The sequence below is a fragment of the Streptomyces sp. NPDC005266 genome (assembly GCF_040607655.1).
GTDB lineage: Bacteria > Actinomycetota > Actinomycetes > Streptomycetales > Streptomycetaceae > Streptomyces.
The window spans coordinates 30,609-136,588 of the sequence record NZ_JBEXHC010000006.1; the positions used below are offsets into that span (position 1 = coordinate 30,609).

The window sequence follows — 105,980 nt, forward strand, 5'->3', positions numbered from 1 at the left end:
ACGGACCACGGCAAGCGCGAGGACGACCACGGCAAGCGCGAGGACGACCACGGCAAGCGCGAGGACGACCACGGCAAGCGCGAGGACGACCACGGCAAGCGCGAGGACGACCACGGCAAGCACGAGGACGACCACGGCAAGCGCGAGGACGACCACGGCAAGCGCGAGGACGACCACGGCAAGCACGAGGACATGAGCTCCCACGGCCGTTCGTAACGCCCCCACACACCTATCCCCTGTGCTCACGCACGCTGCCGGTACGAACCAGGCGCGGGCGGCGAGCATGGGGGAAGGGTCCGGGCCGATAGCGAATGAAAGTCACCGGACAGTTTCAGGCAATGGTGAACATTAAGATCTGAACAGCCCATTTGGCTGCTATAACGTCCTTCCTGGGTGGGCGCACGGGGGAGGACAGCCCAATGGCCGGTACGCACGGCATCCATGTCCACGGTGATGTCGAGGGCCAGGTCGTCGTCGGCGACCATAATGTCGTCATCAACGCCGCGCGGGGCTCATCCGTCAGCGTACGGAGCGAGGGCCCGCCGCCCACGCGGCGGCGCACCCGCCCCGCGGGCCGCGCCCTGCCCGACCGCGCGCCCCGACTTCTGGGGCGTGATCACGAACTGGCCGCACTGGAGCGGTGGTTGGGACAGGGCTACCCGGTGCAGGTCTACGGCCCGCCCGGGGTCGGAAAGTCCGTACTACTGCGCCGTTACGCCGCGGACGCCGCGGCGAGCGGCCGAGACGTGGTGTATCTCCCGGCGGCGGGCGTGCCGGCCGAGGACCTCGTCCAGGAGCTCTTCCACGCCTGCTACGAGGCGGAGGACTACAAGCCGGAGCCGGCCAGGGTGCGCCGGCTTATGGGGTCGGTGCAGGCACTGCTCGTCATCGACGACTTCCAGGGCTCGACCGCCGAGCTGGCCGAACTGATGGACGCCGCGCCCGGCTGCGATGTGCTGCTGGCCACCGCCGAGCGCCACACGTGGGACGAGGGGCGGGCGCTTCGCCTCGAGGGCCTCCAGGAGGAGCCCGCGCTGGCGCTGCTCGGGGAAGAGTTACGGCGGCCACTGCGCGACGAGGAGTACGAGGCGGCCGGACGGCTGGTCACGGCCGTCCGGGGCCATCCGCTGACGCTGGTGCAGGCGGCGGCGGAGGCGACCTTCGAGGTGGACGAGGACGCGCGGGTGACGGGGCTCGCGAATGGGCTCAGCGACGCCGCGGCCGTACTCCTGCGCCTGCTGGACTCGCTGTCCCCGCTGTCGCTGTCCGCGAAGCTGCTGCCGATCCTGGCGGGGAGCGTGGACAAGACCGCGATCACGGAGCTGACCTCCCTGGCCCTTATCGGCTCCTCCGGCACGGGCTACCGCACCACCGGCCGCGTCGCCCACCTGGTCGCCGAGCGCACCGGCCCGGCCCGGAACGCGGGTCAGCTGGCGCCCGCCCTGACGGCCTGGGCGGCCGCGACAACGGCCACCCGTCGAGACATCGCCGCCGAGGCCCCCCTCATCTGCCACGTTCTCGCGGCGGCGGCACGCGCCCGCGACCATGCGGCCGTCTGCACCCTGGCCCGTACGACGGCCCCCGCCCTGGCCCGCTCCCTGCGCTGGGGCGCCTGGCACCAGGTCCTCGCCTTGGGCGCGGCCGCGGCCCGCGCACTGGGCTCGGCCGCGGACGAGGCGTACTTCCGCCAGGAGGAGGAGGTGCGCAAGCGCGCACTGGGCGTGGTGGCCCTGGCGACGGCCGGCGGGGCGCTGGCCGCCGGGGGCGTGATCGGCCATGTTGCGGGCACCGCGGGTCACGGCGGCGCGGCTGCCGGGAAGACGGGGCTCGCCGCTGCCGCCTCCAACCCGGCGGCGATCACCGCGGCGGTAGCCGCCTTGGTGGTCGGCGGGGTCTTCGCGGGCCTCGCCACCGCGGGCGACGGACCGCCGCGGGCGAAGCCAACCCCCACCGGGCAGGTCACCTTCCTGGCGCCGACCGGCGCCCGGCCCCCTGCCCCGACCTCTGCTGCCGCTGGGGCCCCCACCCGGCCCCCGTCGCCTGACCGCACCTCCCGCACCCCGACCAAAGCCACGACGCCCCCGCCGACGGCCCGGATCACCTCATCGCCGCCCACGGACTCCAGCCAGGACCGCGTCAAATGCAAGCTGGATCCACTGGGTGGGCACGACTTCCCACAGGTGCCGGCGGGCGGCTCGGCCACTCACGACGTCACATGGACCACGTTCTGGGAGTGCGACGACGAGAAGACCCTGACCGTCGACAAGGCGGACCCCGGCCACGTGGCATTCAGCGTGAATCCCACCTCATGCCCCAGGACCGCCCACCCCGGTCGGGCGCTCCTGGCCTCAGCCCCCTGCCGGTACACCGTCAGCTTCCATCCCCCGGCGTCGGCCGAACCGGGCACCCGGTACCAAGCCCAAGTCATCATGCGCGACGACTGGGGCAGGCTGTCCATGACGCTGAGTGTGTACGGCACCGTGCCCGCCGGGCCCACGGCGGGCTCGACCAGCGCGTCAAGCACACCGCCAACTCCCTAGCAAGAGCGCTACGATCGGCGCCCATCACAGGATCACATGGGGATAGATGCCGTGCAGTTGAGCGTCCGAGTCACTGCCGCCGAGGGCTGCCCCGGCGTACACGACCTCTACCGCTGGCTGACCGAGGACCCGGACGTCGCGGGCGCGGCCGAGGTGGCGCTGGTGGACGAGGACGACGGCGCGGAGGCCCTGGGAAGCCTGGAGGTCGTCTCCATCGTCGTCTCGAACCTCACGGCCATCGGCAATCTGATGCTGGCAGTCGCCACATGGCGCGACGCGCGGGCGCGGGGCGCGGAGACCCGCGTCGAGCGGGACGGCGTCTCCCTGCGGGTCGAGAGCACGGACCCGGAGACGATCCGCCGCCTCCTGGACCAACTTGAGGCCGAGCCCCCCGCCCCCTCCGCCGACCCGGAGCCCTCCACCACCCCCGAGTCGTCCCCGTGACCAGGCATCCTCGCACCAAGGAATCATCCAAAGCCCGCCTCTCCGACCCCTCGGCTTCCCGCGCGGTCCTTATCGAGGCCCACGCCTTCACCCGGGGCGGCACGCCCGCCCGGGACCGGCACCGGCACCTCGACGACCGCCCGTCGGTGGAGGCGGGCTGCCGACGGCTGGCGGAGCTGTTCCAGGACCCTGCCGTATGGGGCCTCCCCGAGACGCACTGCACGGTCGTCTCACAGCCGACGCGCGACACCATGCTGGAGGCCGTCCACCAGGCCGCGGTGGAGGCCACCGACACGCTCGTCGTCTACTACGCGGGCCACGGCCTCCTCTACCCGCGCAGCGGCGACCTCCACCTGGCCGTACCGGAGACGACGAAGGACAAGTCCTTCACGGCCGTGAAATACGACGACCTGCGCGACATCCTGCTGAGCGCCACCCAGGTCCGCCGTAAGGTCGTCATCCTCGACTGCTGCTTCAGCGGCACCGCCCTGCGCGGCCCCCTGTCGGCCGACGCCGACGCCATCCGACTGGCCGACGTCGAAGGCACCTCGGTACTGGCCGCCTCCCACGCGACCAAACAGGCCCTCGCCCCCCGCGGGGAGCAGTACCCGGCCTTCACCGGCGAGTTGATAGCACTCCTCGCGGACGGCGACCCCGACTCACCCGAACTGTTCACCATGGCGGACATCTACGACCGCGTGGACCGCTCCCTGATGCGCAAGAATCGCCCCCGCCCCCAACAACTCAACCGCGACCGCGGCGCCCACATCTCCGTGGCCCGCAACCGCACCCCCCGCGCCGACACGGAGCCCCCCTCCTCGCCGGGGCCCCACCCCCACAGCCGCAAGCGCACCGCCACCGCGGCCATGCTGGCCCTCGCCGCGTTGGCGGGCCTCGTCTTCTGGCTCCTCCCCGAGGACAACAACACCCCCTGCGGCGCGGCCTACTCCACCTTCGACCGGGGGGACGGCGTCAAACAGCACGAGGTCTCCATCGACGTGGTCCACGACGCGGCGTGCAAGGGGGACTTCGACGCCATGGAGGTGGCCATGGACCGCGGAGGCTTCGACGGGACGGGCTTCTCGGCCGCCGCCCCGGACAAGGTCATCGCCGCCTGGAAGAAGCGTCCGGACCGTGAGTCCTTCCTCCGGACGCTCGCCACCGTGCTGGAGCAGCGGCCGAACGTCGCCCAGGGCGGCCCGACCTTCTCCATCCGCAAGGCGGTGGCCACCTGGGAACGAGGCGCGGGCACCAAGCCCGACACCCACTACCGATGGTCGGGCTACTACCTCTGCACCGGCCGCGCGGACTCGGAACACCCGGCCTGCGACCTGTAGCTTCCGCGGGCACATCACGCGACGGGGAGCCGTCAGGCATGCGGACTGCCCGATCATGCTCACGGCCGGATGCCACAGGGAGGGGGCAGTGACAGGCGGATGATCTCGGGCGGGGCTGTTCCTCCAGGAGCAGCGGACTCACACGAGGCCGGGGAAGACCGTCGGCGTCGGGGCGCGGCGACGGCTCGGTAGGCTGGGTGGCATGTCTGATGCTCCCGTTCGTGTTCGCTTTGCCCCCTCTCCGACCGGTATGTTCCACGTGGGCGGTGCTCGCTCCGCTCTGTACAACTGGTCGGTGGCGCGACAGTCCGGCGGGACGTTCGTCCTGCGGATCGAGGACACGGACACGGCCCGTAACCAGCCCGAGTGGGTGGACGGGATCATCAGCGCGCTGGCGGCGATCGGGATCAACGAGTCGGACCCGGCCTTCGAGGGTCCGTACTTCCAGTCGCAGAACGCCGACCGGCACCGTGAGGCCGCCGACCAGCTCTACGCGGCGGGGAAGGCGTACTACTGCGACTGCACCCGCGAGCAGCTCAAGGAGCGCACCGGGTCGGAGCACCTGGGGTACGACGGGTTCTGCCGAGATCGCGGGCTGACGTATGAGCCGGGGCGGGCGCTGCGGTTCCGGACGCCGGATGAGGGGGAGACCGTGGTGGTCGACCTGGTCCGGGGGAAGCCGGCGTTCCCCAACAGCGCGATCGAGGACTTTGTGATCGCGCGCGGGGACGGCTCGCCGGTATTCTTGATCGCCAACGTGGTCGATGATCTCGATGAGGGGATCACGCAGGTCATCCGGGGTGAGGAGCACCTGTCGAATACGCCGAAGCAGCAGCTGCTGTGGGAGGCGCTGGGCGCGAAGGCGCCGGTGTGGGCGCATCTGCCGGTGATCGTGAACGAGAAGCGGCAGAAGCTGTCCAAGCGCCGGGACAAGGTGGCGCTGGAGGACTACCTGGCCGAGGGCTATCTGCCCGAGGCGATGGCCAACTACCTGATGCTGCTCGGGTGGGGCCCGGGCGATGATCAGGAGATCCGGCCGTACGAGGAGCTGGAGCGGCTGTTCAAGATCGAGGACGTGGGCACGTCGCCGGCGTTCTTCGATGTGAAGAAGCTGACCGCGTTCAACGGCGAGTACATCCGTGGGCTGGCGCCGGAGGTGTTCGTCGAGGCGTGCGCGCCGTGGCTGAAGGCTCCGTACGCGCCGTGGCCGCCGGAGGCATACGACCAGGCGGTCTTCGAGGCGGTCGCGCCGCTGGCGCAGACGCGGCTGTCGGTGCTGTCGGAGATCACGAAGTACGTGGACTTCCTGTTCCTGGACGAGCCGGTGGACGACGAGGCGTCGTGGAACAAGGCGATGAAGGCGGGGGCCGATGAACTGCTGCGGGATGCCCGGGCTGAGCTGGGTGCCGCGGAGGAGTGGAAGGCCGAGTCGCTGAAGGCCGCGCTGGAGTCCGTGGCCGCCGAGCACGGCCTGAAGCTGGGCAAGGCGCAGGCCCCGGTCCGGGTCGCGGTGATGGGCCGTACGGTCGGTCTGCCGCTGTTCGAGTCGCTGGAGGTGCTGGGGCGGGAGCGGGTGCTGGCTCGGCTGGAGGCGGCTCAGGAGCGGTTGGCCGCGCGGTAGTCGGGGCGTTTCCTCCGCGACTTCCCCTGGTCCCCGCACCCGCCAGGATCAGGTCAGGGCCACACCAAGCAGTACGGCTGGTGCCCCGCCTCGTGCAGCCGGTGCGAGAAGTCCTGCCATTCGTGCAGCAGCTGATAGACCGTGAAGGCGTCGCGCGGGCCGCCGCGGTCGGGGACCGTGGACCAGATGAAGGCCGCGGCGCCGACTGCCTCTTCGCCTACTCCGCGCAGGGGGTCCACGGCGGTCATGGGGAGTTTGACGACGGCGTAGTCCGGGTGGAGCACGACGAGTTCGAGCGGGGGGACCTTGTGGAGAGGGACGCCCTCGATGCCGGTGAGGACCATCGCCGCGACCGTCTCCGGCTTGATCTTGGTGAACATGCCGTGACCGAGCTCGTCGCCGCCGAGCTCCTCCGGGCGCATGGAGATGGGGACCCGGGCCGCCGTGGCCCCGTCGGGCGCGCCGAAGTACTTGTAGGTCACCCCCATGCGGCCCCCGCTTCTGCTCGCCCTGCCCGCGTCGTCTCGCCGATGGCGTCCGGGCCGGGCGCGCTCGGGGCCTCGGTCGTCAGTCCCTTCACCCAGTTCGCCACTGCGATGCATATCTCCACCCGACCACTCGCGGCCACTACCGCGCAACCCGATCAATGTTAGAGAGACCTCCCCCACGTCCGGGCTGTGAAACGCCCGGCGGCAGGACTCCGTCCGGCTCTGACAACATGGCTTGCGTGAGCTATCCGTACGCAGCCCCAGTTTCGCAGACGCTTTTCGATCGCGCGGCCGTCGTGACGCCCGGTGGCGTGAACTCTCCGGTGCGGGCGTTCCGCGCCGTCGGAGGTACGCCCCGCTTTATGGTGTCCGGTGATGGTCCGTACCTCACCGATGCCGACGGACGCGAGTATGTGGACCTCGTGTGCTCGTGGGGACCGATGATCCTCGGCCATTCCCATCCCGAGGTGACGGCGGCCGTTCAGGCGGCCGTCGCGCGTGGTACGTCGTTCGGCACGCCAGGTGAGGGCGAGGTCGCGCTCGCCGAGGAGATCGTGGCGCGGGTCGCGCCCGTGGAGCAGGTTCGGCTGGTGTCGTCGGGCACCGAGGCGACGATGTCGGCGATCCGGCTGGCCCGTGGGTACACCGGCCGGGCCAAGGTGATCAAGTTCGCCGGTTGTTACCACGGCCATGTGGACGCGCTGCTGGCCGCGGCCGGGTCCGGGGTGGCGACCTTCGGGCTGCCGGACACCCCGGGGGTGACGGGGGCGCAGGCCGGGGAGACCGTCGTGCTGCCGTACAACGATCTGGAGGCGGTGCGGGAGGCGTTCGCCGCGCACCCCGGGGAGATCGCCTGTGTGATCACCGAGGCGTCGCCGGGCAACATGGGCGTGGTGCCGCCGCTGCCCGGGTTCAACGCGGGGCTGAAGCAGCTGTGCGCCGACAACGGCGCGCTGTACATCTCCGACGAGGTCATGACCGGCTTCCGGGTCTCCAAGGCCGGCTGGTACGGGCTCGACGGCGTGGAGCCGGACCTGATGACCTTCGGCAAGGTCATGGGCGGCGGCTTCCCGGCCGCGGCCTTCGGTGGGCGCGCCGAGATCATGGCGCGGCTGGCCCCGGCGGGCCCGGTCTACCAGGCGGGCACGCTGTCCGGGAACCCGATCGCGACGGCGGCGGGGGTCGCGCAGCTGCGGCTGCTGGACGACGCGGCGTACGAGAAGGTCGACGCGGCCTCCGGGCGGCTTCGGGCCATGGTGACGGAGGCGCTCGCCAGGGAGGGCGTGGCGCACCGGCTGCAGGTCGCGGGCAATATGTTCTCGGTCTTCTTCACGGCCGACGAGGTCACCAACTACGAGCAGGCCAAGGCGCAGGAGTCGTTCCGCTTCACCGCCTTCTTCCACTCGATGCTCTCGCAGGGCGTCTATCTCCCGCCGTCCGCCTTCGAGTCGTGGTTCGTCTCCACGACACACGATGACCAGGCGCTGGAGCGGGTGGCGGCGGCTCTGCCGGGGGCGGCGCGGGCCGCCGCCGAGGCGACTGAATGATGGAAGACATGACAAAGAGCGAGAACGACATCACCGTCGTCCATGTGATGCGCCACGGCGAGGTGCACAACCCCGAGGGCGTGCTGTACGGGCGGCTGCCCGGGTACCACCTCTCGGAGCTGGGCCGCCGGATGGCCGACCGGGTCGGTGAGCATCTGGCCGACCGCGACATCACGCATGTGGTCGCCTCCCCCCTGGAGCGGGCGCAGGAGACGGCGGCGCCGATCGCCAAGGCACACGGGCTGGATGTGGCGTCGGACGAGCGGCTGATCGAGGCGGCGAACGTCTTCCAGGGGAAGACGTTCGGCGTCGGCGACGGCGCGCTGCGCAAGCCGGGCAACTGGCGCCATCTGAGCAACCCCTTCCGGCCGTCGTGGGGCGAGCCCTATATCGACCAGGTGGTCCGGATGATGGCGGCGCTCGGGGCGGCGCGGGATGCCGCACGCGGCCATGAGGCGGTCTGCGTCAGCCATCAGCTGCCGATCTGGATCGTGCGCAGCTTCGTGGAGCGGCGGCGGCTGTGGCACGACCCGCGCAGGCGGCAGTGCACGCTGGCCAGCCTCACCACCTTCACCTACCGGGGCGACAAGATCGTGTCGGTCGGCTACAGCGAACCGGCCCGCGATCTCGTACCGGCCCATCTGCTCGCGGGTGCCAAGCCGGTGAAGGGGGCCTCCAAGGGGTTCGGCGCCTGAGTGGCGCATAACGGCACCGGGTAGCGCGCGGTAATCGCCCGGAGACATTGCGTCGACAATGTTCCCGAAATGTAACTGACCGCGTCCATTCGGAACCCCGCTATTCGTCTCGCCATCTCACGGGTTGCCCGCTCAACCCGGGCAACCAGTACGGCGAGTTGCGAATTGAGGGCGTTATGCGTGAGGTCAGCCGGAGGGGGATCCTCGGTCTTGGCATGGGAACGGTGGCGTCACTGACCGTCGCCGGCTGCTCCGACTTTGGGTCCATGAGCCGCCGCGGCGCGAAGCCGAGAAGGACGACCCAGGCGAAGCCGATCGGCGACGGCTCGACCTCGCACGGGGCGCAGCGGCCCAAGGACCCGAAGCCGGAGCGGCTGGAGCGGGGGCAGAAGCCGCCGCAGTTCGTGATCTTCTCGTGGGACGGCGCGGGAGAGGTCGGCAACGGTCTCTTCCCGCGGTTCCGCAAGCTCGCCAAGGACCACGGCGCGACCATGACCTTCTTCCTCTCCGGGATCTACTGCCTGCCGGAGTCGAAGAAGTCGATGTACAAGCCGCCCAACAACCCGGTCGGCGCCTCCGACATCGGCTATCTCAGCGATGACCACATCAAGGCGACGCTGCGGAACGTCCGTGCGGCATGGCTCGAGGGCCATGAGATCGGCACCCACTTCAACGGCCACTTCTGCGGGGGGAGCGGCTCGGTCGAGCACTGGACGCCCGCCCAGTGGAAGTCAGAGATCGACCAGGCCGTGTCGTTCGTCACACAGTGGCGGACGAACACCGGCTTCACGGACGTCGAACCGCTGCCCTTCGACTACCGCAAGGAGCTCATCGGCGGTCGCACCCCGTGCCTGAAGGGCCAGACGAATCTGCTGCCGACCGCCCGGGCGCTCGGCTGGCGCTATGACGCCAGTTCGCCCGGCGGGCGGCAGGTGTGGCCCTCGAAGAAGCAGGGGCTGTGGGATTTCCCGCTGCAGCAGATTCCCTTCCCCGGACACTCTTTCCAGGTCCTGTCCATGGACTACAACGTGCTGGCCAATCAGTCGCGGAATTCAACGAATGCCCCGCCCGCGAATTACCCGGCCTGGCGCAGGCAGGCCACCGGGGCGTACATAGCCGGTTTCCAGCGGGCGTACGAGACCAATCGCGCACCGCTCTTCATCGGTAATCACTTCGAGCAGTGGAACGGCGGTATCTATATGGACGCCGTCGAGGAAGCGCTGAAGCATATGGCCGACGAGAAGCGGAAGGACGTCCGGCTGGTGTCCTTCAAGCAATTCACCGACTGGATGGACGCCCAGGACCCCGCCGTCCTCGCGGAGCTGCGCAGGCTCGAAGTGGGCGAGGCGTGGAGCCCGAGCGGCCGCTGACGCCTTGGTCGCGAGGGGGCGGGGGAGCGGCCGAGGGGGGTGGCGAAGATTCCCAAATCGGCCATGCGAAACTTTTCACATGAGTGCCTGCCGCGCCCCTCGGCGCCTCGCGACCCGCCGTCGCGCAACCGTGCTGGCCACCGGGGCCGCGGTTGCCGCGCTGTCCCTGACCGCCTGTGGCTCGGGCGGCACCTCGGGCGGCTCCGCCGATACCAAGTTCGTCCAGGGCAAGGGCGGGGTGGACACCGTGCCCAAGGGGGACCGCAAGGACGCCCCCGAGATCTCGGGCAAGACCCTGGCGGGCAAGCCGCTCGATGTGGCGGACTACAAGGGCAAGATCGTCGTCCTGAACGTCTGGGGATCGTGGTGCGCGCCCTGCCGGGCGGAGGCGCCGAACCTCGCCAAGGTCGCCAAGGACACCAAGGCCAAGGGCGTGCAGTTCATCGGGATCAACACCCGTGACTCCAACCGAGCCCCCGCTCTCAGGTTCGAGAAGGACTTCGGCGTCGACTACCCGAGCCTGTACGACCCGATCGGCAAGCTCATGCTCCGCTTCCCCAAGGGCAGCCTCAACCCGCAGGCCATCCCGTCGACGATCGTCCTGGACCGGGACGGCAGGATCGCCGCGCGCGCCCTCGCTCCGCTCAGCGAGGAGAGCATGCGCAAGATGCTCGCCCCGCTGCTCGCGGAGAAGTGACCTCCGTGTCCACTCTCGCCGCCGCCACTGATCCCAACCAGACCATCCTCACGGGGGCGCTGCTGCTGGCGCTGCCGGTCGCCCTGCTCGGCGGGCTGGTCTCCTTCTTCTCGCCGTGCGTCCTGCCGCTGGTGCCGGGCTATATGTCGTATGTCACCGGGGTCACCGGGACCGACCTGGCCAAGGCCAAACGCGGCCGGATGCTCGCGGGCGCCTCGCTCTTCGTCCTCGGCTTCACCGCGGTCTTCGTCTCCGGAGGCGCTCTCTTCGGCAATTTCGGCTGGACGCTGCAGGAGCACAAGGAGACCATCTCCAAGATCCTCGGGGTCGTCACGATCGTGATGGGCCTCGCCTTCATGGGGCTGCTCAAGGGGTTCGGGCAGCGGGAGTTCCGCTTCCACATCAAGCCCACGATGGGTCTCGCGGGCGCACCCGTGCTGGGCGCCCTGTTCGGCGTCGGGTGGACGCCGTGTCTGGGGCCGACGCTCACCGCCGTCAACGCCCTGGCACTCAACGAGGCGAGCGCGGGGCGCGGAGCGCTGCTCATGGCGGCGTACTGCTTGGGGCTCGGGCTGCCGTTCGTCGCGGTGGCGGTGGCCTACCGGCGGGCGCTCGGTGCGTTCGGCTGGGTCAAGCGGCACTACGTGTGGGTGATGCGGGCCGGGGGCGGGATGCTCGTCGTCCTCGGGGTGCTGCTGCTCACAGGAGTCTGGGACAGCATGATGGGCGACATGCAGACCTGGGCTCTGCGCTTCAACGTTGGGATCTGATCGATGTCCACCACCGATACCGACACCGGCACCACGGCCGAAGGGGCGGCCGGCAAGGCGGCCGACGGCGCCGCGGCCGCCGATGAGCGCGAGCTCGGCGCGGCGGGGTCGCAGCTGTCCACCGCCCCGGCCGAGGAGATCAACGTCCCCTCGCTGGGGCCGCTCGGCTGGGCCCGGTGGTTCTGGCGGCAGCTGACCTCGATGCGCGTCGCGCTGCTGCTGCTCTTTCTGCTCTCCCTCGGTGCGATCCCCGGCTCGCTGATCCCGCAGACCAGCATCGACGCGCTCAAGGTCCAGAGCTTCAAGGACAAGCACCCGACGCTGACCCCGATCTACGAGAAGCTGCAGCTGTTCCACGTCTACAGCTCGGTGTGGTTCTCGGCGATCTATCTGCTGCTGTTCATCTCGCTCGTCGGCTGCATCGTGCCGCGCACCTGGCAGTTCATCGGCCAGCTGCGCGGCCGCCCGCCGGCCGCTCCGCGCCGGCTGACCCGGCTCCCCGCGTACACCACCTGGCGCAGCGACGCCGACCCGGAGCAGGTGCTCAAGGCGGCCCAGCAGATCATGAAGCGGCGCCGCTTCCGCACCGAGGCGACGGGTGACGCGGTCGCCGCGGAGAAGGGCTATCTGCGCGAGGTGGGCAATCTGCTCTTCCATATCGCGCTGATCGTGCTGCTGGTGTCCTTCGCGGCGGGACAGCTGTGGAAGAGCGAGGGCTCCAGCCTGATCACCGAGGGTGGCGGCTTCTCCAACAGCCTCACCCAGTACGACGACATCAAGACGGGGCAGCTGTTCAAGAGCGACGACCTCGCCCCCTTCAGCTTCCAGCTGGACCACTTTGCCGCGACCTACGAACGCAGCGGCCCGCAGATGCGCACCCCGCGCACCTTCCGTGCGGATGTCACCTACTGGGACGGCGTGGACGGCCCGGCGCGCAAGACCTCGATCAAGGTGAACGAGCCGCTGGAGATCTCCGGCTACAAGGTCTATCTCCTCAACCACGGCTACTCGCCGGTCGTCACGGTCCGGGACGGCAAAGGCAATGTGGTCCACAAGGGTCCGGTGGTCGGGCTGCCGATCGATGGCGCCAACCTCACCGAGAGCATGGTGATCAAGCTTGGCGACTACCGCGACAAGAACGGCAAGAAGGAGCAGGTGGCCTACCAGGGGCAGTTCCTGCCGACCTGGGTGCGCAGCCGGGGGATGTTCTCCCAGTTCCCGGCGCTCGACAATCCGGCGCTGGTGCTGACCGCCTACCACGGCAGCCTCGGCATCGACGGCGGTACGCCGCAGAGCGTGTACCAGCTGGACAAGTCGCGGATGAAGCAGTTCCTGGAGCCGGACGGCAAGACCAAGTTCGCCCGGGCGCTCGCTCCCGGCGACACCATGAAGCTGCCAGGCGGCGCCGGAACGCTGACCTTCGACGGCGTCAAGAGCTGGGCCAGCTTCCAGATCTCGCACAAGCCGGGTGACCAGGGCGCCCTCATCGGCGCCGTCGGGGCCCTGGTGGGGCTGGCCGCCTCCCTGTTCATCCAGCGCCGCCGGGTGTGGGTGCGGGCGGCGGCAGGCGACGACGGCACGACCGTCGTCGAGATGGCCGGGCTCGGCCGCAGCGAGTACGCCAAGCTGCCCGAAGAGCTGGCCGATCTGGCCGTCCGTCTGCAGACGGACGCACCCCCCGCTTCGGAAGCGGAACCCGACCCGGAAGCCGCACCGGAATCCGCAGCCGACACCGCGGATCCCGCAGATCCTGCCGAAGGAGCGCGCGCGTGAACCTCGCCGCCGAAGTCAACGAGAACCTGGCTCATTACAGCAACCTGCTGATCTACTCGGCGATGGCGGTCTACACGCTCGCCTTCCTCGCCCATATCGCCGAGTGGGTGTTCGGCAGCCGCAGCGCCGTCGGCCGCACCGCCGCCGCGCTCACCGCCGACACCGCGGCCGCCGGCCGCGCCCAGGCCATCGTGCGGGTCGCCGAGAAGGGCGGCGGCACCGCCGTACTGGAGCGCCCGAAGATCGTCACCCGCTCCGCCGCGGGCAGCCGTGACGTCCCGGACGGGCCGGGCGCCGCGGGCACCAGCGAACAGGGCGATGTCTACGGGCGCGTCGCGGTCGGCCTGACCGTACTCGCCTTCCTCTTTCATGCGGCGGGTGTCATCGCCCGGGCGCTGTCGGTGCAGCGCGCCCCCTGGGGCAACATGTACGAGTTCTCCACGACCTTCGCCGTGGTCGCGGTCGGCACGTACATCACCCTGCTGCTGTTCAAGAAGAATGTGCGCTGGATCGGCCTGCCTCTGGTCACCACGGTCCTCCTCGACCTCGGACTCGCTGTCTCTGTCTTGTACACCGCCAGCGACCAGTTGGTTCCGGCCCTGCACTCGTACTGGCTCTGGATCCACGTCAGCTGCGCGATCATCTCCGGCGCCGCGCTCTACATGGGCGCCCTCTCCACGCTGCTCTACCTCTTCCGCGACCGGTACGAGGCGCAGCTGGAGGACCCGGAGCGGAAGCAGTTCGGCCGGTTCGCCAGGTCGGTTCTGGAGCGGGTGCCATCGGCGGCGTCGCTGGACAAGTTCGCGTACCGCATCAACGCCACGATCTTCCCGCTGTGGACCTTCACGATCATCGCGGGCGCGATCTGGGCCGAGGCCGCCTGGGGCCGCTACTGGGGCTGGGACCCCAAGGAGGTCTGGTCCTTCATCACCTGGGTCGCCTACGCCTGCTACCTGCACGCCCGCGCCACGGCCGGCTGGAAGGGGCGGAAGGCCGCGTACCTCGCCCTGATCGCCTTCGGCTGCTACCTGTTCAACTACTACGGCGTCAACATCTTCGTGACCGGCAAGCACTCCTACGCCGGGGTCTGACCGGGCCGCCTGGCGCGCCCGTATGTGACGGGTCATACAGGGAGGCGTACGAGCACACCGGCTCGTACGCCTCCTTGCCGCAACGTCTCACTCGTTCGCGTCCCCGGAACCCTCGCCCTTGCGGCGCAGCTCCTCCTCGCGGCGGCGCAGATCCGCCTCCCAGCTCTTCAGCCGCTCCTCGTCGTCGTCCTTCGGCTGCTCCTCCCGTTCCTCCCGTTCCTCCCGTTCCTCCAGGGACTTCAGGAACTCGGGGTTGTCGTCCGGCGCGACCCACTCCCGCCGGGCCGCCTCGGCGGGCGCGCGCTTGCGGCCCACGATCAGCCAGGAGATGGAGCCGACGACCGGGAACAGCAGAACGAGGAGGGCCCAGAGGGGCTTGGGGATATAGCGGACGTCCTGCTCGTCGGTGGTGATGCAGTCGATGAACGCATAGATGCTCAGTGCCAGCGGCACCAGGATCATCAGCACCCGGAGCATGAGGCGATCCCCCTGCGTGTGGTGATCGGGGCCGGTCGTACGGGCCCCAGTTACGGGACCAGGGTAGTGCGTACCGGATACTGGAACGCATGGCTTATGACGATCTTCGTTCCTTTTTGCGGGCGCTGGACAGGGAGGGCGACCTCAAGCGGATCAAGGCCGAAGTCGATCCGTATCTGGAGATCGGCGAGATCGTCGACAGAGTCAACAAGGCGGGCGGCCCCGCGCTGCTCTTCGAGAACGTCAAGGGTTCGGCCATGCCGCTGGCCATGAACGTCTTCGGTACCGACCGCCGGCTCCTCAAGGCCCTGGGACTGCGCTCGTACGACGAGATCAGCGAGAAGATCGGCGGGCTGGTCAAGCCCGAGCTGCCGCAGGGCTTCGGCGGGTTGCGGGAGGCGTTCGGAAAGCTCGGCGCGATGGCGCATGTCCCGCCGAAGAAGGTGAAGGAGGCGCCGGTCCAGGAGACGGTCCTCACCGGCGACGACGTCGATCTGGACGCGCTCCCGGCGCTGTTCACCTGGCCCGAGGACGGCGGGTCCTTCTTCAACCTCGGGCTCACGCACACCAAGCACCCGGAGACCGGAGTGCGCAACCTCGGCCTCTACCGCCTCCAGCGCCATGACCGCCACACCATCGGGATGCACTGGCAGATCCACAAGGACAGCCGCAACCACTACCAAGTCGCGGCCAGGCGGGGCGAGAGGCTGCCGGTCGCGATCGCCTTCGGCTGCCCGCCCGCGGTGACGTACGCGTCCACCGCGCCGCTGCCCGGCGACATCGACGAGTACCTCTTCGCGGGGTTCATCCAGGGCAAGCGGATCGAGATGGTCGACTGCAAGACGGTGCCGCTCCAGGTCCCGGCCAACGCCGAGGTGGTGATCGAGGGTTGGCTGGAGCCCGGGAAGACGCTGCCGGAGGGCCCGTTCGGCGACCACACGGGCTTCTACACGCCGCAGGAGCCGTTCCCGGCCCTGACCATCGACTGTGTGACGATGCGGTCCCGGCCGCTGCTCCAGTCCATCGTGGTGGGCCGGCCGCCGACCGAGGACGGGCCGCTGGGGAGGGCGACCGAGCGGTTCTTCCTTCCGCTACTCAAAATCATCATTCCGGACATCGTGGACTACCACCTCCCCGAGTCGGGCGGCTTCCACAACTGTGCGATCGTCTCGATCGACAAGAAGTACCCCAAGCACGCCCAGAAGGTGATGCATGCCATCTGGGGCGCCCACATGATGTCCCTCACCAAGCTGATCGTCGTGGTCGACGCCGACTGTGATGTGCACGACCTGCACGAGGTGTCCTGGCGCGCGCTGGGGAACACGGACTACGCCCGCGACCTGACCGTGGTCGAGGGCCCGGTCGACCATCTCGACCACGCCTCGTACCAGCAGTTCTGGGGCGGCAAGGCGGGCATCGACGCCACCGCGAAGTGGCCCGAGGAGGGCTATACGCGCGACGGCGGCTGGCCGCGCATGGTCGAGTCCGACCCGGCGACCGCCGACCGTGTGACGCGACGTTGGAAGGAATACGGGCTGTGAGTTCGGCTGCCGCGGCGGTGCCGCAAACGGGACGCACCAAGGCCTTTTTGCGCCTGGTGATGATCGAGCACTCCGTCTTCGCGCTGCCCTTCGCCTACACCGCCGCGCTCACCGCGATGCGGCTGTGGGACGGCACCGTCCACTGGGCGCGGCTGCTGCTGATCACAGTCGCGATGGTCGGCCTGCGCACCTTCGCGATGGCCTGCAACCGGATCATCGACCGCGAGATCGACGCCCGTAACCCGCGCACCGCCGGCCGTGATCTGGTCACCGGCGCCATGTCGGTGCGCACCGCGTGGACCGGCGCCCTGATCGCGCTCGTCGTCTTCCTGGGCTCGGCCTGGCTGCTGGGGCCGCTGTGTCTGGCGCTGGCGCCGGTCGCGGTGGTGCCGATGGTGGTCTATCCGTACGGCAAGCGGTTCACCGACTTCCCGCACGCGATCCTCGGCCTCGCCCAGGCCATGGGCCCGGTCGGCGCCTGGATCGGGGTCACCGGCGAGTGGTCCTGGGACGCGGTGATCCTGGGGCTCGCGATCGGCATCTGGATCGGCGGCTTCGACCTGATCTACGCCTGCCAGGACGTGGCGGCCGACCGGGCGCACGGGGTGCGGTCGGTCCCGGCGCGTTTCGGCGTCCCGGGGGCGCTGTATGGCGCGCGTGCCTGCCATATCGTCACCACGTTGCTGCTGGCCTGGTACGCGCTGGCCACGGACGCCGGGGTCTTCTTCTGGCTGGGTCTGGTGATCGTCGCTGGGGCGTTCGCCTACGAGCACTCCATCGTGAAGCCGGGCGATCTGTCCCGGCTGAACCGGGCCTTCTTCACGGTCAACGGCTTCATCGGCATCGCGCTGTTCTGCTGTGCGCTGCTGGACCTGGTGGTGCGGGGCCTGAGCCTGTGAGAGCCGCCGGACGGCGGCGGATAGGCTCGGTGTGTGGAGCCGCCGCACGAGCCGTACTACAGGCCGCACGAACAGCCGCATGCGCAGCCGCATGACGACGTGAGCAGGCGCCGGCCCTGGGTGGTCGGCGTGTCCGGCGCGTCCGGGACGCCGTACGCCGCCTCGGTGCTGCGCGCGCTGCTTCAGGCGGGGGAGTCCGTGGATCTGGTGATCAGTCGGGCGTCACGGCTGACGCTGCTGGACGAGACGGGCATCGCGTACCGGGACGCGCACTGGCGGGACGATCTGCGCCGCTGGCTGGCGCGCGGCGCGGACGGCACGCCCGACGCCTTCGATGTGGACGTGGAGACGGCCGACATACGGCACTGGGCGGCCGGGGATCTCGCCGCCGGGCCGTCGTCCGGCTCGTACCAGGTCAAGGGGATGCTGATCGTCCCGGCGAGCACGGCGTGCGTGGCCGGGGTGGCCCTGGGTCTGTCGAAGGATCTGCTGCAGCGGGCCGCGAGCGTGATGCTCAAGGAGCGGCGCGGGCTCGTGGTGGCGGTGCGGGAGACGCCGCTGAACGGACAGACGCTCAGGCATCTGGTGACGCTGGACGAGGCGGGCGCGATCGTGCTGCCCGCATCGCCGGCGTTCTACGCGGGGGCGACGCATATCCAGGATCTGGTGGACTTCGTCGCGGGGCGGGTCCTGGACGCGGCGGGGGTGCCGCACAAGCTGTACCGCCGGTGGGAGGGGGAACTCGGTGGGGACCGGGGGAACGGCTAGTGGGCCTTGCTACGGGCCGCTCCATGGACGCGCTCAGCGCGTCCAGCGCTTGCGGGCGCGGGCGGCGCGGGCCGCTACGACGGCCGCGCGGCGGGCCGCGCGGGAGGCGGGACGGACGTTCGCACGCGAGCGGTTGGCCAGGTCCCGCAGCTCCAGCATGCGGGCTTCAACACCTTCGATCGTGTACACGGTGAGTCTCATCTCCTGAGGAAAACTGATCGAACGGCTAGAAGATTTGCAGGGGTTGTGGCCCTAGTGCCTTAGATTCTACATGTAATGATGCTCTGACTCTGAATAATGGAAGGCGCTCGGCATATGGACGCGGTGGACAGGCAGCTCATCCAGGCCCTGCGGGAGAACGGGAGGGCCTCGTACGCGGAGCTCGGCAGGCTCGTCGGCCTCTCCGGGCCCAGCGTCACGGACCGGATCAACCGCCTGGAGGCGGCCGGCGTCATCACCGGCTATCGCGCGACCGTTGACGCCGCGTCGCTCGGGCTCGGCGTCACCGCCCTGATCGGCATTCAGCTCTCCGACGCCACCGACCACGAGGACGTGGCGGGGCGGCTGCGCGACCTGGCCGAGATCGAGGACTGCTGGTTCATCGCGGGCGACGACTCGTACATGCTCAAGGTGCGCGCCTCGGACGTGGACGGCCTGGAGCGCACCATCCGGCGGCTCTCCCGGACCAAGGGCGTCTCGCGCACCCGCACCACGATCGTGTTGTCCACGAAGTGGGAGAACCGGGTCGGGGAACTCCCCGAGGACATCGAGGCGTAGTCTCGGCCAAGGCCGACGTCGGCAGACGGCCGAGGCTCGTATCGAAGACGGCCGAGGCACGTACCGGCAGAGGGCCGAGGCCGGCATCGGCAGACGTAGGGCAGACGTATGGGAGGCGGCCGCGTGACGGTGACCACACACGACGTGGGTTTCAAGCGGGAGTTGGAACAGAAGGTCCGCGCCGGGGAGCGGCTCTCGCGCGAGGACGGCATCGCCCTGTACGAGTCCGACGATCTGGCCTGGCTCGGCGGTCTCGCCCATGAGGTGCGCACGCGCAAGAACGGCGACGTCGTCCACTTCAACGTCAACCGTCACCTCAACATGACGAACGTGTGCACCGCGTCCTGCGCGTACTGCTCCTTCCAGCGCAAGCCCGGCGAGAAGGACGCGTACACGATGCGCATCGAGGAGGCCGTCCGCCTCGCCAAGGGGATGGAGAACGAGAACCTCACCGAGCTCCATATCGTCAACGGCCTCCACCCCACGCTCCCCTGGCGCTACTACCCCCGGTCGCTGAAGGCGCTCAAGGAGGCCCTGCCGCAGGTCTCGCTGAAGGCCTTCACCGCCACCGAGATCCACCACTTCGAGAAGATCTCCGGGCTCGGCGCCTCCGAGATCCTCGACGAGCTGATCGACGCCGGCCTGGAGTCTCTGACCGGCGGCGGCGCGGAGATCTTCGACTGGGAGGTGCGGCAGCACATCGTCGACCACGACACCCACTGGGAGGACTGGTCGCGCATCCACCGGCTCGCGCACCAGAAGGGGCTGAAGACCCCGTCCACGATGCTCTACGGACACATCGAGGAGCCCCGGCACCGGGTGGACCACGTGCTGCGCCTGCGGGAGTTGCAGGACGAGACCGGCGGCTTCCAGGTCTTCATCCCGCTGCGTTACCAGCACGACTTCGTGGACATGAAGGACGGCAAGATCCGTAACCGCCTTCAGGCCCGCACGACCATGGCGACGGGCGCGGAGGCGCTGAAGACCTTCGCGGTCTCGCGGCTGCTGTTCGACAACGTCCCGCACGTCAAGGTCTTCTGGGTGATGCACGGTGTCCAGACCGCCCAGCTCGCGCTCAACCACGGCGCGGACGACATGGACGGCTCGGTCGTCGAGTACAAGATCACGCATGACGCGGACAACTACGGCACCCCGAACAAGCTGACCCGCGACGATCTGCTGGACCTCATCCGGGACGCGGGCTTCCGCCCGGTGGAGCGGAACACCCGCTACGAGATCATCCGCGAGTACGAGGGCCCGGACCCGGCGCGACGCGAGGCACCCCAGCCGATGCGGGCGTGAGCCCGCTGCCTCTCGCGGCGGGCCCGACCGGCCCCACGACGGCTGTCTGAGCGACGCTGAGCGGGGCACCCGGGGCGCATGACCCGAGCGGCGAGCCCCAGGAGCCCCGAAGACCCCGAGGACGCGTACACCGCCGAACCCTTCGTCCCGGAAGGCGCCGACCTGGCCGCCCTGCGGCGGGCGGCGGCCGAGTGCCGGGGCTGCCCGCTGCACCGTGAGGCGACCCAGACCGTCTTCGGAGCGGGGGACGCGGAGGCCCGGGTGGTCCTCGTCGGTGAGCAGCCCGGCGACCAGGAGGACCGGCAGGGCAAGCCCTTCGTCGGCCCGGCGGGCAAGGTGCTGGACCGGGCGCTGGACGAGGCCGGTATCGACCCGGACGAGACGTACATCACCAACGCCGTCAAGCACTTCAAGTTCACCCATGTCCCCGAGCGCGGCAAGCGCCGGATCCACAAGCCGCCGAGCCTGCGCGAGATCTCCGCGTGCACACCCTGGCTGGCCGCGGAGCTGGCGCTGATCGAGCCCGAGGTGGTCGTGGCGCTGGGCGCGACAGCCGGGAAGGCGCTGCTGGGGTCGTCGTTCCGGGTGACCAAGCAGCGCGGAATGCTGCTGGAGGGCGACGAGACCGGGCCGGCGCGCGGAGAGCCGGTGGTGCCCACGATCCACCCCTCCGCCGTCCTGCGGGCCGACGACCGGGAGGCCGCGTACGCGGGGCTGGTGTCGGACCTGAGGGTGGCGGCGGAGGCGCTGAGCGGGGCGCCGCCTCGCTGAGCTGTGCGTTTTGGGGAGCCGGGCGCCTGGATGTGCCGGTCGCTCCGGTGGGCCCGACACCTCGCCGAGCCCGGTCTCGGTGGCCGGGCGAGCCGGGCGGACTGTCACTCCGTATGCGTATCGTCGCCCGTATGCCGCTGACCTTAGAACTCGACCCCGCCGTCTCTCCCGAGCTGCGCGACGGCATCTGCGCGCTGTGGGCGGACACCTCCAACGCGGGCGGCGCCGTCGGTTTCGTCCCGCCCGTCACCGCCGATGACGTCCGCACCGACCTGGTCAAACACCTCGTCGCCATGGCCGAGGACCGCGCCCGGCTGCTCGTCGGACGCGATGAGACCGGGGCGGTCGCCGCGACCGCCGTCCTCGGGCTCAACACCCACCGGCTGATGCGCCACTGGTGCTGGCTCTACACCGTCATGGTCCACCCCTCCCACCAGGGCAAGGGCTACGGTCGCGAGCTCATGGCCGCCGCCGAGGAGGCGGCGCGCGGGCTGGCCGGGATCACCGGGATACGGCTGACCTGCCGCGGCGGCCGCGGTCTGGAGCAGTTCTACGCCGCCTGCGGCTATAAGGAAGTCGGCCGGGTGCCGGGCGCCATCCGGGTCGCGGAGGGCGACTTCACGGACGACATCACCATGTGGCTGCCGCTGAATTGATCCAAAAGCGGCCGTGATTCACTGGAAGGGCAGGATCTCCCAGCAGAAAGAGGACGAGCCGTGTCCCTCAGGCCGAGTGCCGCGTTCCGCTACTCCCTCATGCGTCTGGGCATCTTCCTCGTCTCGTTTCTGGCCATCTGGGCCCTGGTCTACTTCCGCGTGCTCCCCGCCGGTCTCGGCAGGTCCAATCTGTTCTGGGTGGCGCTGCTCGCCCTGATCGTCTCCGCGCCGCTCAGCTGGGTGCTGCTGCGCAAGCAGCGGGACGCCATGGCGGTGCAGGTCGCCGAGAAGGTGGACCGGGCCAAGGAGCGGCTGGCGGCGAATCAGAGCCAGGAGGACGGCGTCTGACCGGCGCGGGTCGGCAACCTCCGCTGTAACCCTCCTCACACACCTCACGCACACCACTCCGGCGCCCCATGCGCCAGCACCCGCTGGCGCATGGGGCGTTGAGCCGATTCCGGCCCCTGCCATCTCATAGATTTTCTTTGGGATCCCCAAAGTCACGGTGTTACTCTGCTTGTCATGAAGACAGCAGCCGCGCCCCCGATCGCAGCGAGCGTTCCGCTCGTGGCGCGCCTGCACATCGATCTTTGCCGCTGCCTGTCCGCGGCCTGTCGCCGCCGCTGACCCGCCTCTCGTACAGCGGCCGGAGATCCCGTACGGACTCCCGGCGTTTTCTCTCCCCTGCTTTCCCCTTCCCAGCGCTCCCGGAGTGTGTCCGTTGTCGTCCGCCCCCGAGACGTCCGCCAAGACGTCGCCGTCCTTCCGCCTGCCCAAGGTTCCGTTCTGGGCCCAGATCCTGCTGGGCCTCGTCCTCGGCGTACTGCTCGGCTGGATCGCCCGCAGCGGTGATGTGAGCTGGCTGGTCACCACGCTCGACAAGATCGGCACGATCTTCGTCCAGCTGCTGAAGCTCGCCGTCGCCCCGCTGGTCTTCTTCGCGATCCTGATCTCGATCACCAATCTGCGGAACGTCAACAACGCCGCCCGGCTGGCCACCCGCACCCTGCTGTGGTTTATGGCCACCTCGCTGATCGCGGTCGCCATCGGCCTGGCCATCGGGCTGCTCACCAACCCGGGCGCCGGCACCGACCTCACCCCCAAGGACGGCGCCAAGCCCGACCACGCGGGCTCCTGGCTGGACTTCCTCACCGGCATCGTGCCGACCGACATCATCACCCCGTTCACCCAGCTGAACGTGTTGCAGATCGTCTTCCTCGCCGCCGTCGCGGGCGTCGCCGCCCTCCAGCTCGGCGAGAAGGCACAGCCGATCCTCACCCTCAGCCAGTCGGTGCTCGAACTGCTCCAGAAGGCCCTGTGGTGGGTCATCCGCCTCGCCCCGCTGGGCACCCTCGGCCTCATCGGCTACGCCATCGCCGAGTACGGCTGGGACCTCATCGGCAAGTACGCGACCTTCACCGCCGACATCTACATCGGCTGCGCGCTGGTCATGTTCGGCGTCTACCCGCTGCTGCTCTCGGCGGTCGCCAAGGTCAACCCCCTGAACTTCTTCAAGGGTGCCTGGCCCGCCATCCAGCTGGCCTTCGTCTCCCGCTCCTCGGTGGGCACCATGCCGCTGACCCAGAAGGTCACCGAGCGCCTCGGCGTCCCCAAGGAGTACGCCTCCTTCGCGGTGCCGTTCGGCTCGACCACGAAGATGGACGGCTGCGCCTCGATCTACCCGGCGATCGCCGCGATCTTCATCGCCCAGATCTTCGACGTCCACCTCGGTATCGGTGACTACCTCCTCATCGCCTTTGTCTCGGTCATCGGCTCCGCCGCCACCGCCGGCCTCACCGGCGCCACGGTCATGCTGACCCTGACCCTCTCCACCCTCGGCCTCCCTCTGGAGGGCGTCGGCCTCCTGATGGCCATCGACCCGGTCCTCGACATGATGCGCACCGCCACCAACGTCGCAGGCCAGGCCCTGATCCCGGTCATCGTCTCGGCCCGCGAGAAGATCCTCGACCGCGAGGCATACACCCACGCCAGCGCCTCCCCGCTGGACGACCGCGACGAGCCGGAGCCTCAGCTCGCCGCCGCGTAAGGCCCGTACCCACGGCAGCTGGTGCCCCCGGACCTCCCCGAGGTCCGGGGGCACCGTGCTGCCTGGCCCGCGCCCTACTCCCGTAAAGCCATCGCGATCGCGGAGGAGCGAGCTGAGCGCGGCGGCTCCGCGCTCATCGACTGCGACCACCTGCTACTCGGCCTCGCCCAGATCGGCTGCGGCGTGGCCGCGACCGTGCTCAGCGCCGCCGGCCTCGATCTGACAACGCTCGACGACACGGAACACCCGGGTGGGGGTCGCTCTAAGCGGTTACGGGGAAGTCAAGTGCTGATCCTTCTCGGCGTCGAAGCCCTCGGCCAGGCCGAACGGCGAGGGATCAGCGGCGAACCTCACCGCATCCGCTTAGTCGCTGAGGCCCAGCTTCATGTAGATGGTTTCGTAGCCCTCGGCGATGCGCAGTTCGTGGTTGAGGAACGGCGTGTGGGGTGGGACGTTGACCCGGACCGTGGCCTCCATTCGGTCGTCGGGGGCGAGGCGGTCGGGGAGGGTGTTGGGCTTCAGGCCCTTGACCTTCCAGGTGCCGTACACGATCGAGCTGTCCGGGAGGGCCTGGCCTTCGTAGAGGTCGGAGGAGAGGCCGCTTCCGAGGCGGAGGGTCTTGCCGGTGTCGTTGGAGATGGTGACGGTGTATGTGTACGTGAGGTCCCCGGGCCTGTGGTTGTCGTCGCCGGGGATCGGGCGGATGCGCCGGGGGGTGCCGAAGGTGACCTCCGCCCCGTTCTCGTAGGCCTGCGGGCTTCCGTCCGTTTCCGGGGCGTCGCCGACCACGTCGATGGTGCCGTCGTGGGCTTCGATGTCCCGTTCCAGGGACGAGACCAGGTAGGCGATCGCGCACAGCCCGATGAGCAGCATGATGCCCAGCGCCACCAGGACCCCCTTGATGACCTGGCCGGCGCTGAGAGTCTGCGCGGCCTCGGGTGCCGGGGCCGGCTCCGGCTGCCGCGTGCGGGGTGTGGGCATGGGCTGACGTTATGAGGTGGGGGCGCCCCCGAACATCCGTGCGGGAACGGAGAGCCGGGTAGGTACGGATGCTCAGATGGGAGCCGAGCGGGACACCTTCGTCGGGGCCCGCTCGGCGACGTGGACCTTATGGCCGCGTTGTTCAGGGGAGGGACGGGACCCGAGCGGCGTGCGGGCGGCATGCCTCCCGCACCGCGTCGAGGGTCGCGGCGATGAGCCGGGACTGCTCCCAGGGCACCAGGTAGGGGGTGGGCTCGGTGCCGTCGGCAGCCGCGTTCATCGCCTCGACCATCAGCCGGTAGGGGTCGACGGCCGGGTACGCGCGGTCCGTACCGGGGGCGTCTCCCGTCAGGCGGGACGGTGCCGCGCCGGCACAGAAGGCCGGTGGGGGCATGCGCAGCGTGCCCTTCGTGCCGGTGATGGTCAGCTCTTCGGTGAAGGGCGTGCCCGGCGCGCCGTCCAGGGCGCAGTGGACGTCGGCGGTGCCCCCGCCGGGGAAGGCGAGGAGGAAGGCGGAGCGGGAGTCGGCGGAGTGGGGGTGCCACTGGTCCTGCTCAGCGCGGATCACCTGGGGGGTCTGCCAGCCGAAGGCGGCCAGGGCGGCGGCGACGGCGTAGTAGCCGACGTCGTACAGGGCGCCGCCGCCGAGGGCCGGGTCGAGGCGGTAGTTGCCCTCGGCCGGGGCCGTTCCGTCGAAGCGGGAGATGACGCTACGGACCTCGCCGGCCGCGCCGCTGTCGATCAGTGCTTCCAGGTCGCGGGTGCGGGGGTGCCAGCGGTTCCAGGCGGCTTCGACGAGGAGCCGGCCGGTGTCCCTGGCGGTGTCGACCATGGCGTCCACTTCCGCCGCGGTCAGCCCGAGGGGCTTTTCGCACAGGACGTGCTTGCCCGCGCGTAAGGCCCGTTCCACCCATGGGCGATGGGCGCTGTTGTGGAGGGCTATGTAGACGACGTCCACGTCCGGGTCCCGCAGCAGGTCGTCGTAGGAGGGGTAGGTCTTCGCCGGGCGCAGGGCCTCGGCGCGGGTGCGGCTGCCGGCCGCCACCGCGTGGAGTACGGCGCCGTCGGCGGCGTGCACCGCCGGGCCGAGGCTGGAGGCGGCGATTGAGCCGGCTCCGAGGAATCCCCAGTTGGCCATGGTCAGTTCTCTTCCTGTTCGGCGGCTTCTGCGGCTTCGATGGCTTCGGCGGCGGCCAGGTCCAGTACGAGGGAGCTCCAGCCGAAGGAGCGGGCGCCGTGCCCGGTCGCGTCCTCGGGGCCGTAGCATTCGCGCGTCCCGGAGCGGGTGACGAGTTCGCAGGTCCGCTGGGCGAGGGTGCGCGCCTCCGCACGGTAGCCGCGCTTTCTGAGGCCCCAGTACAGGTACCAGTTGAGGTTCACCCAGCTGGAGCCCCGGAAGATGGCGCGGGTGGCGAACTCCGGGTCGTACGAGGGCTCGTTGGCGGCAACGCTGGGGATCGGGTACGGCCGCCAGAACTCCTTCTCGTTGAGCAGGTGTTCCTCGATGACCCGCTCCGCGAGTTCCCGGGGGATCGAGTCGAGGAGGATGGGGAAGAGGGAGCTGGCGGTGAGCGCCTCGGCCCGCTGACCGGCGACCAGGTCCAGGTCGTGGAAGGCCCCGGCGGTGTCGTCCCAGCAGTGCCGTACCAGCGCGGCACCGATGGCGGCGGCGTCCTCGGTGAGCCGGGTGGCGACCCGTTCGGGCAGCGCGGCGATCCGCGCGAGGCGGGCGAGGCAGGCCAGGCCGTCGGCGTAGACGGTGTTGACGAGGACGTCGTTCCATACGAACCGGCCGCGGGCCCGCAACGGGGTCTCCGGCGACCGGTCCCCGGTGGAGTAGGAGCCGATGAGCTCCCGCATGGCGTCGTGCCAGGCGTCGTGGACGGCCGCGTCGGGGAGGGCGCCGAGGCCCAGCGCGGCGTCGTACTTGGGGCTGCAGTCGAGGCCGGACTCGTCGGGCTGATAGATCTCCAGCAGGCCGGTGGACGGGCTGGTGCGGTGCTGCTTCAGCCAGCCGAAGAACGCCAGCACGGGCGGAAGCACCCGGTTCAGCCACAGGTTGTCGCCCGTCGCCTGATGGACGCGTTCGACGGCCCTGGCGGCCACGGGCGGGGCAATCGTGACGGATCGCCATTCCTGCCACAGGTCGATGCGGAACTCGGCGGTGGCGGTGGGCCGCAGGTCGTCCTGCCACAGCACCATGTGCGGCAGGAAGCCGCTGGGCGCCGCGGCGCTGAGCAGCGAGCGCAGTTCGGCGCGGGCCCGTTGGGTGTCCGTGTGTGTGAGGGCGATGGCGTGGTAGGAGCTGTCCCAGGCCCACTGGAAGGGGTAGCTGTCCGGTGAGGGGCAGGTGAAGTCGTACGGCCGCTGAGCGGCCTTGGAGAATCCGCTGCGGCGGTTCATGCGCAGGGTGTTCCGCGCGATGTCGCCGCTGGTGCCGGTCTGCATCGTCAGCTGACTCCTTGGGATGCGGTGGCTGCCGCGGGAGTGGAGGTGGGGGCGGGGACGGGGGGTGTGGCGGCTGCCGCGCGGCGTCCCAGGAGGAGCAGCAGCGCGGCGAGCGGGAGGAGGAGGCCGGCGAGTCCGAAGGCGGTGCGTACGCCGAGCCGGTCGGACAGCCCCCCGAGCAGCAGGGGGGCGAGCATGATGGCAGTGCCGACGAGGAGTTGGACGTAGGCGGTGGCGCGACCGGTGCTGCCGGGTGCGGCGCTCACCGCCAGGGACAGCGCCAGGGGGAAGAGGTTGGCCATGCCGAATCCGCTGAGGAACAGCCCGGTCAGGGCCACCCAGGCGCTGCCGGTGGCCCAGAGGGTGAGGAATCCGGCCACGCTGACCCCGAGGGCGGCGAAGATGAGCTCTGCCAGACGGCGTGAGGCGGTCAGCCGGCTTCCGGCCAGGCGGCCGAGGAGTGCGCCGGCGTAGAACAGGCTCATCGCCGTGGCCGCGCTGCCCGCCGTCAGGCCCACGACCCCCGTGAGCTGCGGTGAACCGTAGAACACCAGGCAGAACTCGGCGCCGACGGCGACGCCGCACAGCGCGGCCAGGAGCCAGAAGGCGGCCGGCAGGCGTCCCCCGTCGTCCACCGGGCCACACTCGTCCGCCGGGCCACCGCCGTCCACCGAGCCACCGTCGTTCGCGGCGCCCCCGCGGCCCGGCGGTGCACCGGCGTGCGCTGAGACGTCGCTCCGGGGCCGTAGGCGGTCGTGGCGGAAGACCGCGTAGAGGACGGCCGCCGCCACGGGGGGTACCAGCAGGGTCCAGTTCCAGGCCGCACCGGCGGTTTGTAGCGCGCCGATGACCAGGGGCGCGGCCAGGGCGGTCGCGCTGGCGCCGGCGTTCGCCTCCACCAGGGCCCGGTCGCGCAGCGGACCGTGGTGCTCGGCGAGTACGGCCAGGGCGGTCGTCTGCAGCAGAGCGCCGCCGATTCCGCTGACGGCCGCGGCCGTCAGCGTCATGGCGACGGAACGGCCGGTGGCCAGCAGGAGCCCACCGAGGACCAGGCCGACGGCCGCCGCCCAGAACAGCGTCCGGTAGCCGAATCTCCGCCTCGCCCGCTCGAACACCAGGTTGGTGAGCACCGCGCCGGCCGCGAAGGCCGTGGAGTGGAGGCTCATGACCGTGTAGCTCAGCCGCAGGTCGTCACGTAACAGGGGCAGCAGCGGGCCGAGGGCGTACAGCAGGAAGGCGTACAGCGCCAGGCCCCCGTACGCCATGCCGGTCAGGCGGTCGCGGACGAAGACTGGCCGGTCCGGGACGGCGGTGCCAAGAGGAACCGTCGTGGTCATCCCGCGGCACCCACCTCGGCGGTGAACCCGTCGGCGGCGGCCTCCCGCTCCATGTAGTCCAGCAGGACCTCGGGGGCGAGCATGGAGGTCTTCATCGACGCGCCCTCGCCGTAGGTGATGAACGCCTCGCGTACGCCCTTCTCGTCGTCCAGTGCGACCCGGGAGGTGACCAGCGGGCGGGCGTCCACCAGACCGGATTCGATGAGGCGCAGGGCGATGCCGGAGACGTTCGCCGACCGGGTCATCGGGAAGGAGCGCACGTCGAACGGGGTGGACAGCAGCTTCAGACCCTTGGCGAGGATCATCCAGGTGTTGATGCGCTGGGGCACGGCGGTCGCGCCGTAGATGACGTACGAGCCTCCCGGCCGCAGCAGCCCCATCGCCTGCTCGCGGATGTCCCGGCCCGTCGCCGGGCCGGGCGCGCCGATGTGCGGCAGGGCGTCGAAGACATAGTCGGCGTACTGGTCGTGGTGTTCGCGCACCAGAGCGTCCAGGTCGGCGCTCTGGGTGGCGGTGTTGAACGCGACGGACGCGCCGTGGCGCAGGGCGAGGGCAAGCCGGGGGTCGTTCTGGTCCAGGACGGTGATGGAACCCGCGCCGAGGCAGCGGTCCAGCACCTGCACTGCCAGCAGGGCGCTGGGGCCGCAGCCGAGGACGACGCAGTGGTCACCGGGCTTGGGCGGGTTCAGCAGCAGGGAGCGCAGGACGGAGGTGAGGGGTTCGATCACCGACGCCAGGTCCGAGGTGATGGTGGGCGGCAGGATGACGGCGGCCGCCTGGTCGGCGTCGTAGAAGTTGCGCTCGGTGTACCAGGATGTCTCCGTGCCCAGCTGTCCGGGGAACAGCGGGCGTAACGCTCGGTACTCCGCCATTCCGCCGAAGTCCGTCTGGCCCCAATAGGTCACGCGGTCACCCACCCGCACGGCGTCCCGCAGGCTCGCGCCGACCTCGACCACGCGGCCGACGTACTCATGGCCGGGAATAATCGGCCATGCCTCGGGAAACAGGTGGCCACGGAAATAGGACACGTCCGTGGAGCATATCGAGACAGCCTCGGTGTGCAGCAGAATCTCGTCGGTGCCGCATTCCGGGTCGGGCACGAGGGAACGTACCAGTTCACCGGGAGCGGTCATGACGTACGCGTACACAGCGTTTCCTCTTTCTTGTTGAGATTCGCACGCGGGCAGGCTTCGGCGACTGCCCAAAATACGCATTGCTCACCGCTCCGCCCCGGAACAAACCGGCCACAGGGTAGGGAACAGCTTCGGTTGAGCGCGGCGGAAAACCGCGCATCCGCACCCCGTGATCGGCTCTCCTGTGACTGGGCCTGGGGTCAGTCCCCTTCTTTCTCCGGGGATTCCGGCTCCGGGGAGTCCACTTCGAAGGCGACATCGAGTGCGTACCTGTCGCCCGCGTAGCGTGACTCGGTGAGCTCCAGCGGCCGTCCTTCCTGGTCCAGGATCAGCCGCGCCTCGACGAGCAACGCGGCCCCCGGGGCGATGGAGAGCAGGCCGGCTTCCAGCGGAGTGGCCATCGCGGCCCGGACGGACGAGTGACCCCGGGTGGGGAACCGCTTCAGGTCGGCGAGTGCCTGGTGCATGGAGGCCACCGTGAAGTCGATCTTGAGCAGCCCCGCCAGCTCCCCGGGAAAGACGGCGAGTTCAAGAGCGGTTGGAACATTGTCGGCCAGCCGAACGCGGTTGATCTCCACGACCTGTGCGGGTTTGTGCAGCCGCAGCCGGTCGGCTTCCTCGTCGGTGGCCTGGCGGATTCCCGCCGAAATCAATGTGGAGGAGGGTGTACGACCCCGTCGGCGCATCTCCTCACTGAACCGCACCAGGCTCTCCGCGCGACGGTGTGTCGGTGGCTCGTCGACAAACGTACCGCGCCCGGAAACCCGGTAGACAAGACCCTCCGCCACCAGCCGCTGCACAGCGGCTCGTGCCGTCATTCGACTTACCCCAAATTCGGCACACAGTTCAGTCTCCGAAGGAAGCGGGTCGTGCGGTCGGTGCTCGGCGATTCGCCTTCGAAGCGCCTGCTCAATCTGGTGATACCTGGGCGCGAAGTCCGCTCCCATTGGGGCCTCCGAAAAAAGAATATGCCAATTGGCTGTATAGTCAACTAGCCCTGGTTCAATGTGGTCCGCGTCACCATCAACGCTGCTGCGGTGACGTGAGGTAAAACCGCCGCGGCGGGAGAAGGGGTCGCGTATCGCGGCCGGGTGCGGCACGCCGCGCGGCTGCCCGCGCCCGCCCGAACAGCGGGCCGAGTGGGGCCTGTGTCTGTCCGGCGGGGTGTGGGGTGAATGTGGCGATGGATGCGACCGAAGGCCGAAGCCGGTGTGGGTGCCCGGGTGGCGCCGCGCTCGATCCGTGCGTCGGCGTGAGGCCATCTAGCCGTATAGACAGGTCGCTGTTAATGTCAGTCCGGCGTCGCAACTCCCCTGAGCCGCAAGGGGGTTCACGTGCCGTGACTGCCATGACATGCACCTCGTCAGTGGCTGGACAAGACGGTTTCTTGTCACGAACCGATCGGACAGAACACGCTCACAATAGGGACAGACTATGGATCTCACTAGCGTTGATGTCCCCCGGATCGCCGGGATGATCGACCACTCCTTGTTGCGCCCCGAGCTGACCACCGACGATGTGCTGGCCGGCTGCGCCCTTGCCTCGCGCTATGAGGTCGCCTCCGTCTGCGTGAAGCCCGCCGATGTGGTCAGGGCCGCCAAGGCGTTGGCCGGCACCGGGGTGCTCGTCGGCACCGTAGTGGGCTTCCCCCACGGCGCCTCCACCACCTCGGTCAAGGCGGTCGAGGCCGCGGCCGCCCTGGAGGACGGAGCGGCGGAGCTCGACATGGTGCTCAACATCGGCCGCCTGCGGGCCGGCGAGGACGACGCGGTGGCCGACGACATCGCGGGCGTCGTGGAGGCCGCCGCCGGACAGGCCGTGGTCAAAGTGATCTTCGAGAACGCCTATCTCACGGACGACGAGAAGATCCGGGCGTGCCGTCTGAGTGAGCGCGCCGGAGCCGACTATGTGAAGACGTCCACCGGATTCGCCCCGGGCGGGGCGACCCTGGAGGACGTCCGGCTGATGCGGGCCAACGTCCCCGCGCGCATGAAGGTCAAGGCGGCGGGCGGCGTACGCACGCTGGACGTGCTGCTGGAAATGGTCGAGGCCGGGGCGGAGCGCTTCGGTGCCACCGCCACTGCCACCATCCTCGATGACCTGGCCGCGCGCCGCGCGAGGGCCTGACGCGACCGCCATCCGTCCGCCTTCGCACTGTGGAATCACCGTCTCCCGTGACCGCCGGCCGTTGACCTGACACCTCGGCCGACGGTCACGGGCCTGTGCCGGAGCGGGCGCGCGGGCGCCCCGCCGAGACTTCCCTTGCGCGAGGCCCGCACATGCCGCCGCCCCTGGGCCCGCCGGGCCGTCACGCCCCGAGGGGGGCGGGTGTCGTCGTGGCTGTGCGGGAGCGACGCGAGCAGGCTGCCGGGCTGGGGCTGTGCCCCGCAGGAACCGCCGGACGGCTGCGGCTGGTGCGTTGCCCTACCTCCTGGCGGACTGGCCTGACGCGGCGGCGCCGCCGCGGCCGTGGCAAACCGGGGTTGCCCGGCCGGGAACGGGCCGCCGCAGAATGCGGTGCCCGGCTGGGAACGGGCCGCCGCGGAATGCGGTGCCCGGCTGGGCCGGCGCGCGCCCGACGATGTGCCGGCCCCCTCGTGGAGACCCGGGCGCGCCGCAGGCGCAAAAGGCAGGAGCCCCGCTTCCCCGCTGGTGACGGGGGAGCAGGGCTCCTTGGGTGGTGCTAGATCAGACCGCGCTGACGTTCTCGGCCTGCGGGCCCTTCGGGCCCTGGGTGACGTCGAAAGTCACGGCCTGGTTCTCCTCGAGGGAGCGGAAGCCAGACGCGTTGATCGCGGAGTAGTGAACGAAGACATCGGGGCCGCCGCCGTCCTGGGCGATGAAGCCGAAGCCCTTCTCGGCGTTGAACCACTTGACGGTTCCGGTAGCCATAAGCCCTCCTTGGGCCAAAGGGTTGCCCTGCTCCAGAACCTGCAAGAAGTCTGAAAACTACAAAAGCCTGCGGTTACATGCTCCGCAGGCTCTGTACTGCAAGGGAAACCAAACTGCAACTTGCGGCGAGCTTAGCACGCACCGTGTGCGCGAGGAAAGAGCCGAAGATCACGAAAACGAGGGGTTTCCGGAGCCCGTGGGTTGGATAGGACCGCAGGTCGAGCGCTTGCCGGCCCGATATTACGCGGTGCGGGCCACCACCCCGCCGCCCTTCCCGGCGGTAGCCGGGGCTAGCCTCCGGATGTGGACAATTCACCGAGTTCCCCCTCGCGGAGTACGCAGGACGCCTCCGAAAGCGTCACAGGCGCTACCGGCCATGGTCGGAGCCGGCCCAAAGTCGGTCACATCCAGTACCTCAATTGCATGCCGCTGTACTGGGGTCTCGCCAGAACCGGCTCGCTCCTCGATTTCGAGCTCACCAAGGCCTCGCCCGACACGCTGAACGACCTGCTGGTCAGCGGCGACCTCGACATCGGCCCGATCAGCCTCGTGGAGTATCTGCGCAACGTCGACGACCTGGTGGCGCTCCCCGACATCGCGGTGGGCTGCGACGGGCCCGTGATGTCCTGCGTGATCGTCTCGCAGCTGCCGCTGGAGCGGCTGGACGGGGCGCGGGTGGCGCTCGGCTCGGCCTCGCGCACCTCCGTACGCCTGGCTCAGCTGCTGCTCGCCGAGCGGTACGGGATCGCGCCCGACTACTACACCTGTCCGCCGGACCTCAGCCTGATGATGCAGGAGGCGGAGGCGGGGGTGCTGATCGGCGATGCCGCGCTGCGCGCCAACCTCCATGACGCGCCCCGCCTGGGTCTGCACGTGTACGACCTGGGGCAGCTGTGGAAGGAGTGGACCGGGCTTCCCTTCGTCTTCGCGGTCTGGGCCGCCCGACGCGACTATCTGGAGCGCGAACCGGTGATCGTGCGCCAGGTGCACGAGGCGTTCGTGGCCTCCCGGAACCTCTCCCTGGAGGAGGTCGGCAAGGTCGCCGAGCACGCGGCGCGCTGGGAGACGCTGGAGGAGTCGGTGCTGGAACGGTACTTCACCACCCTCGACTTCAGCCTCGGTGAGGCGCAGTTGAAGGGGATCGCGGAGTTCGCCCGCCGTACGGGGCCGGACACCGGCTTCCCGGCGGATGTGCGGGTGGAGCTGCTGGACGCGTCCACCGCCTCCTGACGGCCGGGAGCGGAACCGTGGCCGGAGCGGAAACCGCGGTGGGCCGCGTCCTCGCCGCGGCCTAAGCTGGACCGGCGCAGTCGAGGGGGAGGCAACGCCATGGATCCGCTGGGAGAGGACGATCCGCAGGTCATCGGCGCGTACCGGTTGCTCGGACGGCTCGGGTCGGGCGGGATGGGCCGGGTCTATGTGGGCCGCAGCGCGGGCGGGCGCACGGTGGCGGTCAAGGTGGTGCACGCGCATTTCGCGCTCGACGAGGAGTTCCGCGCCCGCTTCCGGCGCGAGGTCACGGCCGCGCGCCGGGTCGGTGGCTCCTGGACCGCGCCGGTTCTGGACGCCGACCCGGATGCCCGTGTTCCGTGGGTGGCCACGGGGTATGTGGCGGGCCCCACCCTCAGTCAGGCCGTAACCGACGAGGGTCCGCTGCCCGAAGCGACGGTACGGACCCTCGGCGCGGGCCTCGCGGAGGCGCTGGGCGCGGTGCACTTGCTCGGTCTCGTCCACCGCGACGTCAAGCCGTCCAATGTGCTGCTCGCCCTCGACGGTCCGCGCCTGATCGACTTCGGCATCGCCCGCGCCACCGAGGGCACGGTCTCGCTGACCTCCACCGGCGCCTCCATCGGCTCGCCCGGCTATATGTCGCCCGAGCAGATCCTGGGCAGGGGCGTCGGCGGTCCGGCGGATGTCTTCTCGCTGGGCGCGGTGCTGGCATACGCGGCGACCGGTGCGGGCCCCTTCCCGGGCGACAGCTCGGCCGCGCTGCTCTACAAGGTTGTCCACGAGGAGCCCCGGCTCGGCCCGGAGCTCACGGGTGAGCTGCGGGATCTGGTCGCCGCGTGTCTCGCCAAGGATCCGGCGGACCGGCCCACGCCCGAGCGGATCGCGCACCGCCTCGCCCCGGCGGACGGCGCCTCGGGGCTCGTACGGTCCGGCTGGCTGCCGGCGGCGCTGGTCGAGCGGGTGAGCCGGCGGGCGGTGGAGCTGCTCGACCTGGAGGCGGATGCGGTGGTTCCGCCGCCCGCTGCCGAGAGCTCGCGAACCCCAGAGAGCGCCGCCGAGGCCCAGGCCCCCGAGCCTGCGCCGCCTGTCGCTGGGAGCTCGGCGCCTGTCGCTGGGAGCTCGGTGCCTGCCGTCGGGGGCTCGGCGCCTGTCGCTGGGAGCTCGCTGCCTGCCGCTGGGAGCTCGCTGCCCGCCGTCGGGAGCTCGCGAACCCCGGAGAGCGCCGCCGAGGCCCAGGCCCCCAAGCCTGCGTCGCCCGCCGAGGCCCCACCCGTGCTGGGCGCCTTCGGCCCGCCCGACCCGTCGTACGGGAACGGAATCGCCCCCAAGGGTCCGTCCGACCACCCCGCCCCGTCCGACCACGCCGCCCCGGCCGACGGCTCCGCCCCGGCCGGCCTCCCGGCCCCGGTCGACGCCGGCCGCAGCGTCGCCCTCTCCGCCTCCGTGGGCGGCCGGAAGCGGCCCAGGGCGCTGAGCTGCACCCTGGTGCTGTCGGTGGCGGGCGCGCTGGCCGCCGCGACGACGGCCGCGGTCGTCTTCCACGTGCTCCCCGGGAACGGGGGCGACGACAACAGCGACGACAACAGCAGCGCACAGGGCCAGAGCCCCTCCGCGGGAGCGTCCGGCACGGCCAAGGGCGCGGTCCCGAAGGTGTTCCTCGGAACCTGGCAGGGCGATCTCACCTCCGACTCCGGCATCCCCGTCGGCACGATGACGATCACCTTCCGGCAGGGCGGCACGGGCCAGGACGTGGCGAGCGGCCGGGTGAAGCTGTCGGTGCTGCGCTGTGACAGCAGCTGGAAGCTGATCTCCGCGACCCCGACCCGACTCCGGCTCGACTCCCGGCTCAAGGGGTCCGGTCCCCAGGAGGGGTGCAGTGACGGTTCGACGGACGAGCGGTTCACGCTCACCTCCGACGGCGCGCTGGCCTACAAGGCGAAGGACGAGGCGGGGGGCAATCCGACGGGCACCCTGCGCAAGCTCCGGTGAGCCGCGGTGAGCCGCGGTGAGCCCCGGTGAGCCCCGGTGAACCCCGGTGAGCCCCGGTGAACCCCGTGGACGGGGCACACACCCGCAGGGTCGTCAAGAGGCCCGTAAGTCCGCTGGCGTACGCTGGGCCGGTCCGCCCCTAAACCGCCGAAAGGTACGCCCCGGTGACCGCAAACGCAGAGCTGCAGGCAGTCCTCGACCGCGCCGCCGGCGGGGGGCGTATCACCCCGCAGGAGGCGCTGGACCTCTACCGGTCCGCGCCGCTGCACGCGCTCGGAGCCGCCGCGGACGCGGTGCGCCGTCGCCGGTACGCGGGCACCGAGCACATCGCGACGTACATCATCGAGCGGAACATCAACTACACCAACGTCTGTGTGACGGCGTGCAAGTTCTGCGCCTTCTACGCCCCGCCCAAGGACACGGCGAAGGGCTGGAGCCGCGATCTCGACGACATCCTGCGCCGGTGCGCGGAGACCGTCGAACTCGGCGGCACGCAGATCATGTTCCAGGGCGGTCACCATCCGGACTACGGCGTGGAGTACTACGAGAAGCACTTCGCGGCCATCAAGAAGGAGTTCCCCCAGCTGGTGATCCACTCGCTGGGGGCGTCCGAGGTCGAGCACATGGCGCGGATCTCGGGCGTCTCGGCCGAGGAGGCGATCCGCCGGATCCACGCGGCCGGTCTGGACTCCTTCGCGGGCGCGGGCGCCGAGCTGCTGCCCGAGCGGCCGCGCAAGGCCATCGCCCCGCTCAAGGAGTCCGGTGAGCGGTGGCTGGAGATCATGGAGATCGCCCATAACCTCGGTGTGGAGTCCACCTCCACGATGCTGATGGGCACGGGCGAGACCAACGCCGAGCGGATCGAGCACATCCGGATGATCCGCGATGTGCAGGACCGTACGGGCGGCTTCCGCGCCTTCATCCCGTACACCTATCAGCCGGAGAACAACCATCTGAAGGGTCAGACGCAGGCGACCGTCTTCGAGTATCTGCGGATGATCGCGATCGCCCGGCTCTTCCTCGACAACGTCGCCCATATCCAGGGCTCCTGGCTGACCGTCGGCAAGGAGGCCGGTCAGCTGGCGCTGCACTACGGGGCGGACGACCTCGGTTCGGTGATGCTGGAGGAGAACGTGGTCTCCTCGGCCGGCGCCCGTCACCGTTCCAACCGGATGGAGCTGCTTCATCTCATCCGCGCGGCGGGCCGGGTGCCGGCGCAGCGCGCGACGACGTACGAGCACCTGGTGGTGCACGACGACCCCGCGAACGACCCGGTCGACGACCACGTCGTCTCGCATCTGTCGTCGACGGCGATCGACGGCGGCACGGCCCACCCCGAGCTGAAGCTGATCGACGCCTCCTGAAAGGCCTCTGGAGAGCCTCCTGATGCTCACGCTCCACGCGGCGCCCGTCGTCCGGCGCACCCTTGACGACGCGGCGCCGCTGCCCGATGCCGCCGTCGCGGTGGACGGCGACCGTACAGCGGCCGTCGGCACCCTGGACGAGCTGCGCCGGCGGTATCCGGCGGCCCGGGTGCGGCAGTGGCCGGGCGAGCTCGGCCCGGCCCTCGTCCACGAGGGCCCGGTGCCGGAGGCGCCCAGCCCGCGCGAGCGGATCCACGCCCTGCTGCGGCGGGGCGCGACAGCGGTCCTCGCGGAGCGGCTGACCGACCCCGAACTGCGCGCGGCCGCCCACCGCGTCGGCATCGCCGTCCTCGACCGGCCGCGCCCGCCCGCCCTCGTCCCGGGAGGCCGCGCGGATCTGGCCGTCTTCGACGCTGACGGCGCCTGTCTGGCCACGGTCGTCGCGGGGCGGCTGGTGCACCGCCGTCGCTGACCCCCTGCGGGCCCGGGGCGCCGCGCGGTGAACAATGGGGACGTGACCCGAGCATCCCTGGACAAGCAGCCGCACGAAGTCGCCGCCATGTTCGACGACGTGGCGGCCAACTACGACCTCACCAACGATGTGCTGTCCCTCGGGCAGGCCCGTCTGTGGCGCAGGGCGGTCGCCCGCGCCGTCGGTGCCCGCGCCGGTGAGCGGGTGCTCGACCTCGCCGCCGGTACGGGTACGTCCTCGCTGCCCTTCGCCGCGGCGGGCGCGTACGTGGTGCCGTGCGACTTCTCGCTCGGGATGCTCAGGGCGGGCAGGAAGCGCCATCCGCGTCTCCCGCTGACGGCGGGCGACGCGACCCGGCTGCCCTTCGCGGACGGGGTCTTCGACGCCGTCACCATCTCCTTCGGGCTGCGCAACGTCCAGAACACCGAGGGTGCGCTGCGCGAGATGCTGCGGGTGACCCGGCCCGGCGGCCGGCTCGTCATCTGCGAGTTCAGCCATCCGGCGTGGGAGCCGTTCCGCACGGTCTACACCGAGTATCTGATGCGCGCGCTGCCGCCGATCGCCACGGCGGTCAGCAGCAGCCCGGACGCGTACGTCTACCTCGCCGAGTCCATCCGCGCCTGGCCCGACCAGCCGGCGCTGGCCGCCCGCCTGCGCTCGGCCGGCTGGTCACGACCGGCCTGGCGCAACCTGACGGGAGGCGTGGTGGCCCTCCACCGCGCCTTCAAGGCGTAGCGGCGTCCAGCTGCTCACCGTCAGGAGGGGCCAGGCCGGGTACGGCCCTTCGCGAGGGCAGGAGGGGCCAGGCCGGGTACGGCCCTTCGCGAGGGGCGGAGTACGCCCCCATAGACTGCTGCTGTCCAGTGCCCGGCGCGACCGGGACGCCGATAACGAGGCTTCGGGAGACCCCGCGTGAGCGAGACCGCACCCACCGAGAGCGCGTCCTCCGACGTCCGCGGCTTTGAGACCGGCCTCTCGGAGCGCACCGCCGATGTGATCGTCGTCGGCGCCGGGCCGGCCGGCTCCACCACGGCGTATCACCTGGCCAAGGCGGGCCTTGCTGTGCTCCTGCTGGAGAAGACGGCCTTCCCACGCGAGAAGGTGTGCGGCGACGGGCTGACCCCGCGCGCCACCAAGCAGCTCGTGGCCATGGGCGTCGACATCTCCGAGGAAGCGGGCTGGCTGCGCAACCGGGGTCTGCGGATCCTCGGTGGCGGGGTGCGGCTGGAGCTCGACTGGCCGGACCTGGCCGCGTATCCCAACTACGGCTTGGTCCGTAAGCGCGACGACTTCGACGAGCAGCTCGCGCGGCAGGCGCAGAAGGCGGGCGCGCGACTGTACGAGCGCTGCAATGTGGGCGCGCCGATCACCGACGCCCGGACCGGCAGGATCATCGGTGTCGAGGCGAAGCTGGGCGAGGAGAAGACGCCCGTCACCTTCCATGCGCCGCTGGTCGTCGCCGCCGACGGCAACTCCACCCGGCTCTCGCTCGCCATGGGGCTGCACCGGCGCGAGGACCGGCCGATGGGCGTGGCCGTGCGGACGTACTTCACCTCGCCCCGCCATGACGACGACTACCTGGAGTCCTGGCTGGAGTTGTGGGACCGCCGGGGGCCGGAGGACCGGCTGCTGCCCGGGTACGGCTGGATCTTCGGCATGGGCGACGGTACGAGCAATGTCGGGCTCGGCGTCCTCAACACCTCGTCCTCCTTCAAGGAGCTGGACTGGCGCGAGATCCTCAAGGCGTGGTGCGCCTCGATGCCGGAGGACTGGGGCTACACCCCGGAGAACATGACCGGCCCGATCCGCGGCGCGGCCCTCCCCATGGCCTTCAACCGGCAGCCGCACTACACGCGCGGGCTGCTGCTGGTGGGTGACGCGGGCGGGATGGTCAACCCGTTCAACGGCGAGGGCATCGCCTATGCGATGGAATCCGGGCAGATCGCCGCGGACGTGATCGTCCAGGCCCATGCCCGGGCCACGCCCGGCCAGCGCGAACTGGCCCTCCAGCGCTACCCGAAGGTGCTCAAGGACACCTACGGCGGCTACTACACGCTGGGCCGGGCCTTTGTGAAGCTCATCGGCAACCCGAAGGTCATGAAGCTCGCGACGCAGCGAGGACTGACGCATCCCATGCTGATGCGGTTCACGCTGAAGCTGCTGGCGAATCTGACGGAACCGACGGGCGGCGACGCGATGGACCGCATCATCAACGCCCTGACGAAGGTGACCCCCCGGGCCTGACGCCGGCGCCGGAGCAGCACGACGGTCCGGGCGGCTCAGCGCACCCGCGCTGCTCACCCCGCGGTACGGCCCGGGGCTCATGCCCCGGGCGCGACCTCGGCGCTACACCTCCGGGCCCGCGCTCGTGATGACGCCGAACGGCGCCCCGCCCACGTCCGTCAGCCACGCCATCCGGCCGATCCCCTCCGCCGACATGGCCGGCATCAACACCGACCCGCCCAGCTCCTGCCCCTTGGCGACCACCCGGTCGCAGTCCGCCACCTCGAAGTACGGCAGCCACTGCGGCGGGGTGGAGTGGCCCTCCTGAAGCTGGGCGATGCCGCCGAAGGAGCCCTCCTTGCCCGCCCCCGCGGGGGACAGCAGGGCGTACGTCCCGCCCGGGAAGGACATCTCCTCGGTCTCCCAGCCGAAGACCGTGCGGTAGAAGTCGCGGGCCCCGGCGGGGTCGGGGGAGTGCAGCTCCGTCCAGCACAGCGAGCCGGGCTCGTTGACCAGCTCGAGGCCGGCCGTCTTACCGGGCTGCCAGACGGCGAAGCGGGCGCCGCCGGGGTCGCTGAACTGGGCCATGCGCCCCTCGTCGAAGACATCGAACGGCGCGAGCCGCACGGTGCCGCCCGCCCGCTCGACGGTCTTCGCGGTCGCCTCCGCGTCGGGGGTGTGGAAGTACGGCGTCCAGGCCGCCCGCGCGCCCTGCTCGGTGAGCGGGCCGACGGCGGCGCAGGTCTTGCGGTTCCGCTTGAAGAAGCCGTACCCGCCGGCTTCGGGGCCGGCCGACTCGAAGGTCCAGCCCAGCAGGCCGCTGTAGAACGCCACGGCTGCTTCGATGTCGGGGGCGCCGAGATCGAGCCAGTTGGGCGCGCCGGGGACGTAATCCGTGGTGAGCATGGCGGCTCCTTCAACGGTCGGGCGCCGAAGGGCAGAGTCCCGCGCCGATGCGGGCGCCCCTGCGGATTCTCCCCCGGCTTTTCTCAGTCTTGCACCGGCCACCGACAGCCGCCGCTGGGGCGTCGGGGCGGGCGGTCGCGCGTATCCGCGCGATGGTGACAATAAGAAGAGAGGGGGTACGCGCCATCGGGCCCGCGGGCCGGCTCCGCCGCCGGTGGGCCGTCAGGAGGTACACCATGACGAAGGCAGCGGACATCATGCACCCCGGCGTTCAGTGGATTTCGGAGAACGAAACGCTGGCGCGCGCGGCGCAGCTGATGCGCGAGCTGGACGTCGGGGCCCTGCCGATCAGCGACAGCCAGGAACGGCTGTGCGGCATACTCACCGACCGCGACATCGTCGTGGACTGCGTCGCGGTCGGCAAGGACCCGGACCGGACGACGGCGGGGGAACTCGCCCAGGGCACCCCGCGCTGGATCGGCGCGGACGCCGACGTCACCGAGGTGCTGCGGGAGATGGAGCAGCACAAGATCCGCAGACTGCCGGTCATCGACAAGAACAAGCGGCTTGTGGGCATGATCACCGAGGCCGATCTGGCCCGTCATCTCTCCGAGCTCTCGGAGCAGCAGATCGCCGAGTTCATGAAGAAGGTGTACGCGGAGGCGTAGCGGCGCGGGGCCGCCGTCCCGGGTGAGGAACGACGGCCCCATGGCCGTAAGAGCCGTAAAACGGCGTTTTCGTGCGTGATGCTGGCCCGGTGGACGTGCCGGTCCTCTGAGGACGCGCACGGCCCCGGTGGGCATGTCGTAGTCCAGCGACCGCTCGCCGGTGGACGTGCCGGTCCTCAGAGGACGCGCACGGCCCCGGTGGGCATGTCGTAGTCCAGCGACCGCTCGACGATCCCGGTGCTCGGGTTCTGCGCGCCGATGAACTTGCCGCCGCCGATGTAGACGCCGACGTGGTACGCGCTGCCGGCGCTGCCCCAGTAGAGCAGGTCACCGGGCTGGAGCGAGTCCAGCGACACCGGGGTGCCGGCGGTGGACTGGTCCTGGGAGACGCGCGGCAGGTCGACGCCGACCTGCTTGAAGGCGGCCTGGGTCAGACCGGAGCAGTCGTAGGAGGACGGGCCGCTGGAGCCCATCACGTACGCCTTGCCCAGCTGCGCCTTGAGGAAGCTGATCAGGGTCGCGGTGTTGCCGGTCGCGTTGGTGGCACTGGTGGCGCTGGCGGTCGACAGCGTGGTGCGCTCGGCGGAGCGGGACGCCTTCTCGGCCTTGACCTCGGCCGCACGCTTGGCGGCGGCCTTGCGGGCCGCCTCCCTGGCCTCCTGTGCCTTGCGGTCGGCCTCCGCCTTGGCCTTCTTGGCGGCGGTCTTCGCCTGGGCGGCCGCCTGGTCCTGCTGGGCCTGCAGCTGGTAGTCGTACGCGGCCTGCTGCGTGGCGTCGGCGGTCTGGGCGGCCGTGCTCGCCAGCGTGGCGCTGACGGTCGGCATCTCCACGGTCGACTCGGCGGCGGTCGACTCATTGGCGGAGGCGGGCACGGCGGCACCGGCCACCGCGAGGGTGAGGATGCCACCGGTCACCCCTGCGCGGAGTGCTCGCGTGGACGCGGCCCGGCGGGGCTTCCGGTGGCTGGGTATGTGTGCGACTGGGGACATAGGTCACTGGCTATCAGGGTCCAAAGGCCCGGATCAAGAAAAGTGACCTGCGACACACTTGACGTGCACGCGACCAAAAATGGGGCTGAATGATCTTCATCGCGCGCCACGCCGTCATGTCCGGATTCCTCGATCATGTGCATACGCATGGCATTTGGTGGCCGCGCCGTACTCGCGGACCGTCTACCACCGATGCGGCCCGTGCACCAATGATTCCCGTGAAATCGGGGTGCACAACCCCTTGCGGCGTGGGATACCTCACTCGTTCCCGCCCCCTCGTGAACGAATGCGCGAGCCAGTGATCAAGAGATGCGGGAGGGGCGCCCGAAAAGGTGTCGGCGGGAAGGTCACTCAAGAGGATGGCGATGCGCTATCAGCTGACGACGCTCCTCGCAAATTTGCATGTATGTACCATATCGATGTAGGGGCGCAACGCGCTCACCTGTGATGACATCCTTGAATGTCACGTCTCGTGATCGTTCGGATGCTTCGAGTACAAGATCACCACTCATCCGACTTCATGATCCTTCGTCAGGTGGTGGAGATCACAAAGACGTTGTCGTACCCCGTGTCGCAGATCACAGACCGACGGGCATAGGATGCAGGCGAAACGGGCTTGTGAACTGCCTCACATGAGCACGATCTTCGTGAGGCGACAGCACGTCCGTGCGGTCCGCCAGCCAGTCATCGTCGACTGAAGGGAGCGAGGACGGTGAACGCATACGCGCCCATCCTCGTACTGGGAGCCCTCGGGGCAGGTTTTGCGATCTTCTCGGTGTTCATGGCCGCGATCATCGGCCCCAAGCGCTACAACCGGGCCAAGCTCGAGGCCTATGAGTGCGGCGTCGAGCCGACTCCGCATCCGGCCGGCGGTGGGCGCTTCCCCATCAAGTACTACCTGACGGCGATGCTCTTCATCGTCTTCGACATCGAGATCGTCTTCCTCTACCCCTGGGCCGTCACCTTTGACGCCCTGGGGCTGTTCGGGCTCGTGGAGATGTTCCTCTTCGTGCTCACCGTCTTCGTCGCCTACGCCTATGTGTGGCGGCGTGGCGGCCTGGAGTGGGACTAGAGGGAGCCCAGAGGAGATAGGGGAAACATCGCATGGGTATCGAGGAGAAGCTGCCGAGCGGCTTCCTGCTGACCACGGTGGAACAGGCCGCGGGGCTGGCCCGTAAGTCCTCCGTCTTCCCGGCCACCTTCGGGCTGGCCTGCTGCGCCATCGAGATGATGACCACCGGCGCGGGACGCTATGACCTCGCCCGCTTCGGCATGGAGGTCTTCCGGGGCTCGCCCCGCCAGGCCGATCTGATGATCGTCGCCGGACGCGTCAGCCAGAAGATGGCCCCGGTGCTGCGCCAGGTCTACGACCAGATGCCGAACCCGAAGTGGGTCATCTCCATGGGCGTGTGCGCCTCCTCCGGCGGCATGTTCAACAACTACGCGATCGTGCAGGGCGTCGACCACATCGTGCCGGTCGACATCTATCTGCCCGGCTGCCCGCCGCGCCCCGAGATGCTCATCGACGCGATCCTCAAGCTGCACCAGAAGATCCGCGAGGAGAAGCTCGGCGTGAACCGCGAGCGTGCGGCCCGTGAGGCGGAGGAAACGGCACGCAAGGCGCTCCCGCTGATCGAGATGAAGGGGCTGCTTCGGTGAGCGACGCACACGAGGCCGCCGGGCCGCAGACGACGACGATCGCCGCACCTCCGCGCCTCGTGGGCGGAGAAGCGAACGGAGGGACACGTTGACTGAGGCCAATGGGGTCAACCCGGACAAGGACCTCAATGCTGAGAACCTCCCCGGCCGCCGCGGTGACCAGGGCGAGCCCATCCGCGTCCAGCGCGGCATGTTCGGCGCCAACAACGGCGGCGACACCACCGGCTACGGCGGTCTGGTGCGCCCCGTGCGGCTGCCCGGCCAGGCCACCCGGCCGTACGGGGGCTGGTTCGACGAAGTCGCCGACGAGCTCGAGGGTGCCCTGGAGGAGCAGTCGCTGCTCCCCGAGAACGTCATCGAGAAGACCGTCGTGGACCGCGGTGAGCTGACCTTCCACATCGCGCGGGAGCACCTGCCGCGGGTCGCCCGGACGCTGCGCGACGACCCGGCGCTCCGCTTCGAGCTGTGCACCGGCGTCAGCGGCGTCCACTTCCCCGGCGACAAGGGCCGTGAGCTGCACGCCGTCTACCACCTGCGCTCGATCACCCATAACCGGGTGCTGCGGTTGGAGGTGAGCGCGCCCGACAGCGATCCGCACATCCCGTCGATCGTCGATGTCTATCCGACCAACGACTGGCACGAGCGCGAGACCTACGACTTCTTCGGCCTGATCTTCGACGGTCATCCCGCGCTGACGCGGATCATGATGCCCGACGACTGGCAGGGCTTCCCGCAGCGCAAGGACTACCCCCTCGGCGGCATTCCCGTCGAGTACAAGGGCGCCCAGATCCCGGCTCCCGACCAGCGGAGGTCGTACAGCTGATGTCTGCCACACACGCAACGCCGTCCGCCTCCGCGCGCGAGACGACCGAGGGCACCGTCTACACCGTCACCGGTGGCGACTGGGACGAGGTCGTGGCCGCGACGGCGAGGGCCGACGACGAGCGGATCATCGTCAACATGGGCCCGCAGCACCCCTCCACCCATGGGGTGCTCCGGCTGATCCTGGAGATCGACGGCGAGACGGTCACCGAGGCCCGCTGCGGAATCGGCTATCTGCACACCGGAATCGAGAAGAACCTCGAATTCCGGAACTGGACGCAGGGCACCACCTTCGTGACGCGCATGGACTATCTGACGCCCTTCTACAACGAAGCGGCGTACTGCCTGGGCGTCGAGAAGCTGCTCGGCATCGAGGACCAGATCCCGGACCGGGCGTCGGTAATCCGCGTGCTGCTGATGGAGCTCAACCGGCTCTCCTCGCATCTGGTGGCCATCGCCACCGGCGGTATGGAGCTGGGCGCGACCACCGTCATGATCTACGGCTTCCGCGATCGCGAGCTGGTGCTGGACATCTTCGAGCTGATCACCGGGTTGCGGATGAACCACGCGTACATCCGGCCCGGCGGCTTGGTGCAGGACCTTCCGCCGGGGGCGGTCGACCACATCCGCGACTTCCTGAAGAAGATGCGGAAGAACCTGGTCGAGTACGACAAGCTGGCGACCGGAAACCCGGTCTTCAAGGCCCGGCTGCAGAACGTCGGCTATCTCGATCTGGCCGGGTGTATGGCGCTCGGCGTGACCGGCCCGATACTGCGCGCCACCGGGCTGCCGCACGATCTGCGCAAGGCCGAGCCGTACTGCGGCTATGAGACCTATGACTTCGAGGTGCCGACCGCCGACACCTGCGACGCCTATGGCCGCTTCCTGATCCGGCTGGAGGAGATGCGCCAGTCGCTGCGGATCGTCGAGCAGTGCCTGGCGCGGCTGGAGCCGGGTCCGGTGATGGTCGCGGACAAGAAGATCGCCTGGCCCGCGCAGCTCGCGCTCGGACCGGACGGCCTCGGCAACTCCCTCGACCACATCAAGAAGATCATGGGCACCTCGATGGAGGCCCTGATCCACCACTTCAAGCTGGTGACCGAGGGGTTCCGGGTCCCGCCAGGACAGACGTACGCGGCGGTCGAGTCGCCCAGGGGCGAACTGGGCGCCCATATGGTCAGCGACGGCGGCACCCGCCCGTACCGCGTCCACTTCCGCGATCCGTCGTTCACCAATCTGCAGGCCGTGGCCGCGATGTGCGAAGGCGGCCAGGTCGCCGACGTGATCGTCGCGGTGGCGTCCATCGACCCCGTGATGGGAGGCGTCGACCGGTGACCGTCGCACGCATGAAAGGTGCCTGCGCGCAGCGCAGCCGCTTGAGGGCGGTGGCGCGAGACGGGCGGGACGCCGGGCCGCAGACGACAACGATGGCTGCACCTCTGCGCCGCGCGGGCGGAGAAGGGAGCAAAGAACGGTGAGTGACGTGACGCTGGGGATGCCGCAGATGCCGGCCCCCGACTACCCGGCCGAGGTGCGGGGCCGGCTCGAGGCGGACGCCCGGGAGGTGATCGCCCGCTACCCGGACAGCCGCAGCGCTCTGCTGCCGCTGCTGCATCTGGTGCAGTCCGAGGAGGGCCATGTCACCCGCACCGGCGTCCGGTTCTGCGCCGAGATGCTGGGCCTGACCAGCGCCGAGGTCACCGCCGTGGCCACCTTCTACACGATGTACCGGCGCAAGCCCTCCGGCGACTACCAGGTGGGGGTGTGCACCAACACGCTGTGCGCCGTGATGGGCGGCGACGCGATCTTCGAGGCCCTGCAGCAGCATCTGGAGCTCGGCAACGGGGAGACCACCGAGGACGGCAAGGTCACCCTGGAGCACATCGAGTGCAACGCGGCCTGCGACTTCGCGCCCGTGTTGATGGTCAACTGGGAGTTCTTCGACAACCAGACCGTCGAGTCCGCCAAGCGACTGGTCGACGATCTGAGGGCGGGCCGGACCGTCGAGCCGACCCGGGGCGCACCGCTGTGCACCTATAAGGAGACCGCCCGGATCCTCGCCGGCTTCCCCGACACCCGCCCGGGCGCGGTCGAGGCGGGCGGCTCCGCCGGTCCCGCCTCGCTGGTCGGGCTGCGGCTGGCCAAGGGGGAGGCGGCGCCGGGCCGGGTCGTCTCGCCGCGGTCCGCGGGGGCGGCCCCGCAGGACGAGGCGCCGCCGACGCATCCGAGCTCGCATGACGCGCCGCAGCGGACCTCCGCCTCCGATCCGCACCACCCGGCCGGTCCGGTCGCCGAGGAGGGGGAGTGATGACCGTGACAACCGAGCGGGGCGAGCACAGCCCCGAGAAGCTGCTGGCACCCGTGCTCTCCGCGTTCTGGGATCAGCCGAACTCCTGGACGCTGCGCACCTATCTGCGCCACGAGGGCTATGAGGGCATGCACAAGGCCCTCGCCATGGACCCCGACGATGTGATCGCGCTGGTGAAGGACGCCGGACTGCGCGGGCGCGGCGGCGCGGGCTTCCCCACCGGAATGAAGTGGCAGTTCATCCCGCAGGGCGACGGCAAGCCGCACTATCTCGTCGTCAACGCCGACGAGTCCGAACCGGGCACCTGCAAGGACATCCCCCTTCTCTACGCCAATCCGCACGCCCTCATCGAGGGCATGGTGATCGCCTGCCACGCCATCCGCTCCGAGCACGCCTTCATCTATCTGCGCGGCGAGGTCGTCCCCGTACTGCGGCGGCTGCACGAGGCCGTACGCGAGGCCTACGAGGCGGGCTACCTCGGCACGGCCGCCCGCCGCCGGCAGAAGCTCGGGCGGGAGGGGCTTCCCGGTCTCGACATCACGGTGCACGCCGGCGCCGGCGCGTACATCTGCGGCGAGGAGACCGCACTGCTGGACTCGCTGGAGGGGCGCCGCGGCCAGCCCCGGCTCCGGCCTCCCTTCCCGGCGGTCGCCGGCCTCTACGCCTGCCCCACTGTCGTCAATAACGTCGAGTCCATCGCGTCGGTTCCCGCGATCCTCAACAAGGGCAAGGAATGGTTCCGTTCGATGGGCAGCGAGAAGTCCCCGGGCTTCACGCTCTACTCGCTGTCCGGCCATGTGGCCAACCCCGGGCAGTACGAGGGCCCGCTCGGCATCACCCTGCGTCAGCTGCTCGACATGAGCGGCGGGATGCGCCCCGGGCACCGGCTGAAGTTCTGGACGCCGGGCGGCTCGTCCACCCCGCTGCTCACCGATGAGCACCTCGACGTCCCGCTGGACTACGAGGGCGTGGGCGCCGCCGGTTCGATGCTGGGCACCAAGGCGCTCCAGTGCTTCGACGAGACGACCTGTGTGGTGCGGGCCGTGACCCGCTGGACCGAGTTCTACGCGCACGAGTCCTGCGGCAAGTGCACACCCTGCCGCGAGGGCACGTACTGGCTGGTCCAGCTGTTGCGCGACCTGGAGGCCGGCAAGGGCCGGATGGACGACCTCGACAAGCTGGCCGACATCGCCGACAACATCAACGGCAAGTCCTTCTGCGCGCTGGGCGACGGCGCCGCCAGCCCCATCTTCTCCTCGCTGAAGTACTTCCGGGAGGAGTACGAGCAGCACATCACCGGCGGAGGGTGTCCCTTCGACCCGGCCAAGTCCACCGTCTGGGCCGACGAGCCGCGCTCCACTCAACTGGGGGTGACCGCATGACCGTGACCACCAACGCACCCTCGGGAGGCGGGGAGGCGGCGGTGCCGCGCGAAGACCTGGTCTCCGTCACCATCGACGGCATCGAGATCTCCGTCCCCAAGGGGACGCTGGTCATCCGCGCCGCCGAACTGCTCGGCATCGAGATTCCGAGGTTCTGCGACCATCCGCTCCTCGACCCCGCCGGCGCCTGCCGCCAGTGCATCGTCGAGGTGGAGGGCCAGCGCAAGCCGATGGCCTCCTGCACCATCACCTGCACCGACGGAATGGTGGTCAGGACGCAGCTGACCTCGCCGGTCGCCGAGAAGGCGCAGCGCGGGGTGATGGAGCTGCTGCTGATCAACCACCCGCTGGACTGCCCGGTCTGCGACAAGGGCGGGGAATGCCCGCTGCAGAACCAGGCGATGAGCGCCGGACGGTCCGACAGCCGCTTCGAGGGTCACAAGCGGACCTTCCCCAAGCCCGTTCCGATCTCGGCCCAGGTGCTGCTGGACCGCGAGCGCTGTGTGCTGTGCGCGCGCTGCACCCGCTTCTCCAACCAGATCGCGGGCGACCCGATGATCGAGCTGCTGGAGCGGGGCGCGCTGCAGCAGGTCGGCACGGGCGAGGGCGATCCGTTCGAGTCGTACTTCTCCGGCAACACCATCCAGATCTGCCCGGTCGGCGCGCTGACGTCGGCGGCGTACCGCTTCCGCTCCCGCCCCTTCGACCTCGTCTCCTCGCCGAGCGTGTGCGAGCACTGCTCGAGCGGCTGCGCGACCCGCACCGACCACCGGCGCGGCAAGGTCATGCGGCGGCTGGCGGCGGACGACCCCGAGGTCAACGAGGAGTGGATCTGCGACAAGGGCCGCTTCGGGTTCCGCTACGCCCAGCTTCCGGACCGCCTCACCACCCCGCTGGTGCGCGACCGTGAGACGGGGACGCTGGAGCCGGCGGGCTGGCCCGAGGCGCTCGCGGCGGCGGCGGAGGGTCTGGCCGCCGCGCGCGGCCGCACCGGGGTGCTGACCGGCGGCCGGCTGACCGTCGAGGACGCGTACGCCTACGCGAAGTTCGCCCGGATCGCGCTGGACACCAACGACATCGATTTCCGCGCCCGGGTGCACAGCGAGGAGGAGGCCGACTTCCTGGTCGCCCATATCGCGGGCCGGGGCCGTGATCTCGACGGCAGCGGACTGACCTACACCACGCTGGAGAAGGCGCCGGCCGTCCTGCTGGTGGGCTTCGAGGCCGAGGAGGAGGCGCCCGGCGTCTTCCTGCGGCTGCGCAAGGCGCACCGCAACCACGGCCAGCGCACCTTCTCGCTCGCCACCCACGCCACCCGGGGCCTGGAGAAGGCGGGCGGCACGCTGCTGCCGGCCGCCCCCGGCACCGAGGCCGAATGGCTGGACGCGATCGCGGGCCGTACGGGGCTGGACGAGGACGGAGAGCGGGCCGCCGAGGCATTGCGCACCGAGGGCGCGGTGATCGTCGTGGGCGAGCGGCTCGCTTCCGCGGCGGGTGCGCTGACCGCGGCCGTACGGGCCGCGGCCGCCACCGGGGCCACGCTCGCGTGGATCCCGCGCCGGGCCGGGGAGCGGGGTGCCATCGAGGCCGGCGCGCTTCCGGGGCTGCTGCCCGGCGGCCGCCCGGCCCACGATCCGCGGGCCCGGGAGGAGACCGCCGCCGCCTGGGGCGTCGCCGAACTGCCGCACCAGGTGGGCCGGGACACCGCCCAGATCATCGAGGCCGCGGCGGTCGGCGGGCTGGGCGCGCTGCTGGTCGCGGGGGTCGAGGTCGCCGATCTGCCCGATCCGGCGCGGGCGCTGGAGGCGCTGGAGGCGGTCGGCTTCGTGGTCAGCCTGGAGCAGCGGCCCTCCGAGGTCACCGAGCGGGCGGATGTGGTGCTGCCGGTGGCGGCGGTGGTCGAGAAGTCCGGCACCTTCCTCAACTGGGAGGGCCGGGCCCGGCCGTTCGAGGCCGCGCTCAAACCCGACCAGATGACCCGACGTCACACCCTCCCCGACGCCCGGGTGCTGCACATGCTGGCCGACGCGCTGGACACGGATCTGGCGCTGCCGGACGTCGAGGCCGTACGCGCCGAGCTGACCCGGCTCGGCACCTGGCGGGGCCCACGGTCCACCGCCCCGCTGGAGACGGGCGGCCCGCTGCCCCGGCCCGCTGAGGGCGAGGCCGTGCTCGCGGGCCACCGGCTGCTGCTCGACCAGGGCCGGCTCCAGGAGGGCGACCCGGCGCTGGCGGCGACCCGCCACGCGGCCGTCGCCCGGCTCTCGGCGGAGACGGCCGAGGAGGCGGGGGTGCGGGACGGCCAGACCGTCCGCGTCACCGGCCCGGCCGGCTCGGTCCAGCTGCCCCTGAGCGTCACGCCGATGCCCGACCGGGTGGTCTGGCTGCCGATGGCCTCCACGGGTGGCGGCGTCCACCGCGACCTGGGAGCCCGTCCCGGTGACGTCGTCACGATCACTGCCCCCGCGACGGAGGTGACCCCCCAGTGAGGTATCTCGCCGCAGAGGACCTGTCGATGTTCGGCCGCGACCCGTGGTGGCTGATCCTGATCAAGGCCGTCTTCTGCTTTGCCTTCCTGATGCTGACGGTGCTCATCTCCATCGTCATGGAGCGCAAGGTGCTCGGCTGGATGCAGCTGCGCATCGGCCCCAACCGGCACGGCCCCTGGGGCATGCTGCAGTCCCTCGCGGACGGCGTGAAGCTGATGCTCAAGGAGGACGTGGTCGTCAAGGGCGCGGACAAGGTCGTCTACATCCTGGCGCCGATCGTCGCCGCCATCCCGGCCTTCATGGCGGTCGCGGTGATCCCGTTCGGCCCGTCGGGCGGCGAGGTCTCGGTCTTCGGCCAGCGCACCGCGATGCAGCTGACCGATCTGCCGATCGCCGTCCTCTACATCCTCGCCACCGCCTCGGTCGGCATCTACGGCATCGTGCTGGCGGGCTGGTCCTCCGGGTCGACGTATCCGCTCCTGGGGGGCCTGCGCTCCTGCGCCCAGATGATCAGCTACGAGATCGCGATGGGCCTGTCCTTCGCGGCGGTGTTCCTCTACTCCGGATCGATGTCGACCTCGCAGATCGTCGCCTCGCAGCACGACCGCTGGTACGCGGTGCTGCTGCCGGTCTCGTTCCTCATCTACATCGTCTCGATGGTCGGTGAGACCAACCGGGCGCCGTTCGACATGCCGGAGTCCGAGGGCGATCTGGTCGGCGGCTTCAACACCGAGTACTCCTCGATCAAGTTCGCGCTGTTCATGCTCGCCGAGTACATCAACATGGTCACCGTCTCGATGGTCGCCGTCACCCTCTTCCTCGGCGGCTGGCGGGCGCCCTGGCCCATCAGCACCTTCTGGGCGGGCGCCAACCACGGCTGGTGGCCGCTGCTGTGGTTCCTCGCCAAGGTCGTCTCGCTGCTGTTCGCCTTCATGTGGATCCGCGCCTCGCTGCCGCGCGTCCGCTACGACCAGTTCATGAAGCTGGGCTGGAAGGTGCTCATCCCGATCTCGATGGTCTGGCTGATGCTGGTCGCCACCGTCCGGGCGCTGCGCAACGAGAACTACGACTACCAGGACATCGTGCTGTACGTCGGCGGCGCGGTCATCGCGCTGCTGCTGCTGTCCTTCGTGGTGGACATCTTCCGCGACCGCGAGGCGGCGAAGGCCGAGGCCGAGGCCGGGGCGGAGGCGGGGCCCGAGCCCGCCTTCGACCCGATGGCGGGCGGATTCCCGGTCCCGCCACTGCCCGGCCAGTCCCTGCCGCCCGTGCCGCGAAGGCGTCCGCGCCAGGAGCGCGAGCTGATTGTCAGTGGTGGCCCCGATACTGTCAGTGACGGAAAGGAGGCCGACGGTGCCTGACTTCCAGAACCCGGTGGCCGGCTTCGGCGTGACCTTCAAGGCCATGTTCAAGAAGCGCCTCACCGAGCAGTACCCGGAGGTGAAGAAGCCCACCGCGCCCCGCTTCCATGGACGCCACCAGCTCAACCGGCATCCGGACGGGCTGGAGAAGTGCATCGGCTGTGAGCTGTGCGCATGGGCCTGCCCGGCCGACGCGATCTATGTGGAGGGCGCGGACAACACCGACGAGGAGCGCTACTCCCCGGGGGAGCGCTACGGCCGCGTCTACCAGATCAACTATCTGCGCTGCATCCTGTGCGGCCTGTGCGTCGAGGCGTGCCCCACCCGGGCGCTGACCATGACCAATGAGTACGAGCTCGCCGACCGGTCCCGCGAATCGCTCATCTACACCAAGGAGGAGCTGCTCTCGGGCCTGGAGGAGGGCATGGTCGACACCCCGCACGCCATCTACCCCGGCATGGACGAGCAGGACTACTACCGGGGCCTGGTGACGGAGGTCGCGCCCGGGACGACGCGCCAGGTCGCGCTCAGCAAGGGCGAGAACCCCGACGGGGACGGCGAGCACGACGAAGAGGGGGTGCAGGCATGAGCGGCGCACGCACGGCCGCCGGGCCGCGGATGACGGCGAAAGCCGCACCTCTGCGCCGTGCGTGCGGCCGTGACATCAGCTGCTGGCGCAGCGGGGCGAATGAAAGGGGAGCGGCATGAGCGGCGCACTGGCCGCGGCGGCCTCCACCACCTCCACCGGTGAGGCCGTCCAGTTCTGGATGCTCGGCACGGTCGCCGTGATCGGCGCGCTGGGCACGATCCTGATGCGCAAGGCCGTGCACAGCGCCCTGTGTCTGGCGGGCACCATGATCGTCCTGGCGGTCTTCTACCTCGCCAACGGGGCGTACTTCCTGGGCGTCGTCCAGATCGTCGTCTACACCGGCGCGATCATGATGCTCTTCCTCTTCGTCGTGATGCTGGTCGGCGTCACCGCCGCCGACTCGCTCAAGGAGACCCTGAAGGGGCAGCGCTGGCTCGCCGCCCTGTGCGGGCTCGGCTTCGGCATCCTGCTGTGCGCCGGGATCGGCAATGCCTCGCTGAAGACCTTCAACGGTCTGGGGCAGGCCAACTCCGGCGGCAATGTGGAGGGGCTCGCGGCCCTCGTCTTCACCAAGTACGTCTTCGCCTTCGAGATCACCGGCGCGCTGCTGATCACCGCGGCGGTCGGAGCGATGGTGCTGACGCACCGTGAGCGCACCGAGCGGGCGCTCAGCCAGCGCGAGCAGGCCGAGGCGCGGGTGCGCACCGGCCGGAATGTCCCGCCGCTGCCCGCTCCCGGCGTCTACGCGCGGCACAACGCCGTGGATGTCCCCGGGCTGCTGCCCGACGGCACGACGTCCGAGCTGAGCGTCAACGCGACGCTGCGCGGCCGGGGCCAGATCCGGGATGTCTCCCAGGAGGCGCTGGCCGAGCTGGCGGCGCTGGAGCAGCGCTCCCATCGGTGGCTCGGCCGGAAGACCAACGACACCGGCAAGAAGTCCGAGGACGCGGCGGACTCCAGGGACGCCAACGACGTCAGGGATGCCAGGAACGCCAGGGACGCGGACAACACGGAGCACACGGACAACACGGAGCACACGGAGCACACGGAGCACTCCAAGGGGGCCGCCAAGTGAATCCGGTCTACTACCTCTACCTGGCCGCCCTGTTGTTCACCATTGGTGCGGCCGGGGTCGTGATCCGGCGGAACGCGATCATCCTCTTCATGTGCGTCGAGCTGATGCTCAACGCGTGCAACCTGGCGTTCGTCACCTTCTCCCGGCTGCACGGCAACCTCGACGGCCAGATCATCGCCTTCTTCACGATGGTCGTCGCCGCGGCGGAGGTCGTGGTCGGCCTCGCGATCATCGTGACCGTCTTCCGCTCCCGCCATTCGGCCTCGGTCGACGACGCCAGCCTGATGAAGCTCTAGAAGGGTCGCGTTCAAGTGGAGAACCTCATCGGATTGCTTGTCGCGGTGCCGCTGCTGGGCGCGGCACTGCTGCTGTGCGGCGGGCGCCGGCTGGACCGCACGGGCCATTACATCGGCACGGTGCTCGCGGCGGGCTCCTTCGTCATCGGCGCTGTGCTCTTCGCGGACATGCTCGGCCGCGGCGAGCACGACCGGGCCCTGCACAGCAAAGCCTTCACCTGGTTCGACGTGGGCGGCTTCCACGCGGACGTCGCCTTCCAGCTCGACCAGTTGTCGATGACCTTCGTGCTGCTGATCACCGGTGTGGGCACGCTGATCCACGTCTATTCGATCGGCTACATGGAGCACGACGAGCGCCGCCGCCGCTTCTTCGGCTATCTCAATCTCTTCCTCGCGGCCATGCTGCTGCTCGTCCTCGCCGACAACTACCTGCTGCTGTACGTCGGCTGGGAGGGCGTCGGCCTCGCCTCGTATCTGCTGATCGGCTTCTGGCAGCACAAGCCGAGCGCGGCCACGGCGGCGAAGAAGGCGTTCATCGTCAACCGCGTCGGCGACATGGGCCTGTCGATCGCGATCATGCTGATGTTCACGACCTTCGGGACGTTCGCGTTCGCGCCGGTGCTGGCCAACGCGGACCAGGCGAGCGAGGGCAGGCTCACCGCGATCGGGCTGATGTTGCTGCTCGGCGCGTGCGGCAAGTCGGCCCAGGTGCCGCTGCAGTCCTGGCTCGGGGACGCGATGGAGGGCCCGACCCCGGTCTCGGCCCTGATCCACGCGGCGACCATGGTGACCGCGGGCGTGTATCTGATCACCCGCTCCGGCGCGATCTTCAACGCCGCACCGGACGCGCAGACCGCGGTGGTCACGGTCGGCGCGGTCACGCTCCTCTTCGGTGCGATCGTCGGTTGCGCCAAGGACGACATCAAGAAGGCCCTGGCCGGGTCCACCATGTCGCAGATCGGCTACATGATCCTCGCCGCCGGGCTCGGCCCGATCGGGTATGTGTTCGCGATCATGCACCTGGTCACTCACGGGTTCTTCAAGGCGGGGCTCTTCCTCGGCGCCGGATCGGTCATGCACTCCATGAACGACGAGGTCGACATGCGCAAGTACGGCGGCCTGCGCACCTATATGCCGATCACCTTCGTCACCTTCGGGCTCGGCTATCTGGCCATCATCGGCTTCCCGGGGCTTTCCGGCTTCTGGTCCAAGGACAAGATCATCGAGGCGGCCTTCGCCAAGGGCGGCACCGAGGGCTGGATCCTCGGCGGCGCGGCCCTGCTGGGCGCGGCCATCACCGCCTTCTACATGACCCGGGTCATGCTGCTGACCTTCTTCGGCGAGAAGCGGTGGGAGCCCGCCCCCGACCCGGACAAGGCGCCCAGCGTCGAGCCCGGTATCGAGGTGCGCCCCGGCGAGCTGCCGCATCCGCACGAGTCGCCGAAGTCCATGACCATCCCCATGATCGTCCTCGCCGTCGGATCGGTCTTCGCGGGCGGGCTGTTCAGCCTCAACGAGTCGTTCCTCAAGTGGCTCGAGCCGGTCACCGGCCACAGCCACGGCCACCCGCCGATCGGCGCCGCGACGGTCACCGCCGGGACGATGGTCGTCCTGCTGCTCGGCGTCGCGCTCGCCTGGCTGCAGTACGGACGCCGGCCGGTGCCGCGCACCGCCCCGCGCGGATCCCTGCTCACCCGGGCCGCCCGGCGCGATCTGCTGCAGGACGACTTCAACCAGGTCGCGCTCGTCAAGCCCGGCCAGTACCTCACCCGCGGTCTGGTCTATGTCGACCACAAGCTGGTCGACGGGGTGGTCAACGGCACCGCGGCCGGTGTGGGCGGCCTCTCCGGCCGGCTGCGGAAGCTCCAGAACGGCTACGCCCGTACGTACGCGGTCTCGATGTTCGGCGGTACGGCGGTTCTCATCGCCGCGACCCTGCTGATGAGGGCGGTCTGAGTCATGTCATTTCCCCTGCTGACGGTCACGGCCGCGGTGCCCGCGCTCGGCGCGGTCGCCACCGCCGCCGTACCCGCCGCCAAGCGCGCCGCCGCCAAGTGGGTGGCGCTGGGCTTCTCCCTGGCCACGCTCGTCCTCGCGGCGGTCGTGCTGGTCCGCTTCGACCCGGGCGGCGGCCGCTTCCAGCTCACCGAATCCCATGCCTGGATCAAGGACTTCGGGGTCCGCTACGAACTGGGCGTGGACGGTATCGCGGTCGCGCTGATCGCGCTGACCGCCGTCCTCATCCCCTTCATCATCCTGGCCGGATGGCATGACGCCGACCCACTGGAGAGCGCGCGGCCCAACCGCCGCTGGCGGCCCACCCAGGGCTTCTTCGCGCTGATCCTGCTGGTCGAGGCGATGGTGGTGATCTCCTTCGAGGCCACCGACGTCTTCCTCTTCTACATCTTCTTCGAAGCCATGCTCATCCCGATGTACTTCCTCATCGGCGGCTTCGGCGACCGGGCCGGAGAGCGGTCCGAGGAGGAGACGGCCACTCAGCGCACGTACGCGGCGGTGAAGTTCCTGCTCTACAACCTGGCGGGCGGGCTGATCATGCTGGCCGCGGTGGTCGGCCTCTACGCGGTCACCGCCGACGACCTGGGCACCGGCACCTTCTCGCTGCAGCAGATCGTCCAGGCGCGGGCGAGCGGCCATCTCGACATGGCCACCTCCACCGAGCGGCTGCTGTTCCTCGGCTTCTTCTTCGCCTTCGCGGTGAAGGCGCCGCTGTGGCCGCTGCACACCTGGCTGCCCAACGCGATGGGGGAGGCGACCGCCCCCGTCGCCGTGCTGATCACCGCGGTCGTCGACAAGGTCGGCACCTTCGCGATGCTCCGCTTCTGCCTCCAGCTCTTCCCCGAGGCCAGCACCTGGGCGACCCCGACGATTCTGGTCCTCGCGCTGATCAGCATCATCTACGGCGCGTTGCTGGCGATCGGCCAGCGGGACATCAAGCGGCTGATCGCGTACGCCTCGATCTCCCACTTCGGCTTCATCATCCTCGGCATCTTCGCCATGACCACACAGGGGCAGAGCGGCGCCACCCTCTACATGGTCAACCACGGGATCTCCACCGCCGCGCTGATGCTGGTGGCCGGGTTCCTGATCACCCGGCGCGGCTCGCGGCTCATCGCCGACTACGGCGGGGTGCAGAAGGTCGCCCCGGTGCTCGCGGGCACCTTCCTGATCGGTGGTCTGGCCACCCTCTCGCTGCCCGGCCTGGCGCCGTTCATCAGCGAATTCCTGGTCCTGGTCGGCACGTTCAGCCGCTACCCGGCGATCGGCGTGATCGCGACCACCGGCATCGTGCTCGCGGCGCTGTATGTGCTGATCCTCTACCAGCGCACCATGACCGGGCCGGTCAAGGCCGAGGTGCGGTCCATGCCCGACCTCCGGGTGCGTGAGCTGCTCGTCGTCGCCCCGCTCATCGCGTTGCTGCTCTTCCTCGGCGTCTACCCGAAGCCGCTGGCCGACATCGTCAACCCGGCGGTCGACCACACGCTGTCCGTGGTGGACAAGAAGGATCCCAAGCCCGATCACCCCGTCACCGAAGCGGGCTGGGCCGGGTTCACCCCGATCCACGACGGTCCCTCCGGAGGTGCCAAGTGACCCATGCGGCCACTGTCCACAGCCTGTGGACAACAGCGGCGGCGGCGCCGGACAAGATCCCGGCGCCCGATATCGAATACGGCCAGCTGTCGCCCACGCTGATCGTGCTCGGTGCCGCGATCGTCGGTGTCCTCATCGAGGCGTTCCTGCCGCGCCGCCAGCGCTATGTGGCGCAGCTGTTCGTCTCCGTCGTCGCCCTGGCCGCGTCCTTCGCCGCCGTCATCGGCCTCGCGGCCGGCCACTACGGCACCAGCAAGGCCCATGTCGCGGCCATGGGCGCCATCGCGATCGACGGCCCCGCGCTTTTTCTGCAGGGCACCATCCTCCTGGTGGCGCTCGTCGCCGTCTTCACCTTCGCCGAGCGGCGGCTCGACCCGGTGGTTCACGGCAACCGCGTCGACTCCTTCGCCGCACAGGCCGCCGCCGTGCCGGGCGGCGAGGCCGAAAAGGCCGCCGTCAAGGCCGGGTTCACCACCACCGAGGTCTTCCCGCTGGTCCTCTTCGCGGTCGGCGGCATGCTCGTCTTCCCCGCCGCGAATGATCTGCTGACCCTGTTCGTGGCCCTCGAGGTCTTCTCGCTCCCGCTGTATGTGCTGTGCGCCCTCGCCCGACGCCACCGCATGCTCTCGCAGGAAGCCGCCGTCAAGTACTTCCTGCTCGGCGCCTTCTCGTCGGCGTTCCTGCTCTTCGGCATCGCCCTGCTGTACGGGTACGCCGGCACCGTCGCCTACGCCGGGATCGCGGACGTCGTCGACGGCCAGGTCCGGAACGTCACCCCGGCGCTCGCCGGGACCATGGGCAATGACGCGCTGCTGCTCATCGGCGGGGCGATGGTGCTGATGGGGCTGCTGTTCAAGATCGGCGCCGTGCCGTTCCACATGTGGACCCCGGACGTCTACCAGGGCGCCCCGACCCCAGTCACCGGCTTCATGGCCGCCGCCACCAAGGTCGCAGCCTTCGGCGCGCTGCTGCGGCTGCTGTACGTCGTTCTGCCGGGGCTCCGCTGGGACTGGCGCCCCGTGATGTGGGGCGTCGCCATCGTCACCATGCTGGGCGGCGCGATCGTCGCCGTCACCCAGACCGATGTGAAGCGGCTGCTGGCGTACTCGTCGATCGCTCACGCGGGCTTCATCCTCGCCGGTGTCATCGCCACCACGCCCGACGGCATCTCCTCCGTCCTCTTCTACCTCGCCGCCTACTCCTTCGTGACCCTCGGCGCCTTCGCGGTCGTCACCCTGGTCCGCGACGCGGGCGGCGAGGCCACCCACCTGTCCAAGTGGGCCGGGCTCGGCCGCCGGTCGCCCTTGGTGGCCGCCGTGTTCGCGGTCTTCCTGCTCGCCTTCGCCGGCATCCCGCTGACCAGCGGCTTCGCCGGGAAGTTCGCCGTCTTCAAGGCGGCGGCCGACGGCGGGGCGGGCGCGCTGGTGGTCATCGGTGTGATCTCCTCGGCGATCGCGGCCTTCTTCTACATCCGGGTGATCGTGCTGATGTTCTTCAGCGAACCCCGCACGGACGGCCCGTCGGTCGCCGTCCCGAGCGCGCTGACCTCGTCGGCCATCGCGATCGGGGTAGCAGTCACGCTGGTGCTCGGTGTCGCGCCGCAGTACTTCCTCGATCTGGCGAGTCAGGCCGGGGTCTTCGTGCGGTAGCGCACGGCGCGCCGCCGATCGCCGACCGTCGCGACGCAGCCGCCCGGCATCCATGGGATGCCGGGCGGCTGCGTCGTCCCCGGAGGCTCATTGCCTCTCAGGGGGCCGACTCCACGACGCCGGGCTCTACGAACGCTCGGGCGCGTGCCTCACGCAGTTTCTGGCGCAGGCACTGCTCGGCGCCACCCTCTCCTCAGACACCCCCGGTGCCGGCACCGCCTGTCGGAACATCAGTCCTCCCCCTGAAACATGATGTAGCAGCACCCACAGTTTAGGGACCACCCCCGACAGCCACGGGCCAGCCGAGACCCCACGTAGCAGAGCTGTGACCAACCCCTAAGCCGCGTGAGCAGCGCCAGGGCGGCCCTCTTTGTCGGTGACGACGACAGCCGCCCGGTGGCTCGACTCGCGCGCATGGCGTCCCTAGCCGTGCCCGACCGCCATGGCCGCGTAGGCGCGTACATCGGCGTCCGGATCGGTGAGCACCGTCGTGAGCGCGTCGCGCGCGGCGGGGTCGCGCTCCGCGTGCGGCGACAGCGACAACACCGCCGCCTTACGGACATCGGCGTGTGGATCGGCAAGGGCCTCCGCCAGCGCCGGGACGCCGAGCCCCGGTTCGGCGGCGGTCAGCGCGGTCGCCGCGCCCTTGCGGACCTGCCACGCGGGGTCGCCCAGCGCGGCCACCGCCTCGGAGTCGAGCGGCGGCGGGCAGCCGGCGGAGGCCAGCGCCTCCAGGGCGGCGGCCCGTACGAGCGTGTCCGGGTCCCGCAGCAGCGGACCCAACAGGTCACGGGCTCGGACGGCGTGGTCGTCGGCAGCCGTGCGCGTGAGCGCGGCGGTCGCGGTGGAACCGTCGGCGGCGGCAGCGCGAGTCGGCGTGCTCGACGCGGTCAGGGCCGCCAGCGTGGCCAGTGCGCCCGCCGTGGCCACGCGGACCTCGCGGGAAGGGTCGGCGGTCGCGGGGGTGAGGGCGTCGAGCGCGTCCACCGAGACCAGCGCCCGTACGGCCTGGATACGGACCTCGATGACGGAGTCCGCGAGCGCCCGGGAGAACAGCCCGGCGTCGCCGAGGCGCAGCGCCCGCAGCACGTCCAGCGCCGCCGCGCGCACTCCCGAGTCGGCCACCTCCAGGGCGCGGACCAGCGGCTCGCGCAGGGCGGGCTCCGGCGGAACCACCTCGACCAGCTCCCGCAGAGAGGCGGCGGCCCCGGCGCGAACCTCGCCGTCCGGGTCGGCGAGGGCTTCGGCGAGCGCCGGGCCCGTCCCCGGCGGCGCGGTCTCGGTCAGGGCGGCGACGGCGGCGTGCCGCACGGCCGGATCGGAGTCCGTCAGGTAGGGGCGGAGGTCGGCGAGTCCGGGCTGCTCCTCGGCGAGGGCGAGAAGTTCGAGGATGCGCGGAGAGGCGGCGGCGGACGCCCCGGCCCCCTCGTCGCGGGCGACGGCGGTCGCGCCCGACCCGCGCGGCGCAGCCTCGCGCGGTCCCGCCGTGGCGACGTGCTCCGGGTGCACCTCGCCCAGGTGGCGCGGCTCCCCGCCCACCGGCGTGTACTCCTCGATCGGCACGAGGTACGGGTCGACCGGGCGGGCCGTGAACTCCATCGCTCCCGAAGCCGACTTGCGCAGATCCAGATGGTGCAGCCATGTCTCGTTGTCGCGCCGCGGATGGTCCGTCCGCTCGTGGTAGAGCCCCCATCGGCTTTCGGTACGGGCGAGCGAGGAGCGCGCGGCCATCTCGGCGCAGTCGCGGATGAAGGTCACCTCGGCGCAGCGCATCAGCTCATGCGGGGTACGGGCGCCCATCCCGGCGATGTCGTCGCGCATCCGCTCGAACGCCTCGATGGCGAGGGACAGCCGGGCGCCGCTCTTCGGCGGGGCGACATAGTCGTTCACCAGGCGCCGCAGCTTGTATTCGACCTGCGGCTGCGGCGGGCCTTCGGGGTGGCGCAGCGGCTCGTAGATCAGGTCGTGCGCGGCGGCCAGCTGATCGCGCGGCAGCTCGCCCTCGTACGCCCGGTGCCGCGCCGCGTCCGCGCCCGCCAGATCGCCGAAGACAAAGGCCCCGATCATGTAGTTGTGCGGTACGCAGGCCAGGTCGCCTGCGGCGTACAGCCCGGGGACCGTGGTGCGGGCGTGCTCGTCGACCCGTACGCCGGAGGCCGAATGGCCGCCGCACAGCCCGATCTCGGAGATGTGCATCTCCACGTCATGGGTGCGGTAGTCATGTCCGCGCCCCGCGTGGAACGCGGCGCGGGTGGGCCGCTCGGTGGTGTGCAGGATGGACTCCAGAGCGGCCACGGACTCCTCCGGCAGATGGCTGAGCTTGAGATAGACCGGGCCGCGCTCGCTCGCCACCTCCGCCGCGAATTCGGCCATCATCTGCCCCGACCAGTAGTCGGAGTCGACGAATCGCTCGCCGTGCCGGTTGACCTGGTAGCCGCCGAAGGGGTTGGCGACATAGGCGCAGGCCGGGCCGTTGTAGTCCTTGATCAGCGGATTGATCTGGAAGCATTCGATGCCGGTCAGCTCGGCGCCCGCGTGGTACGCCATGGCGTAGCCGTCGCCCGCGTTGGTCGGGTTCTCGTACGTGCCGTAGAGGTAGCCGCTGGCGGGCAGGCCGAGCCGGCCGCAGGCGCCGGTGGCGAGGATCACGGCCCCGGCCCGTACGGCGACGAACTGCCCGCTGCGGGTGTGGAATCCGGCGGCGCCGACGGCCCGGCCGCCGGCGGTGAGCACGCGGACCGGCATGACGCGGTTCTCGATGCGGATCCGCTCCCGCATCTCGCGCCGCCGCAGCTGCCGGTAGAGGACCTTCTTGACGTCCTTGCCCTCGGGCATCGGCAGGACGTACGAGCCGGAGCGGTGCACCTGGCGGACCGCGTACTGGCCGTGCTCGTCCTTCTCGAACTTCACCCCGTACCGCTCCAGGCGCCTGACCATGTCGAAGCCGCGGGTGGCGGTCTGACGGACGGTGCGCTGGTCGACGATGCCGTCGTTGGCGCGGGTGATCTCGGCGACGTAGTCGTCGGGCTCGGCCCGGCCGGGGACGACCGCGTTGTTGACGCCGTCCATGCCCATGGCGAGCGCACCGGAGTGGCGGACATGCGCCTTTTCGAGGAGGAGCACGGAGGCCCCGCGCTCGGCGGCGGTGAGCGCCGCCATGGTGCCGGCTGTGCCGCCGCCGATGACGAGGACGTCGCAGGACAGCTCCTCGCCCGCGTCGAGCGCGGGGATATCCAAAGTTTCCATCGTGCGGCCTTTCATGTCCCGAGCGATTCGAGGATCCGGCGGCGCAGTGCGACGGTCTCGGCGGCGTCGTGCGCGGCGCGCTCGCGCGGCTGCGGTACGGCCAGCACCCGGCTGCCGCCCGCCGCGCCGCTCAGCAGCGCCACCCGGTCGCCGAGGAACAGCGCCTCGTCCACGTCATGGGTGACGAAGACGACGGTGGCGCGCGTGCCGCGCAACACCTCGACCAGCAGCCGCTGCATCCCGGCGCGGGTCTGCGCGTCGAGTGCGCCGAACGGTTCGTCCATAAGGACGGCACGGGGCGCGCCGGCCAGCGCGCGGGCGAGTTGCGCCCGCTGCCGCTGGCCGCCCGAGACGCGGTGCGGGAGGTGCCGGGCGTGCTCGGCGAGCCCGACCCGTTCCAGCCACGCCTCGGCCCGTGCGCGGCGCACCGTGCGCGGTATGCCCTTTATGGCGAGCGGGAGTTCGACATTGGCGCGGAGCGTGCGCCAGGGGAGCAGCGCGTCCTCCTGGAAGATCAGCGCGCGGTCGGCCTCGGGCCGGGTGATCGGCGCGCCGTCCTGGGTGACCCGTCCGCCGAGGGCCGGCAGAAGCCCGGCCAGCGTGCGCAGGAGGGTCGACTTGCCGCAGCCGGACGGGCCGACGACCGTGAGGAGCTCACCGGGGGCGACGTCCAGGTCCAGGCCGTGCAGGACGGGCGCTCCCGCGCGGCCGAGGGTGGCGTCCTCCAGCCGGAGGCGTACGCCCGGCGGGGCTTCGGCCGTCCGCGGGGTGGGGGTGGCGGTGACGTCGGGCGTGATCACGGGGTGCCCTCCTCCTTGCGCGGGGGCGTCGGCCGGCCCGTGATCTCCGTACGGGGCAGCCAGCGGGTCAGGCGCCGTCCGGCCAGCTCGACCGCCGTGGAGGTGAGCCAGCCGAGCAGGCCGATCGTGGTCATGCCGACGAAGACGCCCGGGTAGTCGACGATCGTGTAGTCCTGCCAGGTGCGGTAGCCGACCCCATACGCTCCGGAGATCATCTCGGCGGAGATCACACAGATCCAGGAGACGCCGATGCCGACGGAGAGCCCGCCGAGAACGCCGGGTGCGCTGCCCGGCAGGACGACGGACGCCAGGACGCGCCACCGGCTGCCGCCCATGGTCAGTACCGCCTCCTCCCAGACGGGGGCGAGCGCGCGGACCGCGTGCCGGGTGCTGACCAGGATCGGGAAGAAGGCGGCGGTGCAGGTGATGAAGACAATGCCCTGCTCATTGCTGGGGAACATCAGGATCGCCACGGGGACGAGGGCGATGGCGGGGATGGGGCGCAGGACTTCGAGGACGGGGCTCAGCAGGTCGGACACCAGGCGCGAGCGGGCGATCGCGGTGCCGGTCGCCACGCCCAGGACGGCGGCGAGCGCGAAGCCGGTGAGGATGCGGGTGAGGGAGTCGGTCAGATCCTGCCAGTAGGCGTCGGTGGTGAGGCGGCCCGCGAACTCCCGGGCGATGTCGGTCGCGGTGGGGAACTGCGCGAAGCGCAGCCAGAGGTCGATGTCGAGGCCGGTGAGCAGCTGCCAGAGCCCGAGGGCGGCCAGCAGCGACCCGGTGCGCAGGGCGTAGCGGGCCCAGGGGCGGCCTGGCGGCCGCGTCGTGGGGGATGCGGCGGCCGGGGCGGGGCGGGCCCGTACGGGCGTGGTGGGCGCGCTCATCGGGTGGCCGCCAGCGCCGTCGGGTAGCTGATGGTGCGGGCGCCAGGGTGCGCGGCGATCCAGGTACGGGCGTTCTCCGGCGTGACGAAGGCGCGCAGGTCGTCGCCGTCCTTGACCCATACCGCCCGGTCGGCGAACCAGCGGGTGCCGGTGGTTGCGTCGGGCACATAGGCGGCCCGGATCCGTCCGCGGTGGCTGTCGGCGAAGCGCAGCAGCGCGGCGGGGTCCTTGAAGGTGCGTATCCGGTTCTCGCCCTTGAGCCAGAGCTGATTCGGTGAGGCGGGGGGCGTGGCACGCAGCGCCTTGGCATAGGCGTCCGCGCTTCCGTACGCCCGTTTCAGATAGCGATCGTCGACAAAGGACGTCACATCGACCGGGCCGACCAGTTTGGCCGCGCGCAGCACCGGGACGTCCTTCTTGAGCGCGGCGGTCAGGCGCGGCTTGAGGGTCGGATCGAAGGTCGCGATGCCGCCCGTGCCGTTGTAGAGATAGACCACCTCGGGCGGAAGTCCGGTCGCCGTGGCGACCTTACGGGCGGCGTCGAGCGGGTGGGCGCGCAGATAGCGGGTGGCGTCGACCTGGGCGGCGAGGAACGCCTGGACAACGCCGGGGCGCTGCTTGGCGAACGCCTCGCGTGTGGTGACGCCGTGGAAGGTGGGGAGGTTCAGCCGGGCGCCGTCGTACAGCGCCTTGGCCTTGCCCTGGAAGGCGAGCAGCCCCGGCCAGGCCACGAACTGCGAGAGGGCGTCCGCGCTGCCCGCCTGAAGAGCCGAAGCGCCCACGGCGGGCTGCTGGTTGAGCTGGTGAATACCGCGTTGCGGATCGATGCCGACGCGCTGCAGAGCGCGGGTGAGGGTACCGTCGGCGGCCGAGCCCACGCTGGTGGAGACCTTCTTGCCGCGCAGGTCGGACAGGGTGCGGAGCTTGGAGCCGGGCGCGGTGAGGACCGTATTGAGGCCGCCGCGCAGGTTGTAGCCGGTGACGGAGACGAGGCGGGTCGGCGCGTTCAGCTGCGTGCCGCGACCCGCGTTGAGCAGGAGGGGGAAGTCGCCCATCGAGCCGATGTCGACCTTTCCGGCGACCATCTGTGCCGTGATGGGCGCCCCGGTGGCGTAGTCCTGCCACTTCACCTTGTACGTATGGCCGTCGCGGCGGCCGAGGGCGCGCAGTTCGCGTTCGAAGGAGCCCAGTGAGCGCAGCAGGGTGCCCGCGGTCACGGTGTTGATGGTCTTGGACTGGTAGCCGATGGTGACGGTCACCGTTTTGCCGCCGGCCTCCGCGTCGCCGCCACAGCCGGTCAGGGACAGCAGCAGGGCGCCGGCGGCGAGGGCTGCGGAGAGGGTCGTGCGATGCATCGGGACGCCTTTCACCTCAGGAGATAGGGCATGTTGACCGTGACCGCGCCCGTGGGACAGCGGGCGGCGCACGGGCCGCAGTACCAGCACTCGTCGACGTGCATATAGGCCTTGCCGCTGTCCGCGTTGATCGCCAGGGAGTCCAGGGGACACATGTCGACGCACAGGGTGCAGCCGTCGATGCACTTCGACTCGTCGATCGTCACGGGCACGTCGGCACGCTGGGGCGCGAGAGGCATGGCTGTCTCCAGGAAGGGCGAACGGGCGGAAGGGGGGGCTGAGGGCGGAGGGGACGGGGTCAGGCGGCGCGACGCAGCCGGCCGCTCATGGTGATCCGGTCGCCGCGGAACCGGATGAACTCCAGGTCGACCGGGCGTCCGTCATCGAGGTGGGTGAGGCGTTCCAGCATCAGGACGGCCGCACCGCGCGGCGCCTGGAGTACGGCGGCCGAGTGGGCGTCGGCGTTGACGGCCTCGAGGGTGATCTCGGCGGTGCCCAGATCCTGTCCGGTGATCTTTTCGATCAGCCGGAAGACATCGGTGTTCTCCAGGTCGGCGCCGAGGAGTTCGGCGCCGATGTCCATCGGGACGTAGGTGAGGTCGAGGGAGAGCGGGAGGCCGTCGAGCCGGCGCAGCCGCTCGACGTAGAGGACATCGGTGTGGGCGGGGACGCGCAGCCGGTCGGCGACGCACGAGGGGGCGGGGACGGGGCCGACGGTACGTACCTCATTGGTGACCGGGCCGTGTTCGTGCAGGGTCTCGGCCAGGCCCATCAGCCGGTCCAGGGCGTGCGGATACTTCTCCGCCACGACGACCGTGCCCACCCCGGGCACCCGCTCCACCAGCCGCTCGGCGCGCAGCAGACCGAGCGCCAGGCGCACGGTGTTGCGGGAGGCGCCGTAGTCCGCGCCGAGCGCGTCCTCCAGCGGCAGGACGCCCCTGGGGAAGCCGCCGGTCAGAATCTGGTGGCGGAGCAGATCGGCGAGTTGGCGTGCCCGGTCGGCGCGCAGCCGGCGACGGCGCGCGGCGGCGACCGGCGGGGCGTGCTCGCGGGGGCGTTCGCGGGGGCGTTCGGCTGGCATCGGCCGGGCTCCGGGGTGGTGGGCGGCGGGTCGTGTCCGGACCCTACCGACGCGATCGGCACGACGGTGTTGCCAGAGTGTTGCGCCACTTGACGGGGGCTCCGGTGCCGCGCCGACCTGCGGTTTCGTCCTGGAAGCGACAAGATCTGCCACTGCGCGGAGGGCCGTGTGGGGTGCCGTGCGGGGCGCCGCGCGACGAGCCCCCCGGCGGATTCGCCAGGGGGCTCGGGGGAGCGGATTCGCCGGGGGGCTCGGGGGAGCGGGGCGGGGCGGCTGGGCGCCCCGGGTTCAGCTGGAGGGGACGGCGGACGGCAGATCGGTGGGGATGTCGGAGGGGAGACCGGACGGGAACGACGTGGGAACCCCGGACGGGACGTCGCCGGGCGAGGCGGTCCGGGTGAAGGTGTCGTTCTCCGAGAGGGCGTCCCAGTCGACCGTGAGGGTCTTGCCGTCGGCGCTCGGGGTCACCTTGCCCATGGTGCGGTCCGTATTGCCGTCGGCGCACTTGAGCATCAGCATCTTCTGGCCGCTGTCGGTGTACTCACCGGTGCAGGTGTGCTTGCCCGCGACCAGGCCGGCCTTCGCGCCGCTGATGGACAGGATGATCGCTTCACCGCCGGTCTTCGCCACATAGGCGCCCGTCAGCTTCCCGTCAGCGTCCCCCTCCGCCGGGGCGCTCGGCTGGGAGGCGGACGGGCTGTCCTTGGACGTGTCCTTCTTGCTGTCGTCGCTGTCGCTGCCGCATGCGGTCAGCAGCAGGGCGGCGGCGGCCACCGTCCCGGCGATGCTCACTGCCTTCTTCACGCGCTTCTCCTCAGAGTCATAGGGCAGGAGCACGACAAATTAGCAGTCGCTCAGGGCGTCGCCGGAACAACGTGGCCCGTCACGTCGCCCAGAGCGATGCGGGCCCCGTCGGGGCCGGGCGCCCAGGCCGTGAGGGTCACTTCGTCGCCGTCCTCCAGGAAGGTCCGGGCGGCCGAGTCGGAGAGCGGCACGGGGTCGCGGCCGCCCCAGGTGAGCTCGAGAAGACAGCCGCGCTCGGCCGGGTCCGGGCCGCTGACCGTGCCGGAGGCGAAGAGGTCGCCGGTGCGCAGCGAGGCGCCGTTCACCGTCATGTGCGCGAGCTGCTGGGCCGCGGTCCAGTACATGGCGGAGAAGGGCGGACGGGAGATCGTGTGGCCGTTGACGGCGACCTCGATGCGCAGATCGAGTCCCCCGGGCTCGGCGGCCGAGTCGTCCAGGTAGGGCAGGAGCGGGACATCGCGGGCGGGAGGGCTGGTACGGGCCGGGGCCAGGGCCTCCAGCGGGGTGATCCACGCGGCGACGGAGGTGGCGAAGGACTTGCCGAGGAACGGGCCGAGCGGGCGGTACTCCCAGCTCTGGACGTCGCGCGCGGACCAGTCGTTGAGCAGGCAGACGCCGAAGACGTGGTCATGGAACCCGGAGAGCGGCACCGGTGTATTCAAAGGGGAAGGGGCACCGACGACGAAGGCCACCTCCGCTTCGAAGTCGAGGCGCAGGGAGGGGCCGAAGACGGGAGCGAGGGAGGCAGCGTGGTTCGAGGCAGCGTGGGCCGGGGAAGTGCGGGGCGCGGAAGGCAGATGCTGGCCGTGGGGGCGGACGACGGGTGTGCCGGAGACGATGACGGTGCCGGCCCGGCCGTGGTAGCCGATCGGCATGTGCTTCCAGTTGGGGGTGAGCGCGTCGCCGTCCGGGCGGAAGATCTTGCCGACATTGGAGGCGTGGTGCTCGCTCGCGTAGAAGTCGACGTAGTCCGCCACCTCGATCGGAAGGTGGAGGGCGAGGGTGTTGAGGGGGTGCATCAGGGGCTCGATGGTCGGCCGGTGCGCCGGATCGGTCAGCCAGTCGCGCAGTTCTGCGCGTACGGCCTGCCAGACCGGGCGGCCCGCGGCCATCAGCGGATTGAGCGAGGAGGCTCCCAGCAGTTCGGCGTGCGGAGAGGCGGTGGCGGCCGCGGCGGCTCCCGCGTCCAGCACCTGATTCCCGTAGCGCACGCCGATTTTCCGCAGATGAGGAGCCTGGGGTGTGGTGAAGACGCCATAGGGGAGGTTGTCCGGACCGAAGGGATCGCCCTCGGGCAGGTCGAGCGGGGATTGCTGCGGCATCGGGGCTGCCTCGCCTTCTCCTCGTCACCGTGGTGGCCAGCCCACACCCTACGGCGCGCGGGGCGGGAGACAGGGGGGTGTCCGCTGCTGCCTAAAGAGATGGCAATGTCCGGATAATCCTTGCTGGAAGCGGCAATTCCGAAGTAGCGTCCTTCATCGGGTCACGCACAGTGGGGGGGCCACTGCGCTGCGGTGACCGAGGGGGACTCGTGGCGAGCAGTGCCGTGCCGTTCGCGGTGGACCGTTCCGTGCCCGGCCTGATCGTGAAGATCGGCGACTACCCGCTGCACCACGGCGGTGTCGGCGCGATCCGGTCCCTCGGCCGTCTCGGTGTCCCTATGTACGCGGTCACCGAGGACCGTTGCACCCCGGCCGCGCGCTCACGCTATCTGACCAGGGCCTTCGTCTGGCCGACCACCGGCAGGGAGCGGCCGGAACGGCTGGTGGAGGGGCTGCTGCGGATAGGGCGGGCGATCGGCCGGCCAGCGATGCTGCTGCCCACGGACGAGGAGGCGGCGGTGCTGATCGCCGAGCACGCGGAGGTGCTCGCCGGGGATGGCCGCTTTCTCTTCCCGCGGGTGGAACCCGAGTTGCCCCGGCGGCTGGCGAGCAAGCAGGGGCTGCACGAGCTGTGCGTCAAGCATGGGGTGCCCACGCCCGAGGGCGCGTTCCCCGATTCGTACGCCGATGTCAAGGCGTTCGCGGCGAGTGCGCGGTTTCCGGTGGTCGCCAAGAACCGGGAGGCGTTCGAGCGGAGGAAGAAGCCCGCGGTGAGCGGGACCACCCGGATCGCGGGCCCGCGCGAGCTGATGGAGCTCGCACGGGACTGGGGGCCGCGGCCCGGAGTGATCCTGCAGGAGTATCTGCCGCGCGAGGACGCCGAGGACTGGATCGTGCACGCGTACGTCGACGCCGGGTCCACGCCGCTGGCGATGTTCACCGGAGTCAAGGTGCGGTCCTGGCCGCCGCACGCGGGCATGACGGCGTGCGCCTATGTGGTGGACAACGGCGAGCTGGCCCGGATGGCGGCACAGTTCATCAAGCGGATCGGCTTCAGCGGCATCGTGGATCTGGACTGGCGCTACGACCGGCGCGACGGACGGTACAAGCTGCTGGACTTCAACCCGCGGGTGGGCGCGCAATTCAGGCTCTTCGAGAACGCGGCGGGGATCGATGTCGTACGGGCCCAGCACCTCGATCTGACGGGGCGCCCGGTCCCCGAGGCGGAGCAGCGGCGTGACCGGCGGTTCCTCGTCGAGAACATCGATCTGCCCGCGCTGCTCGCCTACCGGCGCAGCGGATACACCGCGCCGCACGCGCCCGCACGGGCGAGCGGGACCGAGCTGGCATGGGCCGCCCGCGACGACATGCGGCCGTTCTTCACCATGCTGGCGCGCTCCGTGCGGCCCGGCGCGGCGCATCTGTACCAGCTGTGGCGCGCCACCAGGAAGTGAAGCCTTGGGGAGGGGATACATGAACGACCCGGTAGCAGTCATCGGGGCAGGACCGTACGGCCTGTCGACCGCCGCCCATCTGCGAGCCCGCGGCCTGCCGGTCCGCGTTTTCGGGGAGCCGATGGTGAGCTGGCGCGAGCAGATGCCCGCGGGCATGCTGCTCAAGTCCACGCCCGTGGCGTCGAATATCGACGCACCGCAGCCTGGGCACACCCTGCTCGACTACTGCCATGCGGTGGGCGGCAAGCGCTATGAGTCCGACTGGGACATCGTGCCGGTCGAGACCTTCTCGGCATACGGTCTGTGGTTCCAGGAGCGGCTGGTGCCGGATCTGGAGCGGGTGCGCGTGGTGGCGGTCGACCGGCGGGGCGGCCGCTTCGAGCTGAAGCTGGACTCGGGGGAGCAGTTCACCGCGCGCGCCGTCGTCGTCGCCAGCGGGCTGGGCGGGCTGGCCCATCTGCCCCGGGAGATCGCCGCCGCCGTACCGGATGGACCGTCCGCTGCGGGACCGGTCTCGCACAGTTCGCAACACCATGACCTCGGGCGGTTCACGGGGCGTCAGGTCGCGGTGGTCGGGGCCGGGCAGTCGGCGCTGGAGAGCGCGGTGCTGCTGGCCGAGGCGGGCGCCGCCTCGGTGCGGGTGGTGGCCCGGGGCCCGCGCGCGGTGGCCTTCGGCGCCCCGCCGGACCGGCAGCCGAGGCTGCGGCCCGAATCGCCCTTCGGCCGTGCCTGGTCGCTGTACGCGCTGTCGTACCACGCCGTGGGCTTCCGCCGGCTGCCCGCGTCGGCCCGGGAGTATCTGGTCCGCAGGGTGCTGGGGCCGAAGGGCGCATGGTGGCTGCGGGACCGGTTCGCCGGGCGGGTGCAGGTCACCCAGGGGCAGCACATCTCCCGGGTCACCGTGGCGGATGACGGACGGCCGGTGGTGCTGTCGCTGCGCGGCGCGGGCGGCCGGACCAGCGAGCTGGCCGCCGACCATGTGATCGCCGCCACGGGATACCGGATGAGCGTGTCCGCGCTGGACTTCATCGGGCCCGAGCTGCGCTCCGAGGTGGTCACCAGCGCCGGCGGCCCCTGGCTGGACGCCGGATACCGCTCCTCGGTGCCGGGCCTCTACTTCACCGGGCTGCCCGCGGCGGCGAGCTTCGGTCCGCTGATGCGGTTCGTCTGCGGCACGGAGTATGCGTCGCCGCGGCTGGCGAGGGCGTTGGCCGCCGCCCACGGCTGAGCGACGGCGACCCGGCCCCGGCCGGCCACCGAGGGTGGCCGGCCGGGGCCGCGGCGAGCCCGGGGGCGCGCCGCTGTCGAGGGGAGAGCGGGCGCAGGCCGCGAGGAACGAGTGGCCGAACACGGTCGACCGTCGACGGGGGCACCTCCAGCGGTAGCTGGGGAGGCTTCAGCGCCCCGGAGGCGAACCGAGCCCCGTGAAAAAGAATGCTCTGCTGCGATCGCGGTACCGCGATGGGAAGCCGGTCGGTTCGGGAGAGAGCGGTGAGAGGCGCACAAGGCGGGAAGGCGCCCACAGTGATCGAGACCCGACCGGATACGCTGCCTGTTGGTGGAGGCAGCGACACATCGACATTCCGCGTGAGCGTTAGGCAGAGACAGGAGCACCCCGTGAGCGTCATCGCGCCCTTTGGGCTGAGCGTGCGGGACCAGACTCTGGAAGCCGACACCCAAGCAGGGCTGACGGCTGTCGAAGAGGGGCTGTTGGAGGCCACCAAGAGCGAGGTGCCCTTCATCACCGAGGCCGCCCAGCATCTGGTGCGGGCCGGCGGGAAGCGTTTCAGGCCCCTGCTGGTGCTGCTCGCCGCGCAGTTCGGCGACCCGTACGCGCCCGGTGTGGTGCCCTCGGCCGTCGTCGTCGAGCTGACGCATCTGGCGACGCTGTACCACGACGATGTGATGGACGAGGCGGACGTGCGGCGCGGGGTGCCCAGCGCCAACGCCAGCTGGGGCAACTCGGTGGCGGTGCTCACCGGCGACTTCCTGTTCGCCCGTGCCTCGCACATCCTGGCCGATTTGGGGCCGGAGGCGGTGCGGATCCAGGCTGAGGCGTTCGAACGGCTGGTGACCGGCCAGATTCTGGAGACGGCCGGCCCCCGCGACGGCCGTGACCCGGTCGAGCACTATCTGGATGTGCTGGCCGGCAAGACGGGCTCGCTGATCGCCGTCTCCGGACGGTTCGGCGCGATGATGTCCGGCGCCGACGAGTCCATCGTCAACATCCTCACCCAGTACGGCGAGCGGCTGGGCATGGCCTTCCAGCTGGCCGACGATGTGCTGGACATCGCCAGCGACAGCCATGAGTCGGGCAAGACGCCGGGCACCGATCTGCGCGAGGGCGTCGCCACGCTGCCCGTGCTGTATCTGCGGGCGCAGGCGGAGTCGTCCGGCTCGGCCGAGGACCGGGAGCTGTGCGAGCTGCTCGACGGGGACCTCACCGATGACGCGCGCCATGCGGAGGTGCTGCGGCGGCTGCGCGCCCATCCGGCGCTGGAGCTGGCCCGCCGGGACACGGTCCGTTATGCGGCGGACGCCCGTTCGATGCTGGCGCCGCTGCCGGAGGGCCCGGCGAAGGCGGCCCTTGAGGGGCTCTGCGACGCGGTGGTCCACCGGGCGGGCTGACGGCGGTGCCGGTGCCCCCGATTGGCCGGGGCCCATCAAGGGTGTCGCCTTCTGGGTTCCCCTCAGTGGGTGACCCCCTAAGGGTGTCGCCTTCTGGGGGAGTACGGCATCCACCGTCCGGCGTGCGGACGTCATCCCCGAGCATTACGCGTAGTTGATCCTGCGGGCTGACGCGCCGCGGCGGTCGATTTGGTGGGATGAAAAGACCACCACATGGCGGGATCGGGCGACAATGGCCCGAGAGGTGGACGAGTGCAGGCTGACAACCGCCGCCGACGACGGAGGTAGAGCAACATGGCACGGATCCGACCGACACAGGTCGCCGACGACGGCTTTTGGGACGACGAACGCCCCACAGGACGGAAAAAAGTCGCCCGATACGCCGCACCGGTCGCGGTGGCGGGGATCGCGGCGGCGACGATAGGGCTCGTCCCGGCGCTCGCCAGCACCGGCGACCCGGACCTGCCGAAGATTTCGGCGGAAGAGCTCATCGGCAAGATGGCCGCGTCGGACACCCAGCAGCTGTCCGGTTCGGTGAAGATCACCACAGATCTGGGCATCCCCTCGCTCCCGGGCGGCGGCTCGCTCGCCGACCTGGGCGGTGCGCAGGGCGGCGACGGCGGGGCGTCCGCCTCGCCCGACGCCCGGCTGATGGAGCTCGCGTCCGGCTCCCACACCCTGCGGGTGGCCGCCGACGGGCCGGAGCGGCAGCGGGTCTCGATCATCGAGAACGCCGCCGAGTACAGCCTGATCCACAAGGGTGACGAGACCTGGGCGTACGACAGCTCCAGCAACGCCGTCTACCACGCCACCGCCCCCAAGGGCGCCAAGGACAAGGGCGACCACCGGCAGGACATGCCCAAGGACCTGCGGGACGCCACTCCGCAGCAGGTCGCCAAGAAGGTGCTCGCCTCCGTGGACGACTCCACTGACGTGGCGGTCGACGGGACGGCGCGGGTCGCCGGGCGGGACGCCTACCAGCTGCTGATCAAGCCCAAGCAGGAGAGCGACTCCACGATCGGCGCGATCCGTATCGCGGTGGACGCGGACAACGGCGTACCGCTGAAGTTCACGCTCACCCCGAAGAGCGGCGGCAAGGCTGCCGTCGATGTGGCCTTCACCAAGGTCGACTTCGGCAAGCCCAAGGCGAGCACGTTCGACTTCACCCCGCCCAAGGGCGCCAAGGTGACGGAGGAGGGTGCCCGCGACCACGGTGCCAAGGAGAAGAAGGGCAGCAAGGAGGCCCAGGACGCCCTCGCCGGGCTGAATGTGATCGGCGAGGACTGGGACTCGGTGGTCCGGCTGGACTCCCCCGGTGGCGAAGCGCCCGCGACGCGCGGCGACGGCGGCCCGGGTTCGGCTTCCGGGCTCCTCGACGGGCTGGGCAAGAAGGTCAAGGGCGACTTCGGCTCCGGCACCGTGGTCAGCACCCGGCTGGTGAACGCGCTGCTCACCGACGACGGCAAGGTCTTCGTCGGCGCGGTGGACAAGGACGCCCTGGTCAAGGCGGCCAACGCGGCCAAGTGAGCCATACGGCCGGCTGAGCCGACACAGACGACACAACGAAGGGGAGCCCGTGGAGGAGCGGTCCGCCGAGGACACCGCGGTCGAGACCCGTGGGCTCACCAAGCGCTACCGGGGCGGTCAGCTCGCCGTCGACGGGCTCGATCTGACGGTGCCGCGCGGCAGTGTCTTCGGCTTCCTCGGGCCCAACGGCTCGGGGAAGACGACGACCATCCGCATGCTCATGGGCCTGATCGAGCCGACGTCGGGAGGGGCCCGGCTGCTCGGCGAGCCGATGCCGCGCGCCGCCCGGAGCGTGCTGCCGAGGGTGGGGGCCCTGATCGAGGGCCCCGCCCTCTACCCCTTTCTGACCGGCCGGGACAATCTGCTGCGTTACGACGCGGCCGATCCCACCGCCGATCCACGCACCCGCGCCGCGCGCGTGGCGGGCGCCCTGGACCGGGTCGGGCTGGCGGCCGCCGCCGGGAAGAAGGCCCGCGCGTACTCGCTCGGCATGAAGCAGCGTCTCGGTCTGGCCGCCGCGCTGCTCCAGCCGCGTGAGCTGCTGGTCCTCGACGAGCCCACCAACGGCCTGGACCCGCAGGGCATGCGCGAGATCCGCACCCTGGTGCGCGAGCTCGCCGAGGAGGGCACCACCGTCTTCCTCTCCTCGCACCTCCTCGACGAGATCGAGCAGGTCTGCAGCCATGCGGCCGTCATGGCCCAGGGCCGTTTGATCGCCCAGGGCACGGTCGCCGAGCTGGCGGCGGCCGGCCGCGGCAGGCTGTCCGTCACCACCCCGGATCCGGCCGAGGCCGTCCGCGTCCTCAAGGAGCACGGGGTGACGGACCTGGTGGTGCTGGACGACCGGGTCTCCGGGGAGCTCCCCCTGCCCGGCCTCGGCACCGGCACCGGTCTTGGCACCGGCACTGGCACCGGCACTGGCACCGGCACTGGCACTGGCCTTGGCACCGGCACTGGTCTCGGCACCGGCACCGGCACTGGCCTTGGCACCGGCACTGGTCTCGGCACCGGCACTGGTCTCGGCACCGGCACTGGTCTCGGCACCGGCACCGGGCTCGGCACCGGCACCGGCACTGGCCTTGGCACCGGCACCGGGCTCGGCACCGGCACCGGCACCGGCTTCGGTGAGGCGCCGCTCGATCTGGCGGACCTCAATGCCGCCCTCGTACGCGCCGGGGTGCGGGTGCGGGCCTTCGGGGCCGAGCGTGCCTCGCTGGAGGACGCCTTTGTCACGCTGACCGGGGAGGGGTTCGATGTCGCGGGCTGATGTGGCGGTGGAGGCGGGCGCCGCGCGGCGGAGCCCGAGTCCGCTGTGGAGCCTGGCGCTCTTCCGCTCCGAGCTGACCACCACCGTCCGCCGCTGGCGCACCCTGGCCCTGCTCGGGGTGCTGGCGGCGGTCCCGGTCCTGATCGGCGTCGCGGTGAAGATCGAGACGAGCGACGGCGGCGGCTTCGGGGAGGGGCATGGGGGAGACGGTCGGGGCCCCGCCTTCTTCGCCGAGATCACCAACAACGGCCTCTTCCTCGTCTTCGCCTCACTGGCGGCGACGCTGCCCGTCTTTCTGCCCATGGCGATCAGCGTGATCGCCGGGGACTCGCTGGCCGGCGAGGCGAGCTCCGGGACGCTGCGCTATCTGCTGGTCGCCCCCGCCGGGCGCACCCGGCTGCTGCTGGCCAAGTACGCCACCGGCCTGGCGTTCTGCCTGCTCGCGACCCTGGTCGTGGCCGTCTCGGGGCTCATCACCGGGGGGCTGCTCTTTCCGCTCGGCGACATCACGCTGATTTCGGGAACCACGGTCCCGTTCGGCGACGGTCTGGTACGGGCGCTCGGCGTGGCGGCGGTCGTGGCGCTCTCGCTGGTGGGGATCGCGACGGTGGGGGTGTTCATCTCCACGCTCACCAACAGCGGTATCGCGGCCATGGCGACGACGGTCGGGCTGGTGGTCACCGCGCAGATCCTCGACACCATTCCGCAGCTGCACGCGATCCAGCCGTATCTCTTCCCGCACTACTGGCTCAGCTTCGCCGATCTGCTCCGGGACCCGGTCTACTGGGACGAGCTGATCAAGAACATGGGGTTGCAGGGGCTGTACGCGGCCGTGTTCGGCTCGGCGGCCTGGGCGAGGTTCAGCACGAAGGACATCACCGCCTGAGCCGGACACGGCCGGTGGCGCGGGATCAGCCGGCCGCGCTCAGGGTCCAGACGGCGTAGCCGATGGCATCGCTGTTGCGGTCCAGCGCGGTGTCGTCGATGTTGCTCGACGTGTCGCACGAGCGGTGGTTGCAGGGGCTGTACGCGGCCGTGTTCGGCTCGGCGGCCTGGGCGAGGTTCAGCACGAAGGACATCACCGCCTGAGCCGGACACGGCCGGTGGCGCGGGATCAGCCGGCCGCGCTCAGGGTCCAGACGGCGTAGCCGATGGCATCGCTGTTGCGGTCCAGCGCGGTGTCGTCGATGTTGCTCGCCGTGTCGCACGAGCGGTGGTAGCAGCGGTCGAACGCCTGACCGGAGGTGCCGCCCCACTTCTGTGCCTGCGCGGCGGTCTTGGTGTAGTCGGCCCCGCTGAACAGACCGCCCACCGGGACGCCCGCGTTCTTGAACGGCGCGTGGTCGGAGCGGCCGTCGCCCTCCGTCTCGATCTCGGTGGGGACGTTCTTGGTGGCGAAGAAGTCCTTGAACACCTTTTCGATCCGCGTGTCGTCGTCATAGACGAAGTAGCCCGGGTTGGGCGAGCCGATCATGTCGAAGTTCAGATACGAGTCGATCTTCGACCGGTCGGCGGACGGCAGCTTGTTGACGTAGTACCGGGAGCCGACCATCCCCAGCTCCTCGGCGCCCCACCAGCCGAACCGCAGATGCTTCGCGGGCTTCAGCCCCTGGCGGGCGACGGTGAGCGCGGTCTCCAGTATCGCGGCGGACCCCGAGCCGTTGTCGTTGATACCGGGGCCGGCGCTGACGGAGTCGAGGTGGGCGCCGGAGAAGACGACGTCGTTGTTGTCGCCGCCGGGCCAGTCGGCGATGAGGTTGTAGCCGGTGGCGCCGCCGGAGGTGAACTGCTGCACGGTGGTGGTGAACCCGGCGGCGTCCAGCTTGCCCTTGATGTAGTCGAGCGACGCCTTGTAGCCGGGACGGCCATGGGCGCGGTTGCCGCTGTTGGCGGTGGCGATGGACTGCAGCTGGTTCAGGTGGGCCTTGACGCCCGCCAGCGGGATGTCCGGCGCGGCGAGGGCGGTCGCGGAAGGGGCGGTCGAGGCGGCCGGGGCGGGGGTTGCGGCCGGGGTCGAGGGGGCGGCGGCCACCAAGGCCGCGATCACCGTGCCGGTGGCCGTGGCGGTGGTGGCCCGGCGTATCCAGGATCTGTGGGGGGTGGGGTGCCGATGAGCGCGTGACGACATGTGGGGGGCTCCGATTCACGCTATGTGATGTACATGGCAGAGCTCTGTGTCGCCGATGTTCCGGTGGTGGCTGACTTTGCGTCAAGGGCGGAAACCGGACATCACCCGCCGGATATCGACCCTCGGCGCGGTTCCGGCAGGGCATCGGGCAGGGCGTCAGGCAGGGCATCGGGCAGCGCATCGGGCAGGACATCCGGGACGGCCTCGGGTGCGTCCACGTTGACCGACATCAGCGCCGCCCGCGAGGCGGCGTCGGTCAGCTCCCGGCGCGCCCGGTGCGCGGTGCGCAGCGCGTCCCAGGTGAGCAGCGCGAGGGCGAGCCAGACGAGGGCGAAGCCCGCCCACCGTTCGGGTGGCATCGACTCGTGGAAGACGGCGAGCCCCAGCACGAACTGGAAGGTGGGCGCGATGTACTGCAGCATCCCGATCGTCGACAGCGGCAGCCGCACCGCCGATGCCCCGAAGCAGATCAGCGGTAGCGCGGTGACCAGCCCACAGCTCGCGAGCAGCACCGAGTGCGCCGGCCCCTCGCTGCCGAACGTGCTGTCGCCGCGCGCTGCGAGACAGACCAGAAAGCCGAGGGCGGGCAGGAACTGCACGGCGGTCTCGGCGGCCAGTGACTCCAGCCCGTCCAGCCCGATCCGCTTCTTGGCCAGTCCGTATGTGGCGAAGGAGAAGGCGAGGGTGAGCGCGATCCAGGGCAGCTTGCCGTAGCCGACGGACAGGACGCCCACCGCCACCGCCCCGACGCCGACCGCCGTCCACTGCGCGGGCCGCAGCCGCTCTCGCAGCAGCAGGACGCCAAAGGCGATGCTGACCAGCGGATTGATGAAGTATCCGAGGGCGGTCTCGACGACGTGCCCGCTGTTGACACCCCAGATGTACAGGCCCCAGTTGACGGAGATGACGGTCGCGGCGAGCGCGATCGTCCCCAGCCGCTTCGGCTGCCGCAGCAGCGGCCGTATCCAGGCCCAGCGCCGCAGGACGAGCAGGACGAGCACGACCGCGACCAGCGACCACACCATCCGGTGGGCGAGGATCTCCATCGCCCCCGCCGGCTCCAGCAGCGGCCAGAAGAGCGGAACGAGGCCCCACATGGCGTAGGCCGCGAAACCATAGACGAGGCCGACACGATCCTGTTGCTGCTGCGGACTCATGGGCCCCTCCCCGAACGGCGCGACGGCCCGGACGGGGCCGTTCCGACGGTAACGCGGACGAGCCCGGCTGTCATTCCCATATCGCTGGACGGTCATGACAGGCGGGCCCGGCGTGCGGTCGGCCGCGGCGGGCCGTGGGTCAGTCCCTTCAGGGCGGCCGTGACGGAGTCGGCGATGGGTGTGGTCGGGCGGCCGACGAGCCGGGACAGATTGCCGGGGGTGGCGGCCGGCAGACCGCGCTCGACCGCGGCGTCGAGCTCGGCCGCGAGGCGGCGCGCCGGGTGTGGGCGCCGGCGTCCTGGGCGGAGGAGGTGGCCCCGGAGGTGCTGGCGGCGGGCGAGGCGTACGACTCGGCAAGGCCCGGTACGTAGGCGCTTCCTAGCCGCTACGAACCGGACCTGCGGTGTGGTGGGTAGGGGAGTGGGGTCAGGACAGCTGCTCGGTCGCGCCGTCCGGATGGATGAGGAGGCGGATCGCCCCGCCGTAGCGGTCGTCCGTGATCAGCGCGGGGGTCGGAGCGCCCAGCCGCTGCGCGCGCTCCTGGAGGATCGAGATGACGACCTCCTGGATGTCTCCGTAGGGCGGTGCGGTGATCGGCACTCCGTCGACCAGCGCGGCGTTCGGGGAGAACACCCGTACCTGGGCGTCCCCGTGGGAAGCGGACGCCCCGCGATATGCGGACTCACTCATGATCGGCCTGTCTGTCCATTACCGGGTGCGCCTTATGCGCTCTCGGGGAGTTCACCGGGGGCGGCAGCGGGGGCGGGCTCCTTGGCCCGTATATACGTGCCGCGGGAGAGCCGGGTGAGGCGGCCCGACTTGACCATGGCGGAGAGGACGTTGCTCACGGCCTTGCCCGAGTCCCGGTGCGGTCCGGGCGCGGCCGGCGAAAGGGCCGCGACCTCGTTCATCACATCGCGTCCGGTGAACGGCTCGGCCATCGTGGCGACCACCAGCTCCACGGCGGCGCGGATGGACAGCGGCGACTGCCTGGAGACCGTGTCCGGGGCCACCGGTGACCGCTCGCCCGGCACGGGAGAAGCAGCCGGGCCGGGGTCACCGCAGGCCGGAAGCTGGTCCTCCAGGGCCCGGCGCGCCGCCCGGATCGCATTGAGGTCCACGTCGTCCGGGCGGCTGCCGGGGACGGCGGAGAGCATGTCAAGAACAGTCTCGATGTTCAGCAGCGCGTCGACGAGCGCACGCAGCAGCGGCGCCAGAAACGCCTGCCGCAGTGCCGCCACCGGGTTGCGCATCGCCAGCTCGACGGAGACCGAACCGGCCAGCGGGCTGACGGCGGGCGTCTCCTCGCCCGGGACCGGCCCCCCTTCCCCGGCGGCGGTGGTGAGCAGCTCGATGACGCCGCGCGCCCGCCGGATGCTCTGGAGCGCCTCGGGCGTCATCCCGCTGCCCGGCACGGTGGTCAGCATGACGGCGAGCAGTTCGGCGCCCGCGAGCGCCTGCGCGGCGGTCCGCACCAGCGGCCACAGCACGGCCCTTCGTACGGCCAGTGCCGGGTCGTCGAGGGAGAAGCTGATTCTTTCCTCCGGCTCGTCCGCCATGGACCGTGATTCTCCGTTCACGCGTCGAATCTTCAAGGGCAACAACTCCGCCGGGCGACGGAATGCGTTTTCCCTGGGGCTTTTCTTCGCGGTGGCCGAGCCGATGCTCACCGACATCCCCCGCTCGGCGGCGAGGTGTTCCTGCAGGGCGTCGAATGCGTCGAGAATCGCATCCAGGTCCGGGGCGCCCGGCCCCGTACGGTCGTCCTCGGGCGGGGAGTCCATCCGCTCCCGTACCCGCGCCAGCCGGCGGGCGACGGTGCTGCGGCTGAGGCCCAGCCGCAGCGCCATCTCGCGCTGGCTCGCGTCGGGGTGCCGGTTCCGCTCCACCGTCACCTCGCTGAGCTGGGCGTGTGCGGCGCGGTCGGCCTCGACGGGGGCCAGGTCACCGGCGGCGTCGCCGATTCCCAGCCGGCGCCGGATCCAGCGGCGGTCGTCGGCGGTGGTCGCGGCGGCGTAACCGTAGGGATCGGCGTCCACCACGGCGTCCCGCAGGCATTCGGCCCACAGCGGGCAGGAGGCGCACATATCGCGTGCGGTGCGGGTCAGTTTCATGAATTCCCGCATAAGCGAACCGGTCTTCGCGCCGCCTTTGGGCGGATTCTCCAGCAGCGGGTGGTGATACAGATCCGCCCGGCGCTGGCAGGGAAGAGGAAGGTCGGTGGGCGCTGCCCTTGTGGGCGCGGAAAACGGCGTACGTATGGTTGCGAGCATGACAAATCTCCCCCGTTAAGATCTTGCGCTCGCGGGGAGTATAAGCCGGACGTACTCAGAGCGGCAACGCGCATGATGTGTAGGTGACTTGACCAGAGGGTATGCACACCCTTCACACCAACGTCAGCCATCCGCGCCGGTGCGGGCCACCAGGCGGCGGACGGCCGTTGTGGTCCTTTTCATACGCCGCCACACCGCCGTGAAGCCGCGTCCGCGCACCGCCAGCACGGCCATCAGCCCGACGAATCCGAGCGGCACGCTGACGTCCGGGACCAGCGCCCCGACGAACGCCGCGACGATCAGGACCGCGTCCGCGATGACCACCGTGACGCCCCGTCGGCCCGGGTGGTCCTTGACCATCCACGCCCCGAGCAGCGCCATCACGGCCAACGTCCAGTAGCCAAAAACCGCCTGACCCCCGATCGCCGAGCCTTGCACCCCGCGCGCGATGTCGCCCGCCGCCGCGGCGTAGCCGGTGACGGCGGCGGTGACCGGCGTCGCGAACAGCGCCAGCAGCAACTGCCCACGGCTGCGCAGCAGCCAGCACGCCAGCGCGAGCAACAGCAGCGTGCCCACACCGATCAAGGCGGCGAAGCTGGACGCGGCGATCGTGAACAGCGTGTACGCGGCGGCCACGCCGAACACCAGCCGGGGCAGCAGCCGTATGGCCACCTCGTCCGCGCTGTCCTGCCGGACGAGCCGGCGCAGCAGACCACCCAACTTCTGTGGCTTCATCAGACCTCCACCATCTAGGACATCCGGCCGTTGGGGCCGCGCTGCTCAGGGTCCGGTCCAGGCTGGGGCCGGGGCCGCGGCTGTGGCTGTGGCTGGGGTTGCGGTGGCGACGGTGGCTGTGGTGCCGAGGGCTGGGCCTGCGGCTGCGGCTGCGGCTGTGGTTGCGGCTGCGGCTGTGGTTGCGTCTGCGGGTTCGGCCGCGGCTGCGGGGGCGAAGGCGGTGGGGACGCCGTCGGGGACGTTCGGTTGCTGACCCGACGCCCGGAGGCGGGCGGTCGGGACTCCTCCGCCTCGGTGGACGCGTCCGTGTTCCCCTCGTTCTCCGCCGCCTCGCCCTCTTGCTTGCGCTTCTTCCACTTGTCTCCGAGCTTCCCGCCCAGCTTGTAGCCTGCCACGACCGGGCCCACGGCGACCTTGCCGGCGACCCGGCCCGCGGTCGGGGCCGTTTTGTTGACCACGTTGTGGGTCTTGTCGACGAGCCTGGCGCTGGGCGCCTCGGCCATGTCGCGCACGCCGAGCACGTCCTCCGCGCCTGCGATCTTCGGGCTGAAGCTGCCGGAGAGCAGCTTCTTGAGCATCATCAACACCGCGATCGTGACCAGCAGGAGCAGCAGCAACTGCATCCCGAGGGCGATCTGGATGGGCAGGATCATCTGGTAGAGGACGAGCAGGACGGTGAGGATGACGCCGAAGCCGGCCCGCAACACGAAGGCGTGGATGAACGTCTCCAGCCAGCCCTTGAGGATCTTCTGCTGCGAGGGGTGGATACCGAGGGTGGCCACCAGCGGCAGCAGGATGATCAGGATCAGCGTCACGGCGTGCCACAGCAGGGTGAGCACGCTGAGCAGGATGACCATCACACCGACGATCAGGGACGCGACGATGGAGTAGAAGGCGATGCCGACCCGGTTGCCGGCGTTGTTGCCGGCCCAGTCCTTGAAGATGTCGCCGTGCTCCCCCTTCGCTACCTCCTTCCGGATCTGTGTCCAGTCCTCGAATTTGTCCACGTGATTGCCACGCCAGATGGCCGCGATGTTATCGGGATCGAATTTTTCGGGTTTTTTGAAATAGTCCTTGTTCGTCTGTGACTGGGCCACGAGATGCCGCATCCGAAGGTCCTCGCAGCGGGCTCCCTTGCCCCATTCGCACTCCTTGGACTTGTCGCTGGGCGTGCATCCCTTCTCGTCGTCGATGATGCACGTCTTGCCGGCGTCGCCGAACTGCCCGAGCGCCCAGGGGCGGAACGCCAGGGTGTCGTAGATCGAGCAACTGGACACCCGCATACCCCGGTTGGGTTCGGTACCGGGCGGCAGATCACAGGGCGGCCCCATCGTGCCGGAGGCACCGGACAGCATCGCTTCCGTCAGCAGTGCGTTGGCCTCGGCTATCCAGCCGTCGGTGTCCCGGACGATCTTGTCGTAATTGCCGCCGGTGAGAAAGGCCATGACGGCGACGATGGTGAGAGCGGCCCAGGACACGCCCGCCCAGATCTCCCGCATCTCCCCCTTGCGCCATTTCGCGAACACCCACAGGCCGGTGAGCAGGATCATGACGGGGACGGCGGGCCGCAGCACGTTTTTCTTCAGCGTCTTGACGACGTTGTCCCGGCCCTCGTACAGCCCGCTGAGCGGACTCGGGTTGGTCGCGGATTCCTTGATGCTGATGGCCGCGCGGGTCAGCAGCTTGGTGCCGTTGAAGATGGAGTCCGCGATGCCGTTCTGGACGTAGTCCATGACGCTGCAGTTGTCGGCGCCGCTGCCCCAGTCGCCGTTGTCCTCACTGGCGTCACCTTTGCCCTTGAAGGTCATCGACCAGTTCATGCCGCGCATGCCGTTGAGCTCGTAGAGCGTGTACGCCTGCGGGGGCTTGGGCATCCTGACCGCGCCACTGACCGTGCCGCCGCGCACCTGCTTGGCCAGCGAGCCTTCGCCGGGCTTCGCGTTCTTGTCCCACTGCCGGACGGCGGGCATCAGCGACTCGCCGTTGTTGCCCGGCGTGTCCATCTGATAGCTGTCGTCGCCCGTGATGTCGCACGAGAATCCCGCGTACGCCGGTGCGGGGGTCGCCAGCGACAGGGCTATCAGGGACAGCCCCAGAAACAGGACGGCCCGTACGGCGACACCGACCCTGACGATACGGCGGCGCAGAGCACCGGGCGGAAGCATAGGCATTCCTCTGGATGAGATTCGGCAAAGAGGCTGAGACGGGGAGGGGCGGGGTGGGGCGGGTCAGCTGCCCGTGAAGTCGGTCAGCACGCAGCCGTCGACCAGCGCCTGCTTCTTCTTGTAGCCACTGGGCGGTGCGAAGGACGGGTCGCAGTTCAGATTCAGCAGGCCGGTCCGCTCCAGGCCACCGGAGCCGCCGCCTGAGAAGTCCACCGCGAAGTTGTCACCCACGTAGAACTTGCCCGTGCCGTCCGCGGAATCCGCGTTGTGCGTCTTGTAGTTCCGCTGGAACTGCTTCATGTTCTTGGGGAGATAGACGACGTAGCTGTTGGTCCACTTCTCCCCGCAGACGCCCTCTTCCTTGATGCCCCAGGCCGCGGCCGCACGCTTCTCCGCCTCGGACGGGTCGTCGGAGAGCCAGTCGAGGTACGTGCCGTTGAGCCGGTCGTCGTTCTTGTCGGTGCTGAGCGCGGAGCAGTCCACGTACGTGCCGAGGAAATCCTGAATGTCCCGCAGGCTGTCGGCGTGCGGCAGCGCGTCCTTCTTCGACTGTCCGACGCCGTCCTTGCCGCCCTTTCCCGCGTCATCGGATCCGCAGGCGCCGGCCGACGCGAGAGCCACCAGCGTCGCGCCCAGGGTGAGAGTGCGCTTCATCCGCATGGGGTTCTTCGCCTTCCTCAGTGTTTCGTGGTGAGTTGCGCCGCTGCCGACGACGCACTGGTGGCGGACGCCGCGTCGTCCGCGGCCTCCTGGAGGTACGTCCAGTTCCAGACGCTCGGGGGCGCGTCGACGCCCTGGCGGGCCGGGCGGGTGGTGCCGTTGGTGTCCGTGGCGGCGAGGATCTCCTTGAAGACCAGGTCGACCGCGACCGTGCCGACCCGCTTGTCCGCGTCGCGCTGCAGGCAGACACCGGTGCGCAGCTCCTGGAGGGCGCTCAGCACCTTCGGGTCGTCCTCGGGCCGGCCGAGCAGCGGGGCGACCAGGGACGCCTCCTGGGCGGACTTCTGCTTGAAGGCGAAGACCGTGTGGATCTGGTTGGCGCCGCCGCTGCGCGCCTCGGAGTCCTCGATCTGCACCAGGTCGATGGCCTGCTGGGTGATCAGCACGGTGACCGCGAGATAGGAGCGGCCCTGCTTGAGCGCCCGGCGCATCAGATCGCGGCCGGCCTCGGTCGCGGTGACGACGTACGCCTCGTCGACGAAGAGCGCCTTGGGGCGCAGCCCGACCTCGCCGGTGACGGGGTTCTTCTCGTACCCGACGTCCAGCATCTGGCTGCCGAGCTCCACGACGGCCATGAGCGCGGTGGCCGCCAGCCGTTCCGCGGGGTTCCAGTTGCGCGGGTCGGAGGCGGAGGGGGACTGGAAGCCGCGAAGGGTGATGACCGTACGGCGCTTGCGCATGCTGGACAGCGGTTGCGGGCGCTCGGCGAACGCGAGCCGGGCGTAGGGGAGGGTGCGCAGCTCGGTGAGGAGCATCTGCGCGAGCTTGAGGTCCTTCACGGCCTCGCGCTCGCCGCTGGCGACGGCCTGCTCATAGGCGTTCACGACCTCGTCCACGACCTGCCACAGCGTGGGCCGCGGCACCTGGAGTTCGGCGTCGCGTGCGCTCAGGCCCCGCTCGACGGCCTGCCGGACGGCGGAGTTGTACCAGCCGACGACGGTGGCCATGGCCTCGATGACCGGGAGCCGGACCCGCTGGTAGTCCTCGTCGCCGAGGAATCCGCGCAGCATGCTCTCGGCGAGGAGGCGGCCGGAGGCGACATCGCGGGCGATCACCCACGGGTCGAGCACCCCGGCCTGCCCCTTGAGCAGGTCGACGACCTCGGTCTCGGCCCAGAACTCCGGGTTGACGGGCTGGAACCGGCTCTGCGGGGTGCCGAGGAGGCCCGCGTCGGCGTCCGCGCTGAACGCCGGGTCGTTGACCTGGGATCCGAAGGCCAGGTAGTAGCACAACTGGGCGAAGTCGGTCTTCGGGTCGATGACCAGGCAGCGGACGCCCGACTCCGACTCCTCGTAGAACTTCTGCAGAGCCAGCGAGGACTTGCCACCACCGGACGCGCCGACGATGGCCAGCCCGCCGCCGTCGTTACGGGCCGGGCCGACGTGCAGCGAGTAGTGCACCGGCATCTTCCCGGCCCAGCCGACCAGGTTGCCGACCCAGCCGAGCCGCTTGCCGGAGCGGTGCTCGGGGTTGTCGCCCAGCTCGGTGCCCGCGGTGGGCAGTCCGGCGCCCAGCTGCTCGACCTCCTGCAGCCGCAGATACGGGGCGATGGGCAGGCTCGGCGCGTCGCCGGGCAGCTGGGACTGGAGCAGCCGCCACTGCTGGCGGGTCGGGCGCAGCAGCGTCACCTTCAGGTCCTGCTTGAACTGCATCTCCAGGACCCGCCGGCGCCGCTCCAGCTCCTTGACGTCGGGCGCGGAGATGGTGAAGCGGATCTGCGCCTCCAGACCCGGCATCTTGTGCTCGTCGATGTCCTCGCACAGGCTCTGGGCGCGGGCCACCTGGCTGGAGAGCTTGGAGTCCGGCTGGCGGCCGGAATTGACCATGTCGTTCATCTCGTCGACGAGGTTGCCGCTGATCTTGTTGGCCCGGTCCTTGAACTTCAGATGCGGGATCAGGGTGAACCGCATGTCGATCTCGACCGGGAACTCGACGTGCTGGGCGGCGTAGCGGGCCCAGGCCGTGCTCTGCCGGAAACGGGTCTCCGCGGGCCAGTTGGCGGCGACCAGCGTCGTGGTGTAGCTGGTCTGCTGCTCGCCGGTCTCCTCGTCGTACTGGTGCAGCACGATATGTGTCTTGCGGTTCTCCCCGGAGAAGTCGACGACCAGGTCGAACTGGTCCGGACCCCAGGAGCGGCTGCCGAGCACCGGCTCCGGCGGCACCGGCAGATCGCCGTGCAGCGGCTTGCGGATGAGCCAGACCAGCTCCTCGCGGGTGAGCGAGGTGCCCTTCAGCCCCTCCAGGCTCTCGTGCACCTCGGAGGCGACCTGGGTCCACTCGGCGAGCACCGCCGGCGACAGATACTCCTCGGTGACGCCGGTGGCGGCGGCCGTGGCCTGGTCGGCGATGCCGATGGCACCACGCAGCAGCCCGGGGTCCTCGTGCGGTTCGGCCTCCGCGGGCAGCACACCGTTGCCGCCGCGCTTGAGCGAGCCGAGCTTGACCAGCAGGATGTTGCGCTCGCGCATCGCGCCGATGCGCTCCTGGTATTCGGCCTTGCGCAGGTTGTACGCCTTGTAGTTCTCGGTCGGGTCCCAGGCCACCGCGTTGAGATCCTCGGCCCAGTTCAGCGCGGTGATCGGCTGGTAGACCTTGCGGTAGTGACACTCGACGTTGCGGTCGCCGCGGGCGAGGTTGAGCAGACCGCGGGCCGGCGCCTCCGCCATCGCCTGCAGCTCGGCGGCGTTGAGGTATTCGTCGATGGCGGTCGGCAGCACCAGACCGGTCCACACGGAGTCGCCGTGGACGAAGATCGTGTCGTCGGCGTAGCGGTAGGGCAGCCGCAGCGCCTCATGAGGGGCCTTGGCTTCCCGGCCGCCGCCCCCGGACGACGGGCGCGCGGACTGCCCCCGACCCTGGCCCTTCCCCTTGGAAGTGGCGGCCATGATCGCGGCTACCACGAAGAAGGCGAGTGCGCCGCCCAGAAGGATCAGCAAGAACATGGAGGAGTCATCCCGCGGTGGTGTCGGACAGGCCGTCGCCCGGTGTGGGGCAGACGGCTGCTGCGGAGAAGGGGGTGCCGCGTTCGGCGGCGGTCCGGCGCGCCGCGCCGTAGCGCGCGTGCCATGAGGAGGAACCCGGCTGCCAGAGGATGACCTGCCAGTGCAGCTTCTCCGGTTCCCGGTCGGCGGAGAGCCCCTGCAGCCGCTTGGGCTGCAGCCAGTAGTCCACCCAGACGACCAGCTGCTGGCTCAGCGTGAGCGCCGAGGGCAGCGGCCGCCCCCAGACGAAGTAGATCGCGAAGGGCGGCCCGAAGTAGAGGACCGACGTCCACACCGACATCCCGAGGAAGGGGAGCACGGCCGAGAGCGACAGCAGCACGATCAGCCAGAGCAGGCCGAAGACGAACGCCGCGCCCAGCGCGGGCAGCAGCAGGCCGGGAAGCGGGATGTTCCCCCAGTTCCAGATCCGCTTCGGGCGGTTGAGCAGGTCGGTGTGGTCGTAGGCGACCATGGGCTCGGATGGTCCATTCGCCATCAGCCGCTCCCCTCGCACAGGTCATGGCGGTCGAAGGCGGCAGACGGCGGGTCTGCCGGCCGTCGCATTACTGCTTGCCGCTGCCGATCTGGCCGCCCAGCCCTATCAGCACGGAGGCGAGGCCGCTGGCGCCGCCGATGATCAGCGCGGCCAGTGCGATGACGCCGAAGCCCTGGAAGGCCTCGCGCATGCCGTCGCCCTTCTTCATCGACATCAGCATCCGGATACCGAGGATCAGCAGGGCGATGACGGCGACCATCGTGCCCGCGGAGCGCAGGATGCTCTCGATGCTGCCGAACATGTCTTTCATCGTGGTGGCTGCCATCGTGGTGGCTGCGAACTCCATGATGTGGTTCCTTTCGGGAGAGGTGGCGTGTGCCCGGTGCCGGGCACACGGTGTGGGCGGATCGGGTCAGGGCGTGCGGTGCTTGCCCGTGGCGGCTCCGGATCGCTTGCCGGACTGAGCCGCGGTGGGGTCCGGCGACGGGGTGCCGCCGGACGGGTCCGTCGCGTCGTCCCCCGTGTCTTCCGGCGTCTGGACCTGGCCGTTGTCGGCGCGGCCGCCGTCGGGGTCGAGGACGCCGCCGTGGATGTTCTGGACGAACCAGCCCTGTTCGGTGTTGACCACGGTCATCCGGTACGCGCGCTTGACGGTCTCGCCGTGCGCGCCGGTCCACTCGACCCGCACCCGGACCTGTACCTGCTGGTCCGTCTTGTAGTGGTACGAGTCGGAGCTGTCCACGCCCTTCGGGAGCAGCGCGTCCACCTCGCCGACCTTCGGATCCGTGAGACGGCCCGCCAGCCCCGCCGTGGCCGGCCCGGTCGCGTCGGGGGTGAGGAAGCGCGTCATCGCGGTGGCGTCCGAGGCGCCCCAGGCCTCGAAGTAGCCGGGCAGCACCTTCTTCTGGAGCTGCGAGGACAGCGCGTCGTCGATCGCGTCGTCGCCCTGGTCGATCTCGGGTACGGAGCCACGCGAGGGCATGGGCATCTCGCCCACGTCCCCGGCGATGCGCAGCCCCTCGCCGTCGGTGAGGTCCTTCACGTACACCGGGACGCTCAAGGTGGTGACCCGGCCCGTGTCCAGGCGGACCTGGATACCCAGATAGCGTCCGTGGTCGCCGTACTCCGGAAGCTTCTCGACGGTGCCGTCCCAGGTGGCGCTGACGGCGCGCTGGGTGCCCTGGCCGCTCCAGCCGCACTCGCCGTCGACCCCTGAGGACGCGAAGCCCGCCAGCGCCTTGCGGCGCTTCTCGGCGGTCTGCGGGGAGTAGGTCAGGCACTGGAGGGCGTAGTGCTCGGCGAAGGTGGCCGCAGCCTGGGTGGGGAAGTCCGTCAGCCGGTAGCGGTCGGCGTCCTTGGCGGACAGAGCCGCCGTCTGTGGGGTGTTCGACTTGCCGATGACCAGGCCCATCACCCCGCAGGAGCCCAGGGCGAAGAGGCAGGTGGTGGCCAGCAGCGTCGCTCGCAGGGCGACATGGGTACGGCGCCCGCCGGGGATTCGGCCGCCCGGCTTGGGTACGTCGAAGGAACCGTCGCGGCCCTTGCCGGTCGCCTGCCCCGTCGACGGAGCCGTCGGGGCCGCAGCCGTCGGGGCCGGAGCCGCTGCCGCTGTGGCCGTCGGCTGTGCGGTGGTGGCACTGCCGCCCTTGCCTCGTCCCTTGCGCTCCTCGCGGGCGGCCTTCTTGGCCTCGTACGCGGCCTTGCGCTCGGCCCGCGCGCGCTCACGGAGCTCCCTCTTCGCGCGCTTCGCGTCCCCCGGGGTCCGGGCGTCGCGCGGCGGCAGCGGGGGAACGGCGGCCTGGCTCGGCGGTACGGCGGCCTGCGGCGCGCGGCGGACCCACGCGGCGGCCACCTGGGCGCGCGCCGCGTCGGGGGACAGGGACTGTTGCTGAGGCTGTTGCTGCTGGGCTTGCTGATACGCCGAGGACTGCTGCGGGTACGCCTGCTGCTGTGCGGGCGCGTTGGCCGCGTAGGGATCGGAGGGATGACCGAAGGATGCGGGGCGTCCCTCGGGCTCGCCTCCGCCGACCGCGCCAGCAGGGCTGTTGTGGTCCGTCATCGACTCGGTGTCTCCAGCGTCTTTCGGTCGCCGACCGCCTCGGCATGTCCGACGGCGGGTGCTGGGATTCAGCCAGCTGTTCGGGCAGTCTGACAAAGAGTTGTCGCACCACAGCACTGAATTTCCTCGCCGGACAGGGGGAGGAAGGGCCGGGATTCACGCCGGGGAAAGCGATGAGGAAAGCGCGAGGAAAGTGTGGGGAATGGTTGCGGGGAAAGACGGAAGGGGATCGCCCGCCGCTGACACAGCCCCCGGCGACAATGCGCGCGGCCCCGTGCCCGTCACCATGACCCGCCCCCGCCCCGCCGCCGCCCCGAAGGATCTGAGTTGAGCGACCAGCCCGCCCGTCCGCAGCCGACCGACCCGCGCGTCTGGAACCCGGCCGCGGTGCCGCAGCAGCCGCTGCCCGCGGAGCATGCCTGGGTGGACGGCTACGAGCCCGGCAACCCCTGGCAGGCCAGGCTCTGCGTGCGATCCGCGCAGGGCACCGTCGCCTATCCCCTCACCCCGCACACCATGCCCGAACTCCTGGAGGCGCTGGTGCGCGTGGCCGAGGAGCAGCAGGGGCTGCCGGTCACCGGCACGCGGCAGGAAGACGCCCCGGAGCAGCCGCAGGCCGAGGCCGAGGAGAACCATGCCGCGCCGGCGCGGCTGAGCAAGAGCCCCGCCGCGCGCCTGACGGGATGGGCCGTCGTCCACGATCTGTGGGAGCGGGAGGACCCCACGGCCCGGCTGGTGATGGGCGCCGTGGTGGTGGCCCTTCTCGTCGTCGGCATCTTCCTGGCCTGACCGCGCCCGGAGGCCGGTGCCCGGCTCTCCACCATGGGGTGGCCTTCGAGTGGACCCCGGCCGAGTGACCCGGCGGGAAAGCCGATTTCCTCGCGCGGGAGTCGCTCGGTCCCTCGGCGCCCCGGATGAGGAAAGCGGCCGCCGTGCTGCTACAGCCAGTGCCTACCGTGGCCCGGTCACCCGACCACGACAGCCCGACCGGCACACAACACAGGGAGGCCCGGGGCCATGGAGCCGGATCCGGAGCACAAGCGGACGGCGCTGCTCGCCCTGGGGGTGCTGGGGGCGCTGCTGATCGCTGTGCTGGTCGTCTTCACCATGTTCAGCGGGGACGACGAGGGGTCGGGGACGGACGGCTCCGGCACGTCGGCCACCGGTTCCGCGCAGGACGCCGACGGAGGTTCCGGCGCCGGCGGTGCGGACGGAGGCCAGGAGGCGGGAGTGGGGCCCATCATTCCGCTCTCCGAGGTCGCCGACGCCCACAAGGTGATGGTGGCGTACCTGGCGGGTACCGCCACCTACGACCACACCAGCACGGCCGGCTCCTGGGCGCCCCCGCTGCTGGAGCTGACCACCGGCGACATGACCATGAAGCAGGAGACGGCCCTGCCCAGCGGCAAGGAGTGGGCCGCCTGCAAGGCGGCCAAGTGCTCGTCGAAGGGGCGGGCCACGGTCGAGCGCGACGCGCTGATCTCCGACGATGTGACGCGGGGCAGCGGTCAGACGATCTCCAGCGTCGTGAAGCTGACGACCACCCGCACCGAGGGCGGGTCCAAGTCCGCCGAGTCCAACTCCTGGCTGGTCAGTGCCAAGAAGGTCGGCGGGCAGTGGCGGGTTTCCGGTTTCAGCCTGTTCGGCCTCGGCAACGCGGGCGCCTCCGACACGACGGGGGAGTGAGGCGCGGATGGTGGCACCGGCCGTTCTGGCGGCCGCGAAGGCAGCGTCCAAAACCGCGAAGGCCGCGAAGGCGGCAGCCCAGCTGGCGGGCGGTCAGGGTGACGGCGGGGGTGGCAAGAAGAAGGGCGGCGGCCCGCTGAAGTTCCTCGTCGGGGGCGGCGGATGCATGACGCTCGGGATGCTGGTCTTCTTCCTCGTCATGATCCTCATGGCGTCGTTCATCGGGGGGATGGGCGGTGGCGCGGCGGGGGCGGCCTGCAGCGACTACGACGACACCGCCGACTCCGGCAACTCGGGCGACGCGGCGGCGACCAACCCGATCATGCCGGCGGGCAAGATGTACATGCCGAGCGAGACGGCGCGTAACGAGATACCGCCGAAGATGATCCTCGCGTCAATGCGCGCCGCCGCCCACTACAAGGGCCTGGACTGGACCCTGATCGCCGGTCAGATGTATCAGGAGACCAAATTCGGCCAGGACCCGTCGGCCGCCCCGGGCGGCCACAACAGCCTCGGCTACGCGGGCATTCTGCAGTTCGGCAAGCCCGCGTGGCACGACTACGGCGCCGACGGCAACGACGACGGGCAGAAGGACCTCTACAACATCGACGACGCGGCGTACGGCACGGCCAACTATCTGCACGCCGAGCACGCCGAGACCAACCCGGCCGAGGCCCTGCGCGTCTACTCCGGCTCGACCACGTCCAACACCATCTACATGCGGGTCGTGCTCACCCAGGCGGCCCGCTACCGGGGTGTCCTCACCGGCGACAAGGACCTGATCAAGCGCTGGTACGCGCATCTGAAGAAGACCATCGACAAGAACCCCGGCTTCCCCACGCTCGGCAAGCAGTCCGACATCCCCGAGCCGGTCAACAACAACGCCCAGCCCACCAACGCGCTGTCCATCTCCGCCACCCCGGCCAAGTCCTGGTCCACCCCGCCGCTCGACGGCGGTACCCCCGACACCGAGCAGGCCGCCTTCCACATCCCGGCGGACGGTACCGGCACGGGGACGGGTACAGACGCGGCGGGCCCGGCCATCGCCCCGGCCGCCTTCAGCCGTCCTCTCGCCAAGCCCGCCCCCGACCCCTCGGGGCAGACGGGCGGCAAGGACTGGCAGATGCCGCTGAAGAAGGGGACGTACCAGATCGGCACCCGCTACAAGGAGCGGGGCAACATGTGGAGCCTCGGGTACCACACCGGGCTCGACCTCGTGGCCCCGGCGGGGACCCCGATCTACGCCCCGGCCGACGGCACCGTGACCAAGGCGGGCCCCGGCGGTTCGTACGGCAATGAGACCGAGATCCGGCACAAGGGCGGCACGGTGACGCTGTACGCCCACCAGACCAAGATCATGGTGAGCGCCGGGCAGAGCGTGAAGCGCGGCGACCAGATCGGCACGGTCGGCGCCACGGGCAATGTGACCGGTCCCCATCTGCACTGGGAGGTGCGGCTGCCGGGCGTGGACAACCCGTTCGTGGCGGGCCAGGACCAGGGCCCCGGCATGGTGGACCCCGAGGACTGGATGAAGGGCAAGGTGACCGCCAAGCCCGACTACGGCACCATCCCCGGCGGCGACGGCAAGCAGACGAGCAAGGACGACGACTTCAAGGGCTGTGCGAACGAGCACAAGGGCCCGGCCATCGCCCCGGACGGTGTGGGCGCCACGGGCGTCATGCCGGACGCCGACGACCCGGTGATCCGGGCGGTGCTGGGCTGGGCGCAGCGCGGCATCGGCACTCCGTACGTCCTGGGCGCGCCGCGCCTCCAGGGCCAGAACCCGACCAGCTTCGACTGCTCCAGCTTCACGCAGTGGGCGTACTACATGGCGAGCAACGGGAAGATCAACATCGGGTCGACCACCTTCGACCAGGAGCCGCATCTGAAGGCGCACGAGGTCTCCCTGTCGCAGGCCCAGCCCGGTGACGTGATCTTCTTCAACCCCAGCTCCCGCGGCTCCGAGCATGTCGGGCTGGTCTGGGACCCCAAGGGACACAAGATCATTCACGCCCCGCGGCCCGGCACGACCGTCCGGTTCTCCACCTGGGACGTCCAGGACAAGGTCACCGGCGTGTACCGGGTGCCGATCCCGAAGGGAACCAACCCCGTCGAAGGCGACGGCAAGAGCAGCGATTCCACCGACTGACGGAATACGGAGAACATGGGGAAGCTCAAGGGCCAGGTCGGGATGGAGGCGGTCTCACCAGCTCATGACCTGGCCGCCGCCACGACCGGGACCGGCGCCCTGGTCTGGCAGCCGGCCGAGGGCAAGGAGCTGTGGACCCAGGGCGAGGACGAGAACGCCCTGAACACCCGGAGCATCTCCCCGCACGGGGTCCTGTACGGAACGGCCGACGGGAGCCCGTCCGGCCTCGCCGTCGATGCCCGCACCAAGAAGGTGCTCAGCAGGAAGCTGGGCGACCTCTTCCCGGCCTTCAACGAGCCGACCGGCTACGGCTGGTTCGGCACCAAGGACGGCCTCTTCGTCTTCCCGTCCACCGCCGTGTGACACCAGGACGCAACCCATGGCGGACGTGCGGGGCCGGACCGGACTCAGTCCCCCTCCGGCCCCGGTTCGGCCTCCATGATCCGCAACCCCCGCGCCACGGCGTACGGCAGGATCGTCACCGCCACGCCCGGCAGCTGCTCCAGCGCCTTGGCCAGCGACTCGGCCGTCCCCCGGTGCAGCAGCTTGCCCAGTGGTGAGGCGTAGGTGCGGCGGGGCACCAGCAGGGTCAGGGCGGTCTGGCCGTCCTCGGTGGTACGGGCCGCCAGCTCCATCACCGTGTGGCGCAGCCGCCGGTCGGGGCACTCCACGACCTCCAGCGCCACGCTCACCCCGCGGGTCGCCTCCCAGCGGGCCATCAGCCGGCGGGCATGACTCTCGTCGACCATGATGTGCACGGCGCGGACCTCGTCGGGGCGCAGCTCATGCGCGTACCGCAGCGCCTTGACCGTCGCGAGGTCGATGCTGTCCGCCAGGACGTAGACGATATGGCGCCGCCAGCGCGGCAGGTCGTCGCCGGGGCGCGGGACCGCCTCCAGGGCGGCGGTCTCCGCGCGGTACTCGCGGTTGATCCGGATCAGCGCCCAGACCCCGAGCGGGAAGACCACCACGACCAGCCAGGCGCCCTCGGTGAACTTCGTGACGGCAAAGATCAGTACGACGGCGGCGGAGACGGTCGCGGTGGCGAGGTTGACGGCGATCTTCCAGGCGCGGCGCGGTTCGCGCCGGCGCAGATGGTAGGCGGTCAGCCCGGCTCCGGCCATGGTGAAGGCGGTGAACACGCCGATCGCGTACAGCGCGACCAGCCGGTCCACATTGGCGTCGGTGACCAGGAGGAGGGCGAGCGCGACGACGGCCAGCGCGACGATCCCGTTGGAGAAGGCGAGCCGGTGGCCGCGCCGGGTCAGCTGTCGGGGCAGAAAGCGGTCCTCGGCGACGAAGCTGGCCAGGAAGGGGAAGCCGGTGAAGGGGGTGTTGGCGCCGGTGTAGAGGATGAGCGCGGTCGCCAGCTGGACGAACGCCAGCCCCAGCGCGCCCGGTACGCCGCCGCCGAAGACCAGATGGGCCTCCTGCGCGATCACGGTCGGGGTGCCGTCCCGGTAGGGGATGGCGTGGGTGAAGTGGGCGAGGGCGGATACCCCGAGCACCAGGATGCCCAGGACGCAGCTCATGGTGATCAGCGTGCGGCGGGCGTTGAGGCCCTGGGGCTCGCGGAAGACGGAGACGCTGTTGGAGATCGCCTCCAGACCGGTCAGCGAGGAGCCGCCGTTGGCGAACGACCGCAGCACGATGAAGAGCGAGGCGCCGTAGAGCAAGCCGCTGCCCGGCGTGCCGAGGTCCACCGCGCCCGCGGCGTGCACATCGGCGTGCGGCAGCCGTCCGGTGAGCCCGCGGACCACCCCGACCACCAGCATCAGCCCGACGGCGACGATGAACAGGTAGGCGGGCACCGCGAAGACCCGCCCGGCCTCGCGCACCCCGCGCAGATTGCCGTAGGCGAGGAGCAGGATCACGGCGGCGCTCAGCGGCAGTTGGAGACGGTCGATCGCGGTCCATCCGCCACCGATGAGATGGGCGAACGAGATGATCGCGTTGGTGCCGGCCGAGACCTGGACGGCGACGGTGACGATGTAGTCGACCAGCAGTGCGACGGAGGCGATCTGGGCGATGTCCGGGCCGAAGTTCTCGCGTGCGACGACATAGGAGCCGCCCGCGCGGGTGTAGATCGTCACCACATCGCTGTAGCAGAGCGTGACCAGCGCCAGCACCAGCAGGATCGCCCCGGTCACCGGCAGGATGAGGGTGAACGCCGCGACACCGATGACCGGCACCAGGACGCGCAGTATCTCCTCGCTGCCGTACGCCGTGGACGAGAGGCAGTCGGAGGCGAGCACCCCGAGGGCGGCCGGATTGCGCAGCTTCTCGCGTCCGATCCGCTCGGTGACGAGCGGTGGGCCGAGCAGCATCCGCTTGAGACGGTAGACGGGGCGGTCGGGCGGCTGGAGCGGTGCGGCGGTGTCGGCCATGGGCATATGAGAGCGGGTGCCTGGCCGGGGCGCCTTCAGACGCTCCGGCCGGGCACCCGCCTGCGCCCGTACGTACGAACGCGCCCGGTGACCGGGGGTGGCTCAGCCGACGACCGTCCAGGTGTCGTTCCCGGCGAGCAGCGCGCCGAGATCGCCCTTGCCCTTCAACTCCACGGCGGCGTCGAGTTGCTCGGACATCTGGTCGTCGTAGACGGGGCGGGTGACATCGCGCAGCACGCCGATCGGGGTGTGGTGGAGGGTGTCGGCGTCGGCGAGCCGGGTCAGCGCGAAGGCCGTGGTGGGGGAGGCGGCGTGGGCGTCGTGAACCAGGATCCGGTGCTCGTTGTCCGCGGTGACCGTGACCACCTCCAGGTCGCCGGTGGCCGTGTCGCGCACGACGCCCTTGCCGAGGTCGGCGCCGAAGCGGATGGGCTTGCCGTGCTCCAGCCGGATCACGGCCTCCTGGGCCCGGTCCTTGTCCTTGAGGGCTTCGAAGGCGCCGTCGTTGAAGATGTTGCAGTTCTGGTAGATCTCCACCAGCGCGGTGCCCGGGTGGGCCGCGGCCTGCCGCAGCACCTCGGTGAGGTGCTTGCGGTCGGAGTCCACCGTGCGGGCGACGAAGCCCGCCTCGGCGCCGATGGCCAGCGACAGCGGGTTGAAGGGCGCGTCGAGCGAGCCCATCGGGGTGGACTTGGTGATCTTGCCGACCTCGGAGGTCGGGCTGTACTGCCCCTTGGTCAGGCCGTAGATCCGGTTGTTGAACAGCAGGATCTTCAGATTGACGTTACGGCGCAGGGCGTGGATGAGGTGATTGCCGCCGATCGACAGCGCGTCGCCGTCACCCGTGACGACCCAGACCGACAGATCCCGGCGGGAGGCGGCGAGCCCGGTGGCGATGGCCGGGGCACGGCCGTGGATGGAGTGCATCCCGTAGGTGTTCATGTAGTACGGGAAGCGGGAGGAGCAGCCGATGCCGGAGACGAAGACGATGTTCTCCTTCGCCAGGCCCAGTTCGGGCATGAAGCCCTGGACGGCGGCGAGGATGGCGTAGTCACCGCACCCGGGGCACCAGCGCACTTCCTGATCGGACTTGAAGTCCTTCATGGACTGCTTGGCGTCGGCCTTGGGGACCAGGGAGAGCGCGTCGAACCCCGGTGCGCCGCCCGTGAGGGTCTCAGTCATCGATGACCTCCTTAAGGGCCGTGGCGAGCTGCTCGGCCTTGAACGGCAGCCCGCGGACCTGCGTGAAGGAGCGGGCGTCGACCAGGTAGCGGGCGCGGATGAGGGTGGCCAGCTGGCCCAGGTTCATCTCCGGCACCACCACCCTCTCGTAACCCTTCAGCACCTCACCGAGGTTGGCCGGGAAGGGGTTGAGATGGCGCAGATGGGCCTGGGCGATACGGTCGCCCGCCGTACGGACCCGGCGGACCGCGGCGGTGATCGGGCCGTAGGTCGACCCCCAGCCCAGCACCAGCGTGCGGGCGTCACCGGTCGGGTCGTCCACCTCGATGTCGGGCACCTGGATGCCGTCCACCTTCGCCTGGCGCGTGCGGACCATGTGGTCGTGGTTGGCCGGGTCGTAGGAGATGTTGCCCGTGCCGTCCTGCTTCTCGATGCCGCCGATGCGGTGCTCCAGGCCCGGGGTGCCGGGGACGGCCCAGGGGCGGGCGAGCGTCTCCGGGTCGCGCTTGTACGGCCAGAAGACCTCGGTGCCGTCCTCGGTGGTGTGGTTGGGGCCGGTCGCGAACCGCACCCGCAGATCGGGCAGATCGTCGATCTCCGGCACTCGCCACGGCTCCGAGCCGTTGGCCAGATAGCCGTCGGAGAGCAGGAAGACCGGGGTGCGGTAGGTCAGCGCGATCCGGGCGGCGTCCAGGGTGGCGTCGAAGCAGTCGGCCGGGGTCTTCGGGGCCACGATCGGCACCGGGGCCTCGCCGTTGCGCCCGTACATCGCCTGGAGCAGGTCCGCCTGCTCGGTCTTGGTCGGCAGTCCCGTGGAGGGACCGCCGCGCTGAATGTCGATGACCAGCAGCGGCAGCTCCAGCGACACCGCGAGCCCGATCGTCTCGGACTTCAACGCCACTCCGGGCCCCGAGGTCGTGGTGACGGCGAGCGCCCCGCCGAAGGCGGCGCCGAGGGCCGCGCCGATACCGGCGATCTCGTCCTCCGCCTGGAAGGTCCGCACACCGAAGTTCTTGTGGCGCGACAGCTCGTGGAGGATGTCGGAGGCCGGGGTGATCGGGTACGAGCCCAGGAACAGCGGCAGATCCGCCTGGCGCCCCGCGGCGATCAGCCCGTAGGACAGCGCCAGGTTGCCGGAGATGTTGCGGTAGGTGCCGGGCGGGAACGCGGTGGCGGCGGGCGCCACCTCGTAGGAGACGGCGAAGTCCTCCGTCGTCTCACCGAAGTTCCACCCCGCCCGGAAGGCGGCCACATTCGCCTCGGCGATCTGCGGCTTCCTGGCGAACTTCTGCCGCAGGAACTTCTCGGTGTTCTCGGTCGGGCGGTGGTACATCCACGACAGCAGCCCGAGCGCGAACATGTTCTTGCTGCGCTCGGCCTCCTTGCGGGACAGGCCGAAGTCCTTCAGCGCCTCGATCGTCAGCGTCGTCAGCGGCACCGGATGGACGTGGTAGCCCTCCAGCGAGCCGTCCTCCAGGGGGCTTTGGGCGTAGCCGACCTTGGCCATCGGGCGCTTGGTGAACTCATCGGTGTTGACGATGATTTCCGCGCCGCGCGGCACATCGCCGATATTGGCCTTCAGCGCGGCCGGGTTCATCGCCACCAGCACGTTCGGTGCGTCACCGGGGGTGAGAATGTCGTGATCGGCGAAGTGCAGCTGAAAACTCGACACCCCCGGCAGCGTGCCGGCGGGGGCGCGGATCTCCGCGGGGAAGTTCGGCAGGGTGGACAGATCGTTGCCGAACGACGCCGTCTCCGAGGTGAATCGGTCACCCGTGAGCTGCATACCGTCACCGGAGTCACCCGCGAACCGGATGATCACACGGTCCAGACGGCGGACTTCCTTGCCGCCGTCCGGTGTTCGCTGTCCCCCGGCGAGCGCCCGCTCGCCCCGCTGATCGGCTGGTTCGGCCTGCTCGGCCGGGCTACTGACCTGGCTGGTCACTGCTTCGGACCTCCCTTGAGGCGGCGCTCCTGGACAGTCGGTGCCGACCGGTTGTCCCATGACCATCGTACGTCGGTAAGGTCCGCCTTCCTTGGCCGGATCATATGGTGGACGTCGCCATAAGAAACCTTTATGTCGTGGTTTGGCGCGGCTTGTCCCTATCTCCGTGCCGCCGATTCCGGTGATCCTACGTTCAGCCCTTGGCCTCGCTGTGGATCCGCGCTCAGGAGTTGAGATAGGTCAGGACCGCGAGCACCCGACGGTGATCTCCGTCACTCGGTGACAGGCCGAGCTTCAGGAAGATGTTGCTGACGTGCTTCTCGACCGCGCCGTCGCTCACCACCAGCTGCCTGGCGATCGCCGAGTTCGTCCGGCCCTCGGCCATCAGCCCCAGCACCTCCCGCTCCCGCGGGGTGAGCCCGGCCAGCACATCCTGCTTACGGCTGCGGCCCAGCAGCTGGGCGACGACCTCCGGGTCCAGCGCCGTACCGCCCCGGGCCACCCGCACCACGGCATCCACGAACTCGCGCACCTCGGCCACCCGGTCCTTGAGCAGATAGCCGACCCCGCGGCTGGATCCGGCCAGCAGCTCCGTGGCGTACTGCTCCTCCACGTACTGCGACAGGACCAGCACCCCCAGCCCCGGATGGTCGCGGCGGAGCCGGACGGCCGCCCGCACCCCCTCATCGGTGTGCGTCGGAGGCATCCGCACGTCGGCCACCACCACATCCGGCAGCGCGCTCTCGTCGGCCAGCTCCTGGACCGCCTTGATCAGCGCTTCCGCGTCCCCGACGCCCGCGACGACGTCATGCCCCCGGTCGGTCAGCAGCCGGGTCAGCCCCTCCCGGAGCAGCACCGAATCCTCGGCGATGACCACCCGCACTCTGTCCTCCACGATGCACGGCCCCCGTTCCCTCGGTCTGGTCGGGACCAGCATCCCAGGATTCGGACGCTCGCGTCGCGCATAACCGGCGGGGCAGGGGGCGTGCAGGGGTCCGGGGCGCCCGTCTCGTCGGGCGCCCGTGATCGCAGGCGGCGTCCCGTCCGGGGCGCCCGCCGTCACCGCCAGGGGAGCCCGGCGGTCACCGCCAGGGGAGCCCGGCGGTCACCGCCAGGGGAGCCCGGCGGTCACCGCCAGGGGAGCCCGGCGGTCACCGAGGTCGGGCCGCCGGCCGGGGAGTGGACGACGAGGATGCCGTCGACCGCGTCGACGCGCTCGGCCAGCCCGGCCAGCCCCGATCCGGCGGAGGTACCGGCCCCGCCCCGGCCGTCGTCCGTGATCCGCAGCATCACCCGGTCCGCGGCGCGCCACACATCGACCTCCGCCGATCTGGCGCCGCTGTGCTTGCTGATGTTCTGCAGCAGCTCGGAGACGGTGAAGTAGGCGATGCCCTCGATGGCGGCCGCGGGCCGCTCCGGCAGATCCACCGTGACCGTCACGGGCACGGTGCACCGGGCCGCCAGAGCGGACAGCGCGGGGCCGAGCCCCCGGTCGGTGAGGATCGCCGGATGAATCCCGCGGGCCAGGTCGCGCAGCTCCCGCAGGGCCAGCTTCACCTCGCCGTGCGCCTCGTCGACCATCTTGGCCGCCGCCTCCGGATCCTCCTCCAGCTTCTCCTTCGCCAGACCCAGGTCCATGGCGAGCGAGACGAGGCGTGCCTGCGCCCCGTCGTGCAGATCCCGCTCGATGCGCCGCAGATCCTCGGCGGCGGTGTCGACGACCGTGCCCCGGTCCGTCTCCAGCTCCCGGACCCGGGTCGCCAGCCGGGACGGGCCGAGCAGCGAGGCCACCATCAGCCGGTCCACCGTGGTCAGCGCCCGCATCACCCACGGGGTCAGCAGCACGATCACCGCGCCCAGGACGAAGGCCCCGGCGATCTCGAAGGGGGAGTCGATCCAGAAGCCGCTCTCCGCGTCGCCGTCGCCCCACAGCTGCAGGCCCGGCTGGTCGGTATAGGTGGGGAAGACCCACTGCCACAGCGGATACGTCACCAGGCCCCAGCCGTAGAAGGTGAACACCACCGAGAAGACGAACCCGAAGATCGCCCAGGGCAGGTGGAGCAGCGCGTAGAGCACATGGCGCCAGGACGTGCCGCTCTTGAGCAGCGCGCCCACCCAGGCGACCGGGCCGCCGTGCCTTCCCTCCCGGCGGCCTTGCGGACGCAGCACCGGCTCGGGCTCGGCCACCGGGGAGCCGAGCAGCGCACGGGCGCGGGCCCGCTCGACGGCGCCGAGCGCCCGGCAGCCCGCGAGGGCGACGCCGAGCACCGGGATGCCGAGGAAGGTGATCAGAAGCCCGGCGCCGAGCGCGAGCATCGTGACCGTCCAGGTGAAGGTGACGATGGCCATCGGCAGGCTGATCACCAGATAGAGCAGCTCGCACCAGACGCGGGCCTCGAACGGCGCTCTCAGCGCCGCGGGCACCACGTGGCCACGGGGCTCGGTCTTCGGCCCGTACGGTCCGTATGCGGTGGCCATCGTCTCGTCCGTCCGTTCTCTGAGAACCGGGTGGGTGGTGTCGCGGCGTTTCCGTCATTCAGCGTTGATCCAGCGTCCCGGAGCGCGGCCGGCCGGACCATCGGGCAGGGGGGCCTCTTCAATGGGGGGCTAGCCCTACCTCCGGCAATGGGGGGCTAGCCCTACCTCCGGCGCACGCCCGGGGACACCGCCGAGCCCGCCGCCGTTCCGGTGCGCTCGCGCCAGGGCAGCTCGGCGGTCACGGTCGTCGGCCCGCCGGACGGCGAATCCACCACGAACAGCCCGTCGACCGAGCCGAGCCGCTCCGCCAGCCCCGCCAGCCCGCTGCCCCCGTCCGTGGTCGCCCCGCCGCGCCCGTCGTCCCGCACCTGGATCAGCAGCCTGCTCTCCGAGCGCCACAGCTCGACCTCCGCCCTGCGGGCGCCGCTGTGCTTGCTGATGTTCTGCAGCAGCTCGGAGACGCTGAAGTAGGCGATGCCCTCGATGGCCGGCGCGGGCCGGTCGGCCAGCTCGACCGAGACCGTGACCGGTACGGTGCAGCGCGCGGCCACCGCGGACAGGGCGGGGCCGAGCCCCCGGTCGGTGAGGATCGCCGGATGGATGCCACGGGCCAGGTCGCGCAGCTCCTGCAGGGCCAGCTTCACCTCACCGTGCGCCTCGTCGACCATCCTGGCCGCCGCCTCCGGATCCTCCTCCAGCTTCTCCTTCGCCAGCCCCAGCCCCATGGCCAGGGCCACGAGCCGCGCCTGCGCCCCGTCGTGCAGATCCCGCTCGATGCGCCGCAGATCGGCGGCGGCGGTGTCGACCACCGTGCCCCGGTCCGACTCCAGCTCCGCGATCCGCCGCTCCAGCTCGTCGGAGGGGGACAGCAGCCCGCGCACCAGCGCCCGGTCCACATTGGTCAGGGCACGGGCGACCCATGGCAGCACCGGCCAGCCGACGAACAACCCGGTCAGGGTGGTGGTGAAGGTGAGGACGCCCCAGGGCAGCCGGATCCCGGCATAGAGCGTGGAGCGCCAGCCGACCGGGTCCCGCAGGCTCGTCCACAGCCAGCCGAAGAAGCCGCCGTCCCGCCGGCGCGGCATGGGGCTGGGCTCCTCGATCCGCACGGACAGCAGCGCCCTCGCCCGCGCGCGCTCGAACCGGCCGAACAGCCGGCTGCCCAGCAGACCCAGGGCGAGCAGCGGCAGCCCCACCACCGTGATCGACATGCCGACGCCCACGGAGAGCCAGGTCACGGCGTAGACGAAGCCGATGATGCCGAGCGGCAGATTGGCCAGGAGATGGGCGATCTCCTTCCAGGTCTGCGCGGGAAAGGCAACGGCAGGCGGGCGCGGCAGCCGCTCGGCGCCGTCGCCGTCGCGGCCCGCGCCGGGGGAAGGGGAGGTCATAGCCGCCAAGACTGCCCGGCCCCGGGCGGCCGCGCCATGGGGTACATCGCCGGTCGGTGGTGGGGCTACCCCCACCGCATGCTGGACGGGCCGGTCAGCCCGGCACCCACAGGGCCTAGACTCCCTGCGTACGGATCGTCGAACATACGAGGTCGACGACGAGCGGGCAGGATCAGGGAGCGAGGGGCGGACGTGCCGGAGGCGACGACCGTACGCACGGCCAGCGTCGAGCTCGCGGCCGACTACTTCCAGGGTTACTCCGTGGTAGGTCTGCTCGCGGCGGTCGGAGTGATCTTCGTCGCCGTGGCCTTCGGGGCCGGGCGGCTGCTGCGGCCCGTGGTGCCGACCCCCGAGAAGCTGCTGACCTACGAATGCGGCGTGGACCCCGTGGGCGAGGGCTGGGCACACACCCAGGTCCGCTACTACGTCTACGCTTTCTTGTACGTGATTTTCGCGGTGGACTCGATCTTCCTGTTCCCCTGGGCGACGGTCTTCGCCGCACCCGGCTTCGGCGCCGCCACGCTGGTGGAGATGTTCATCTTCCTCGGGTTTCTCGCCGTAGGTCTGCTGTACGCATGGAAGAAGGGCGTCCTGGAATGGACGTGACACCGACCCCGACGGCTCCCGTGGATCTCCCGGAGCCGCGCCGCCTGGGCCCGCTCGCCCGGCTGGCCCCCGAGCCCATGAAGGTGGTCCTGAACTGGGGCCGCCGCTACAGCCTGTGGGTGTTCAACTTCGGGCTCGCCTGCTGCGCCATCGAGTTCATCGCGGCCTCGATGGCCCGCCACGACTTCATCCGGCTCGGCGTGATCCCCTTCGCGCCGGGGCCGCGCCAGGCCGACCTCATGGTCGTCTCCGGCACGGTCACGGACAAGATGGCCCCCGCCGTGAAGCGGCTCTACGAGCAGATGCCGGAGCCGAAGTACGTGATCTCCTTCGGGGCCTGCTCGAACTGCGGCGGCCCCTACTGGGACTCGTACTCCGTGACCAAGGGCGTCGACCAGATCATCCCCGTCGATGTGTACGTTCCCGGCTGCCCGCCCCGACCGGAAGCGCTGCTCCAGGGCATCCTCAAGCTCCAGGAGAAGATCGCGCGCGAGTCGCTGAGCGAGCGGTACGCGGCAGACGGCACCACCACCGCCTCAGGCCGCGCGGCCGCGGGGCGCCCGTCCACGGCCGCGCTGCGCAGCGGGCTCGTCACGCCGCCCCCGGCCACCGGGCCGAAGGGGGAGGACACCCGATGACCACCGGCTGGCTGCCGCGCCCCGCCGACGAGCTGTTCGGCGAGGGTGCCACGGCGGAGGAGGCGTACGGCCTGCTGACGGTCGACGTCCCCGCCGACGCCTGGATCACGGCCCTGGAGACGGCCCGCGATGAGCTGGGCTGCACCTATTTCGACTGGCTGAGCGCGGTCGACGAACCCGGTACCGGCTTCCGGGTGGCGGCGTACGTGGTCGCCCTCGGCACTCCGTCTGCCGTGTCCGGCCCGTCCGGCCCGTCCGGCCCGGCGGTGCGCGGTCTGCTGGTCCGCACCACCGTGCCGCACGAGGCGGCCACGCTGCCCACCGCGACCGGCGTCTACGCCGGTGCGGCCTGGCATGAGCGCGAGACCCACGAGATGTTCGGGATCGGCTTCACCGACCACCCCCACCTCGCGCCGCTGCTGCTCCCCGACGGCTTCGAGGGGCATCCGCTGCGCAAGGACTTCGTGCTGGCGGCCCGGGTCGCCAAGGCATGGCCGGGCGCGAAGGAACCGGGGGAGTCGGGCACCGGCCATGGCACCAAGCGGCGGCAGATGCTGCCGCCGGGCGTCCCCGACCCCAACGAATGGGGCCCCCTCAAGGGCCAGCTCCCACCCGCCCCCTCCCGCCCGGCCCGCGCCGCCCGCACGGGCCCGGCAGCCGACCGCCCGGCCCGCCGTACCCGCACGGCGACGGCGGGCTCGGCCAGCCAGTCGGCTGCCGCCGGGGCACCGACGGCGGAGGGCGCGGCTCCGGCCGAGCGTCCGGCGCGCCGTACGCACGGCGCGAGCGAGGGTCCGGCGAGTCGGCAGGCGGCTGCGGCTGAGCCGTCGGCGGAGGCCGCGAGCGAGCGGGCGGCCGCCGGCGCCGAGGCGCGGCCGGTCACGAGGACGCCGGACGCGTCGGGCGAGGTCCCGGCCGAGCGCCCGGTTGGTCGCGCGGGTACCGCGAGCGAGG

General features: G+C 70.6%; 93 protein-coding genes and 3 pseudogenes. 58 read left to right on the forward strand and 38 right to left on the reverse strand.

Going from position 1 to position 105,980, the window contains the following annotated elements; all coding sequences use genetic code 11:
- From ABZU99_RS13650 to gltX, 5 genes and pseudogenes are all read left to right on the forward strand, one after another.
- A pseudogene (locus ABZU99_RS13650) lies at positions 1 to 216 on the forward strand (hypothetical protein); the annotation flags it as partial.
- 203 nt (positions 217 to 419) lie between these two features.
- Entirely contained in the window at positions 420 to 2,540 is a 2,121-nt protein-coding gene (locus tag ABZU99_RS13655) for an ATP-binding protein (protein ID WP_355939950.1), read from the forward strand.
- Between the two features lie 36 nt (positions 2,541 to 2,576).
- The gene (locus ABZU99_RS13660) at positions 2,577 to 2,984 is read left to right on the forward strand and encodes a hypothetical protein (RefSeq protein ID WP_355939953.1); all 408 of its coding nucleotides are present in this window, start codon (positions 2,577 to 2,579) and stop codon (positions 2,982 to 2,984) included.
- Positions 2,981 to 4,321 (forward strand): caspase family protein, encoded by a 1,341-nt coding sequence (locus ABZU99_RS13665; protein WP_355939956.1) that lies wholly within the window; start codon positions 2,981 to 2,983, stop codon positions 4,319 to 4,321. The genes ABZU99_RS13660 and ABZU99_RS13665 overlap by 4 nt, the downstream gene beginning before the upstream one ends.
- 202 nt (positions 4,322 to 4,523) lie before the next feature.
- Entirely contained in the window at positions 4,524 to 5,942 is a 1,419-nt protein-coding gene (gene gltX, locus ABZU99_RS13670; protein ID WP_355939959.1) for a glutamate--tRNA ligase, read from the forward strand.
- Positions 5,943 to 5,995: 53 nt separating this feature from the next.
- On the opposite strand, the gene ABZU99_RS13675 is transcribed toward gltX, so the two are convergent.
- Complete coding sequence (locus ABZU99_RS13675) at positions 5,996 to 6,544, reverse strand: hypothetical protein (RefSeq protein ID WP_355939962.1); 549 nt, start codon at positions 6,542 to 6,544, stop codon at positions 5,996 to 5,998.
- A 116-nt stretch (positions 6,545 to 6,660) separates the two neighbouring features.
- Here ABZU99_RS13675 and hemL point away from each other — a divergent pair, with 116 nt between their 5' ends.
- From hemL to ccsB, 7 genes are all read left to right on the forward strand, one after another.
- Complete coding sequence (hemL, locus tag ABZU99_RS13680) at positions 6,661 to 7,977, forward strand: glutamate-1-semialdehyde 2,1-aminomutase (protein ID WP_355939964.1); 1,317 nt, start codon at positions 6,661 to 6,663, stop codon at positions 7,975 to 7,977.
- Between the two features lie 8 nt (positions 7,978 to 7,985).
- On the forward strand, positions 7,986 to 8,672 hold the full coding sequence (locus ABZU99_RS13685; protein WP_355939967.1) for a histidine phosphatase family protein: 687 nt from the start codon (positions 7,986 to 7,988) through the stop codon (positions 8,670 to 8,672).
- 176 nt (positions 8,673 to 8,848) lie between these two features.
- Positions 8,849 to 10,042 carry a hypothetical protein gene (locus ABZU99_RS13690; RefSeq protein ID WP_355939969.1) on the forward strand — a complete coding sequence of 398 codons (1,194 nt, stop codon included), beginning with the start codon at positions 8,849 to 8,851 and terminating at the stop codon, positions 10,040 to 10,042.
- A 79-nt stretch (positions 10,043 to 10,121) separates the two neighbouring features.
- On the forward strand, positions 10,122 to 10,739 hold the full coding sequence (locus tag ABZU99_RS13695) for a TlpA disulfide reductase family protein (RefSeq protein WP_355939972.1): 618 nt from the start codon (positions 10,122 to 10,124) through the stop codon (positions 10,737 to 10,739).
- 5 nt (positions 10,740 to 10,744) lie between these two features.
- Positions 10,745 to 11,509 (forward strand): cytochrome c biogenesis protein CcdA, encoded by a 765-nt coding sequence (locus tag ABZU99_RS13700; protein ID WP_355939975.1) that lies wholly within the window; start codon positions 10,745 to 10,747, stop codon positions 11,507 to 11,509.
- 3 nt (positions 11,510 to 11,512) lie between these two features.
- Positions 11,513 to 13,282, forward strand: coding sequence for a cytochrome c biogenesis protein ResB (locus tag ABZU99_RS13705; RefSeq protein WP_355939978.1), 1,770 nt, complete (start codon positions 11,513 to 11,515; stop codon positions 13,280 to 13,282).
- Positions 13,279 to 14,373 carry a c-type cytochrome biogenesis protein CcsB gene (gene ccsB, locus ABZU99_RS13710; RefSeq protein WP_355939981.1) on the forward strand — a complete coding sequence of 365 codons (1,095 nt, stop codon included), beginning with the start codon at positions 13,279 to 13,281 and terminating at the stop codon, positions 14,371 to 14,373. The genes ABZU99_RS13705 and ccsB overlap by 4 nt, the downstream gene beginning before the upstream one ends.
- An 87-nt stretch (positions 14,374 to 14,460) precedes the next feature.
- On the opposite strand, the gene ABZU99_RS13715 is transcribed toward ccsB, so the two are convergent.
- Positions 14,461 to 14,850 (reverse strand): PLD nuclease N-terminal domain-containing protein, encoded by a 390-nt coding sequence (locus ABZU99_RS13715; protein WP_355939984.1) that lies wholly within the window; start codon positions 14,848 to 14,850, stop codon positions 14,461 to 14,463.
- A gap of 89 nt (positions 14,851 to 14,939) precedes the next feature.
- On the opposite strand from ABZU99_RS13715, the gene ABZU99_RS13720 reads away from it, so the two are divergent.
- The 3 genes from ABZU99_RS13720 to ABZU99_RS13730 all read left to right on the forward strand — a co-directional run bounded on the left by ABZU99_RS13720 (position 14,940) and on the right by ABZU99_RS13730 (position 18,058).
- Positions 14,940 to 16,391 (forward strand): menaquinone biosynthesis decarboxylase, encoded by a 1,452-nt coding sequence (locus ABZU99_RS13720; protein ID WP_355939987.1) that lies wholly within the window; start codon positions 14,940 to 14,942, stop codon positions 16,389 to 16,391.
- Positions 16,388 to 17,290 carry a menaquinone biosynthesis prenyltransferase MqnP gene (mqnP, locus tag ABZU99_RS13725; protein WP_355939990.1) on the forward strand — a complete coding sequence of 301 codons (903 nt, stop codon included), beginning with the start codon at positions 16,388 to 16,390 and terminating at the stop codon, positions 17,288 to 17,290. Before ABZU99_RS13720 ends, mqnP begins: the two co-directional genes overlap by 4 nt.
- A gap of 99 nt (positions 17,291 to 17,389) precedes the next feature.
- On the forward strand, positions 17,390 to 18,058 hold the full coding sequence (locus ABZU99_RS13730) for a UbiX family flavin prenyltransferase (protein ID WP_355940643.1): 669 nt from the start codon (positions 17,390 to 17,392) through the stop codon (positions 18,056 to 18,058).
- Between the two features lie 33 nt (positions 18,059 to 18,091).
- Here the strand turns inward: ABZU99_RS13730 and ABZU99_RS13735 are convergent, their stop codons facing one another.
- Positions 18,092 to 18,259: a hypothetical protein gene (locus tag ABZU99_RS13735; protein ID WP_355939993.1), complete on the reverse strand. Its 168-nt coding sequence runs from the start codon at positions 18,257 to 18,259 to the stop codon at positions 18,092 to 18,094.
- Positions 18,260 to 18,373: 114 nt separating this feature from the next.
- Between ABZU99_RS13735 and ABZU99_RS13740 the strand changes: the two genes are divergently transcribed.
- The 7 genes and pseudogenes from ABZU99_RS13740 to ABZU99_RS13770 all read left to right on the forward strand — a co-directional run.
- Complete coding sequence (locus ABZU99_RS13740) at positions 18,374 to 18,835, forward strand: Lrp/AsnC family transcriptional regulator (protein WP_355939996.1); 462 nt, start codon at positions 18,374 to 18,376, stop codon at positions 18,833 to 18,835.
- Positions 18,836 to 18,943: 108 nt separating this feature from the next.
- Positions 18,944 to 20,137: an aminofutalosine synthase MqnE gene (mqnE, locus tag ABZU99_RS13745; RefSeq protein WP_355939999.1), complete on the forward strand. Its 1,194-nt coding sequence runs from the start codon at positions 18,944 to 18,946 to the stop codon at positions 20,135 to 20,137.
- Positions 20,138 to 20,215: 78 nt separating this feature from the next.
- Positions 20,216 to 20,908: a UdgX family uracil-DNA binding protein gene (locus ABZU99_RS13750; protein WP_355940002.1), complete on the forward strand. Its 693-nt coding sequence runs from the start codon at positions 20,216 to 20,218 to the stop codon at positions 20,906 to 20,908.
- A gap of 131 nt (positions 20,909 to 21,039) precedes the next feature.
- Positions 21,040 to 21,564: a GNAT family N-acetyltransferase gene (locus tag ABZU99_RS13755; RefSeq protein WP_355940005.1), complete on the forward strand. Its 525-nt coding sequence runs from the start codon at positions 21,040 to 21,042 to the stop codon at positions 21,562 to 21,564.
- 60 nt (positions 21,565 to 21,624) lie between these two features.
- Positions 21,625 to 21,912: a DUF4229 domain-containing protein gene (locus ABZU99_RS13760; RefSeq protein WP_355940008.1), complete on the forward strand. Its 288-nt coding sequence runs from the start codon at positions 21,625 to 21,627 to the stop codon at positions 21,910 to 21,912.
- A gap of 373 nt (positions 21,913 to 22,285) precedes the next feature.
- Complete coding sequence (locus tag ABZU99_RS13765; protein ID WP_355940011.1) at positions 22,286 to 23,611, forward strand: dicarboxylate/amino acid:cation symporter; 1,326 nt, start codon at positions 22,286 to 22,288, stop codon at positions 23,609 to 23,611.
- Positions 23,612 to 23,632: 21 nt separating this feature from the next.
- A pseudogene (locus ABZU99_RS13770) lies at positions 23,633 to 23,830 on the forward strand (Clp protease N-terminal domain-containing protein); the annotation flags it as partial.
- 144 nt (positions 23,831 to 23,974) lie between these two features.
- Here ABZU99_RS13770 and ABZU99_RS13775 read toward each other — a convergent pair.
- The 6 genes from ABZU99_RS13775 to ABZU99_RS13800 all read right to left on the reverse strand — a co-directional run bounded on the left by ABZU99_RS13775 (position 23,975) and on the right by ABZU99_RS13800 (position 30,772).
- On the reverse strand, positions 23,975 to 24,592 hold the full coding sequence (locus ABZU99_RS13775; protein ID WP_355940693.1) for a hypothetical protein: 618 nt from the start codon (positions 24,590 to 24,592) through the stop codon (positions 23,975 to 23,977).
- 142 nt (positions 24,593 to 24,734) lie between these two features.
- The gene (locus ABZU99_RS13780) at positions 24,735 to 25,730 is read right to left on the reverse strand and encodes a Gfo/Idh/MocA family oxidoreductase (protein WP_355940014.1); all 996 of its coding nucleotides are present in this window, start codon (positions 25,728 to 25,730) and stop codon (positions 24,735 to 24,737) included.
- A 2-nt stretch (positions 25,731 to 25,732) separates the two neighbouring features.
- On the reverse strand, positions 25,733 to 27,040 hold the full coding sequence (locus ABZU99_RS13785; RefSeq protein WP_355940017.1) for a trehalase family glycosidase: 1,308 nt from the start codon (positions 27,038 to 27,040) through the stop codon (positions 25,733 to 25,735).
- 2 nt (positions 27,041 to 27,042) lie between these two features.
- Entirely contained in the window at positions 27,043 to 28,377 is a 1,335-nt protein-coding gene (locus ABZU99_RS13790; protein ID WP_355940020.1) for an MFS transporter, read from the reverse strand.
- Entirely contained in the window at positions 28,374 to 29,525 is a 1,152-nt protein-coding gene (locus ABZU99_RS13795) for an alcohol dehydrogenase catalytic domain-containing protein (RefSeq protein WP_355940022.1), read from the reverse strand. Before ABZU99_RS13795 ends, ABZU99_RS13790 begins: the two co-directional genes overlap by 4 nt.
- Positions 29,526 to 29,710: 185 nt before the next feature.
- Positions 29,711 to 30,772: a GntR family transcriptional regulator gene (locus ABZU99_RS13800; RefSeq protein WP_355940025.1), complete on the reverse strand. Its 1,062-nt coding sequence runs from the start codon at positions 30,770 to 30,772 to the stop codon at positions 29,711 to 29,713.
- 172 nt (positions 30,773 to 30,944) lie between these two features.
- On the opposite strand from ABZU99_RS13800, the gene deoC reads away from it, so the two are divergent.
- Positions 30,945 to 31,637 carry a deoxyribose-phosphate aldolase gene (gene deoC, locus ABZU99_RS13805; protein WP_355940028.1) on the forward strand — a complete coding sequence of 231 codons (693 nt, stop codon included), beginning with the start codon at positions 30,945 to 30,947 and terminating at the stop codon, positions 31,635 to 31,637.
- A gap of 561 nt (positions 31,638 to 32,198) precedes the next feature.
- On the opposite strand, the gene ABZU99_RS13810 is transcribed toward deoC, so the two are convergent.
- Complete coding sequence (locus ABZU99_RS13810) at positions 32,199 to 32,402, reverse strand: cold-shock protein (protein ID WP_009715975.1); 204 nt, start codon at positions 32,400 to 32,402, stop codon at positions 32,199 to 32,201.
- A gap of 405 nt (positions 32,403 to 32,807) precedes the next feature.
- On the opposite strand from ABZU99_RS13810, the gene ABZU99_RS13815 reads away from it, so the two are divergent.
- The 6 genes from ABZU99_RS13815 (at position 32,808) to ABZU99_RS13840 (ending at position 39,701) form a co-directional block, all read left to right on the forward strand.
- Complete coding sequence (locus tag ABZU99_RS13815; RefSeq protein ID WP_355940646.1) at positions 32,808 to 33,632, forward strand: menaquinone biosynthesis protein; 825 nt, start codon at positions 32,808 to 32,810, stop codon at positions 33,630 to 33,632.
- A 99-nt stretch (positions 33,633 to 33,731) separates the two neighbouring features.
- On the forward strand, positions 33,732 to 35,621 hold the full coding sequence (locus tag ABZU99_RS13820; protein WP_355940031.1) for a protein kinase: 1,890 nt from the start codon (positions 33,732 to 33,734) through the stop codon (positions 35,619 to 35,621).
- A 164-nt stretch (positions 35,622 to 35,785) separates the two neighbouring features.
- Positions 35,786 to 36,985, forward strand: a complete 1,200-nt coding sequence (mqnC, locus tag ABZU99_RS13825; protein WP_355940034.1) for a cyclic dehypoxanthinyl futalosine synthase — start codon at positions 35,786 to 35,788, stop codon at positions 36,983 to 36,985.
- 22 nt (positions 36,986 to 37,007) lie between these two features.
- Positions 37,008 to 37,457: a hypothetical protein gene (locus ABZU99_RS13830; protein ID WP_355940037.1), complete on the forward strand. Its 450-nt coding sequence runs from the start codon at positions 37,008 to 37,010 to the stop codon at positions 37,455 to 37,457.
- A gap of 42 nt (positions 37,458 to 37,499) precedes the next feature.
- Positions 37,500 to 38,192, forward strand: a complete 693-nt coding sequence (locus ABZU99_RS13835; protein WP_355940040.1) for a demethylmenaquinone methyltransferase — start codon at positions 37,500 to 37,502, stop codon at positions 38,190 to 38,192.
- Positions 38,193 to 38,369: 177 nt separating this feature from the next.
- Complete coding sequence (locus tag ABZU99_RS13840; RefSeq protein WP_355940043.1) at positions 38,370 to 39,701, forward strand: geranylgeranyl reductase family protein; 1,332 nt, start codon at positions 38,370 to 38,372, stop codon at positions 39,699 to 39,701.
- 102 nt (positions 39,702 to 39,803) lie between these two features.
- Here the strand turns inward: ABZU99_RS13840 and ABZU99_RS13845 are convergent, their stop codons facing one another.
- On the reverse strand, positions 39,804 to 40,586 hold the full coding sequence (locus tag ABZU99_RS13845) for a VOC family protein (RefSeq protein ID WP_355940046.1): 783 nt from the start codon (positions 40,584 to 40,586) through the stop codon (positions 39,804 to 39,806).
- 236 nt (positions 40,587 to 40,822) lie between these two features.
- On the opposite strand from ABZU99_RS13845, the gene ABZU99_RS13850 reads away from it, so the two are divergent.
- Positions 40,823 to 41,254 carry a CBS domain-containing protein gene (locus ABZU99_RS13850; RefSeq protein ID WP_355940049.1) on the forward strand — a complete coding sequence of 144 codons (432 nt, stop codon included), beginning with the start codon at positions 40,823 to 40,825 and terminating at the stop codon, positions 41,252 to 41,254.
- 176 nt (positions 41,255 to 41,430) lie between these two features.
- On the opposite strand, the gene ABZU99_RS13855 is transcribed toward ABZU99_RS13850, so the two are convergent.
- Positions 41,431 to 42,243 (reverse strand): C40 family peptidase, encoded by an 813-nt coding sequence (locus ABZU99_RS13855; RefSeq protein WP_355940051.1) that lies wholly within the window; start codon positions 42,241 to 42,243, stop codon positions 41,431 to 41,433.
- A gap of 712 nt (positions 42,244 to 42,955) precedes the next feature.
- Between ABZU99_RS13855 and ABZU99_RS13860 the strand changes: the two genes are divergently transcribed.
- From ABZU99_RS13860 to nuoN, 14 genes are all read left to right on the forward strand, one after another.
- Complete coding sequence (locus tag ABZU99_RS13860; RefSeq protein WP_355940054.1) at positions 42,956 to 43,315, forward strand: NADH-quinone oxidoreductase subunit A; 360 nt, start codon at positions 42,956 to 42,958, stop codon at positions 43,313 to 43,315.
- Between the two features lie 32 nt (positions 43,316 to 43,347).
- Positions 43,348 to 43,902 (forward strand): NADH-quinone oxidoreductase subunit B family protein, encoded by a 555-nt coding sequence (locus ABZU99_RS13865; RefSeq protein WP_355940057.1) that lies wholly within the window; start codon positions 43,348 to 43,350, stop codon positions 43,900 to 43,902.
- Between the two features lie 88 nt (positions 43,903 to 43,990).
- Positions 43,991 to 44,725: an NADH-quinone oxidoreductase subunit C gene (locus tag ABZU99_RS13870; protein WP_355940060.1), complete on the forward strand. Its 735-nt coding sequence runs from the start codon at positions 43,991 to 43,993 to the stop codon at positions 44,723 to 44,725.
- Complete coding sequence (locus tag ABZU99_RS13875) at positions 44,725 to 46,059, forward strand: NADH-quinone oxidoreductase subunit D (protein ID WP_355940063.1); 1,335 nt, start codon at positions 44,725 to 44,727, stop codon at positions 46,057 to 46,059. The genes ABZU99_RS13870 and ABZU99_RS13875 overlap by 1 nt, the downstream gene beginning before the upstream one ends.
- 160 nt (positions 46,060 to 46,219) lie before the next feature.
- Positions 46,220 to 47,032: an NADH-quinone oxidoreductase subunit NuoE gene (nuoE, locus tag ABZU99_RS13880; protein ID WP_355940649.1), complete on the forward strand. Its 813-nt coding sequence runs from the start codon at positions 46,220 to 46,222 to the stop codon at positions 47,030 to 47,032.
- Complete coding sequence (gene nuoF / locus ABZU99_RS13885) at positions 47,032 to 48,414, forward strand: NADH-quinone oxidoreductase subunit NuoF (protein WP_355940066.1); 1,383 nt, start codon at positions 47,032 to 47,034, stop codon at positions 48,412 to 48,414. The genes nuoE and nuoF overlap by 1 nt, the downstream gene beginning before the upstream one ends.
- Positions 48,411 to 50,903: an NADH-quinone oxidoreductase subunit G gene (locus tag ABZU99_RS13890; RefSeq protein ID WP_356048947.1), complete on the forward strand. Its 2,493-nt coding sequence runs from the start codon at positions 48,411 to 48,413 to the stop codon at positions 50,901 to 50,903. The genes nuoF and ABZU99_RS13890 overlap by 4 nt, the downstream gene beginning before the upstream one ends.
- Before the next feature lie 26 nt (positions 50,904 to 50,929).
- Positions 50,930 to 52,264 (forward strand): NADH-quinone oxidoreductase subunit NuoH, encoded by a 1,335-nt coding sequence (gene nuoH, locus ABZU99_RS13895; protein ID WP_356048955.1) that lies wholly within the window; start codon positions 50,930 to 50,932, stop codon positions 52,262 to 52,264.
- Positions 52,257 to 52,853, forward strand: a complete 597-nt coding sequence (nuoI, locus tag ABZU99_RS13900) for an NADH-quinone oxidoreductase subunit NuoI (protein ID WP_355940070.1) — start codon at positions 52,257 to 52,259, stop codon at positions 52,851 to 52,853. Before nuoH ends, nuoI begins: the two co-directional genes overlap by 8 nt.
- A 115-nt stretch (positions 52,854 to 52,968) precedes the next feature.
- Positions 52,969 to 53,928 (forward strand): NADH-quinone oxidoreductase subunit J, encoded by a 960-nt coding sequence (locus ABZU99_RS13905; protein ID WP_356048949.1) that lies wholly within the window; start codon positions 52,969 to 52,971, stop codon positions 53,926 to 53,928.
- The gene (gene nuoK / locus ABZU99_RS13910) at positions 53,925 to 54,224 is read left to right on the forward strand and encodes an NADH-quinone oxidoreductase subunit NuoK (protein ID WP_355940076.1); all 300 of its coding nucleotides are present in this window, start codon (positions 53,925 to 53,927) and stop codon (positions 54,222 to 54,224) included. Before ABZU99_RS13905 ends, nuoK begins: the two co-directional genes overlap by 4 nt.
- 15 nt (positions 54,225 to 54,239) lie before the next feature.
- Positions 54,240 to 56,180 (forward strand): NADH-quinone oxidoreductase subunit L, encoded by a 1,941-nt coding sequence (gene nuoL / locus ABZU99_RS13915; RefSeq protein WP_355940079.1) that lies wholly within the window; start codon positions 54,240 to 54,242, stop codon positions 56,178 to 56,180.
- Positions 56,181 to 56,183: 3 nt separating this feature from the next.
- Positions 56,184 to 57,833 (forward strand): NADH-quinone oxidoreductase subunit M, encoded by a 1,650-nt coding sequence (locus ABZU99_RS13920; protein ID WP_356048952.1) that lies wholly within the window; start codon positions 56,184 to 56,186, stop codon positions 57,831 to 57,833.
- Positions 57,830 to 59,482, forward strand: coding sequence for an NADH-quinone oxidoreductase subunit NuoN (gene nuoN, locus ABZU99_RS13925; RefSeq protein ID WP_355940084.1), 1,653 nt, complete (start codon positions 57,830 to 57,832; stop codon positions 59,480 to 59,482). The genes ABZU99_RS13920 and nuoN overlap by 4 nt, the downstream gene beginning before the upstream one ends.
- A gap of 423 nt (positions 59,483 to 59,905) precedes the next feature.
- Here nuoN and ABZU99_RS13930 read toward each other — a convergent pair whose 3' ends face one another.
- From ABZU99_RS13930 to fahA, 8 genes are all read right to left on the reverse strand, one after another.
- Positions 59,906 to 62,728 (reverse strand): fumarate reductase/succinate dehydrogenase flavoprotein subunit, encoded by a 2,823-nt coding sequence (locus ABZU99_RS13930; RefSeq protein ID WP_356042897.1) that lies wholly within the window; start codon positions 62,726 to 62,728, stop codon positions 59,906 to 59,908.
- Between the two features lie 11 nt (positions 62,729 to 62,739).
- The gene (locus ABZU99_RS13935) at positions 62,740 to 63,456 is read right to left on the reverse strand and encodes an ABC transporter ATP-binding protein (RefSeq protein ID WP_355940655.1); all 717 of its coding nucleotides are present in this window, start codon (positions 63,454 to 63,456) and stop codon (positions 62,740 to 62,742) included.
- A gap of 68 nt (positions 63,457 to 63,524) precedes the next feature.
- The gene (locus tag ABZU99_RS13940; protein ID WP_355940090.1) at positions 63,525 to 64,412 is read right to left on the reverse strand and encodes an ABC transporter permease; all 888 of its coding nucleotides are present in this window, start codon (positions 64,410 to 64,412) and stop codon (positions 63,525 to 63,527) included.
- Positions 64,409 to 65,767, reverse strand: a complete 1,359-nt coding sequence (locus ABZU99_RS13945; protein ID WP_356042900.1) for an ABC transporter substrate-binding protein — start codon at positions 65,765 to 65,767, stop codon at positions 64,409 to 64,411. The genes ABZU99_RS13940 and ABZU99_RS13945 overlap by 4 nt, the downstream gene beginning before the upstream one ends.
- A gap of 11 nt (positions 65,768 to 65,778) precedes the next feature.
- A complete protein-coding gene (locus ABZU99_RS13950) occupies positions 65,779 to 66,006 on the reverse strand; it encodes a ferredoxin family protein (protein WP_355940096.1) in 228 nt (75 codons plus the stop codon).
- Between the two features lie 59 nt (positions 66,007 to 66,065).
- Positions 66,066 to 66,848 carry a GntR family transcriptional regulator gene (locus tag ABZU99_RS13955; protein WP_356042903.1) on the reverse strand — a complete coding sequence of 261 codons (783 nt, stop codon included), beginning with the start codon at positions 66,846 to 66,848 and terminating at the stop codon, positions 66,066 to 66,068.
- Positions 66,849 to 67,136: 288 nt separating this feature from the next.
- Positions 67,137 to 67,652 carry a hypothetical protein gene (locus ABZU99_RS13960; RefSeq protein ID WP_355940102.1) on the reverse strand — a complete coding sequence of 172 codons (516 nt, stop codon included), beginning with the start codon at positions 67,650 to 67,652 and terminating at the stop codon, positions 67,137 to 67,139.
- 50 nt (positions 67,653 to 67,702) lie between these two features.
- Complete coding sequence (gene fahA / locus ABZU99_RS13965) at positions 67,703 to 68,974, reverse strand: fumarylacetoacetase (RefSeq protein ID WP_356042906.1); 1,272 nt, start codon at positions 68,972 to 68,974, stop codon at positions 67,703 to 67,705.
- A 209-nt stretch (positions 68,975 to 69,183) separates the two neighbouring features.
- On the opposite strand from fahA, the gene ABZU99_RS13970 reads away from it, so the two are divergent.
- The 6 genes from ABZU99_RS13970 (at position 69,184) to ABZU99_RS13995 (ending at position 76,736) form a co-directional block, all read left to right on the forward strand.
- Complete coding sequence (locus ABZU99_RS13970) at positions 69,184 to 70,428, forward strand: ATP-grasp domain-containing protein (RefSeq protein WP_355940108.1); 1,245 nt, start codon at positions 69,184 to 69,186, stop codon at positions 70,426 to 70,428.
- Positions 70,429 to 70,447: 19 nt separating this feature from the next.
- Positions 70,448 to 71,656, forward strand: coding sequence for an FAD-dependent oxidoreductase (locus ABZU99_RS13975; RefSeq protein ID WP_356042909.1), 1,209 nt, complete (start codon positions 70,448 to 70,450; stop codon positions 71,654 to 71,656).
- A 389-nt stretch (positions 71,657 to 72,045) separates the two neighbouring features.
- Entirely contained in the window at positions 72,046 to 73,056 is a 1,011-nt protein-coding gene (locus ABZU99_RS13980; RefSeq protein WP_355940114.1) for a polyprenyl synthetase family protein, read from the forward strand.
- A gap of 294 nt (positions 73,057 to 73,350) precedes the next feature.
- Positions 73,351 to 74,583 carry a sigma-E factor regulatory protein RseB domain-containing protein gene (locus ABZU99_RS13985; protein WP_356042912.1) on the forward strand — a complete coding sequence of 411 codons (1,233 nt, stop codon included), beginning with the start codon at positions 73,351 to 73,353 and terminating at the stop codon, positions 74,581 to 74,583.
- Between the two features lie 49 nt (positions 74,584 to 74,632).
- Positions 74,633 to 75,850, forward strand: a complete 1,218-nt coding sequence (locus tag ABZU99_RS13990) for an ABC transporter ATP-binding protein (RefSeq protein WP_356042915.1) — start codon at positions 74,633 to 74,635, stop codon at positions 75,848 to 75,850.
- Complete coding sequence (locus tag ABZU99_RS13995) at positions 75,837 to 76,736, forward strand: ABC transporter permease (protein WP_356042918.1); 900 nt, start codon at positions 75,837 to 75,839, stop codon at positions 76,734 to 76,736. The genes ABZU99_RS13990 and ABZU99_RS13995 overlap by 14 nt, the downstream gene beginning before the upstream one ends.
- 25 nt (positions 76,737 to 76,761) lie before the next feature.
- On the opposite strand, the pseudogene ABZU99_RS14000 reads toward ABZU99_RS13995, so the two are convergent.
- From ABZU99_RS14000 to rarD, 3 genes and pseudogenes are all read right to left on the reverse strand, one after another.
- Positions 76,762 to 76,881 (reverse strand): annotated as a pseudogene (locus ABZU99_RS14000) (peptidase M28); the annotation flags it as partial.
- A gap of 83 nt (positions 76,882 to 76,964) precedes the next feature.
- Positions 76,965 to 77,978 carry a M28 family metallopeptidase gene (locus ABZU99_RS14005; RefSeq protein ID WP_355940126.1) on the reverse strand — a complete coding sequence of 338 codons (1,014 nt, stop codon included), beginning with the start codon at positions 77,976 to 77,978 and terminating at the stop codon, positions 76,965 to 76,967.
- A 101-nt stretch (positions 77,979 to 78,079) separates the two neighbouring features.
- A complete protein-coding gene (gene rarD, locus ABZU99_RS14010; RefSeq protein ID WP_356042921.1) occupies positions 78,080 to 79,135 on the reverse strand; it encodes an EamA family transporter RarD in 1,056 nt (351 codons plus the stop codon).
- A 134-nt stretch (positions 79,136 to 79,269) separates the two neighbouring features.
- Here rarD and ABZU99_RS14015 point away from each other — a divergent pair, with 134 nt between their 5' ends.
- Positions 79,270 to 79,506, forward strand: a complete 237-nt coding sequence (locus ABZU99_RS14015) for a hypothetical protein (RefSeq protein WP_356042924.1) — start codon at positions 79,270 to 79,272, stop codon at positions 79,504 to 79,506.
- 55 nt (positions 79,507 to 79,561) lie between these two features.
- Here the strand turns inward: ABZU99_RS14015 and ABZU99_RS14020 are convergent, their stop codons facing one another.
- From ABZU99_RS14020 to ABZU99_RS14060, 9 genes are all read right to left on the reverse strand, one after another.
- Complete coding sequence (locus ABZU99_RS14020) at positions 79,562 to 79,825, reverse strand: hypothetical protein (RefSeq protein WP_355940135.1); 264 nt, start codon at positions 79,823 to 79,825, stop codon at positions 79,562 to 79,564.
- Between the two features lie 32 nt (positions 79,826 to 79,857).
- On the reverse strand, positions 79,858 to 81,249 hold the full coding sequence (locus ABZU99_RS14025; RefSeq protein ID WP_356042927.1) for a WhiB family transcriptional regulator: 1,392 nt from the start codon (positions 81,247 to 81,249) through the stop codon (positions 79,858 to 79,860).
- Positions 81,250 to 81,531: 282 nt separating this feature from the next.
- Positions 81,532 to 82,143, reverse strand: coding sequence for a hypothetical protein (locus ABZU99_RS14030; protein WP_356042930.1), 612 nt, complete (start codon positions 82,141 to 82,143; stop codon positions 81,532 to 81,534).
- Between the two features lie 14 nt (positions 82,144 to 82,157).
- Positions 82,158 to 84,308 (reverse strand): hypothetical protein, encoded by a 2,151-nt coding sequence (locus tag ABZU99_RS14035; protein WP_356042933.1) that lies wholly within the window; start codon positions 84,306 to 84,308, stop codon positions 82,158 to 82,160.
- Positions 84,309 to 84,371: 63 nt separating this feature from the next.
- Complete coding sequence (locus ABZU99_RS14040) at positions 84,372 to 84,962, reverse strand: hypothetical protein (RefSeq protein WP_356042936.1); 591 nt, start codon at positions 84,960 to 84,962, stop codon at positions 84,372 to 84,374.
- Positions 84,963 to 84,985: 23 nt separating this feature from the next.
- The gene (locus tag ABZU99_RS14045) at positions 84,986 to 87,970 is read right to left on the reverse strand and encodes an ATP-binding protein (protein ID WP_356042938.1); all 2,985 of its coding nucleotides are present in this window, start codon (positions 87,968 to 87,970) and stop codon (positions 84,986 to 84,988) included.
- Between the two features lie 7 nt (positions 87,971 to 87,977).
- A complete protein-coding gene (locus ABZU99_RS14050; protein ID WP_355940153.1) occupies positions 87,978 to 88,505 on the reverse strand; it encodes a hypothetical protein in 528 nt (175 codons plus the stop codon).
- 67 nt (positions 88,506 to 88,572) lie between these two features.
- Positions 88,573 to 88,851 carry a hypothetical protein gene (locus tag ABZU99_RS14055; protein ID WP_355940156.1) on the reverse strand — a complete coding sequence of 93 codons (279 nt, stop codon included), beginning with the start codon at positions 88,849 to 88,851 and terminating at the stop codon, positions 88,573 to 88,575.
- Positions 88,852 to 88,917: 66 nt separating this feature from the next.
- A complete protein-coding gene (locus ABZU99_RS14060; RefSeq protein WP_355940159.1) occupies positions 88,918 to 90,564 on the reverse strand; it encodes a conjugal transfer protein in 1,647 nt (548 codons plus the stop codon).
- Positions 90,565 to 90,891: 327 nt separating this feature from the next.
- Between ABZU99_RS14060 and ABZU99_RS14065 the strand changes: the two genes are divergently transcribed.
- From ABZU99_RS14065 to ABZU99_RS14080, 4 genes are all read left to right on the forward strand, one after another.
- The gene (locus ABZU99_RS14065) at positions 90,892 to 91,353 is read left to right on the forward strand and encodes a hypothetical protein (protein WP_356042942.1); all 462 of its coding nucleotides are present in this window, start codon (positions 90,892 to 90,894) and stop codon (positions 91,351 to 91,353) included.
- A 228-nt stretch (positions 91,354 to 91,581) separates the two neighbouring features.
- Positions 91,582 to 92,250: a hypothetical protein gene (locus ABZU99_RS14070; protein ID WP_355940165.1), complete on the forward strand. Its 669-nt coding sequence runs from the start codon at positions 91,582 to 91,584 to the stop codon at positions 92,248 to 92,250.
- A gap of 7 nt (positions 92,251 to 92,257) precedes the next feature.
- Entirely contained in the window at positions 92,258 to 94,399 is a 2,142-nt protein-coding gene (locus ABZU99_RS14075) for a peptidoglycan DD-metalloendopeptidase family protein (RefSeq protein ID WP_356042945.1), read from the forward strand.
- Between the two features lie 15 nt (positions 94,400 to 94,414).
- Positions 94,415 to 94,762, forward strand: a complete 348-nt coding sequence (locus tag ABZU99_RS14080; RefSeq protein ID WP_356042948.1) for a hypothetical protein — start codon at positions 94,415 to 94,417, stop codon at positions 94,760 to 94,762.
- Between the two features lie 44 nt (positions 94,763 to 94,806).
- Here ABZU99_RS14080 and ABZU99_RS14085 read toward each other — a convergent pair whose 3' ends face one another.
- The 6 genes from ABZU99_RS14085 to ABZU99_RS14110 form a co-directional block, all read right to left on the reverse strand.
- Positions 94,807 to 96,786, reverse strand: coding sequence for an APC family permease (locus ABZU99_RS14085; RefSeq protein WP_356042951.1), 1,980 nt, complete (start codon positions 96,784 to 96,786; stop codon positions 94,807 to 94,809).
- Between the two features lie 102 nt (positions 96,787 to 96,888).
- The gene (locus ABZU99_RS14090; protein ID WP_355940176.1) at positions 96,889 to 97,968 is read right to left on the reverse strand and encodes a 2-oxoacid:ferredoxin oxidoreductase subunit beta; all 1,080 of its coding nucleotides are present in this window, start codon (positions 97,966 to 97,968) and stop codon (positions 96,889 to 96,891) included.
- Positions 97,961 to 99,913, reverse strand: coding sequence for a 2-oxoacid:acceptor oxidoreductase subunit alpha (locus ABZU99_RS14095; protein WP_356042954.1), 1,953 nt, complete (start codon positions 99,911 to 99,913; stop codon positions 97,961 to 97,963). The genes ABZU99_RS14090 and ABZU99_RS14095 overlap by 8 nt, the downstream gene beginning before the upstream one ends.
- 223 nt (positions 99,914 to 100,136) lie before the next feature.
- On the reverse strand, positions 100,137 to 100,808 hold the full coding sequence (locus ABZU99_RS14100; RefSeq protein ID WP_355940182.1) for a response regulator transcription factor: 672 nt from the start codon (positions 100,806 to 100,808) through the stop codon (positions 100,137 to 100,139).
- Between the two features lie 233 nt (positions 100,809 to 101,041).
- Positions 101,042 to 102,391 carry a sensor domain-containing protein gene (locus ABZU99_RS14105; protein WP_356042957.1) on the reverse strand — a complete coding sequence of 450 codons (1,350 nt, stop codon included), beginning with the start codon at positions 102,389 to 102,391 and terminating at the stop codon, positions 101,042 to 101,044.
- A gap of 161 nt (positions 102,392 to 102,552) precedes the next feature.
- Positions 102,553 to 103,782, reverse strand: a complete 1,230-nt coding sequence (locus ABZU99_RS14110) for a sensor domain-containing protein (protein WP_356042960.1) — start codon at positions 103,780 to 103,782, stop codon at positions 102,553 to 102,555.
- A gap of 192 nt (positions 103,783 to 103,974) precedes the next feature.
- On the opposite strand from ABZU99_RS14110, the gene ABZU99_RS14115 reads away from it, so the two are divergent.
- From ABZU99_RS14115 to ABZU99_RS14125, 3 genes are all read left to right on the forward strand, one after another.
- Positions 103,975 to 104,388, forward strand: a complete 414-nt coding sequence (locus ABZU99_RS14115; RefSeq protein ID WP_355940190.1) for an NADH-quinone oxidoreductase subunit A — start codon at positions 103,975 to 103,977, stop codon at positions 104,386 to 104,388.
- Positions 104,379 to 105,026, forward strand: coding sequence for an NADH-quinone oxidoreductase subunit B family protein (locus ABZU99_RS14120; protein WP_355940193.1), 648 nt, complete (start codon positions 104,379 to 104,381; stop codon positions 105,024 to 105,026). The genes ABZU99_RS14115 and ABZU99_RS14120 overlap by 10 nt, the downstream gene beginning before the upstream one ends.
- The coding region (locus ABZU99_RS14125) for an NADH-quinone oxidoreductase subunit C (protein ID WP_356227831.1) at positions 105,023 to 105,980 on the forward strand (958 nt) is incomplete at its 3' end. The genes ABZU99_RS14120 and ABZU99_RS14125, both read left to right, overlap by 4 nt.

Bases quoted from the DNA above. Each gene is read 5' to 3' on its own strand.
- ABZU99_RS13705 (WP_355939978.1), top strand. From the start codon at position 11,513: ATGTCCACCACCGATACCGACACCGGCACCACGGCCGAAGGGGCGGCC.
- ABZU99_RS13890 (WP_356048947.1), top strand. From the start codon at position 48,411: ATGACCGTGACCACCAACGCACCCTCGGGAGGCGGGGAGGCGGCGGTG.
- ABZU99_RS13790 (WP_355940020.1), bottom strand. From the start codon at position 28,377: ATGACCACGACGGTTCCTCTTGGCACCGCCGTCCCGGACCGGCCAGTC.
- ABZU99_RS14035 (WP_356042933.1), bottom strand. From the start codon at position 84,308: ATGCTTCCGCCCGGTGCTCTGCGCCGCCGTATCGTCAGGGTCGGTGTC.
- hemL (WP_355939964.1), top strand. From the start codon at position 6,661: ATGGCTTGCGTGAGCTATCCGTACGCAGCCCCAGTTTCGCAGACGCTT.
- rarD (WP_356042921.1), bottom strand. From the start codon at position 79,135: ATGAGTCCGCAGCAGCAACAGGATCGTGTCGGCCTCGTCTATGGTTTC.
- ABZU99_RS13755 (WP_355940005.1), top strand. From the start codon at position 21,040: ATGCCGCTGACCTTAGAACTCGACCCCGCCGTCTCTCCCGAGCTGCGC.
- ABZU99_RS13715 (WP_355939984.1), bottom strand. From the start codon at position 14,850: ATGCTCCGGGTGCTGATGATCCTGGTGCCGCTGGCACTGAGCATCTAT.
- ABZU99_RS13660 (WP_355939953.1), top strand. From the start codon at position 2,577: ATGGGGATAGATGCCGTGCAGTTGAGCGTCCGAGTCACTGCCGCCGAG.
- ABZU99_RS14080 (WP_356042948.1), top strand. From the start codon at position 94,415: ATGGGGAAGCTCAAGGGCCAGGTCGGGATGGAGGCGGTCTCACCAGCT.
- ABZU99_RS14045 (WP_356042938.1), bottom strand. From the start codon at position 87,970: ATGTTCTTGCTGATCCTTCTGGGCGGCGCACTCGCCTTCTTCGTGGTA.
- ABZU99_RS14090 (WP_355940176.1), bottom strand. From the start codon at position 97,968: ATGACTGAGACCCTCACGGGCGGCGCACCGGGGTTCGACGCGCTCTCC.
- ABZU99_RS13695 (WP_355939972.1), top strand. From the start codon at position 10,122: ATGAGTGCCTGCCGCGCCCCTCGGCGCCTCGCGACCCGCCGTCGCGCA.
- ABZU99_RS13690 (WP_355939969.1), top strand. From the start codon at position 8,849: ATGCGTGAGGTCAGCCGGAGGGGGATCCTCGGTCTTGGCATGGGAACG.
- ABZU99_RS13995 (WP_356042918.1), top strand. From the start codon at position 75,837: ATGTCGCGGGCTGATGTGGCGGTGGAGGCGGGCGCCGCGCGGCGGAGC.
- ABZU99_RS13720 (WP_355939987.1), top strand. From the start codon at position 14,940: ATGGCTTATGACGATCTTCGTTCCTTTTTGCGGGCGCTGGACAGGGAG.
- ABZU99_RS14055 (WP_355940156.1), bottom strand. From the start codon at position 88,851: ATGGAGTTCGCAGCCACCACGATGGCAGCCACCACGATGAAAGACATG.
- ABZU99_RS13975 (WP_356042909.1), top strand. From the start codon at position 70,448: ATGAACGACCCGGTAGCAGTCATCGGGGCAGGACCGTACGGCCTGTCG.
- ABZU99_RS14120 (WP_355940193.1), top strand. From the start codon at position 104,379: ATGGACGTGACACCGACCCCGACGGCTCCCGTGGATCTCCCGGAGCCG.
- ABZU99_RS14105 (WP_356042957.1), bottom strand. From the start codon at position 102,391: ATGGCCACCGCATACGGACCGTACGGGCCGAAGACCGAGCCCCGTGGC.
- deoC (WP_355940028.1), top strand. From the start codon at position 30,945: ATGGATCTCACTAGCGTTGATGTCCCCCGGATCGCCGGGATGATCGAC.
- ABZU99_RS14085 (WP_356042951.1), bottom strand. From the start codon at position 96,786: ATGGCCGACACCGCCGCACCGCTCCAGCCGCCCGACCGCCCCGTCTAC.
- ABZU99_RS13940 (WP_355940090.1), bottom strand. From the start codon at position 64,412: ATGAGCGCGCCCACCACGCCCGTACGGGCCCGCCCCGCCCCGGCCGCC.
- ABZU99_RS14025 (WP_356042927.1), bottom strand. From the start codon at position 81,249: ATGAAACTGACCCGCACCGCACGCGATATGTGCGCCTCCTGCCCGCTG.
- ABZU99_RS13775 (WP_355940693.1), bottom strand. From the start codon at position 24,592: ATGCCCACACCCCGCACGCGGCAGCCGGAGCCGGCCCCGGCACCCGAG.
- nuoH (WP_356048955.1), top strand. From the start codon at position 50,930: ATGTTCGGCCGCGACCCGTGGTGGCTGATCCTGATCAAGGCCGTCTTC.
- ABZU99_RS13865 (WP_355940057.1), top strand. From the start codon at position 43,348: ATGGGTATCGAGGAGAAGCTGCCGAGCGGCTTCCTGCTGACCACGGTG.
- ABZU99_RS14005 (WP_355940126.1), bottom strand. From the start codon at position 77,978: ATGTCGTCACGCGCTCATCGGCACCCCACCCCCCACAGATCCTGGATA.
- ABZU99_RS14040 (WP_356042936.1), bottom strand. From the start codon at position 84,962: ATGAAGCGCACTCTCACCCTGGGCGCGACGCTGGTGGCTCTCGCGTCG.
- ABZU99_RS14060 (WP_355940159.1), bottom strand. From the start codon at position 90,564: ATGACGGACCACAACAGCCCTGCTGGCGCGGTCGGCGGAGGCGAGCCC.
- ABZU99_RS13845 (WP_355940046.1), bottom strand. From the start codon at position 40,586: ATGCTCACCACGGATTACGTCCCCGGCGCGCCCAACTGGCTCGATCTC.
- ABZU99_RS13855 (WP_355940051.1), bottom strand. From the start codon at position 42,243: ATGTCCCCAGTCGCACACATACCCAGCCACCGGAAGCCCCGCCGGGCC.
- ABZU99_RS13850 (WP_355940049.1), top strand. From the start codon at position 40,823: ATGACGAAGGCAGCGGACATCATGCACCCCGGCGTTCAGTGGATTTCG.
- nuoE (WP_355940649.1), top strand. From the start codon at position 46,220: ATGCCGCAGATGCCGGCCCCCGACTACCCGGCCGAGGTGCGGGGCCGG.
- nuoF (WP_355940066.1), top strand. From the start codon at position 47,032: ATGACCGTGACAACCGAGCGGGGCGAGCACAGCCCCGAGAAGCTGCTG.
- fahA (WP_356042906.1), bottom strand. From the start codon at position 68,974: ATGCCGCAGCAATCCCCGCTCGACCTGCCCGAGGGCGATCCCTTCGGT.
- ABZU99_RS13685 (WP_355939967.1), top strand. From the start codon at position 7,986: ATGACAAAGAGCGAGAACGACATCACCGTCGTCCATGTGATGCGCCAC.
- ABZU99_RS13950 (WP_355940096.1), bottom strand. From the start codon at position 66,006: ATGCCTCTCGCGCCCCAGCGTGCCGACGTGCCCGTGACGATCGACGAG.
- ABZU99_RS13905 (WP_356048949.1), top strand. From the start codon at position 52,969: ATGAGCGGCGCACTGGCCGCGGCGGCCTCCACCACCTCCACCGGTGAG.
- ABZU99_RS13785 (WP_355940017.1), bottom strand. From the start codon at position 27,040: ATGCAGACCGGCACCAGCGGCGACATCGCGCGGAACACCCTGCGCATG.
- ABZU99_RS14030 (WP_356042930.1), bottom strand. From the start codon at position 82,143: ATGAAGCCACAGAAGTTGGGTGGTCTGCTGCGCCGGCTCGTCCGGCAG.
- ABZU99_RS13800 (WP_355940025.1), bottom strand. From the start codon at position 30,772: ATGGCCTCACGCCGACGCACGGATCGAGCGCGGCGCCACCCGGGCACC.
- ABZU99_RS13750 (WP_355940002.1), top strand. From the start codon at position 20,216: ATGACCCGAGCGGCGAGCCCCAGGAGCCCCGAAGACCCCGAGGACGCG.
- gltX (WP_355939959.1), top strand. From the start codon at position 4,524: ATGTCTGATGCTCCCGTTCGTGTTCGCTTTGCCCCCTCTCCGACCGGT.
- ABZU99_RS13780 (WP_355940014.1), bottom strand. From the start codon at position 25,730: ATGGCCAACTGGGGATTCCTCGGAGCCGGCTCAATCGCCGCCTCCAGC.
- ABZU99_RS13945 (WP_356042900.1), bottom strand. From the start codon at position 65,767: ATGCATCGCACGACCCTCTCCGCAGCCCTCGCCGCCGGCGCCCTGCTG.
- ABZU99_RS13735 (WP_355939993.1), bottom strand. From the start codon at position 18,259: ATGAGACTCACCGTGTACACGATCGAAGGTGTTGAAGCCCGCATGCTG.
- ABZU99_RS13930 (WP_356042897.1), bottom strand. From the start codon at position 62,728: ATGGAAACTTTGGATATCCCCGCGCTCGACGCGGGCGAGGAGCTGTCC.
- ABZU99_RS13985 (WP_356042912.1), top strand. From the start codon at position 73,351: ATGGCACGGATCCGACCGACACAGGTCGCCGACGACGGCTTTTGGGAC.
- ABZU99_RS13655 (WP_355939950.1), top strand. From the start codon at position 420: ATGGCCGGTACGCACGGCATCCATGTCCACGGTGATGTCGAGGGCCAG.
- ABZU99_RS13810 (WP_009715975.1), bottom strand. From the start codon at position 32,402: ATGGCTACCGGAACCGTCAAGTGGTTCAACGCCGAGAAGGGCTTCGGC.
- ABZU99_RS13740 (WP_355939996.1), top strand. From the start codon at position 18,374: ATGGACGCGGTGGACAGGCAGCTCATCCAGGCCCTGCGGGAGAACGGG.
- ABZU99_RS14110 (WP_356042960.1), bottom strand. From the start codon at position 103,782: ATGACCTCCCCTTCCCCCGGCGCGGGCCGCGACGGCGACGGCGCCGAG.
- ABZU99_RS14070 (WP_355940165.1), top strand. From the start codon at position 91,582: ATGGAGCCGGATCCGGAGCACAAGCGGACGGCGCTGCTCGCCCTGGGG.
- ABZU99_RS14075 (WP_356042945.1), top strand. From the start codon at position 92,258: ATGGTGGCACCGGCCGTTCTGGCGGCCGCGAAGGCAGCGTCCAAAACC.
- ABZU99_RS14050 (WP_355940153.1), bottom strand. From the start codon at position 88,505: ATGGCGAATGGACCATCCGAGCCCATGGTCGCCTACGACCACACCGAC.
- ABZU99_RS13830 (WP_355940037.1), top strand. From the start codon at position 37,008: ATGCTCACGCTCCACGCGGCGCCCGTCGTCCGGCGCACCCTTGACGAC.
- ABZU99_RS13675 (WP_355939962.1), bottom strand. From the start codon at position 6,544: ATGCATCGCAGTGGCGAACTGGGTGAAGGGACTGACGACCGAGGCCCC.
- mqnE (WP_355939999.1), top strand. From the start codon at position 18,944: ATGGGAGGCGGCCGCGTGACGGTGACCACACACGACGTGGGTTTCAAG.
- ABZU99_RS14020 (WP_355940135.1), bottom strand. From the start codon at position 79,825: ATGAGTGAGTCCGCATATCGCGGGGCGTCCGCTTCCCACGGGGACGCC.
- ABZU99_RS13920 (WP_356048952.1), top strand. From the start codon at position 56,184: ATGTCATTTCCCCTGCTGACGGTCACGGCCGCGGTGCCCGCGCTCGGC.
- ABZU99_RS13955 (WP_356042903.1), bottom strand. From the start codon at position 66,848: ATGCCAGCCGAACGCCCCCGCGAACGCCCCCGCGAGCACGCCCCGCCG.
- ABZU99_RS13875 (WP_355940063.1), top strand. From the start codon at position 44,725: ATGTCTGCCACACACGCAACGCCGTCCGCCTCCGCGCGCGAGACGACC.
- ABZU99_RS13820 (WP_355940031.1), top strand. From the start codon at position 33,732: ATGGATCCGCTGGGAGAGGACGATCCGCAGGTCATCGGCGCGTACCGG.